The organism is Streptomyces sp. NPDC005494, assembly GCF_042872025.1.
In the GTDB taxonomy this organism is placed as follows: domain Bacteria; phylum Actinomycetota; class Actinomycetes; order Streptomycetales; family Streptomycetaceae; genus Streptomyces.
The window spans coordinates 29,425-142,757 of sequence record NZ_JBIAJR010000012.1 but is presented as its reverse complement, the minus strand read 5'-3'; the positions used below and the strand labels follow the sequence as shown (position 1 = coordinate 142,757).

Sequence of the window (113,333 nt, the reverse complement as noted above, 5' to 3'; positions counted from 1 at the left end):
AGACGTCGATGAGATCGCGCGGAGCGCCGCGTTCGGCGATGGCGCGAACCTTGGTACCGATGACGTCCTGTTCGGACAGGACGGGCCCGTAGGAGGTGGCCACGACGGGATGCCAGAAGACCTCCTTGAGGATGTCGACCTCGCAGGTCTGACCTGAGGGCGGGTCGGTGACCAGAAACCGGGCGGAGAGCGGGGCGGTTTCCAGAAGTTCGACGTCCCAGCCGCGCGCGGTGAGCTTGTCGCCGAGGGTGCGGGCGATGTCGTCCATGGGAGCGGGGCTCTGGGTCGCGACGTCGAGGTCCTGGCTCGGGCGGGCGGTCAGCTGGTGGGCCTGGACTGCGTAGCCGCCGGTCAGGACGAGGGGGTAGGGCGAGCCGAGGGTGAGAACCTCGTCCAGGAGCCTGGCGTGGAGCTCCGGCATGTCGGGTTTTCTCACGCGGCCGTGGCCCCACCCGTCGCGGGGCTCAGCTCGGGGAAGGACTCTTCCCAGGCCTCGCGCACCGCGCGGCCGATCAGGTTACGCAAGACCGGCCAGAGCTCAAGGAGCAGGTCGCGGTCGAGGTAGCGGCGCAGGTCGTCGCGGAGCCCCTCGGCCAGGACGGTTCGGTACAGGCTCATCCGGGAGCGGGGCCGGTCCAGGTCGAAGGCGGTTAGCCCCGACCACGCCACGTGCAGAGGGAGCTGTACCACGCCGTGCCGGGGTCCGCGCAGCTCCTCCAGCGTTCCAGGGAGCCGACGTACGAACTTGACCTTGTACGGATCGGTCACCCCCGGCGCGAGCGCGTCAGCAGCGTCTGGTGCCGGCATAGGAGCTATCGCTTTCTGTGGGAGCCTCCGCAGGCCGCGGAGACGGGCGGGAACGAGGCCACGCGGGGAACTCGCCCTAGGCAGTTTCCCTTCGGCCGGATGGAAGCAAGCCCGGTCTTTGACCTCCAGACTAGTGGTCTGCGAGGCGAATCGTTCGGGAATTGGCTGCGGGCTCGCCACTGGCCCGTGGCCAGATGCCGGAGTCAGCGGAGGCGGCCAACCTCACACCGGCGGGGTCCGGACCAGCTAGGGAAAGGCGTCTTCCCACGCATCACGCAGACACGGGCTGATCAGCCTGCGCAGTACGGCGGCGAAATCGCGCCAAGATCGATCCACATCCTTCAATGCGTTGACATCGCCAACACACCTCCCTACGGTTGCTCTCCTGGCATGGGGGATCGAAGGGACGTCAGCACGTGCAGGTGGAAGGCGCCGGAGGACCGTCCCCGGACTTCACAGCGGAATCCCTGCTGAACGCGGCCGAACAAGCCTTTCTGCGAGCCGAGTTCCCAGTCGTTCGACCCCTTCTGCAGCGACTCCAGGGAGAGTTCGTCCTGTCCGGCACCGATCCCGTCGCCGTGCGGTACGACGCTCTGCTCGGCGCGTTGGCCGCGCGGGCCGGCAACTGGGCCGAGGCGGTGCGGCGGTGCCCCGAGGACCAGGACCTGGACGAGGTGGCGACCGGCGTCCTCCACGCCCTCGCGCTGAACGCTCTCCGTGAATTGGGGCAGGAAGGCCGCCACACCGACGCCGGGATCGCGTCGGTCGCCATCCTGCTGTGGGCGTACCTCCTGGACGAAGAGGACCCTGGGGACTTCCGCGCGCTGCTCACCGAACGGCGCGGTGCGCCTGTGGCCGATGCCCTCTGGGGCCATGGCCTCGCCCGGCTGCGCGACCGCATCTCCAGCCTGCTGCACGCCCTGGACGTCCGGGGCGGACGGGACGACCTCGCCGCATGGCGCACAGCCTGGCACCTCCAGCTCATGGACCCGACCGTCGTTCCTGGCTACCTTCCGACGGACGCTGGACCGCATGCCCTGGTCGACCTCGAGGAAGCCGCCTGGCATCTCATCGACGAAGACAGAGGCGGCGACCTTCTCACCGCCTTCACCGCCCGCCACCCCGACCCCGGCACCTGGCCGACCGAGCTGCCCGGCCACCGCGCGTGCTCCGCCCCATTGGCCCGGGCCCTCGCCACCCGGGGGATGGACCGGGTACGGGGCGGCAAATGGAGCGAGGCACTTGCCGACTTCGGTACGGCGGTGCGACTCGGGCACACCCTCCCGGAGGACGAGCGGGCTGCCGTCCGCCGGGCGGGGAACAATGTCGGGCGCAGCCGTACCGGGGGCGGCAACTCTCCCCTCGTACGCATCGAAGGACTCGAGCAGGCTCATGCACTCCTGCCCGGGGACACCGCTCTGGCTGCCGAACTGACCGTCGAACTGGTCCGTCAGGGCCAGGAGGTCGCCGGCTCCGACGCTGAGGAGAGCCGGCGTCGCTTCGTCCGTGCCTTGACCGTGACGCCCGGGCACCCGGACGCCCGCGCAGGTCTCGACGACCACCTGAGGGCGGATTTGCGCCGGGCGCTCAACGGTGCGGAGGTGGCGGACGGACTCGCCGCCGAGGAGGTGCGGGACCTGCTCAAGCGGGATCCGGACTGCCTGGCAGCACGGGTATGGCTGGAAGACCGCTACGCGACACTGGCCGTCTCCGCCGCGGTCCGGGGGCATACGGCCGACGCACAGCGTGCGACCCACGCGATGCTCGTCTGCGTCGGCCCAGAAGACTCCCACGACGCTGCATACGTCGACGAGCAGCTCATCGACCTCCTGGTCACCGCCGCCGATGGCCTCGTCCCGGAAGGAGACCGGGACGCCCTCGAACACCGGGTCGAACTGCTGCACACGGCCCTGAAGCTGTCCGATCCAGTCGGCCGCGACATCCGGAAAGACCTCGACACAGCGCTCCTAGACCTCGCGGAGCATCTGGAGACCGCCGCGCCGCCGTCGGATGTCATCGAGCTGTTCCTCCGGGACCTGATGCGGACCGGGACAGACGGGCGCTTCGACCACATCGTGACGGCCGCGTATCTGCACCGTGCCCGGGACCGCGAGCAGGCGGGAGACCCGGGTGGCGCACGACGCGACCGCGACTGCGCCGAACGGATCGGCGCCGGGCTGCCGCCTGAGGTCCCGCTCTTCGGCCCCGTCCCCCATCGCTCCCGCCGAGCCGACCTCGAACAGGACACCCTCTTTTGACCACCGGCGCTCCTTCCTCTCAGTACTCCGGCGCCGAACCACCCCCTCTCCCCTGGTTCGGCCCCACCCTCCACGAGCTCCTCCCCGACGCCCCGCTCGGCACCCGGCCACTGGGGCTCCGGAGGCTGGCGGCGCCGGAGCTCACCGCCTCCGCGGCTCTGAAGGATTCGGCCAGACACGCGCTCGTCCACCGGGCCAACCAGAACTCCCACACGCCCGTCGACGCGCTCGTCGCCGAGATACTCACCCCGCCCCTGCCCGGCCACGACACCGAGGAACGCCCATGACCGGCCCCGGTCCCACCTCCGCCGATGGCGGCGGCCCACCGTCCGAGCTCGACAAGCTGCGGCTCAGGGTTTCCGTCCTGTCCGAAAAGCGGAAGGCCGCCGAAGGCCGGCTGCGGGACCTGCTGGGCTCGCTGGTCGCTCTGGACGACGTGCTCGCCGACACGCGCGGCCGTGCGGACGCCCTGCACGCGGCTCGATCGGCCCGTCAGGCGGCTTCGGCGGCGCTCGCACTGGGCGAACAGATCCAGGCGGCCCACCTGATGCTGCGTCTGGCACTGGAGCGGTACGACGTCAGCCCGATGGATGTCGTGGGCAGGGCTGTCGACCCGGCAGAGATGCGCGTCGTCGGAACCGAGCCGCACCCGAGCCATCCGGAAGGCACCGTGCTGCGGGAGAAGACCACCGGCTTCCGTCAGGGCACCGCCACCCTGAGGCCGGCCCACGTCGTCGTCGCGGTGCCTGGGCCCGCACCCGGTCCCGTACAGGAGTCCGAGCCCGAGGCCGGACCTGTGCGCGCACAGCCACGGCGCACCACTCGTTCCCAGCGGCAGCTTCTGCGCAAGCCGTCGGTGGTTGCAAAACGCCGCCGATCCCGCCGCGCCTGACCGGCGCGTCCCCTCCTCCGCCGTACCAAGACGATCAGAAAGTACGCCCTTCATGCACCGGACTCTCGGTATCGATCTCGGCACCACCAACTCCGTCACGGCCTGGATGCACGACGGCGTCCCCGTCGTCCTGCCCAACCGGGACGGCGGCCGGGCGACTCCCTCGGCCGTGGGGGTCGGCCCCGGCGGCGGCCTGCTCATCGGACAGGAGGCCCTCAGCTGGCGCGGCGGCGCCCCCCGTTCCGTGATCACGGAGGTCAAGCGCCTCATCGGGCGACGCTGGAACGACGAGCTCGTCCAGAAGGCACTGAAGACCCGGCCCGACGACGCCCCGCCCGTCCGCGAGAGCCCCGGTGGTGCTGTGGAGATCCAGGTCGGCTCACACTGGCTCTCCCCCGTGCAGGTGTCCGCCATCCTGCTCCGCCGGCTCAGGAAGGACGCCGAGGACGCAGCGGGGACCTCGTTTCGACGTGCGGTGATCACCGTGCCCGCGTACTTCGCCGAGCCCCAGTTCGACGCGGTGCGGTCGGCCGGGCGACTGGCGGGCTTCCACGTGGCGCGCATCGTGCAGGAACCGACGGCCGCCGCACATGCCTTCGGGGTCCGCCCTGGCGAGGGCGGGCTCAAGGACTACGCGATCGTGCTCGTCTTCGATCTGGGCGGCGGCACCTTCGATGTGTCACTCCTGGCAATCGGCCCCGGACACTTCTCCGTAGCCGCGCTGGGCGGGGACAACCTCCTGGGCGGTGCCGACTTCGACGCGCTGCTCGACACGTATCTGAGGACGCGGCTGGGCGAGCGCGACCACGACGGGGACGGAGACGCCTCCCGCATCCGGGCCGCCGCCGAGCGGGCGAAGATCGAACTGTCCGCGCAGGACACCGCAGAGGTACTCCTCGCCCCGCTCGGAAAGCAAGGCGGCGCCTGGTCCGGGACCCTGCGGCGCGCCGACTTCGAATCACTCCTCACCGGCCACCTGAGCAGGATGAGGGAGACGGCCGAAGCGGTGCTCACCGAGTACAGTGCGACGCCCGAGGACGTCCAGCGGGTCCTCCTGGTCGGTGGTTCCACCCTCGTGCCGGCAGTCCGGCGCGGCCTCCAGGATCTCTTCGGCGCCGACACAGTGTCGGACGCGGTGGACCCCATGACAGCCGTCGCTCACGGCGCGGCAGTGGAGGCCGGCCTCCTCCAGACTCTCGACTGCCCGTCCGAGACGTGCACGGTCGAGAAGATTCCCGTCAATTCCGAGGCCTGCCCGGCCTGCGCCGTGCCGCTCCTCGGTACGCCCACAGTCGACTGTCCGGACTGCCACGTCCCGGCCCCCGAACTCACCGCTGCCTGCCCGGTGTGCGCCACGGACCTGTCCGGACTGCGCTCGGCCGCCCCGGCCGTCGCTCCCTCCGAATGCCCGGCCTGCGGGCGGGACGACAACCCCGCCGGAGCGACCATCTGCGGTGACTGCGACACCACCCTGGACTCCGGCGGCCTGAAGTGCCCGGGCTGCTCCATGGTCAACGCCGCGGGTTTCAGCTCCTGTTCATTCTGCGGCGGCGACTTCGGCACCGCTCTCCCCCAGCAGGTCACGGCCCAGACCATCGGGGTCGAGCTTGCGGACGGCACCGTGGAGGCCCTCTTCCCGGGCGGTACCCCGTACCCGACCGAATGGCATCGGGTGGACGGCCTCTCAGTCCGCAGCGACAACGCCACCTCCGTGGGAATCAATCTCTGGGAAGGGCCGCATCTGCGCTCGGCCCAGCGCAACGAGTTCTGCGGCGGCTTCGTCCACGAGCGCCCCGATGGCTTCCGGGGTGACGTACCGCTCACACTCCAGGTGCGGCTCGATGCCGACCGGACCATCGGGCTGCGGTATCGCATCGGCTCCGACGACTGGCGCGGCGCCAAGCTCCGGCGCAACCTGGTGTCCCCCGCCGTCGGACGTAAGGCCGCCTCCCTGCACGCCCGCTACACCGACTTCCTGGACACCTGGAAGCAGGAGCTCACCCACGCCGAACGTGACGCGCTCACCGAGACCACGCAGGCCCTTGCGGCCCTCGGCCGCGGGGAGACGATGAGCCGCTCCCTCGACGGGCTGCTCGACTCCGCTCGCGACACCCTTGCTCTCTGCACACGCGCCCGAAACGCCCAGGCCGGCGTAAGGCTCTTCGCCCAGGGCGGGCGCGGACTACTGCCTGCCGCACTCGTGGAGAGCCTGCGGAACGCGGCCGAGGCCGTCAGGGACGCGCGCGAGGCCATGGACACGGCTGCGGTGCGGGAGGCCACGGAGCGGGCGGAGGACTTGTCGACCGGCATCGACCCGTCCATCCGAAACGCGCTCTACGCCATCCGACTCGCTGAACAGGACGCCTACCCCACGACGATCCGCACCGAGGTCATCGCCGCCCGCGATGCCCTGCGCAGCGCCGTATCTCGTGACGACCAGAGCGCCCTCGACGCCCAACTCGTCCTCCTCGGACGGCTCGGTAAGCAGGGGCTCGATCAGTTCGCGGAGGGCGCTCCGCCGATCTCGGCGATCGCCCGGCCGTCCCGGCGGTGAGTGTGGGCATGGCTGTGGGGCGAGATCGCACCGCACGATCCGCGTCTCGTCCCACACCGCTCAGCGCATCGTCGCCCAGCCGCCCAGCCCCTCCAGATGTCGCGGCAGCCGCGACCCCTGCCAGCCCAGGATCAGGCGCCGGCGGGCCCTGGTGATCATGACGTAGTACGTCATGCGGAGGGACGCCTCGGTCGAGTCGGTGGCGGAGTCGGTCTCCGCGTCGGCGACGACCACCGTGTCGAAGTCGAGACCCTTGGCGCTGGCGCGGTGCACGAAGACGACGCCGGGGCGGGTCAGATCGAGGTCGCGGTAGCGGCCGTTCGGAGCCGCCGAGCTGTACAGCTGAGGCTCGGTTGCGAGGTTGGCCCGTTCGAGGCGGCGCATCAGGTCGGCGGCCGTGGGGAGGGAGTTCACGATGACACCGATGCGCTGCTTCGGTGCGCGGAGCGCCATGCCGGCGATGTCGTCGGCCAGGTCCTTCGGGCCCGAGTAGCGACGGATGGCAGGAAGCGTGCCGCTACGGACCGGCATGTTCGGCTGTGTGCCGCCGACTCGGAAGTGTTCGGCGAGGGAGGCGAGCTCGCGGGTGTTGCGGTGGTTGCCGCCGATCTCGACACAGCTCGTCGAGCGGCCGAGTGTGGATGCGATCTCGTTCAGGGTGGAGTTCGCCTCCGTGAGCCGCTGGCATTCGTCGGCGAGCACCGTGATCGACACGGCGGCCGGGAAGCACAGCTCTTCAGTCGCTCGATGACTGACGGCAACTCCGCTGCGATGGCCCAACGTTCCGTGCCCAGGTCCCCACCCATCAAGCCCCCTGACGCCCAGAGCATTCCTCACCGCCGCGATGGGAGCGGGTCGGTGCGCCCACTCTAGAGTCAATGTGTTTACATCGTCAACGGATGAGTGTGCACGGAACACCCTACCTCTGCACTCGACCTTGATCGCGACCTCAGCCACAGATGACCAAAGGGGGGCGCCGTTGGGCGCATCTGACGCGCGCACCCCGCCCGCCAGGACATGACTGCATCGTTAGCACCGTCAACAGATATACTGTTCACCAGCCCGCCCCGACCGTCGCACGGAAGGCCGTCCTTCATGGAGCACCCGGACTACCCCGAGTTCCGTCTCAAACTCCCCGGCGACGGCCCCACAGCATACGGACGCGTCCTCATCGAACCCGGGAACAACGGCTCTCTCAGGTTCCTGCTACGCCAAGGGTCGCCTGTCAGCGCCTCCGAATGGCCCGGCCTGAGCGACTACACCCGTCGACAGCGGGCCGAACTCCGCTCCGACGGCTCCCTCGCCGACACTCCCGACGGCCCGAGCCGGTACTGGACGGCGGCCAGGGACATCGAGTGCAACTCCGCCTCTGCCGCCGCCTCACTCGTCATCGGCTACGGCGTGAGCGGCCCGGAGACGTGGCGGGACGCCTCCGGGCATCCACTCTCGGACTACCTCACCCCGAGCTGGCGCGCGCCGCGCAAGTCCTGGCTGGTGCGTGGTTCCAACGTGTCCGGCAGGGACCTCGTGGGCCGGATGTGGCTGAGCGAAGGGCTTGTCTCGCTGTCCGGCGCCCACCTGCCGCCGCTGGACGAACAGGACCCGACGAAGAGCAGTCTGCGCCGATATGTGGAGGACGGCTACGAAGGCACCGCCTCATACAGTCAGAAGCGTGGCCTCGTGGACGACCTGCACGCCTTCCTGACACAGATGCGCGTCGGAGACACCCTCGCCACCCTGTCCGAGGGGCAGCTTCTTCTCGGGCAGATCACCGGCGAGGCCCAGCAGACCGACTCCCCCGGCGGGCTGACCAACTTGCGGCGCACGGTCTCGTGGCAGCACCAGGGGCATCCGTACGACGAACTGCCGGAAGAACTGCAGCAGAAGCTCTCCGTGCAGCACGACGTCGTGGATCTGACCTCCGTCGCGGATTCACTTGCCGCGCTCGGCGCCCCCGCCCCGGTCACTGACGAGGAAGTGCCCCCGGCGCAAACGAAGGAATTGGCGCTGACTCCGGTCACTGACGCTCTCGCCTCGGAACTCCTGATCCACGACCGGGCATGGCTCGACGAAGTCCGAGACCTCCTGTGGGACGAACGCCAGTTGGTGCTCTACGGGCCGCCGGGAACCGGCAAGACGTACCTGGCGATGAAGCTCGCCGAGCACTTCGGGGGCGGCGCCGAGCAGGTCAAGTTGGTGCAGTTCCACCCGTCGTACGCCTACGAGGACTTCTTCGAGGGATTCCGGCCCGTCGAGGATCCGGAGACCCGCGAGGTCGCGTTCCGGCTGAACGCCGGCCCGCTACGCGAGCTCGCCGATCTCGCGTCGCGAGACGGAAACAAGCACATCCCGCACTTCCTGATCATCGATGAGATCAACCGCGCCAATCTGGCCAAGGTATTCGGCGAGTTGTACTTCCTGCTGGAGTACCGCAAGAAGACAGTCCGTCTCACTTACTCCGGGGACGACTTCGGCCTGCCGCCGAACCTGTTCGTGATCGGCACCATGAACACCGCCGACCGCTCCATCGCTCTCGTCGATGCCGCGATGCGGCGCCGGTTCGCCTTCATAGAGCTTTCCCCTCGCACCGAACCGACGCGCGGGCTGCTGGCCCGATGGCTTGAGCGAGAGGGCAAGGACAATGAGCCCGCCCGCCTCCTCGACACCCTCAACGACCGGCTGGGCGACCCCGACTTCGCCATCGGCCCCTCCTATCTGATGAAGCCCGGCGCTTATGGGACCGGTGGTCTCGATCGCACGTGGCGAACGAAGATCCTTCCGCTGCTGAGCGAGTACCACTACGGCGAGGGCATCAATGTCGAGGACCGTTACGGACTCGACGCCCTGCGGAAGGCACAAGGGTGAACACTCTGCGGAGGGCGGGATCTGCCGCTTCGACGACATCATCAGCGCACCACACCGACGGCTCGGGCGTGGCAATCACGCTGCGCGAGCACGCCACGGCCCGTTCCATCCCGCTCGACGCCGTCGCCGGTCGTGCACTGGCTGTCTCCGGCGTGCTGGCGAACGCCACTCCCGATCCCGAACGGCCCGGCAACTGGCTCCTACGGGCGGGTAGCCTCGTCGGGGCCATCCGTGTCCCGGCCCCCGCCCCCCGCTCCCCGGATACCCGGGCCGGCGATTCATTGATCCTGCGCATCGTGCCGAAGACCCCCGTCCGTCGTCTGTTCTTTCTTCTCGGTTTCAGCCTCGACCCCGCCCGGGCCTGGCGGCAGGAGCGCGACGGAACCGTCGACGTCGGCGCACACGAGGACGTCGTGCCCGCACTCGCCTACGCCGTGGAGCGGCAGATCGACCGCTCTCTGCGCCAGGGGGTCCTTCAGGGTTACCAGCGAGTGGAGGATTCGGCGCTGGTCGTACGCGGACGGATCCGTGAGGCGGAGCAGATACGGCGTCACTTCGGCCGGACCCCGCCGATCGAGATCGCGTACGACGCGTACACCCCGGACATCCCGGAGAACCAGATCCTGCGCGCGGCATGCGAGGCACTACTCCGGCTTCCTGACGTCCCCGACGACGTGCGACGGCGGCTGGGCCATCAACGGGTGCGGCTCGCCGACGCCACGCCGCTGGTCCGAGGCCGGGACCTGCCCGAGTGGGCGCCCTCCCGGCTCAACGCCCGCTACCAGCCTGCGCTGCGGCTCTCCGAGGCCGTTCTCCGCGGCACATCGCCCGAGCACCGGACCGGTGGACTTTCCCTCGATGGGTTCCTCTTCGACATGAACGTCCTCTTCGAGGACTTCGTCACCGGAGCCCTGCGCGAGGCCGTCCGTGAGCACGGGCTCGTCGGCCGGCTCCAGGACCCGCAACACCTCGACACCGCCGGCAAGGTCCGGATGCGCCCTGACCTGGTGGTCCACCAGCCGGACGGACGTACACCCGTCGCGGTCGTCGACGCCAAGTACAAGACAGAGAAGGCAGGGTCGTACCCGAGTGCGGACCTGTACCAGATGCTCGCCTACTGCACCGTCCTCGGCCTGGGCGAGGGACATCTGGTGTACGCCGCCGGACAGCACGGAGAGCGGGTCCACGAGGTGTGCGGCAGTGGCCGACCGGTCGGCGGCGGGGGCGTGCGCCTGTACCAGCACGTGGTGGATCTGGACCGGGACCCATCCGAACTCCTGCACACATTGAGGCACTTGGCCGCCCGCCTGGCAGCCGACCACAATCAAAAATGATCTACGGGTACACGCTCCATGCGCATAATCTGCGTTCACACCCACCGGGGGGAATCTCGTGCCACGTCTTGCATTCGCCAATAGCTTCTGGGACGGATACGACAGTCTGGAGAAGCCGATCCGCGCTGGTGTGCGCAAGGCGATGGCCAAGTTCCAGGTCTTGACCGTCGCCGAGCTCAACGCCGACAAGGGTCTCCACCTGGAGAGTGTCGAGCGGGCCCGCGACCCGCGGATGCGAACCATCCGGATCAGCGACTTCTGGCGTGGAGTCGTCCTCGCCCCGGATGACGGCAGTGACGTGTTCCTGCTGGTGAACGTTCTGCCACATGACGACGCGTACAGCTGGGCCACCAAGCGCCTCTACAGCGCGAACACCGCGACGCGCGCACTGGAGGTCCGCAACGCGTTCGCGCTCGACCAGTTGACGCCGCTGTACGAGGAGGCCGCGCGAACGGCACCGGAGCTGCTCTTCGCGAAGGTGTCGGACGGGGCGCTGCATGAGCTCGGCATCGATCACCAGGTACTGCGTGCGGTCCGTTCGATCGCGGACAAAGCCCAACTGGAGGCATTCGCCACGCTTCTGCCGGAGGACCAGCTGGAAGTGCTGCAGTACCTCGCCGAAGGGTTCGGCCCGGACGAGGTCTACCGGGATGTCGTCGCCGGACGCCGGCCGGTTGACGCGCCCGCGGAGCCGGTCGAGGACCTCGCGACCGTGATCGCGAACACCACGGCACGCATCCGGCTCGTCACCGGGCCGCAGGAGCTCGAGGACATGCTGGAGAAGCCGTTCGCCGCGTGGCGCGTCTTCCTCCACCCGTCGCAACGCCGCGTCGCCTACCGCACCTCCTACGGTGGTCCGGTGCAGGTCACCGGCGGCCCGGGGACAGGCAAGACGGTCGCCGCCCTGCATCGCGTCAAGCACCTGCTCGGGCGTGCCGACGAGAGTCGTGTTCTCCTGACAACATTCACCAACGCTCTGGCCGCCGGCCTGCGCGAGAACCTCGCGCTGCTCCTGGACGACGACCAGGATCTGCTGAAGCGCGTCGACATCACCACCGTCGACGCGTTCGCGAGCACGGTCGTCCGAAACCATGATGCGCGGCCCGCACAGCCCGTCGGTGACCGCGAGCAGCGGCAGTTGTGGGGCAAGGTCGTCCAGCGTCTCCGGCTGCCGTTCAGCGAGCAGTTCCTGGCGCAGGAGTACCGGCACATCGTCCTCGGGCAGGACGTCCGCGACCTCGATTCCTACCTCTCGGTATCGCGCCGCGGTCGCGGCACGGCTCTCGGGGCCGGACGGCGCCATCTGGTGTGGGAAGCCGTCGAACAATTCGAGCGGCTACTGCAGGAGCGCGGGGAGACCACGCACCTGAGCGTGTGCGCCCGCGCTGCCGAGCTGCTGAGCGAGCACGGCCCGGCGTACCGGCACATCGTCGTCGACGAGGCGCAGGACCTGCACCCCGCTCAATGGCGGGTGCTGCGCGAGGCCGTCGCGGCCGGACCGGACGATCTCTTCCTCACCGGCGATCCTCATCAGCGGATCTACGATTCCCGCGTCACGCTCGGGTCTCTCGGGGTGCAGACCGCCGGCCGCAGTTTCCGGCTTCGCGTCAACTACCGTTCCACAGAGGAGATTCTTTCCTGGTCGGCAAAACTCCTGGCACCGGTGACGGTGGAGGCGATGGACGGCGAGGGCAATGATTCACTCGCCGGCTACCGCTCTTTGCTGCACGGCCAGCGCCCGGAGGCCGTGGGCTGCTCGAACCAGCAGGAGGAGGCGTCGGCGCTGGCAGAGCGGATTCACGAGTGGATCGCTGACGGTGTCGCACCGGCCGAGATCGGGGTCTGCGCCAGGTTCAACCTGACCCTCGACAAGGCCGCGGACCACCTCCGGGCGGCCGGAATTCCCGTCGCACGGGTCAAGGGGCCGATCCCACCCGGCGCGGTGGGTGTACGCCTTGCGACGATGCACGCCATGAAAGGGCTGGAGTTCCGCGCGGTCGCCGTGCTCGGTGTCTCGGCGGGCATGGTGCCGTTCGCTCGGGAGATCACACCGGCCGAGGTGGATCCCCTTCAGCACGAGGGCGACATGCTTCGCGAACGCTGCCTGCTTTTCGTCGCCTGTACGCGCGCCCGGGAGGCACTACGGGTGTCGTGGAGCGGGAAGGCGAGCGAGTTCATCCCGGTGGCTGCAGGCGCTTAACGGCGCGTTCCGAGTGCGCAGAACTTTCCTCGCGGCTACCGGCCCCGCTGGGCGCCACGAAGTGACGCTGGTGTCACGTTCGGTGAGGTATACCCCGTCGACCCACCGGGTCCCGATGAGTGACGGCGAGCACGCCACCGCCGACCTGCCCCTCAAGGTCGCCGCCGAGGAACTCGACGCGATCCGAGCGGAGATCGGCGCCCTCTTCTCGGGGTCGTCACCGTACGCGCCGACCGTGAGGTGACCGCACACTCCTGAGCGCCTACGCCAACCGCACGGTCCTGGCGGAGCTCATGGTCGCCACCGCCAGGTCCCCGCTGGGCCGCGAGCATCACAGCTACCTGCTGATCGACCTGGACCTGGCGGAGGGCTGACCCGAACGGCGGCCCAGCCCTCCCCGTCCGTACGTCAGTCGCCGTCGACGGGCAGCAGCCCTCCGTCCGTCTCGTCCAGCGCTCCAGTGGCGACCAGGTCGTCGATGTCGTCCGTGAGCGCGTCCCGGATGTCCGAGCCGAGCCGTGCCCATCCGAAGAAGCGTGCTACTTCACGCAGCAGTTCCGCGCGCTGCACACCCGGGCTCTCCTCGACCACACTGCGCAGCGCGAGCTGCCGCTCGACCAACGGCACCTGGGTGACCTTGCGGGTGAACCGCGACGTGGGGGTGCGGGCGACCTCCACCTCATGTCCGGGCCGGTCGTAGGCGTCGCCCACGCGCAGAATCTCACCCTTGGTGACGAGCTTCCGCAGGACCCGGCGGATGCGGTCCTGGATGACCTGCCCCGAGCGTGCGAGGCCCCATGCCGAGCGGACACGGGTGAAGATCAGTTCCTCGGTGATCGGGCCCTCGACCTCGATGACGCACTTGACCACGTCCCCCACTACGCCACCCGCGTCCGGGTCCTGGAGCTCGATGCCGACACGGTCCCGTCTGCGGGCAGAAGCCTTCCGTAGCTTGTCCAGTTCGGCTTCCTCCGCCTCCTGGTACGGCCGGCTCCACGGTGCCGGGCTGTCGTCCACCGGGACGAAGGTCACCGTCGGTGCCGTGGCGGCCGGAGGCGTTGCGACCGTGGCCGCAGGCACGGCGTGGGCCAGGGCCCCCGGGGTTTCCTCGACCGTGACCGGTACGGTTTCCGGCTCCGGCCTGCTCCCGTGGGGGTCCTGTGCGCAGGCCGCCTCCACATCCGCGCGCAGGCGTGCCATGGCGTCCCGGCGGCTGCGGTACCAGTCGGTGCCCCAGATCCGGTGCAGCTTCCAGCCAAGATCGCTCAGGACCGACTCACGCAGCCGGTCACGGTCGCGGGCTGCCCGGGACGAGTGGTACATCGCGCCATCGCATTCGATGCCGAGGGCATAGCTGCCGGGTGCGTCGGGGTGGCGTACGGCCATGTCGATGCGGAAGCCGGCGACGCCCACCTGGGGCTGTACCGAGTAGCCCCAGTCCCGCAGTACGTCGAGGACCTCTTCCTCGAACGGGCTCTCCGGGGCTGCGTCCGAGTCTGCGGTCTGTGTCTGGAGGACCTGAGGGCCGTGCTGTGCGTACTGCAGGTACCGCTTGAGGTGCTGCACGCTCTTGTTGGGGCTGTCGCGCAGGTCGCCGCCGTAGAAGGAGGCGACGACCTCCATCCGGCGCCGGGCGCGGGTGACGGCGACGTTGAGCCGCCGCCAGCCGCCTTCCCTGTTGATGGGGCCGAACGACGAGGCGAGCTTGCCCTGCTGGTCGGGGCCGTAGCCGACCGACAGGATGATCACGTCGCGCTCGTCGCCCTGCACGGTCTCCAGGTTCTTGACGAAGAAGCCGTCGAGACGGTCGTCGGTGAAGAAGCGGTCGAGGTCGGGTCGGGTGGTCCTGGCCTTCTGCACGGCTTCCTCGACGGCTTCGGCCTGTGCCTTCGACAGGGCGACCACGCCCAGGGTGAGTCCGGGGCGGGTGGCGAAGTGGTGTATCACGCGCTGGGCGACCCGGGCCGCCTCCAGCGGGTTGTTGCTGCGGCCTCCCTTGTCGTAGACACCGTCCGCCTTGATGAACTCGACACCGACGTCCGGGCTCTGCTCCAGCGCCCCGGGGAAGGTCACCATGGTGTTGTCGTAGAACTCGTGGTTGCTGAAGGCGATGAGGTTCTCGTGGCGGCTGCGGTAGTGCCACCGCAGGGGGAGGCCCCGCAGCACACCGGTCGCCTTGCAGGCGTCGAGCACGGACTCGAATCCGGCTGCTCCGTCCTCGTCCCACTCGTCGTCCTCATCGCCACCGCCGCCCGCGCTGAAGAACGAGGTGGGCGGCAGCTGCTTCTGGTCCCCGGCGACGATCAGGGCGTCACCGCGGTAGATGGAGTTGACGGCGTCCTGGGGCAGGACCTGGGACGCCTCGTCGAAGATGACGACGTCGAAGCGGAAGTCGGAGGGAAGGAACTGGCTGACGGTCAGCGGGCTCATCATGAAACACGGCTTGATGAGGCGGACAACTTCACGGGTCTCGCCCAGCAAGCGCCGGACCGGCATGTGCCGGGTCTTCAACTGGGCCTGCCTGCGCAGTACGGCGGCCTGGCCCACCGACGTACGCCGTGGGCGGCGGTCGTTGCAGGCGGCGATGACGTCGGCGTGGGCCGCCTGCACCAGGTCCCGGTCCGCCGTGCGGAACCGCTCCACCAGTTGGTCCCGCTCGACTGCGCGCATCGGCTTGAGCCGGGCGTCGAGTTCAAACCGGCGCTCGATCCACGCGGTGAGGACCGCACGCTCCATCGCCGCCGGGAAGTCTGCGGCGGAGACATCGCGCTGCGCGAGCTGGCCGGGCAGTCCGTCCAGGCCGTATCCCCTGAGGCGGGTGAGCGCCTGTGCGCAGGAGGTCCATGCCTCGGGGCCGTAGGGGTCGTCGTCCAGGCGAGACAGATAGGTGCGAGCCGCCGCCAGGGACTGTTGGAGTTCGCGCCGCAGAGCGCGGTCGCGGGGCGGCTGGAAATGATCGGCGAGGGCGTCGCGCTGCCGCCGCCAGTCCTCGTGGCGTTGTGCCACGGACGGGTCGGCGGGCGCCGTCAGCATGGTGTGAGCGGCAGCTTGAGTCAGGGGCGCCGAGTGAGATCCGTCGGACGACCTGCGTACCTTCTGGGCCCAGTCGAGGGCGTCAAGTACGTCGCTGCGGTCGGTCGCGGTGCTCCGGTAGAGCTCTCCGAGCAGATCACGGTGGGCGGAGGCATGCTCCGTGAAACCTGCTGCGGCAGCCCGTGCCTGCACGACGGCCGTCACGGCTTCGCGTGCGCGGCCCAGCGTCAGATTCTCTGTCGTGTCGGCAACGCGGGCGACGGAGTGGACGAGATCGGCAGCGTCCTCGAAGGGTTCGACGTGGACGCGGAACCACCTGGCGGCTTCGTCCAGCGGCAGATGCAGGAGCTGGTTGCCTGCGGCTGACAGATGCGGCAGACGGACGTGTCTCTGCCAGATCTCCAGCTCGGAGCGGATCTGTTCGGCCTGCCGCAGGGCCTCGTGAGGTACGGGCGTGCCGTCAGTCATGCCGTCGGCGAGACGGGTCCTACGCACGGGGTCCGCGAGCGCCGCGGGGGCTAGCTTCTCGACAGTGCGTGCCGCCTCGATCGCGCGACGCAGCAGGTCCGAGTCGGGGTGGCCGTCCGGGGCGTACCGTCCGAGCAGTTCGATGTCGTGCTCGGTCGCGCGCGCGAACTGGGCCGGGCCGGCTGCTCCTGCCGGCTCCGAGGCTTCCCATGCGAGGCGGAGCAGCTGACCCGTCGCCTCGTGGCCGGTGGAGTCGCCGTGGTCGTCGTCGCGGAAGCGGGACGGGTCCGTATCCAGACCCCGGTACCAAGGGCCGAGAAGCCGGCGGTGGGTCGCCTCGTGGGCGGCGAACGACTCGGTCTCGCTGCGGGCCCTGTGGGCCGCGGCAACCGCTCCACGGGCGACGGACACCGTGCGTTCGGAGGCCCCTTCCGCCCGTCGGCCGACTGCGGTCAGGGTGTCGAGGAGTGCGATGGCCTCACGCAGCGGGTCGAGATGAGCGCGCAGGCGACGGGCCGCCGACCCGAGAGGCTGTTTGATGAGCTCATCCGCGTCGGACCGGAGGCTCGGATCGTTCAACTGGGCTGTCCAGGAGTCCAGCTCATCGCGTAGTGCGGCCCCCAGGCCGAGCAGCTCCGGTGAGGGAGTGCCACCGTCCGCGGTCTGGGCCGCGAGTGTGGTGCGCCGGTGTGGGGTCAGGACAGCGTCCTGTGCGAGCCGGTGGACAGATTCCGCGTGTGCCACTGCGGCCTGCAGTGCGGGGACGTCGGGAAGTTCGGACGTCGCGTAGACACCCAGCAGCTCTCGGTGGCCCAGGGTGAGCTGCTTGAGACGGTCGTGGGCGGTGTACCAAGCGAGGGCGGACGGCAACTTGTCGTAGAGATCGCTGCGCCACGAGCCCGCGACGGTGATACCGGCGACGGCCTTGCGGTCTGCGCGGATACCGCTGGACAGGAGACCGCCGATGCCACGGGAACCCTCCGTCAGCCGACGGATCAGGTCGGGGAGCCCGGGTGTGCTGAGTGTCTCGTGGCGGAAGGTGTCCCGGGCAGACCGCTCGGCGTCGGCCAGGCGGTCTGCGGCTTCCGTCATGTCAGCGACGGCATCCTGCACACGGGGCAGCACTGCGGGGTCGTGCCAGGTGGCCGGGGCTCGGTGCGGGGCCGTGGTCAGGTCGATCAGGGCGACCAAATCTTCGGCCCCCGCCGTGCTCCGCGGCCGGTCGAGGCCGAGCAGCACGGACGCGGACTCGGCGTGCCGCTCCGCGGATTCGAGGGTCTCGGCGAGGGCGGAGAACCGGTCGAGAGTGTCTGCGGCGTACCGCCGCGTGCATGCGGTGATGTCCAGTCCGGTGGGCTCCAGATCCGCGAGAGCCTGTTCGGCCGGGGACGGATCCGCGCTCAGCCCGGTAGGAAGGTCGGCCCATCCGGGCCCGGCAAGCGCGGTGGCCTCCGCCCGCGCGGAGAGGACCCCGTCGCAATGGGCGGAGAAGGCACGCAGCCGGTCAGCGATGACACGCACGGCAGCCTGGTCGGCCCTCGCCGCGCCACCGGGTTCGAACCAGGACCCCAGGGGCCGATGCCCGCTTCCGGCGAGCGCGACGATGTCGCACACCTGGGTAGCCGCTTCGGTGTCGCGGGGAACATCGAGCCCGAACCTTCGGGCCAAGTCCGAGAGATGGCCATGCGTACGGTCGAGCCCGTCGGCGGTCGCCTCGAACTCCCGGGCCAGTTCGCCCGCTCTTTCTTCCATGAGCGGGGACAGGTCGATTCCGGGAGGCGCGAGACCGGCCAGTGTGTTTTCTGCTGCGCTCTTCTCCGCCGTCAGGCGCGCCGAGAGCTCCTCCCAGCGCGCACCAGCCGCGGACCGTGCGGAGGCCGCCGCGCGGTTCGCCTTCCTCAGCTCGGTGAGGAAGGCGTCGACAGGGTTGTCCACCGTCTCGGCGAAGTCGGTTGCGGTCAGCCAGTGTTCGGGGACGTCGTGCCGGGACTCGATGAGCGACAGCAGACCGGTGAGCCGGACGACGCCGCTCTCGTCGCCTGCGGGAAATCCTCCAGGGCCGAGTTCGGGGTAGCGGGCCACGGCCGTGACGAACCCTTCGAGGGCTGCCATGGCCTGGTCGAGTGCGGGTCGTGGATGCGGGGTGCCCGCGCGCAGATCCCGCCATGGGAAGGACGGGTCTGCGACCGCCTGCCAGGCGTCAGCGATGGCCTGGGTGGCCTCGATCACCAGGTGCAGATCCTGGCTGCTGAGGGTGGCGGCGACGAACGGCTTGTCGTCCTTACCGCCGCCGGCCGTCGGAGTCAGGTAGGCCACGGGTGCGTCGGAAAGCCGTCCCACTCGGCCGATCACGTCGTGCAGGGTCTTGCCGAGCGGCTCGCAGACCTCATTCATCGCGTCGGCGTAGCCGCTGAGCGCCTGGCGGGTCTCGCGGGCCAGGGTCACGGCCTGCTGCGAGAGCTGGGGTGCCTGCGGTTCCTCTTCGAGCGCCCGGCCCAGCTCCTGTGCCACCGCTCGGCGGCTGGTGTTGTGGCTGTGCAGGGCGAGCGCGTACGAGTCCAGGCCGACAGACCGTAGACGATCGAGCACCACGTCGAGAGCAGCGGCCTTCTCACTGACGAAAAGCACACTGCGACCCGCATGCATGAGACCGGCGATCATGTTGGTGATCGTCTGGCTCTTCCCGGTGCCCGGAGGGCCGTCGAGCACGAAGGACTGTCCTGCCACAGCGGCGGCCACCGCCTGACGCTGGGAGGCATCGGCGTCGAGGACCAGCGGGCTGTCCTCGGGCGGGCTGAGCTGATCGATGCGGTCGAGCTCGATCTCCTCGAAGTCGAAGCGGTCGGAGGCCAGACCGGCATTCGGCCCGAGAGCCACCGCCTTGACCAGGTCACTGGCCAGGACGCGGCTCTCGTTCTCCAGCAGGTCCTGATACATCGACTCCTTGTGGGAGGCGAACAGCGCGAGCACGACGCGGGGCGACACCTTCCAGCCGGACTTGCCCGCCACCGACTCGGTGACGGCGGCGAGTACGGCGGCGAGATCGGTCGGATCCTGCTCGGTGACGGGCGCCCAGTCGATGTGGAACTGTTCCAGCTTCACCCTGAGTGCGGGGTTGAGGCGCGGCTCCTCATCATCGTTGAGCTCCAAGCGCATCCGCCCGTTCGACATCCGGGTGACCCGGGCGGGCACCAGGACCAGCGGGGCGTCGCTGCCCGTCTCGGCTCCGTCCTCGCGCCAGTGCAGGACACCGACGCCGAGTTGCAGCGTCCACAGACCGTAGTCGTTGAATATCTGGCTCGATCGGCTGCGCAGACCGGTCAGGGCACGCTGGAGAGCCGGTCCTGTGGTTTTTTGCGTCACGATGCCGTCCGCAGAGCCGCGGATCTCAGCAAGGCGGTGTGGAGCGGTTCCGTCCTCGGCGGAGCCCGCTTCCTCGTCCTCAAGATCCTCGTCCGGAAGCGGAGCGAAGTCCCACCCACGCTCCAGGCCACGTACCAGCGTCTCCGCCGGAGGCTGCGTGATCTCCAAGGTCGCGGACTTGGTGTGGCGGAAGTTGAGCAGGCGATTGCGCCCGCTCAAGTCCACCAGGGAGGTCCGCCAGCCGGCGAGAACCTGCTTGAGCCGTTCCAGGTCCGTACCGCCGCCGAAAGTGCCCGGAATTGTCACTCTGTTCTCTGCTCCTCGTCCAGCTTCTCCGGGGCCGACGGAGCACACACCCCCCAGGTACGTGCTGAACCCGGGACAGATACACGGCAGGTCGTGTTCACACAGTCGCCTTGGCCGGTTTGGTCCCGCTGATCCCCCTAAGCGGAGGATTCTACGGCCGGCACTGCGTTGAGTGAAGTGCCGAATACAGCCAGGTGGGTAAGAGGCTCAGGCTCCTACGGTTGCCGCAGCCTTGAGCCCCTTCAGGAACAAGGTGTCCAGCACCGCCCACTCGGTCGCCCGGTCGACCACTTCCACCGTGCGGCCGTCCAGCGACGGCGTCTGCTTCGGATCCTCCATCGGACACAGCCACCACAGACCGTGCGGGCTCTGTGCGGGGCGGCGCGCCGCCTGTTGCACAGCCACCAGGAGGTCGTGGCCGCCGCCGTCGAATTAGCGGGCGAGGAGACCTGCGTTGTGGACGAACAGCACCGTCCTGGGCCCCGCCTCCTCCGCCATGGCGATGAGGTGCTCCGACATCCGCCCGGTGACCCGCTGGACGTACGAACGCAGACCCGGCTTCAGCCCTCCGCTGCCGGAGAAGTCGGAATCCGCGCATGGCGTCGAGCGGGGTGTCGCCGATCGAGCGCATCTGCGTTGTTTCGAAGTCCCGGGCTGCGGTCTGCCAGTCGGTGATCCGTACAACGGGTTCGGAGCCGTCCTCCTTGGCTGAGACGTACACAGAGCGGGCGGCCAGCGCCCGGTGGCAGAGCGGGCGGTTGCGTGCGTAGCGGAGGGCCTCGGCAAGCTGTCGTACGAGGTCCAGCCGGACTTCCGGTGTGAGCGTGCCGCCGTAGGCGTCCAGATAGGCGTCGAACCGCAGATCGGTGTGGCGGTGGCGGAAGAGGATCGCCGGGCCGCCCTGGTGCTGGCGGATCTGCACGGCCTTGGGCGATACCTCGGTGGGTGATGCCCTGCAGGACCTGGTACTCGCGGCGTGCGGCTCGGTCCGCGGCTCTCCTGGCGGCTTCCCCGGCCATCTGCTCGACCAGGTATATCCGTACACGCCCGCCCTCCTGGACGAGCCCGTCGTCACGGGTGGCGAGACGGTCCTCCCAGCCGGGGCCCGCGTCGAGGGCCCCCGGTTCGAGCTTCAAGTCCTCGCCGTAGGGCAGGTGGGCCGTGGAGAGGCTGATGCCGATCTTCTGCATCGGCTGGCGCGGGGGTGCGGCGCTTCCTGCACGCGGGGAGGTCCGCGGCGACCGCGCGGGCCGCGCACACGGCCGCCCGTACGAGCAGGACGTTCACGGCCGCCCCCAGCCCGCAGGCGAGAGCGAGGCCTCCGGCGTCGCCGACTCCCCGGCGGTGACGGCCAATCAGCCGGTCCTGCTGTGGGGCGAGCCGGGCATCGGCAAGTCCGCCGGGATGGAGCAGCTCGCGGCCGGTCTGGGGCTCGAACTGGAGACGGTCATCGCGAGCGTCCACGAGCCGTCGGACTTCGCCGGGCTGCCGGTCGTCGGCGACGATCCCGCCGTGACGGGTGTGCCGATGGCGCCGCCGGACTGGGCGGTCAGGCTCGCCCGGGCCGGCCGCGGGCTGCTGTTCTTCGACGAGCTGTCGTCGGCGCCCCCGGCCGTGCAGGCTGCGCTGCTGCGGGTCGTGCTGGAACGGCGGGTGGGCAGCCTGCAGCTGCCGGAGAGCGTACGCATCGTCGCGGCGGCCAACCCTCCGTCGAGCGCGGCGGACGGCTGGCACCTCAGCCCGCCGCTCGCCAACCGCTTCGTCCATCTCCGGTGGACGCACGACCCTCGTACCGTCGCCCGCGGCATGGCGGGGACCTGGCCGGCCCTGGGGGTGCCGGTGGTCGACCCGGCCAAGGTCTCCGGCGCCGCGGCGCGGGCCCGGGGCGCTGTCTCCGGGTTCCTGACGGCACGTCCGGGGCTGGTCCACCACCTCCCGGCCGACGCGGAGAGCCGGGGCCGCGCGTGGCCCTCCCCGAGGACCTGGGACATGGCCCTGCGGCTGCTGGCCACCGGCTACGCGGCGGGTACCGGGCGGGAGGCGGTCGCGGCGGCGCTCACCGGCGCCGTCGGGGACGGCGCGGGCATCGAGCTGCTGGCGTACCTGGACCACCTCGACCTGCCCGACCCGGACCGGGTGCTCGCGGACCCGGACGCGTTCGCGCTGCCCGAACGGGGCGACCGGCAGCTCGCCTTCCTGATCGCGGTGGTCGCCGCGGTGCAGGGCGAACCGACCCGGAAGCGCTGGGAGGCGGGGTGGGCGGTGCTGGCCAAGGCCGTGGACGCGGGGGTGCCCGACGTGGCAGCCCGGGCCGCGGTCGATCTGGCGGCCATGCGCAGCCTGGACTGGCCGGTGCCGCCGGGCATCGACGGCTTCCTGGACCTGCTGCGGCAGTCCGGCGCCCTGCCGCAGGGTGGCTGAGCTGGACACGACCAAGCTGCTCGCGGCGCGGTACCGGGCGGCGACGGACCGTCCGTACCCCGCCTCGGCGTTGTACGCCCTGACGGTGGTGCCCAGCGACAAGGTGCCGACCATGGGCGTGGACCGTCACTGGCGCTGCTACGTCTCGCCAGGCTTCGTCGACCGGACCCCGGTGGCGGAGCTGGCGGCGGTCTGGGTGCACGAGGTCGCGCATCTGCTGCGCGACCATCACGGCCGCGCGGATCTGCTGCCGGCGGCGGACCGGCGTGAAAGGCACCGGGTGAACGTCGCCCAGGACTGCGAGATCAACGACGACCTGGTCGCCGACGGGCTGCCCCTGCCCTCCGGGCGCATGGAGCCACGCCTCTTCGGCCTCCCGGAGGGGCAGCTCTTCGAGGCGTATCTGACGGCGCTGCCGCGCTCCGCCTGGATCCACGACTGCGGGTCGGGCGCCCATGGCGAGCCGTCCCCCTGGGAGTGGGGCGCGGCCGCCGGGCCGCCGGGGGTCGGCGGTATGGAGGCGGAGTCGCTGCGCCACCACACGGCGGAGGCCATGCGCGCCCATGTGCGGTCCAGGGGAAACCTGCCGGGTGGCTGGAAGCGGTGGGCGGACGAGGTCCTCGAACCCACGGTCGACTGGCGGCAGGTACTCGCGGGGGCCGTACGGGAGGCCGCCACCTGGGCGGCCGGGGCGGTGAACTACACCTACCGCCGCCCCGCACGCCGGAGCGCGGCCCTGCGCGGCGTCGTGCTGCCCAGCCTGCGCCGGCCGCTGCCCAGGGTGGCGGTCGTCATCGACGCCTCGGGCTCGATGGGTGACGAGGAGATCGCCGCCGCGCTCGCCGAGGTGACCGGTGTGCTGCGGGAGGTGGGCATCCGGGGCAACCGGGTCACCGTCCTGGCCTGCGACGCCGATGTCCGGGCCGTCTCCCGGGTGACGTCCGCCGAGCAGATCGCGCTCGCCGGCGGCGGTGGCACCGACATGCGGGTGGGGATCGCGGCGGCGCTGGCCGTGCGCGAACGCCCCTCCGTCGTGGTCGTCCTGACGGACGGCCTCACCCCGTGGCCGGACGAGATCCCGTCCTGCCGGCTCATCGCAGCCCTCGTCGGCCCGTCCGCGCCCGCCGCTCCCCCGTGGGTCGAGACGGTACGCGTCACGGGCTGAGCCCGGGTGCGCCGCTCCCGTGCCGTGGGAGCGGCGCACCGGTCGGGCAGTCGTGCGGTCGTCGGGGCTCACCCGCCTGACGGGATGTCCACGTAGTCCTTGAAGAGCAGCGACACGGTGTGCCGGTCGGACGGCCAGTTCGGCACCACGAGGGTCTCGTCCACCCCGCCGGTCCCGCGCATCGTCTGCGTGACCGGGATCGCCCCCCTGCCCCGCTCGTCGGCCGGGAGGGACAGGTCGGTCGCCGTCAGGAACGGTACGCGGTCGAAGGGCGGCAGTGCCGCATCCAGGTGACTGACCCCATCGCACCCCTTGTCGAAGGCGAACAGGCCGAGGATCTGCCGGAGTTGCGGGGACACGGCAGGGTTGAGCACATCGGTCCCGCCGATCCGGAGCCGGTCGTCGTCGGCCGTGCCCGCCCGCCACTCGCGCGCGCGGACCACGGTCAGCGCCGTCTGTCCCGGGCACGCGTCGATGGAGTCCGCGACCCCGCCCGGCGGGGAGACGAGCAGCCGGACGAAACGGTCGTCGCGCTCGAAGGGTTCGAAGTAGAAGTGGTTGGTGCGCTCGCCGGAGCGGACGAGGGCGAGCTCGTAGTGCCCGCGTCCGCCGACCGCGAGCGGGCCGAAGGCGCCGTCCGCGCCGACCCGTACGACGTGCAGCGGGAGCAGACCGGCCCGGGCGCCGGTGGCCGGGTCCAGCCGCCAGACCTCCAGGCGGCCTGCGAGGCCCGTGTTCTGCGGGAAGTACAGGGCGCGGCCGGCGATCTCCACGGAAGTGGGCAGCTCGGGCAGTACCCGGGTGGTGAGCGGCGCCCGGCCGCGGAGGAAGGCGTAGATGTGCCCGAAACTCTCGGCGGAGGTGGCGCTCTCCGTGTGACCCGCCTGTGGTTCGTGGACGTTGACCGCTCCGCCTATCGAACCGTTGGGCTGGAGGCTGCTCCAGATGGCGAGGGTGGGCACGCCGCCGGGCTGCGCGGCGGCGGTACGGCCGTCCAGGTTCACGTACTTCGCGACCTCGGCCGCACGCTCGGGCACGGCCAGGTAGGCGTGCGCGACCCGTGTGCCCCGCGAGTGCGCCAGGATGTCGACCTGTGCCGCCCCGGTGCGCGCCCGGACCGTGTCGACCAGGGCCTCCAGCCCGGCGATCGCGTGGTCGTCGGTCGCGACGGAGGTGTCGTACTCGTGGACGTACAGCTGGTCGTCGCGGTAGCCGTTGCCGGAGAACCGCTTGGCCTGCGACTGCCACTGCTGCGCCGAGCCCTCCTGACCGTGTACGAAGATCACGGGATTGACGCCGGTGCGCGGGGCGGTGGTGGCGTGCGCCGGGGCGGCCAGGAGCGCGAGTGCTCCAGCGAGTGCCAGTGCCAGTGCGACAGCCAACAGCGTGGTCCGGCCCGTCGTGGCCGGCTGGGAACCGTACATCGTGTCCTCCGGGTGCCGTCGTCGGAGTCGGAAACTACGGCCGGTGCCGAAGGGCCCGCCAGTCCCGGGCCCGAGGCTGAGACAGCGGTCTCAGATCGCACCCGCCGGGGTTCAGCGGGTTTGGCGCAGGAGGGCACGGGCAGTGTGCTCGGCCAGCGCGAGGTCCGGCCGACGGCTGCTCAGCAGCTCGGCGTACAGGGTGGATTCCACGACCCTGACGTACAGGTAGGCGAGGTCGTCGATGCCCGAAGTGGGCCAGAGGCTGTCACGTTCGGCCGCTTCCAGCAGGATGCTCCGCTGGGCCAGGACCGCACGCCGGTGTACGCATCCGCCGGTCAGCAGCCGCCTTGCCGTCTCGGGTTCGGCGCGCAGGAAGGCCTCGAAGGGGGCGGAGGACCGCAGCGCGGTGACGAAGTAGCGGGTGATCTCCAGCACCCCGTCCACGCCCGCCCGGGTGCGCCGGCGCCGCGCCCCGTCCAGGAGGCGTTCCGCGAGTCCCCACAGCACGTCGGTCAGGAGCGCGTCCCGGCTGCCGACCACCCGGTAGAGCGTCGCGCGGCTCACCGCCAGGTCCTGGGCGAGCGCGCCCATGTCCACGGTGCCGTGCCGCAGGAACAAACGGCAGGCCTGGTGCACGACATGGCTCCTGGTGACCACCCGTCGGGAAGCCCGTGCATCCGGCATGCCGACCGCCTCCTCCGCCGACTCCGGCATCGCCGCCGGGGGCGCCGGTACCTTAGCGTGCCGGCCCCGTCGGGAGCGATACTGATCGTGACGGTCGCCTCGCCGCGCACCGGCTCCGGACGGGGCCGGCGGGGACGCACGTCTGTCGATGCCTCCGAGGGGAGCCGTTCATGACCACGGCGAAGGACCTGTTCATCATCACCATGGACCCACGGCCGGAGCGTGCCGTGGGGCAGGGTGACCTGTCGCTCGCGCTCGCGGGAGCCGAGCTGATCGATCTCATCGGTGCGGGGGCCGTCACCGTGGACGGTGACCGCATCGTGCCGGGCGAGCCCCGGACGCCGGACGACGCGCTCCTCGGCGACGCCGCGGCAGGACTCACCCGGCAGCCGCCGTACGAGCGGATCGACGACTGGCTATGGCGCCGGGGCCAGGACCTCTCGGCCGCGTACCGGTCCGATCTGGAGAAGGACGGCGAGCTGACGCGGAAGCGAAGCGGCCGGTCGCCCTTCGGATCGGAGCATCTCGAACCGGCCGATACGCCGGGCCGCCGTAGGGCAGCCGACCGCCGGGACGCGGGGGAACCCGTGCTGGCCGCCCTCGCCTCGGCCGTGGGCATCGACGGCGGTCGGTCCGACGACGAGCCCGGCCTCGACGACGAGCCGGGCTTCGACGACGAGGCGGTAACGACCGTCGTGGCCGCCGTCCACGACGCGGTGATGGAGCTGGAGGCCGTACGCCAGAGGCGGACCATCGAGAACGCGGCCTTCGCCAACCTCTGGCGCGGGCCGTGAGCGACCGGCCGCCGGTCAGCCCGGGAGTACCACGGTGCGCTGGGCCGAGAAGTCGCCCCACTTCCCGTCGGGGAGCTTGGGGCGGATCTTGAGCGAGTACCGGGTGCCGGGCGGATCGGTCAGCGTGAGCCGGTACGTCGCGCGGCCCGCGGGCGGTGTGCCGCCCCAGACGATCGTGGTGGTCAGCTTCCCGTTCAGGTACAGCTGGTACGCGGGGATCGTGCCCCCGGTGTCCGGCTGGTCCCAGGAGAGGTCGACCAGGAACTCCTGGTCGGCCGCCGTCGTCCTCGTCCGCAGCCCGGTGGGCGCCGTACTGGCGGGGGACCCGGGGGCGGAGGGAGTGGTCAGGTCGAGGGCGTTGCTGTCCGGCGACGAGCGGTCTGCGGCGTCACGGGCCCGGACGGTGAAGGTGTAGACGGTGCCGGGGCTCAGCCCGGTGACCCGCGCCGTGGTCCGCGTGCCGGACACGCTGTGGATGCGCGAGTCCTCCTGGTAGATGTCGTACGAGGTCACGCCCACGTCGTCCGTGGAACCGCCCCACGACAGGGTGACCGTCCGGCCGCTGTCGGCCGTGCCCCGCAGCTTCGTGGGGCCGGTGGGGGGTTCCTCGTCGGCGGGCGCGGCAGGCGGGGTGGTGACGGAGACGGCGGCGCTCGGGGCGGAGAGGTTCCCGGCGGCGTCGCGGGCCCTGACGGTGAAGGCGTAGGCCGTGGAAGCGGTCAGACGGTCGATGTCGGTCATCAGCTTCGTGGCGTCCACCGAAGCGGCCTTCTCGCCTTCGCGGTACACGTCGTAGCCGGCGATCCCCTCGTCGTCGGACGCCCGCTGCCACATGACGTGTACGGAGGTGGCGCTGCCTGCCTGCGCTGTCACCCCCTCGGGCGCCGTCGGCTTCTCTGTGTCCGCTGCCGCTGACCCCGCGCAGGCGGTGAGCGCGGAGAGGAGCAGGGCGGTGGAGCAGGCCAACGCGGTGCGTGCGTGGGGGCGTTGCACGGTGATGCCTTCCATCCGACAGCAATGGTCCAGACCTATATGCCATGCGGGTGGGCGCGCCCACAAGGGGGTGGATCGGAACGTTCCGCAATGTCCGCGATGAGTTCCGGGCGCGGGAAGCGTCTGAAGAGTATGGATACACACCACAGCACCGCGCCCGGTCTCGACCTCGAACCGGTGGCGCGGCAGATCAGCGAGCTGGCGGGCGCCGTCCGGCACGGACAGCTGGCCGGTCCGACACCCTGCCCCGACTACGCGGTACGGGAGCTGCTCGGGCACCTGGTGGGGCTGACCGCCGCCTTCCGCGACGCGGCGTACAAGAAGCTCGGCCCGACCACCGACACCTCCCCGGACTCGGCCCTGCCGGTACTCCCGGCCGACTGGCGCGAGACCCTGCCCTCACTGCTGGACGAGCTCGTCACCGCCTGGCGTTCCCCGGACGCCCTGGAGGGAATGACCCGGGCGGGCGGCGTCGACCTGCCCGGCGAGATCGCCGGAGCGGTGGCCCGGAACGAGCTGCTCGTGCACGGCTGGGATCTGGCCCGCTCCACGGGACAGGAGTTCCGGGCGGACGAGGCGAGCCTGCGCTCGTCGGAGGCGATGCTGGCCCCCGGGGACGACGACAGGTCGGGCCCCGGCGCGATCTTCGGTCCGCCTGTCCCGGTCCCGGCCGACGCACCCCTCCTGGACCGCGTGATCGCCCTGAGCGGACGCCGCCCCGACTGGCGGCCGGGCGACTGACGGCACGCCGCCCTCGCGACGGATCACGGGAAGGGGGCACGCGGCAGACGCGCTGCGATCGGACCGGCAGGGCCCTGCGGTGAGCGCGCCTCAGCTGGTGAAGAACTCCGTGATCTGCTGGGCCACCTGGTCCGGGTGCCTCTTGTGCACCTGGTGGCCGCCGCCCAGGGTGATCAGCCGGCAGTCCGGGACGAGGGACGCCATGTCCGGCAGCCGGCCCTGGGGCATATCGCTCTCCGGCCCTCCGGCGATCATCAGGGTCGGGGCCACGATCTGGCCCAGCTCCTCCTCCCACCGCGGCTCGGGTGCGCCGATCTGGGCGCGGACGGCCGGGACGGCGTTCTCGTCGTAGTCCACCGGGCCGGTGGGCCCGGCCTCGGCGACCAGCTGGCCGGGGAACGGCGGCGGGGTCTCGACCAGCACCAGGCGCTCCACCCGGTCCGCGTGCTCCTCGGCCAGGAGGTAGGCGACCACTCCGCCCATCGCATGACCGACGAGCCCGACCCGGTCGAGCTCGCAGGCGTCGAGGAACTCCAGGACGTCGTCCCGCATCTGCTCCAGGCCGTACTCGTCCGGCCAGTCGCTCTCGCCGTGCCCGCGCAGATCGATGGCGTACACCCGCCACTCCTCGCCGAGCAGGGCTCCGACGGCCTCCCAGCTCGCGGACGAGCCGCCGAGACCGTGCAGGAGCACGACGGGTGAGCCGAACGGGTCGCCCCAGGTCCGATACGCCAGCCGCACATCGCCGACGTCCACAACAGACTGATCTTCCATATCGGGAACGCTACAGGCGCCGCGCCGAGGCCGGCGCCGCCCCCCGGCCTGGCACGCTTGACGCGTGAAGCACAGACATATCACCCTCGCCGCCTTCGCGGCCCTCCTGGTGGCCGGCTGCACCGGAGGTGGTTCCGCCGGCCCCGAGAAGGGGCTCGACGACCCCGCGAAGAAGGACATCGCGATGCAGTTGGTCTCCAGCGCGGAGAACTCCACGCTGGACTGGAAGGGACAGTACGGCTACATCGAGGACATCGGCGACGGCCGTGGCTACACCGCCGGGATCATCGGATTCTGCTCCGGCACCGGGGACATGCTGAAGGTCGTGGAGCGCTACGCGGCGAAGCGCCCGGGGAACGCGCTGGAGGCGTTCCTCCCGGCGCTCCGCGCGGTACGGGGCAGCGACTCCCACGCAGGGCTCGGCGCCGCCTTCACCGAGGCGTGGCAGGAGGCGGCGGCGGACAGGGAGTTCCGGGCGGCGCAGGACGCCGAGCGCGACGAGGCCTACTTCGACCCGGCCGTCGAGCGGGCCCGGGCCGACGGGCTCAGTGCGCTGGGGCAGTTCATCTACTACGACGCGTACGTGATGCACGGCTACGGCGACACACCGGGGACGGTCGGCTTCCGGACGATCCGCGCCCATGCGGTCGCCGCGGCGGACACGCCGTCCGAGGGAGGCGACGAGGAGGCCTACCTCAACGCCTTCCTCGACGCCCGGGTGGCCGCGATCCGCAAGGAGCCCTCCCACAGCGACACCAGCAGGGTCGAGACGGAACAGCGTGTCTTCGTGGACCAGGGCAGGCTGCAGCTGGAGACTCCGCTGGTCTGGAAGGTGTACGGCGAGAGCTTCCGCATCGACGGGGACTGAGAGCCTTCCGCCGTCCGGGCGCACGAGGGGTTACCGCACGGCCCGAAGCCTGATAGGAAAGCTTCCTAACAGAACATCGGACGACGAACTCCCTTGGGAGGACCGGTGCATCACCCCCACATCAGCACCTCACGTCGCACCACCCGACTCACCCGCACCATCGGTTTCGCCGTGCTGGCCCTCGGGCTGACCTTCACGATGATTCCGGCCACCGCCCACGCCGGCGCCCCCACGCCGCCGGCCGCACACCTGGAGGCAGCCGCGACCGGTCTCGACGACCCCGCGAAGAAGGACATCGCGATGCAGTTGGTCTCCAGCGCGGAGAACTCGACGCTGGACTGGAAGGGACAGTACGGCTACATCGAGGACATCGGCGACGGCCGTGGCTACACCGCCGGGATCATCGGATTCTGCTCCGGCACCAGCGACATGCTCGCCCTCGTGGAGCTGTACACCCGACGCGTGCCGGGCAACGTCCTGGCGGCGTACCTGCCGGCCCTGAGGGCGGTGGACGGGACCGACTCGCACGACGGGCTCGACCCCGGCTTCCCCGGGCACTGGGCGGAGGCCGCCTCGGACCCCGCGTTCCAGCAGGCCCAGAACGACGAGCGCGACCGGGTGTACTTCGACCCGGCCGTGCGCCAGGGCAAGGCCGACGGCGTCGGCACGCTCGGCCAGTTCGCGTACTACGACGCCATCGTCATGCACGGGGGCGGCACCGACGGCGCGAGCTTCGGCGCGATCCGGCAGCGGGCCCTGGCCCAGGCGGCACCCCCGGCCCAGGGCGGTGACGAGGTGACCTACCTCGACGCGTTCCTGGACGCGCGGGTGTGGGCGATGAAGCAGGAGGAAGCCCACTCCGACACCAGCCGGGTGGACACGGCCCAGCGGGTCTTCCTGCGCGACGGCAACCTGGATCTGGACCCGCCGCTGGACTGGCAGGTCTACGGCGACAGCTTCCACATCGGCTGACACCGCCGGCGCCGCGGGTGCGCGTACGGGTTCCGTCCAGGGATCCGTACGCGCACCCGCGAGGGCGGTCAGTGGGCGACGGGAAGCGCCATCGGATCCTTCGGCTGCTCGCTCTCCACGGCCTCCGCCTCCGGGTCCTGGCCGGAGGGCCGTCCCCAGTGGTTGAAGGCGAGGTTCAGCACGATCGCCACCACACAGCCGGTGGAGATGCCCGAGTCCAGGACGACGAGCAGATCCTCGGGGAACGCGTGGTAGAAGTCCGGCGCGGCGATCGGGACGAGACCCACGCCGAGGGCGGCGGCGACGATCAGGGCGTTCTCGCCCTTCTCCAGGGCGGCCGTGGCCAGCGTCTGGATGCCGCTCGCGGCGACCGAACCGAAGAGCACGATCCCGGCGCCGCCGAGGACCGGAAGCGGTACGAGCGCGATGACGGACGCGGCCACGGGCACCAGGCCGAGCAGGACGAGGATGACTCCGCCCGCGGCGACGACGAAACGGCTGCGGACCTTGGTCATGGCGACCAGCCCGATGTTCTGGGCGAACGCGCTGCACATGAAGCCGTTGAACAGCGGGCTGACGGCGCTGCCCAGGGTGTCGGCGCGCAGACCGCCCTCGATGGTCCGCTCGTCGGCCGGCCGGCCGACGATCTTGCCGAGGGCCAGCATGTCGGCGGTGGACTCCGTCATGCAGACCAGCATCACGATGCACATCGAGATGATCGCGGCGATCTCGAACTGCGGTGCGCCGAAGTGGAAGGGCGTCGGGAAACCGACCAGGTCGGCGTCGCCCAGCGCGCCGAAGTCGGTGATGCCGGCGGGTATCGCGATGAGCGTGCCGACCACCAGACCGAGCAGGATGGCGATCTGCTGGAGGAAGCCCCGCAGCAGTTTGCGCAGCGCGAGCACGATCACGAGGGTGACGGCGGCCATCGTGATGTTCGTCGTCGAACCGTAGTCGTCGGCGGTGGCGTTGCCGCCCTGGGACCAGTTGAAGGCGACCGGCAGGAGCGAGACGCCGATCAGGGTGATGACGGTGCCGGTGACGACGGGTGGGAAGAACCGGACGAGTTTGCAGAAGTACGGGGCGAGGACGAAGCCGAGGAGACCGGCGACGATGATCGCGCCGAAGATGACGGCGATGCCGTCGTGACCGCGGTCCTTGCCTATCGCGATCATCGGGGTGACCCCGGCGAAGGACACCCCGTTGACGAACGGCAGCCGGGCGCCTATCCGCCAGAATCCGAGGGTCTGGAGCAGGGTGGCTATACCGGCGGTGAAGAGACTCGCCCCCATGAGGAAGGCGGTGTCCTTGGCGCTGAGCCCCACGGCGGGCCCGACGATCATGGGCGGGGCCACCACACCCGCGTACATCGCGGCCACGTGCTGCAGGCCGCTGGTGAACATCCTGAAGGGCGGAAGTGTCTCGTCGACCGGATGTTTGGGGACCGGTTCTCCCGCTGTGCTTCCTTGTACCGCGTTTGCGTCGACTGCGTTCTTGCGAAACCTGGGCGTAGCTGCCACGGCTTCCTCCGGTCGGGTGCACGTCGGGCGACGTGGGTGTCAGGGAGGTGGTGCTGAGTGGTGCGTTGGTACAGGTCGTGCAGCTGGTGCGGGCAGCTTGGAGCTCACCTGTGGCCGGGTGCGCGCACGTCGGACGTACGCGCACCCGGACAGGCTGCCGTGGACCCGTCGGGTCCATGGCGGCCGGCCGAGGGCCGTCCCCCTCGGCCGGCCTGTCAGGGGATACGGAGCGTCAGGCTCCGGCGGCGATCTGTGCCAGTCGCCTCGCCTCGTCGCGGGTCGCGCGAGCGATGGCGTCCTCGTCCACCGTGGTGAGATGGTTGTCCTCGACGACGGCTCTTCCGTCGACGAGCGAGAGGGTGACGGGGGCCGCGGCGCCGAACACCAGGGCGGTCACCGGGTCCGCGATCGAGGCGTGGGCGAGGGTGTCCAGCTTCCAGAGCACCAGGTCGGCGAGCTTGCCCGGCTCCAGGGAACCGATCTCGTCGGCCCGGCCGAGGACCCTGGCACCGCCGTGGGTGCCCAGGCGCAACGCCTGACGGGCGTTCAGGGCCTTCTCACGATGGGCGCCGAGACGGTTGACGAGCAGGGCGTTGCGCAGTTCGGTATGGAGCTCACCGGACTCGTTGGACGCGGTGCCGTCGACGCCGAGCCCGACCGGGATCCCCGCGGCGAGCATGTCGGGGACGCGGGCGATGCCGGCGGCGAGGCGGGCGTTGGAGGAGGGGCAGTGCGCGACGCCGGTGCCGGTGCGGGCGAACGCGGCGATGTCGGAGTCGTTCATGTGGACGCAGTGCGCCATCCACACGTCGTCGCCGAGCCAGCCGGTCGACTCGAAGTAGTCGGTCGGCCCCATCCCGAACAGTTCCTTGCAGAACTGCTCCTCCTCGACGGTCTCCGAACCGTGGGTGTGCAGCCGTACACCGCGGCGACGGGCCAGTTCGGCGCCCTGTCGCAGCAGTTCGGTGGAGACGGAGAAGGGGGAGCAGGGGGCGACCGCGATCTGTGTCATCGCGCCGAACGCGGTGTCGTGGTGTGCGTCGATGGTCGCCTCGGTCGCGGCGAGCGCACCGTCGAGGGTCTCCACGGCGAAGTCCGGCGGCAGCCCACCGTCCTTCTCGCTGCGGTCCATGGAGCCGCGGGCGAGGGTGAAGCGTACGCCCATGTCCCGGGCGGCGCCGATGATCGCGCCGGACAGGTCGCCGGCACCCCGGGGGTGGACGTAGTGGTGGTCCATGGCGGTGGTGACTCCGCCGCGGGCCATCATCGCGAGGGAGCCCTGCGCCGCCGCGCGGACCATCGGCTCGTCGATGCGCGCCCAGGTCGGGTACAGCGCGACCAGCCAGTCGAAGAGGTTGTGGTCGGTCGCGAGTCCCCGGGTGATCCACTGGTAGAAGTGGTGGTGGGTGTTGACGAGCCCGGGTGTGGCGAGGTGCCCGGTGCCGTCGACCCGCCGTACGACACCGCTGAGGCCCTCGGGTGCCTTGCCCGCGCCGACGGACTCGATGCGGTTGCCCGCCACGACGACGTGCCCCGAGGCGTACTCGGTGTCGTGGGCGTCGACGGTGGCGATCGAGCAGTTCTCGATGACGATGCGCTGGGTGGTGTTCCTTGGATCCGCCGAAGCTGCCATGGTGCTTCCCTCTTCTGTCTCTGGCGATGTGGGCACGGCAGGACCCTAGGAGGATTTGAGTGCCACAGCGTTACGGCTGTGGGTGCCGAGATGATGGAAGAACAGGTTGAGCAGGACCGCGACGAGCGCTCCCGCACTGATTCCGGAACCGAGCACGGTCTGCGCCCAGGACGGGAATCCGGCGTAGAAGCCAGGGGCCGCGAGGGGGATGATGCCCGCTCCGAGCGCGACCGCGACGAGGATGATGTTGGAGCTGTCGTCCAGCCCGGCTTCGGCCAGGGTCCGGATGCCGCTCACGGCGATCGAGCCGAACAGGACGATGCCGGCACCGCCGAGCACGGGCATGGGGACCAGCGAGACGACCGCCCCGAGTACGGGGAAGGCGCCCAGGATCAGCAGGGCGCCGCCGGCCGCCGCGACCACGTAGCGGCTGCGCACCTTCGTCAGTGACACCACGCCTACGTTCTGGGCGAAGGCGCTGGTCGGGAAGCCGCCGAAGACGGGGCCGAGGAGCGTCGCGATGCCGTCGGTGCGCAGGCCCCGGGTGATGGTGGGCCCGTCCGTGTCCCGCTCGCAGATCTCGCCGAGTGCGAGCATGCCGGCGGAGGACTCCGTCATCAGCACCAGCATCACGATGCACAGGGAGAGGATCGCGGCGGGCTGGAATTCGGGCGCGCCGAAGGCGAAGGGCGTGGGCAGGGCCGCGACGGGCGCGGAGCCGAGCGCGGAGAAGTCGGCGAGTCCGAAGGGCACGGCGGCCAGCGTGCCGGCGAACATGCCCGCGAGCAGGGCGACCTGCTTGACGAAGCCACGTCCGAAACGCTGGATGAGCAGGATGACGACCAGCGTGAAGACGGCCAGCGCGAGGTACTTCATGGCGCCGAAGTCTTCGGCCGTCGCGTCGCCGCCCTGGGCCCAGCCGACCGGTACCGGCATCAGGGTGACACCGATGAGGGTGATGACCACGCCCGTGACCAGCGGCGGGAAGAAGCGCAGCAGCCGCCCGAAGAACGGGCCGACGGCCAGGCAGAAGACTCCTGCGACGATCACCGCCCCGTAGATGGCGGGCAGTTGGCGGCCCGGCGCAGTGGTCTCGGCGATGGCGAGCATCGGCGCGATCCCGGCGGAGGACGCGGCGTTGACGAAGGGCAGGCGGTTGCCCGCGAAGCGTCCGGCGCCGAGGGTCTGGAGGAGGGTGGCGACTCCCGCGATCAGGAGGCCGGCGGCGATCAGACGGGTCATTCCGGCAGCGTCGAGACCGACGGCCTGCCCGATGATGAGCGGAGGGGTGACGACGCCCGCGTACATGGCGGCGATGTGCTGGAGTGCGGCGGGGACGAGCCGCGAGGGCGGAAGCTTTTCGTCCACCGGGTGAACTGCCGTGAGGGCAGCGGCCGGTGGGGCGGTACATGGGCCTTTCGCCGGCCCCGTTGCAGGCTGTGCCATGGTATTTCCTCCGGGTTGACCGGCCCCCGCGCCTCCAGGGAGGCGGGGGCCGGTTCAGCACCGCGTCAGAGGTTGGTCAGGTCGACCGGGATCTTCGGCTCGACGCCGTCCCGCAGCACGGTCGCCTCGATGAGGCCGTACGGGCGGTCGGCCGCGAAGTAGACCTCGTTGTCGTTCTTGAGGCCGAAGGGCTCCAGATCCACGAGGAAGTGGTGGTTGTTCGGCAGCGAGAAGCGGATCTCGTCGATCTCACTGCGGTTGTTGATGATCCGCGAGCCCATCTGGTACAGGGTCTGCTGGAGCGAGAGGGAGTACGTCTCGGCGAAGGCCTGGAGCATGTGCTTGCGCGTCTGCTCGTAGGACTTCTCCCAGTTGGGCATGCGCTGCTCGTCGTCGGTCCAGTTGTAGCGCCACCGGGCGGAGACGTCGGTCGCGAGGATGCGGTCGTACGCCTCCTTCAGCGTCGTGTACTTGTCCTTGACGTAGCCCCAGAACTCCGAGTTGGTGGAGTTCATGACGGTGAGGTCCTTGAGGCCGGAGACGACCTCCCACTTTCCACCGTCGTAGGTGATCTGGGTGACGCGCGTCTCCTGGCCCTTGCGGACGAAGGAGTGCTTGACCTCGTCGGCTCCGATGAACTTCGAGTTGCCGTCGGAGGTCGCGATGCGCTCCCAGCCGTACTCCTCGATCCTGATCCGGGCCACCTTGATCGGCTCCTGCGAGCTCACGAAGTGCCGGGCGAGGTGGATACCGAACTGCTCGGCGGATTCGATGCCGTGTTCCTTGGCGAAGGCGAACACCGTGTTCTTGGTGGTGTCGGTCGGCAGGACGTTGGCGTTGGAGCCCGAGTAGTGGACGTCATCCATGTCGCCGGAGAGGGCGACCGAGACGTTGAGGTCCTTGATGTGGTGGGTGTCGCCGTCCCGCGTGATCCTGACGACGCGGTTCTCTGCTTTGCCGTACTGGTTCTGGCCGAGAATCGTGGGCATGTTGTCTGCTAGCTCCCTCGGTAAACGGAGTAGCCGAACGGGTTGAGCAGCAGCGGTACGTGATAGTGCTCCCCCGGGGTGACGGCGAACGCGATCGCCACCTCCGGGAAGAACGCGCCGCTGTCCCTTACGCGGGGGGCGTCCTGCTGCGCCTCGGCTTGCTTCTGGCTGGTGAAGTACGACTCGGTGTCGAAGACGAGCCGTACGTGGGTGGTGCCTTCCGGCAGTGCCGGCAGGTCCTTGCAGCGCCCGTCCGCGTCGGTCGCGGAACCGCCGAGCGTCACGTAGCCGGCGTCCGGGCCGCCGCGTGCGGCGAGCGAGACGCTGACGGCTGCGGCGGGGCGGCCGATGCTGGTGTCCAGGATGTGGGTGGACACCGATGCGGTGGTTTCGGTACTCAAGACCGTCACGCTCCTTGTTCTGGGGAGTCCTGTACGAGGCGGGTCAGCCGGATGCGGTTGATCTTGCCCAGTTCGGTGCGCACGATCTCGCGCTCCTGCTCGGGCGAGTTCCCGATCCGGGACTTCACCGCGTCGCGCATCTGCTCACCGGTGGCTCCGGTGGCGCAGATCAGGAAGACGTGTCCGAACCGCTCCTGGTAGGCCAGGTTGAGTTCGAGCATCTCGGTCCTGAGTTCCTCGGACGCCCCGGCCATCCCCCGCTGCTCACGGGCGGAGGCCGGATCTCCGGGCTTCGGGCGGCCGATCGGCGGGTGGCCGGCCATCGCTTCGGCCAGATCCTCCGCGGAGAGTCCCGCCATGGCGGTGTCACTCGCGGAGAACAGGGCTTCCGTGTCGGCGTACGGCCGGTGGGCGAGAACGAAGCTTCCCCACGCCGCACTGGCACACACCTCGTGCAGCACGGCTGTGGCCTCGCCGGCCGCCAGGGTGTTGAACCGGGCGAGGCCCGGTGTGGAGCTCGAAGTCACGGGAGCCTCCGTGGCTGTTTTTCGCTGTGCGTTGTCGGGCTGCGGATAGCTAACGCCCTTCACAACACCACGTCAACAGTTTGTTGAAATTCCGCGAACAGATAATGCCGCCGCCCGAGTTCCCGGACGGCGGCATCGACCCACTTCGGGTGACAGTTCTACCTCGGCCGTGTTACTCCCTGTTCAAGTAGTTGTAAACAGTGAAGCGACTGACCCCGAGGGCCCCGGCCACGGTCTCCACTCCGTGTCGCACGGCAAAGGCACCGCGTGCCTCCAGCGACCGTACGACGCCCTGCTTGGTCTTACGGTCCAGCTCGGACAGTGGCATTCCGTGCCGCCGCTCCATCGCGGCCAGGATGTGGTCGAGCGACTCGGAGAGCTGCGGGAGCCGCACGGCTATGACGTCCACCCCCTCCCAGGCGAGCACGACGTCGTCGGCCGCCGCCTGTCCGGGGCTCAGCAGCTCGGCTCCCATCGCGTCGACGAGCGGCTTCACCGCCGCGACCAGGGGGTGATCGGCGGGTTCGGTCACGGGGTGTCCTCCCCGATCACGTTGAGCTGGAGGGAGACCCGGGTGGCACCCGAGGCCAGCGCCTTGCGCAGCAGGGAGTCCACCGCGGTCAGCACCTGGTCGGCACCGCCTTCGGCCGTGTTCCCGAAGGGGCCCACGTCGACGGCGTCCAGATCGGCGGCCTGGACGACCTCGCGGGCCACCACCGCGTGGGCGGGTGCCTCGTCGAGATCGAAGGGCTCGGTGGTGAATTCCACCCTCAAGCGCACGGTGTCTCCCTCGTGTCCCGCCGCGTCCGTCGGCTCGCGCGGCTCGTCCCGACCCTAAGGCAAACCCCCCTCCTCACGGCCCGGCCTGGATGTCCCCCCGGGTCGACGAGGTGATCGGGTCACCGTGTGCGAAGTCGCCGGGCGGGATCCCCGGGTGGTGGCCGTCCCTGACCGCCCCGCTGCCGGCCGGCCCGGCCTCCGCGGCGGCGGGCCCCAGTGCCAGCCGGGAGACGATCCGGTAGCGGTCACCCCGGTAGAGCGAGTGGACGTACTCCACGGGCACCCCGGCGACGTCCGAGGTCAGACGCTCGAAAAGCAGGGCAGGGGAGAGCTCGGGGACCTCCAGGAGCTGTGCCTCCGCGCGGGTGACGACGGTGGGCTCGATGGCCTGGACCGCCTCACGCACATGCACCCCGTGGGTGTGGCGCAGATGCTCGTAGAGGTCGCCGCTCTCCAGTTCCTGGGCGGACAGCCCGGGGACCAGCGCGGCCCTGATGTGCAGGTGCTCGATGGCCATCGGGGCACCGTCGACCAGACGCAGCCGGGCGACGTAGACGATCTCCTCGGCGGGCGACATCCGCAGCTTGCGGCCGACCCGCGCACCGGCCTGGTGGGTGGTGAACTCCAGCAGCCTGCTCGACCACGCCCCGGCGGCCCGCGGCACGCTGAGAGCCAGATCGGCGGAGATCAGCTCCTGGGTGATCTTCTCCGGTGCGACGAACATGCCGCGCCCGTGCTCGCGGACCAGCAGCCCGGCCGAGACGAGCTCGTCGACGGCCGCACGCACGGTGGGCCGGGACACCCCCAGCAGGGCGCACAGAGCCCGCTCCGAGGGGATGGCGTCCCCCGGGCTGCGGTCCTCGATCAGTTCGAGGACCGCGTCGCGCGCCCGCTCCCGTTTGAGCACCGTCCCCGGTACGTCGGCTTCCATGCGTGCCCCTTCTGGCGTTCCACCCTCTTTACCAGTTGAGCAACTGAGGGCAACTGGTCAGGGAAAGTGTAGCCATCCACGCCCGGAAGAACAGGCCCTCTTCACCGATAGATCGCCAATACCCCTTTTTGCGGGAGGGGTTGACGGCCCCATTGGTCTATGCCACCTTCATCCACCATCAAGAGGTGAGCTGTCCAGTGGGCTTCACTGGTCAGGTGGTCAGGTCTCTGCTCCCGTTGAGGTGAACCGTGAAGTACCGCTTGCTTGCCGGTGTGTCCGCGCTCGTGACGGCCGCCGCTCTCAGTGCCTGCAGTTCTGCTGGGGACAGCACCCGCGACGCCGACGAGGCCGGGGGCGTGACCACGGTCGACGTCTGGCTGATGCGCGACAGCGTCTCGGCCGCCTTCCAGGAGGAGTTCACGAAGGGCTTCGAGGCGGCCCACCCGGACATCGACGTCCGGATCCAGATCCAGGAGTGGGACGGCATCGGCCAGAAGATCACCGCCGCGCTGGCCAGCAACGACGCCCCCGACGTGATCGAGGCGGGCAACACGCAGGTGGCGCAGTTCGCCGAGAGCGGCGGCCTGACGGACCTCAGCGACAAGAAGGACGAACTGAACGGCGACGCCTGGCTGAAGGGGCTCGCCGAGCCGGGTTCGTACGACGGGAAGCAGTACGGCATCCCGTACTACGCGGCCAACCGGGTCGTGATCTACCGCAAGGACCTCTTCGAGAAGGCGGGTGTCGACGCCGCCGGGATCACCACCCGGGAGCGGTGGATCGAGGCCACCACCAAGCTGAACAAGGGCGGCACGCAGGGCATCTACCTGCCGGGGCAGCTCTGGTACGCACTCGCCGGCTTCGTCTGGGACGAGGGAGGGGACCTGGCGACCGAGTCGGGCGGGAAGTGGAAGGGTGCGCTGGACACGCCGGAGGCCCTGCGCGGCATGGACTTCTACGCACGACTCCAGGCGCTCGGCAAGGGCCCCAAGGACTCCGACGAGGACGATCCGCCGCAGGCCGAGGTGATGGCCCAGGGCCAGGTCGCCCAGGTGATCTCCACTCCAGGTGGCGCCAACGTGGTCATCGAGAACAACCCCGCGCTCAAGGGCAAGCTGGGGTTCTTCCCGGTCCCGGGGAAGACCGCCGGCACCCCGGGCGCCGTGTTCACCGGCGGCTCGGACCTGGTGGTGCCCGCTGCGGCCGGCCATCCGGAGGCGGCGGTCACCTTCATCAGGGAACTGACGGGCGACGCCTGGCAGAAGAAGCTCGCGGTCGCCATGAGCTACGTGCCCAACCGGACCACGCTCGCCTCCGCGGTGGCGGGAGACCCGGGCGCCTCCGCGATGGCCGTGGGTGCGGCGAACGGCCACGCGACGCCGAACACCCCGGGCTGGGCGGCGGTCGAGGCCGAGAACCCGGTCAAGGACTACATGACGGCGGTCCTCACCGGCGGTGAGGCGGCGAAGGAGGCGGCCAAGGCCTCCGCGGACATCACCCGCGCCATGAACGCCGGTTCCTGACCCTCCCCACCGATGACCCGCCACCGAGAGGAGGCCCGCCGTGCCGGCCGTCCGTGAACGCACCGCGCCACACGTCCACCGTCCACCGCAACCACCGCCGGGACGGCGGCCCGGAGGGCCCGCGCGCGGCTTCTGGCCGTACGCCCTGATCGCACCCGCGATCGCGGGGATGCTCTACCTGCTCGTCTACCCGCTGGTGCGGGCCGTGGTGATCTCCCTGCAGGACTTCCGGCTGAGGCAGCTGATCAGCGGGGACGCCGAGTTCGTGGGGCTGCGCAACTACCGCACCCTGCTGTCGGACCCGCGCTTCTGGGAGGTGACCGGCCGGACCTTCGCCTTCATGGCCGTCAACGTCGTGCTGATCATGAGCATCTCGACGCTGGTCGCGCTGATGACGGAGCGGCTGCGCCGGGCCGGGCGGACGGTGGTGCTCTGCTCGCTGGTGCTCGCGTGGGCGATGCCCGTGGTCGCGGCGACGACGGTCTTCCAGTGGCTGTTCCACTCGGAGTTCGGCATCGTCAACCAGTCGTTGACCGCGCTCGGCTTCGGGTCCTTCGACCGCTATCCGTGGTTCGCGAACGGTACGGCGGCCTTCGCGATCCTGGTCCTGCTGATCGTCTGGCAGTCCGTGCCGTTCGCCGCGATCACCCTCTACTCGGCCCTGACCACGGTGCCCGCCGAGCTGTACGAGTCCGCGCGGATGGACGGCGCCTCCGCCTCCCGCGTCTTCCGCTCGATCACCTTCCCGCTGCTGCGGCCGATCTTCATGCTCGTGCTGTCGCTGGAGGTGATCTGGACCTTCAAGGCGTTCGTCCAGATCTGGGTGATGACCCGGGGAGGCCCGGGCGACGCCACCACGATCCTGCCCGTCTACGCGGTACAGACGGCGCTCTCCAGCCAGCGCTACGACCTGGGTTCCGCCGCGTCGATGGTCACCGTGGTCCTGATGTCCGGGGTGCTGGTGCTCTACTTCCGCCAGATGTTCCGCCAGGAGGACGACCCGCGATGACCCTGCTCCGTCCCCGCCTCCGGCGGATCCCGCTCAACGCCGCCGCCGTCGTGACCGTCGTGGTCTGCCTGTTCCCGGTGTACTGGATGATCTCCACGGCGTTCAAGCCGTCGCGGGACATCCGGTCGGCCGAGCCCCGGCTCGTGCCCTGGACCTGGACGCTGGAGCACTTCCGCCGGGCCGTTCAGGCCGACGGCTTCGAACTGTTCTGGCGCAACAGTGTCCTGGTGACGCTGGGGGCCGTACTGCTGTCCCTCCTCGTGGCCCTCGGAGCCTCGTTCGCGGTCGCCCGCCTGCGCTGGAGGGGGCGGAGGCAGTTCATGCTGCTGGTCTTCGTCGTCCAGATGGCGCCCTGGGAGTCACTGATCATCCCGATCTACATCATCTCCCGGGACACGGACATGCTGGACCGGCTGCCCACCCTGACCCTGGTCTACTTCATGATCACGCTGCCGTTCACGATCGTGGTGCTGCGGGGCTTCATCGCGACGATCCCGCCCGAACTGGAGGAAGCCGCCCAGGTCGACGGATGCACCAGGACCGGGGCGTTCGTCCGGGTGGCGCTGCCCCTGCTCGCGCCCGGCCTGATGGCGACCTCCCTGTTCGGCTTCATCACCGCGTGGAACGAGTTCGCCTACGCCAACTTCCTGATCATCAAGCAGCAGGACAACCGCACCCTGCCGGTCTGGCTCTCCTCCTTCCAGAACACCTTCGGCACCGACTGGGGCGCCACCATGGCCGCCTCCACGCTCTTCGCCCTGCCCGCGCTCGCGATCTTCCTGCTGCTCCAGCGCCACGTGACCTCCGGCTTCGCGGCCGGCGCCGTAAAGGGCTGAGCCCTTCAGGGGTGCCCGCCCCGCCGTCCCGCCGAACCCCCGAGTCCGACCCCGGAGGCCCCCGTGCCCGCATCACGTCCCGAGCTCTCCCTCGTCCCCCTCCCCCGCAAGGTCTCCCCCCGCCCGGGCCGCTTCGTGCTGGACCAGGACACCTCCGTGCGCGCGCTGCCGGGTGCGGAGGAGGCGGCCGGACTGCTGCGTACGCTCCTCGGGCCGACGACCGGGCTGGCCCTGCCGCCCGCCGCCGACGGCCGTGTCGTCCTGGCGCTCGACCCGCAGCTCGGCGGGCTCGGCGACGAGGGGTACGGCCTCACGGTCGGCCCGCAGGCGATGCTGCTGCGCGCCGCCCGGCCGGACGGGCTGCTGCGGGGTGTCCAGACCATCCGGCAGCTGCTGCCGGCCGAAGCGCTGTCGGGCGGGGTGCGCGGCGTTCCCTGGGAGCTGCCCTGCGTCGAGATCAGCGACGTACCGAGCTATCCCTGGCGCGGCGCGATGCTCGACGTCGCCCGGCACTTCCAGCCCGTCTCCTACCTGCGCCGATACGTGGACCTCATGGCGCTGCACAAGCTCAACGTCCTCCATCTGCACCTCACCGACGACCAGGGCTGGCGCATGCCGGTCGACGCCTGTCCGCGGCTGACCTCGGTCGGCGGGCACCGGGCGCAGTCCCTGTCCGACGGGATCGCGCACGCGGGGTCGTACACCAAGGCCGAGCTGCGCGGTCTGGTCCGTCACGCGGCGGAGCGCGGGGTCAGCGTCGTGCCCGAGATCGAGATGCCCGGACACGTGCGCGCGGCGCTCGCCGCCTACCCCCACCTGGGCAACCACCCGGACAGGCAGCTCGACGTGTGGACCCGCTGGGGTGTCTGCGACACCGTGCTCGGCGTCCACGAGGAGGTGTTCGACTTCTGCCGGACCGTGCTGGAGGAGGTCATGGACGTCTTCCCCTCCCCGTACGTCCACATCGGCGGCGACGAGTGCCCCACCGGTGAATGGGAGAGCAGCCCCGCGGCCAGGGCGCGTGCGGCGGCCGAGGGCCTCGCCGGGCCCGGTGAGCTGCACGGCTGGTTCATGCACCGGATCGGCTCGTTCCTCGTGGAGCACGGACGCCGGCCCACCGGCTGGGCGGAGAGCGGGTCCGAACTGCCGCCGGAATTCACGGTGATGACCTGGCGTGACCCCTCGCACGCCCGCACGGCCGCGCGGCGCGGCCACCAGGTGGTGACCGCCCACCACCGTGCCACCTACCTCGACTACGCCCAGTCCACGGATCCCGGCGAACCCTCGGCGCAGCCAGGCGCCCTGGTCCCCCTGCACGCGGTGCACGCCAACGAGCCGGTGCCCGAGGGCTGGGAACCGGAGGAGGCCGCCCGCGTGCTGGGCACACAGGCGCAGTTGTGGACCGAGTACGTGACGACGCCGGACCGCATCGAATACCTCGCCTACCCCCGGCTCTGCGCCCTGGCGGACCGTGCCTGGTCCGGCGGGCGCGCCGACTGGGCCGGTTTCGTCGAGCGTCTGCGCCGTCACACCACCCGGCTGGACGCCCTCGGCGTCCCCTACCGGCCCCTGACCCCGCGGTCCTTGACGACCGCGTCCGCAGGTACAGCGCACCCCCCTCGGTAGCTCATCCCCCACCGTTCCGGAGAGGAACATCGTCATGAGGACATTCCGCAGGAGCCGTGTCCGCGCGGCGTCGGCCGCCGCCGTCACCCTGGCCCTGGGCTGCACGGCCCTGGCCGCCCTGCCCGCGACGGCCGGTGCCGCCGCGGCCGGCGGGCTCGCCGTCCAGTACCGCACGAGCGCGTCCGGGGCCTCGGCCGACCAGGTCGAGCCGTGGCTGAAGGTACGCAACACGGGCAGCACGAGCGTGCCGCTCCAGGACGTCAAGGTGCGCTACTACTTCAAGGCCGACTCGCCGTCGGCGGCCTACCGTTTCGCCTGCTCCTGGGCGGTGAAGGGCTGCTCGAACATCACCGGGACGTTCAGGAACCTGACGAACCCGACCGCCACCGCCGACCGTTACCTGGAGATCGCCTTCACGCCGGGCGCGGGATCCCTCGCCCCGGGCGCCGACACCGGGGACATGCAGCTGCGCTTCCACCGCGCCGACTGGCAGCCGCTGGGACAGTCCGACGACTACTCCTTCGGCGCCGAACGCACCACCTACGCCGACTGGTCGCGCATCACCGCGCAGGTGGGCGGCGTCGCGGCCTGGGGCGAGGCACCCGGCGGCGAGGGCCCGACCGATCCGACCGATCCCCCCACCGACCCGCCGGCCGACGGGCCCACCCTGTTCGACGACTTCGACTACTCCGGTCACGCGGACCCGAAGATCGCGGCGAACGGCTGGAGCGTCCGTTCGAACTCCGGCGGCCCCGGTGTGCCGGGGGCCGTCTGGGCCCCTGAGAACGTCACCTTCGGCAGCCAGAACGGCAACTCGGTGATGAACCTGGAGACGTCGACCGCCGGCACGGGGGCCTCCACCGTGCAGACGGAGATCCTCACGAAGTCCACGAAGTTCCGCAACGGCACCTACGCGGCCCGGGTGAAGTTCAGCGACGCCCCGCGGTCGGGTCCGGACGGCGACCACCTCGTCCAGACCTTCTTCACGATCAACGACCTGAAGGCGCCGATGGCCGACGACTACGCGGAGTACGACTTCGAGTACCTGCCCAACGGCGGCTGGGGCGAGCCGGCCAACATCCTCTACACGACGTCCTGGGAGACCTACCGGCCCGACCCGTGGGAGGCCGTCAACCAGCACAGCGAGACACGGCAGAGCTATGCCGGCTGGCACGACCTGGTGGTGACGATCGACGGCAGCGCCATCACGTACTACGTGGACGGGCAGCTCTTCGGCACGCACGGGGCGGCGTACCTCCCCGAGCGGCCGATGTCGATCAACTTCAACCAGTGGCTGATCGATCTGGCCGGCCAGAGCAGCACCACGCCACGCTCGTACGACCAGCAGGTGGACTACGTCCTGCACGTGAAGGACCAGGTCCTCTCCCCCGCCCAGGTGTCGGCCCTGGTGCAGGACTACCGGGCCGCCGGGACCACGTTCGAGGACACGGTGCCGGCCGTCTGACCAGGCAGGTGTGAGCGGGAGCGGGGTGGAGGGCGAGACGGCCTCCACCCCGCTTCCGCGTGCCCGGAATTCGGGCTGCCTCTTGACAGCCGCACCACCCGCCATGCAATCTTCCGTTAAGCAGAAACTAACTTCCGCAATACGGAAGGAGCGCATGATGGCTTACTCGGACCAGCGCTTCGATGTGAACCTCTCGATCCTCTTCACCGAACTCCCGCTCCTGGAGCGCCCCGCGGCCGCCGCCGCCGCGGGCTTCACCGCGGTCGAGCTCTGGTGGCCCTGGACCGGGACCCCCACCCCCGCGCAGGCCGAGCTCGACGCCCTGAAGAAGGCGCTCGACGACGCGGGCACCCGGCTGGTGGGGCTGAACTTCTACGCCGGCGAGCTCCCCGGCCCCGACCGGGGGGCGCTCTCGCTCCCCGGCGAGGAGTCGGACCGCTTCCGCGCCAACATCGACGTGGCGGCCGGCTTCGCGGCCTCGGTCGGCTGCACGGCGCTCAACGCGCTGTACGGCAACCGCGTCGCAGGCGTGGACCCTGCCGTCCAGGACGAACTCGCCCTGGAGAACCTGGTCCTGGCAGCCCGCGCCGCCGACCGGATCGGCGCGACCCTCCTGATCGAGACGCTCAACGACACGGAGTCGCCGCTCTATCCGCTGGTCAGCGCACCGGCGGGCATCGAGGTCGTCGACCGCGTCAACGAGGCGACGGGCCTGGGCAACGCCGCGTTCCTGCTGGACCTCTACCACCTGTCGATGAACGGCGAGGACCTCAGCCAGGTGATCAAGGCGTACGCCGCGAAGACCGGCCACGTCCAGATCGCCGACAACCCGGGGCGCGGCGCACCGGGCACCGGCGGCCTCCCCCTGGAGCGGCTCCTCGACGAGCTGACCGCGGCGGGTTACGACGGCTGGGTCGGCCTGGAGTACAAGCCGGGCGACCGGCCGAGCGCCGAGTCCTTCGGCTGGCTCCCGGCCGAGCACCGGCCGGCCCGCTGAGGGCCCCCGCCCCACGCACACACGCTTACCGGAAGGCACCCTCATGAGCAGCAACCTCCCCAAGGTCGCCTGGATCGGGCTCGGCATCATGGGCTCCCCCATGTCCGAGAACCTCGTCAAGGCCGGCTACCAGGTGACCGGTTACACCCTGGAACAGGACAAGATCGACCGGCTCGTCGCGGCGGGCGGCCGGGGCGCGGCCTCGATCGCGGAGGCCGTCGGCGACGCCGACGTCGTGATCACCATGGTCCCGGCCTCCCCGCAGGTCGAAGCCATCGCGTACGGTCCCGACGGGATCCTGGAGAACGCGAGGCAGGGCGCCCTGCTGATCGACATGTCCTCCATCACCCCGCAGACCTCCGTGGACCTGGCCGGGAAGGCGAAGGAGAAGGGCATCCGCGTCCTGGACGCCCCCGTCTCCGGCGGTGAGGCCGGTGCGATCGAGGCCGTCCTGTCCATCATGGTCGGCGGCGAGCAGAGCGACTTCGACGCCGCGCAGCCCCTCCTCCAGGCCCTCGGGAAGACGATCGTGCTGTGCGGCCCCCATGGCTCGGGCCAGACGGTGAAGGCCGCCAACCAGCTGATCGTCGCGGTCAACATCCAGGCCTGCGCGGAAGCCGTCGTCTTCCTCGAGAAGTCCGGGGTCGACCTGAGCGCCGCGCTCGACGTCCTCAACGGCGGGCTCGCCGGCTCGACGGTCCTGACGCGCAAGAAGGACAACTTCCTCAAGCGGGACTTCGCCCCGGGCTTCCGGATCGACCTGCACCACAAGGACATGGGCATCGTCACGGACGCCGCCCGCAACGTCGGCGCCGCCCTGCCCGTCGGCGGGGTCGTGGCCCAGTTGGTCGCCTCGCTGCGCGCCCAGGGCGACGGCGGACTCGACCACTCCGCGCTGCTGCGCTCGGTCGAGCGCCTCTCCGGCTCCCGGGTCTGACGCCCTCGGCCCTTTTCAGGTCTCTCGGACGAGAGGCCCTGCCCCCCTGAACTCCGGGTCGCGGCGGCGCTGACACCTGTCCTGTCGCGCCCAGGCGCTGCCGCGACCCGGAACCTCACACTCCAATTTCAACAAACTGTTGACGTGCCGTTCCCGGCGAATCTACGCTCCTGAGGCCGTCAGCAGCCCCGTACGGAAGGCCTCCATGTCCCAGCGTGTGCTCACGACCGAGTCAGGCGCCCCGGTCGCCGACAACCAGAACTCCGCCACGGCCGGCGCCGGCGGGCCGATCCTCGTCCAGGACCAGCACCTGCTCGAGAAGCTCGCCCGCTTCAACCGTGAGCGCATCCCGGAGCGCGTCGTCCACGCCCGCGGTTCCGGCGCGTACGGGTACTTCGAGGTGACGGACGACGTCACCGGCTTCACCCGCGCCGACTTCCTCTCCGAGGTGGGCCGCCGCACCGAGACGTTCATCCGCTTCTCCACGGTCGCCGACTCACTGGGCGGCGCGGACGCGGTGCGCGACCCCCGCGGGTTCGCCCTCAAGTTCTACACGAACGAGGGCAACTACGATCTCGTCGGGAACAACACGCCGGTGTTCTTCATCAAGGACCCGGTGAAGTTCCCCGACTTCATCCACTCGCAGAAGCGTGACCCGTTCACGGGCCGCCAGGAGCCGGACAACGTCTGGGACTTCTGGGCGAACTCCCCCGAGGCGACGCACCAGATCACCTGGCTGATGGGCGACCGGGGCATCCCCGCCTCCTACCGCCACATGCACGGCTTCGGCTCGCACACCTACCAGTGGACGAACGCGGAGGGCGAGGCCTTCTTCGTGAAGTACCACTTCAAGACGAACCAGGGCGTGCGCTCCCTCTCCGCCGAGCAGGCCGCCGAGCAGGTCGGCAAGGACGCCAACTCGCACCAGACGGACCTGCTCCAGGCCATCGAGCGCGGCGTGAACCCGTCCTGGACGCTGTACGTGCAGATCATGCCGGCGGCGGAGGCGGCGGACTACCGCTTCAACCCGTTCGACGTGACGAAGGTGTGGCCGCACGCCGACCATCCGCTGCACCGCGTGGGCCGTCTGGTGCTGGACCGCAACCCGGACAACGTCTTCGCCGAGGTGGAGCAGGCGGCGTTCTCCCCGAACAACTTCGTGCCCGGCATCGGTCCGTCCCCGGACAAGATGCTCCAGGGCCGGCTGTTCGCCTACGCCGACGCGCAGCGCTACCGCCTGGGCATCAACCACACGCAGCTCCCCGTCAACGCGCCGAAGGCGGCGACCGTCGACAACTACGGGCGCGACGGTCTGCACGCGACGCGGTACGGCTCGCGCCAGGACAAGAACTACGAGCCCAACTCGTACGCCGGCCCGGCCCAGACCGGTCAGGCCCTGGCCGCGCCGCTCCCGGTGCACGGCTGGACGGGCACGCACGAGGCCCCCGCCCACGCGAAGGACGACGACTTCTTCCAGGCGGGCGAGCTCTACCGGCTGATGTCGGCCGAGGAGAAGGACCGGCTGATCGCGAACATCGCCGGCGGCCTCTCCCAGGTCACCCGTGACGACGTGATCGAGAAGAACGTCGCCCACTTCCGCGCCGCCGACGCCGACTACGGCAAGCGCGTGGAGGAGGCGGTCCGCGCCCTGCGCGAGGACTGAGCCTCCGTCCCAGGGCCCTGCCCGTGCCGCACACCCGGATGAGGGGTGCCGTCGCGGCACCGGCAGGACGGGACCGCGACGGCGGACGACGCCAGTGCGGTGGCGAAGGGCGCGGCGGCCGGCTCCAGACCTGAAGGTGCCGTCCACCACGGTCCACAGCCCGCCGTCGCGGTCGCCGTGAACGGATGAGCGGAGTGCGGTGCACGCGTGGGGCGTGCACCGCATTCCTGTGTGACGGCCGCCCTGTGTGACGGCCGCCCTGTATGGCGACCGCACGTCAGGTCGGTGGGGCCTGGCTCCCGGCCTGCCCCCGAGGGGCCCCCGTCAGGCCCCCGTCAGGCCTCCGTCAGGCGCCCGACATCTTCCCGAGGTTCCAGGCGTGCTGGTGGCGTGACTGCAGGGTGTCCGGATGGTCGGCGCCCAGGACCCGGGTCCGGTCCTCGACGATCGCCGCGTGCAGCGCCGCCGCCTCCTGGTACCGGCCGGTGGCGCTGATGTTCCAGGCGTGCTGGTGCCGGGACAGCAGGGTGCGGGAGTCGTCGGGCCCCAGGAGACGGTGGCGGGCAGCGGCGACCGCTCCGTGCAGCTCCGCCGCCTCCTCGTACCGGCCGGTCCTGCCCAGGTTCCAGGCGTGCTGATGCCGGGACAGCAGCGTGTCCGGGTCGTCGGGGCCGAGGACCCGGACACGGTCCTCCACCAGGACCGCGAAGAGCTCGGCCGCTTCCTGGTTCTTTCCCGCGTCACCCACGAACCAGGCGTCGTTGTGCCGGGACTGCAAGGTGTCCACGTGGTCTGCGCCCAGGACCCGGACGCGGTCCGCGATGACGCCCTTGAACAGCTCCGCCGCCTCCGCGTGCCGGCCGGCGCTGCCGACGTTCCAGGCGTGCTGGTGCCGGGACAGCAGCGTGTCCGGATGATCGGGTCCCAGAACCCGGGCGCGGTCCTCCATGAGCGCCCCGTGCAACGCCGCCGCCTCCTGCGGCTTGTTGGTGTGCCCGACGTTCCAGGCGTGCTGGTGGCGCGACAGCAGGGTGTCCAGGTGATCAGGACCGAGGACCCGGGCGCGGTCCTCGGCGATCGCCGCGTGCAGTTCCGCCGCCTCCTTGTGCCGGCCGGTCCTGCCGACGTTCCAGGCGTGCTGGTGCCGGGACAGCAGCGTGCGGGAGTCGTCGGGCCCCAGGGCACGCGACCGGTCCTCGGCGATCGCCGCGTGCAGCTTCGCCGCCTCCTCGTTGCGGCCGGTCCTGCCGACGTTCCAGGCGTGCTGGTGCCGGGACAGCAGCGTGTCCGGATGGACGGGGCCCAGAACCCGTACACGGTCCTCCACGAGCGCCCCGAAGAGCGCCACGGCCCGCCGGTTGTGTCCCGCGTCACCCACGAACCAGGCGTCGTTGTGACGGGACTGCAAGGTGTCCGCGTGGTCGGCACCCAGGACCCTGATCCGGTCCGCGATGACGGACTCGAAGAGCCCGGCCGCCTCCTTGTGCCGGCCGGCGCTGCCCACGTTCCAGGCGTGCTGGTGCCGGGACAGCAATGTGTCCGGATGATCAGGCCCCAGGACACGGGCGCGGTCCTCCGCGAGGGCCGCGTGCAGCTCCGCCGCCTCCTCGTTCCGGCCGGCGTTGCCCACGTTCCAGGCGTGCTGGTGCCGGGACAGCAGCGTGTCCGGATGATCGGGTCCCAGAACCCGGGCACGGTCCCTGACGAGGGCCGCGAACAGCGCGATGGCGTCCTGCTTCTTGTCGGCCTCGCTCGCCTTCGGGGCATCCTCCTGCCGGGGCCGCCCGGTGTTCGTCGGCTCCGGTTCGAGGACCCGGGTACCGCCCTCGGACACGGCCCGCTGCTCGTCGCGTGGAACCGCGTCGGCCCGGGGGCCCGCCGGCCAGGACACACCGTCGCGCGGATCGATCGCGGCGCGGAGCCTGTCGCGCACCTCCGCCGCCGTCGCGGGCCGCTGGTCGGGGTCCTTGGCCAGCAGGTCGGTCACCAGCTCGTCCAGGGAGGTCGGGATGCCGCCGCGGCGGCTGCCGGGAGGAATCGGCTCCTGCTGCAGGTGGGCGTACACCAGGGCCCCGGGCTCGGAGGAGTCGAAGGGCGGCCGTCCCGTGAGCAGTTCGTACAGGACGCAGCCGAGGGAGTACAGGTCGCCCCGCCCGTCGCCGGTCTTGCCCTGCAGCCGCTCCGGAGGCATGTACGCCGGGGTGCCGATGACGCGGCTGGCCAGGGTGGCAGTGGACAGGTAGCGGGCGATCCCGAAGTCGAGGACCTTCACCGTGCCGCCCGCGGTGAGCATGACGTTGTCCGGCTTCAGGTCGCGGTGCACCATCTCGACCGCGTGGGCGGCCACCAGCACGTCGGCGATCTGGGCCGTCCAGTCCATGGCCGCGGCCACCGGGGGCCGGCCGTCCTGGCGCAGGACCGCGCGCAGGTCACGCCCCTGGACCAGTTCCATCACCAGGAAGAGCGTGCCGTCCGTGTCCTCTCCCAGGTCGTGGATCCCCACCACCCCCGGGTGGTTCAGCCCTCCCGCGGTCCGTGCCTCACGGAAGAAGAGTTCGGCCGCCCCGGCCTCGTCCGGCATGTGGTGGAGGAGCTTGACCGCGACCCGGCGCATGATCCTGTTGTCCCGGGCCAGCCAGACCTCGCCCATGCCTCCGCGGCCCAGTAGCTTCTCGAGTTCGTACCGGTGCGCCAACACCCTCGCTGCCAACCCTGCCCCCACACTCAGTTCGCCGACAACCGCGGAGCTCCCGTGGACGACCGGAAGACGGCCGTACGCGAACGATCACCACGCATCCCTGCCCCGCCGCGCGGCCCACATCGACGACCTGCCTCGGCTTCGGGGAGGAGGATGTCACGGCCTGCGACGAGGCGCTCCACGAACCGGTTCAGGCTACCGCGCGCCGGAACCGTCTCCACATCCCAGGGGTTGGCGGCGGCCCGGGCCCGCGCCGGTCCGATCGCGTCCCCTCCCGCGCCCGGCACATGACGGCGCCGGCGCCCTCGACCGCTCAGGTCGAGGACGCCGGCGCCGGAAGGGTTCAGGAGACGGTCAGCGCGCGGATCGAGGTCGGGGCGTGGCCCGGCTCGGTCGCCACGTCCTCAAACTCGTTGACCGAGGCGATGTCGGATCCGCTCATCGAGATGTTCGTGACCCGCTCCAGGATCGCCTCGACCACCACCGGCACCCGGAACTCGGCCGCAAGCTTCTTGGCCTCCTCGAAGGCCGGCAGCAGCTGACCGGGCTCGGTGACCCGGATCGCCTTGCAGCCCAGGCCCTCCACGACCTTGACGTGGTCGACGCCGTAGACGCCCACCTCCGGGGAGTTGAGGTTCTCGAACTCCAGGTTGACCTGGAAGTCGATGTCGAAGTTGCGCTGCGCCTGGCGGATGAGCCCCAGATAGGAGTTGTTGACCAGCACGTGGACGTACGGGATGCGGTGCTGCGCGCCGACCGCGAGCTCCTCCAGCATGAACTGGAAGTCGTAGTCCCCCGAGAGGGCGACCACCGAGCCCTCGGGATCGGCCGTCGCCACCCCGAGCGCGGCCGGGATGGTCCAGCCCAGCGGCCCGGCCTGGCCGCAGTTGATCCAGTGGCGCGGACGGTAGACGTGCAGCATCTGCGCTCCCGCGATCTGGGAGAGGCCGATGGTGGAGACGTACCGGGTCTCGGGGCCGAACGCCCGGTTCATCTCCTCGTACACCCGCTGCGGCTTCAGCGGCACGTCGTCGAAGTGCGTACGCCGCTGGAGCGTCGCCCGGCGTTCCTGGGTCGAAGCCGCCCAGACGGAGCGGTCCTTGAGGCCGCCCGCCGCCTTGAGTTCCCGCGCCACCTCGACGAGGAGTTCCAGCGCGGCCGCGGCGTCCGACGCGATGCCGAGGTCCGGGGCGAAGATCTTCCCCAGCTGGGTGGGCTCGATGTCGATGTGGACGAAGGTACGGCCCTGGGTGTAGACGTCCAGCTTGCCGGTGTGACGGTTGGCCCAGCGGTTGCCGATGCCGAGGACGAAGTCCGACTCCAGGAAGTTCGCGTTGCCGTAGCGGTGCGAGGTCTGCAGACCCACCATGCCGGCGTTCAGCTCGTGGTCGTCCGGGAGGATGCCCCAGCCCATCAGGGTGGGGACGACGGGGACGCCGGTCAGTTCGGCGAACTCCACCAGGAGTTCCGAGGCGTCCGCGTTGATGATGCCGCCGCCCGCGACGAGCAGCGGCCGCTCGGAGGCGTTGAGCATCTCGACGGCACGCTCGATCTGCCGGCGGCTCGCGGCCGGCTTGTGGACGGGCAGCGGTTCGTAGAGGTCGGGGTCGAACTCGATCTCGGTGAGCTGCACGTCGATCGGCAGATCGATGAGGACCGGGCCGGGCCGGCCGGTGCGCATCAGGTGGAAGGCCTGCTGGAAGACGCCCGGGACCTGCGCCGCCTCCAGGACGGTGGTCGCGGCCTTGGTCACCGGCGCGGCGATGGAGGCGATGTCGACGGCCTGGAAGTCCTCCTTGTGCAGGACGGCCGTCGGGGCCTGGCCCGTGATGCAGAGGATCGGGACGGAGTCCGCGATGGCCGAGTACAGGCCGGTGATCATGTCGGTCCCGGCCGGCCCCGAGGTGCCGATGCAGACACCGATGTTGCCGGCCGCGGCACGGGTGTAGCCCTCGGCCATGTGGGAGGCGCCCTCGACGTGGCGGGCGAGGGTGTGGTGCACCCCGCCGGAGGCCTTGAGAGCCGCGTAGAACGGGTTGATCGCCGCACCCGGCACACCGAACGCGTTACTGACGCCTTCGCGCTTGAGGATCTCAACTGCCGCTCGGGCAGCGGTCATACGAGGCATTGAGTGCTCCTGCTCGGACCTGGTGGATTCGGGCTCTGTCGCGCCACCTGAGAGCACCAATTCCGAATTACGGAAGTTTTGTTCTGCTATACGGAATCCAATGTAGGACGGCCCCCGGGGGCCGTCAAGAGAACAGGGGGCGCGCGGCCGGGCGCGGGCGAAGATACGACCGCGAAGTACGCCAAGTCCCTCCCGGGAACGTCGCTCCTGGTGGACGATGGAGCACGGAACGCAGTCGCCGCCCGAGCGGCGGAGGGAAGGGGCAGCACGTGGAGTCGTTACCGGTGCGCTGCCCGGCCTGCCGCCGTGAGCACGCGTACATCACCCCGGTCTACCCCTGCCCGTGCGGCTCCCCTACCGCCCCGCCGCTGATGCGCGGCGCACCCGCGGTCCCCATCACCCACCGCACCTGGAACGACGACTGGGTGAGTGTCCGCTGCCATTCCTGCGGGCGCCGCGACCAGTGGCCGCATCCCGAACTCTGCTGCCCCTGCGGGGCGGTGCTGCGGATCGCCGTGCGCCCTGTGGCGACGCGCGGCATCACGCCACCCGCCGCCACCCCGCCCCACATACCGCTGCCCCGCACCGCCGCGCACCCGCGCCCGTCGTTCAGGCCGCTGGTGATACGCACGGCGCGTGACGCGGTGAGCACCGCGGCCCTGTATCTGCGCTGGCTGGGCTACCGGGACGTCGTCCAGCCCGAAGTGCGGCCCAGCTCCCGGATCGACCTCCGGGCCGCCGGCCTCGTCGCACAGGTCGACGCGACCACGCGGCCCACGGCCCTGCGCGACGTCGAGTGCCTCTGGCTGAACGCCCTGAACTCCTCGGTGGCCGGCGTGCTCTTCTCCCTGGCCGGCTACACGGACGAGGCCCGCTCCCGGGCGGACGGCCTCGTCATCCCTCTGTTCGTCCTCGACCTCACCGGAACCCCTCAGCCGGCGAACGGCCCCGCCGAGGAATTGATCAGCGCCGGCCCATGACGCCGCATGATTTCGGTCACCTGTGCCCTGCCAGCCGCATATGTTCGGGGTGTTGTCAGTTTGAGGACGTAGAGTGAAGGCATGGTCTTAACTCCTCGGCATCCCACTCACTCCGCCCCCGTTTTCCTGACCCAGCCCGCCCATCCCTCCGCCGTGGAGGCCAACGAGGCGATCCGTGCGCTCGTCGACGCGCGGGCCGGCCAGGACTGGACCCCGGTGGAGGCCGCGGAGTACGAGGTACTGCTCATCGAGTGGGCGGCGGCCACCCAGGGACTCGGCTCCGGCGTCTCCGAAGCCGCCTGACCCTCCGCCGCCCGACCGCGGCTACGCGCCGTAGGTCTCCCGGAGTTCGACCTTCCGGACCTTGCCGCTGACCGTCATCGGAAAGGCGTCCAGGATCCGCAGACCCCGCGGGATCTTGTAGTGCGCGAGCTGCTCACGGCAGTACGCCGTCACCTCCTCCAGCGTCGGCGGATCGGCCGGGTCGCGGGGGATGACGCAGGCCAGGATCTCCTCTCCGTAGGTCGCGTCCGGCACCCCGACCACCTGGACGTCCGCGATCTTCGGGTGGGTGTACAGGAATTCCTCGATCTCGCGCGGATACACGTTCTCGCCACCGCGGATGATGACGTCCTTGATCCGGCCGACGATCTGGACGTAGCCGTCCTCCCGCATCACGGCGAGGTCGCCGGTGTGCATCCACCGCCCGGCGTCGACGACTTCGGCGGTCCGCTCGGGCTGGTCCCAGTATCCGAGCATCACGCTGTAGCCACGGGTGCACAGTTCACCGGATGCGCCACGCGGCAGTGTCACTCCCGTCACCGGGTCGACCACCTTCACCTCGATGTGGGGCATCACGCGCCCGACCGTGCCCGTGCGGCGCTCCAGGTCGTCGTCCCGGCGGGTCTGCGTGGAGACCGGCGAGGTCTCCGTCATCCCGTAGCAGATGGACACCTCCTCCATGTGCATCTCGGAGACGACCCGCTTCATCACCTCGACCGGGCACGGCGAGCCGGCCATGATCCCGGTGCGCAGCGAGGAGAGGTCGTACGAGGCGAAGCCGGGCAGTCCCAGCTCCGCGATGAACATGGTGGGCACGCCGTAGAGCGAGGTGCAGCGCTCCTGCTCCACGGCGGCCAGCACGGCTGCGGGCTCGAAGGCGGGGGCGGGGATCACGGCGCAGGCACCGTGGGAGGTGATGGCGAGGTTTCCCATGACCATGCCGAAGCAGTGGTAGAACGGCACGGGCAGGCAGACCCGGTCCTGTTCCGTGTAGGCGACCATCTCCCCCACGAAATAGCCGTTGTTGAGGATGTTGTGGTGGGAGAGCACTGCCCCCTTGGGAAAGCCGGTGGTGCCGGACGTGTACTGGATGTTGATGGGGTCGTCGCAGGACAGCTCCGCCTCGCGCTCCGCCAGCTGTTCCTTCGTCACCGAACCCGCGGCGTCGGTGAGCTCGTCCCAGGACGGGTCACCGATGTAGTGGACCGACCGCAGGGCGGGGCACTCGGCGCGCACCTGGTCCACCAGCGCCCGGTAGTCGCTGGTGCGGTGGGCGAGGGAGGCGACCAGGACAGAGATGCCGGCCTGCCCCAGCACGTACGCGAGCTCGTGCGCTCGGTAGGCGGGATTGATCGTGACCATGATGGCCCCGATGCGCGCCGTCGCGTACTGGACGAGGACCCACTCCGGGCAGTTGACCGCCCAGATCCCGACCCGGTCGCCCTTGGCCACCCCGGACGCCATCAGTCCCCGGGCCAGTTCCTCGACATCGGCGCCGAGCCGGTCATAGGTCCAGCGGCGTCCCGAGGCGACGTCGACGAGGGCCTCCCGCTCACCGTGCGCCTCGATCGCCCGGTCCAGGTTGCGGCCGATGGTGTCGCCGAGCAGAGCGGTACCGCTCGTGCCGTGCGCGTAGGAGAGGTCGGTCACCGGAAGTCTCCCTCGTCGAACTCGGTGCCGGCGCCCTGTGCCGTCCGCTCGCGCAGCTCGATCCTGCGGATCTTCCCGGAGACGGTCTTGGGCAGTTCGGCGAACTCCAGCCTGCGGATGCGCTTGTACGGGGCCAGGACCGACCGGGAGTGCTCGAACAGCACCTTGGCGGTGTCGGGGCCGGGCTCCCAGCCCGCCGCGAGCACGACGTACGCCTTCGGGACGGAGAGTCGGACGGGGTCGGGGGCGGGCACGACGGCTGCCTCGGCGACCGCTTCGTGCTCCAGCAGGGCGCTCTCCAGCTCGAACGGCGAGATCTTGTAGTCGGACGCCTTGAAGACGTCGTCCGCCCGGCCCACATAGGTGATGTAGCCGTCCTCGTCGCGCGAGCCGATGTCACCGGTGCGGTAGTAGCCGCCCGCCATCGCCTCGGCGGTGCGCTCCGGGTCGCCGTGGTACCCCGTCATCAGGCCGACGGGCGCGGCGGACAGGTCGAGGGCGATCTCGCCCTCCAGGGCTCCCGGCTCGCCGGAGACCGGGTCCAGCAGCACGACGTCGAAGCCGGGGCTGGGCCGGCCCATGGAGCCGGCCTTGAGGAGCTGTCCCGGGCTGTTGGCCACCTGGACGGAGGTCTCGGTCTGACCGAAGCCGTCCCGGATGGTGACCCCCCAGGCACGCCGGACACTCTCGATGACCTCGGGGTTGAGCGGCTCACCGGCCGCGACGACCTCACGCGGCGGGGTCCGCAGCTGGGTGAGGTCGGCCTGGATGAGCATCCGCCAGACCGTGGGCGGGGCGCAGAAGCTGGTGACGCCCGAGCGGTCCATCTCCGCCATCAGCCGGGGCGCGTCGAAACGGGTGTAGTTGTGGATGAAGACGGTGGCCTCGGCGGTCCACGGTGCGAAGAGGTTCGACCAGGCGTGCTTCGCCCAGCCGGGTGAGGAGATGTTCAGGTGGACGTCCCCCGGCTTGAGACCGATCCAGTACATCGTCGACAAGTGGCCGACCGGGTAGGAGACATGGGTGTGCTCGACCAGCTTCGGGCTCGCCGTGGTACCGGAGGTGAAGTAGAGCATCAGCGGTTCGTCGGCGTCGGTCTCGCCGTCCGGCCTGAACGACTCCGGCGCCCCGTCGGCGTCGCCGTAGGAGAGCCAGCCCTCGACGTCGTCGCCGACCGCGATGCGGGTGTAGTCACCGGGCACCTCGTCGAACTTCCCGGTGTCGGCCGAGCGCACGAGCACATGACGGACCCGGCCGCGTTCGACCCTGTCGCGCAGGTCGACCGGCCCGAGCAGCGGGGTCGCGGGGATGACGACGGCACGCAGCTTCATCGCGGCGAGGGCGGTCTCCCACAGCTCGGTCTGGTTGCCGAGCATCACGAGGACGCGGTCCCCCGCCGCCACGCCCTGGGCCCGGAGCCAGTTCGCGGCGCTGTTGGAGCGCGCCGCCATCCGGGCGAAGGAGATCTCCGTACGCCCGCCGTCCTCCTCCACGATGTGCAGTGCGGTGCGGTCGTTGCCCTCGGCGATGACGTCGAACCAGTCGAGCGCCCAGTTGAACCGGTCGGGCCGGGGCCAGCTGAAGCCCGCGCGGGCCGCGGCGTAGTCCTCCCGGTGCTCGATCAGAAAGTCCCGGGCCGCCCGGAACGTCTCCGTCGCAGTGGTTGCCGGCATGTGCCCTCCTCGTTGCGAACCCGTCCTTTAACATCATGTGAACAGTGACCCAGATCTCACCACCCCCGAACGGGGGTACAGCCGGACAGGGCGGGTGTCATCGGCATGCCGGAAGCGGGCGAGGAGACCGAGCTGCGTGCGGCCCTGCTGCGGCTGCGCCGGGCGAGCGGGCTGCCGGTGGTCTTCGGCGGGCTGCTGTCCGACGCGCGCCACGCCAGGATCGCCGAGCTGAGCGGGGCACAGACCCCCGCGCTGCGCGGTCTCATGATCTCGGCGGGCAGCGGTCTCGGCGGCAAGGCGATCGCCCTGTCACGGCCGTGCGCGGTCACGGACTACCCGTCGGCCCGCCACATCAGCCACGAGTACGACACGGCCGTCGCCGCCGAGGGCCTGCGTTCGGTCGTCGCGGTGCCCGTCGTCGTCGGCCGCACGGTGCGCGGTGTGCTGTACGGGGCGCTGCGCGAGCCTCTCACGCTCGGCGACCGTGCGTTCGACGCGGCTGTCTCGGCGGCCCGGGACGTGGAGCAGGCGCTCGCCGTGCGGGACGAGGTGCAGCAGCTCCTCGTCTCCACCCGTGCGCGGGTCACCGATCCGGGTACGGGCCCCGGCACCTGGGAGGACGTCCGCGAGGCGCATCGCGAGCTGCGGGCCTTGGCCCCGAGGATCGCCGACCCCGCGCTGCGCGAGGAGCTTCTCTCGGCCTGCGGGCGGCTCGCGTCGGCGGCGGGCGCGGACCGGCCGCCGGCGGGCCGGCCCGTCCGGCTGGCGCCGCGCGAGCTGGACGTGATCGCCTGCGTCGCCTCGGGTGCGACGAACGCCGCGACGGCAGGCCGGCTGGGCCTGCGGCCGGAGACCGTGAAGAGCTATCTGCGGTCCGCGATGCGGAAGCTCGGGGCGCGCACGCGGCTGGAGGCCGTGGTGGCGGCACGCCGCGCGGGGCTGCTTCCGTAGGGCTCTCCCGAGCCGCGGAGGGTCGCGAGGTGAAGGCGGCCCGGGCGACTCAGCCGCCGAGGTCGACGAACCGGCCGAACCGGACGTCGTGCACGGGCGCGGAAGACATCACCGTCAGCAGGCCCACGGCCTCCTGGGTGATCTCCTCACGGGCGGCACGGCCGAGCGCGCCCAGGGCCTGCACGGTGACGACCGCGGTGTCCCCCGCCTCGTCGAGACGCCAGAGCGCGGCCAGGAAGCCGTCGGCGAGGACGGTTCCGTAGGCCTGGTTGCCCACGCCGTTGCTCCCCTTGTACGCGGGCGGGATCACCCGGGTCCGGTCGGCGTGGCCGAGCAGCACGTTGTCGAACTCCGGCAGGAAGCGCGGCGGGGCCGGGGTGTCCGGGTCGGGGCGCGGGGCGTCGGGCAGGTCGAAGAGCTCGGTGCCGCTCTCGTCGCGGAAGGTGAGCAGCTGTGGCCGCAGCCTCTCGAAGACCTCGCGCATCCGGGTGAGTCCGGCCCACATCTGCATGTCCTTGACCGAGGCGGGTCCGAAGGCGCCGAGGTAGCGCAGCACCGTCGCGTCCGGTGTGGCGGCGGGGCGTGCCGGGCTGCCCAGCCAGTGCTCGGCCGTCGTCAGGGCGACCTGCCCGCTGCGCCCCCAGAGCCCGCGCGGGGTGACCTGCACCAGCGGCAGCAGGCAGCGCGCCGCGACGGCGAGCGCCCTGGGGTCGGCCTCCGGCCAGTGGCGCAGGAGCTCCTCGCGCAGCTCCTTCATGGTGCGGGGCCGTTCCTCGACGAGCTCCTTGCTCAGCGCGGCGAGCCGGTCGAGGTCCACACCGGTGAGCCCGTGCCGGAAGATGTTCAGCTCGCGCTGCCGGGCCGGCTGGACCAGAGGGCGCAGGGTGAGGGCGTCCTCGGCGGTGTGGGTGTGGATCGTGGAGCGCAGGGTGACGATCCTGACCACCTCGCGGGACTCCATGAGCGCCGAGAGCTCGGCGGGATCGAAGCCTTCCAGACGGGAGTAGAGCTGGAAGTACGGCGGCCTGGTGTTCTGCGCCTGGAGTCCGACCAGGCGGCCTACGGCCTCCTTCGCCGGCACGGGGGTGCGGCGCAGCAGCAACTGCCGCTGCAGAGTCGCCCTGTTGAGCGCGCGGGTGGAGAGCACGGGAGCGTTCTTGGCGGCCATGTCCCGCAGATTACGCGGGCCCGCGGGCGCCGGTCGGCGAAGTGCGGCACTCGCGGTCGGCGGGCCGCGACACTCGCACCGTCCGCGGCACCCCGGCCGGGGCGGTGCGGGCCCTCATGATGGGGCGGGTGATCAGTGTCCTGTTCGCCGTCCTGACCGCGCTCAGCAACGGCTCCGCCTCCGTACTGCAGCGGCGTGCCGCACTCACCGTGCCCGACAGCGAGGCGATGCGCCTGTCGCTGATCGGGCGTCTGGTGCGTCAGAAGGTGTGGCTGGCCGGGATCGGGCTCGTGATCGTCGCCGCCGTCTGCCAGGCGGTGGCGCTGGCCACCGGTCCGATCGCGGTCGTCCAGCCGATCTTCGTCATCGAGCTTCCCGCGACGCTGCTCATCGCGGGGTTCGTCATGCGGGCCCGGGTTCCGCGCCCGGTCTGGTACGGGGTGGCCGCAGTGACGCTGGGGCTGGCCCTCGCCATGGCCGCCGCGGACCCGGTGGGCGGCAGCGACGACGTCAGGGGCGCGGCGTGGATTCCGGCTCTGGTGGCCACCGGTGCCTTCGAGGCCGCGTTGATCGCCGCCGCGCTCGGTACCCGCGGCAACCCCAGGGCCGCGCTGCTGGGACTGGCGGCGGCCTGCGGTTACGCGCTGACGGCCGCGCTGATGAAGGACGCCATGGCGCGGCTGGACAGCGACGGTGCGGTGGGCCTGCTGACGGCGTGGCAGCTGTACGCGACCGCCGCGGCCGGCGTCGGCGCGCTGTTCCTCCTGCAGAACGCGCTCCAGGCCGGCAGCCTCGTCGCCGTCCAGCCGATGCTGACGCTCGGGGACGCGTTGATCAGCGTGCTGTACGGGGTGACGCTGTTCGGCGAGGTACTGCGGACCGGGTGGTGGCTGCTGCCCCAGCTGGCCGGGCTGGCGCTGATCGCCGTCGGCTGTGTCGTGCTCTCGCGTTCGCCGCTGGCCGCCGCCGGACCACCGCCCCGGGCGGAGTGAACGGGCTCAGGGGCGTCCCCGGGCCGGAACCTCCTCGCCCGGCGGCACCGGGCCTGGCGGGGTGCCGTCGCCGAACGGCCGGCCGCCGAGCTGCTCACGGTGGTGCGGGGTCAGCCATCCCGAGAGGTCGGGGCCGAGCGGCACGATGCCGGTCGGATTGATACCGGTGTGCACCTGGTGGTAGTGGCGCTTGATGTGGTCGAAGTCGACGGTGTCGCCGAAGCCGGGCGTCTGGTACAGGTCGCGGACGTATGCCCACAGGACCGGGTCCTCGGCCAGCTTCGAGCGGTTGCACTTGAAGTGCCCGTGGTAGACGGCGTCGAAGCGCACGAGCGTGGTGAACAGCCGGATGTCCGCCTCGGTGATCGTGTCGCCGACCAGGTAGCGCTGCCCGGCGAGGCGCTCGGAGACCAGGTCGAGGCGCCGGAAGACGTCGATGTACGCCGCTTCGTACTCCCCTTGCTCCGCGGCGAAGCCGGCCCGGTAGACACCGTTGTTGACGTCCCGGTAGATGCCGTCCATCACCTCGTCGATCTCGGCGCGCAGCGGCTCGGGGTAGAGGTCGGGGGCCCCGGGGCGGTGCAGCTCGGTCCATTCCGTGGCCAGGTCGAGCGTGATCTGCTGGTAGTCGTTGGTGACCAGGGTCCGGGTCGGTACGTCGACGACGGCGGGCACGCTGACCCCGCCGGGGTAGCCGCGCTCCCTCGCGTCGTACGCCTCGCTCAGGAAGCGGATCCCCAGCACCGGGTCCTTGCCGTCCTCGTCGAGGGTGAACCGCCAGCTGCGGTCGTCCTGGATCGGGTCGGCGACGGCGAGCGAGAGGGCGCCCTCCAGTCCGAGCAGCCGTCGCGAGACCAGGGCACGGCTCGCCCACGGGCAGGCGCGGCTGACGACCAGGCGGTAGCGCCCGGCTTCGACGGGCCATCCGTCACGGCCGTCGGCGGTGATGCGGTCGGCGAAGTGGCTGCGCGAGCGCTTGAAGGGCTTGTGGCCGTACGAGGTGTTCGCGTTCGGCCCCTGGTCCTCGGTGTCGTTCATCGTGTTCTCCCCGGCGCGTCGGTGGCTTGGGTGGCTTCGGACGTCTCGGAACGTCTCCTTCCCCGTCGGCCCGCCCAGACGTCGGCCAGGGCCACGATCAGGGCCGCGACGACGAACGCGACGGAGACGACGAGCCCGTGGTCGTAGGCGCCCGCCCAGTCGTCGGGGCCCAGCCTGGCGAAGAAGACCGAGCCCACGGCGGCGATCCCGATGGCCGAGCCGACACGCTGGCTGGTCTGGAGCGTGCCGCCGGCGCTGCCCGCGTTGTTCACGGGCACCTCGGACAGGGTGAGGGTCTGGTTGGGTGCGATGACGAGTCCGCTGCCCAGTCCGGACAGCAGCAGCGGGGCCGCCATCGCGAGCCCGGCGCCCCGCCCCGGTACCAGGTGGGCGGCCAGCGCGGTGAGGCCGAGCCCCACGGCCACCATGGTCAGCCCTACGACGATCAGGGGCCGCCCGAAGCGGCCGACCAGCCGGCCTCCGATGCTCGCCGATGCCCCCGCGCCCAGGGCGAACGGGGTGATCGCGAGGCCTGCCTCCAGCGCGCTGTAGTGGAGTCCGGACTGCAGGTAGAGGGTGCTGATGAAGAAGATCGAGGTGAATCCCGCGAAGTACAGCAGGATCATCAGGCAGCCGAGCCAGAAGGCCCGGAGCCGGAAGAGCGCCAGGTTGAGCACCGGCTGGACGCCACGCCGCGCGCAGCGGGAGTCCCAGGCGACGAACGCGGCCAGCAGCACAGCCGCGACCGGTACGAGCAGCCACTTGCCGTCCCCGGGCCACTGCTGGGCCTGGACGAAGGGCAGCAGGAGGGCGAGCACCCCCGCTCCGAGCAGCAGTACGCCGACCGGGTCGAGATCGCGCGGGCGCACCCGGCCCGCCGACGGGGTGTCGGGGAGCAGCCGCCGCGCCAGCACGAGACAGACCGCCCCGATGGGGAGGTTGACGTAGAACACCCAGCGCCAGCCGTCCTCGGCCCCGGCGCCCTGGATCAGCAGACCGCCCAGCAGCGGGCCGACGGCGGTGGAGATGCCGACCACCGTGCCGAACATGCCGAAGGCGCGGCCCCGCTCCCGGCCGGAGAACATCTGCTGGATCAGTGCGGAGATCTGGGGCGAGAGCAGCCCGCCCGCCGCGCCCTGGAGCAGCCGGGCGACGACCAGCCACAGGCTGGACTGGGCGGCCCCGCAGGCGGCGGAGGCCAGGGTGAAGAGGGTCAGGCCCGCCATGAAGACGGTGCGCCGGCCCCGGGCGTCGCCGAGCCGGCCACCGGGGATGAGGACCAGGCCGAAGGCCAGCGCGTAGCCGGACAGGACCCACTGGAGGTCGGACTCCGGGGTGTCGAGGCCCTCCTTGATGGACGGCAGCGCCACATTGACGATGGAGACGTCCAGCAGTGTCATGAAGCCGGCCACCAGGCAGACGGCGAGGGCGCGCCAGCGCCGGGGGTCGGCGGGGCCGGTGCCGGGCTTGCCGGTGTCCCGGTGGTCCGTGCTCTCTGCCATGCTCCGCACCCTAGTTCGCCCCCGCCCGGACCCCGTCCCGGGCGCGCCGTGCGGCGGGACGGCGTCCGGCAGGCGTGTCCGGCGCCGTCGTGGGTACCGACTGGACATGACAGTCGGTAAAACGAGCGTTCTGGTCCTGGACTGCGCCGAGCCGCTGGAGCTGGCGGACTTCTACGCGAACTTCCTCGGGGCGGAGACGAGGATCGGGAGCGATCCCGACTTCGTCGAGATCGTCGGTGCCGCCGGTGTGCACCTCGCCGTCCGCCGCGACCACGGCTACGCGCCGCCGAGCTGGCCGCGCCCGGAGGACTCCCAGCAGGCGCATCTGCGCATCCTGGTGGACCCGGGGGACATGGACGAGGCCGAGCGCGAGGCGATAGGCCTCGGCGCCCGGCCTGTCGACACGGGGGACGGCAACAGCGGCCCGCGCGACGTCCGCGTCTACGCCGATCCGGCCGGCCATTCCTTCTCGCTGGCCGTCTACCCGGCGCGGCAGGCCGACGCCGCCGGGGCGGACCGGCGGCGGAGCGCGGATCCGGTGAGCGAGGGCGGGGTGTAACCCACGTCGCGTGCGGACAGGTTGGTGCCGGGCGGGACGATCTCGTCGATCCGGTCCAGGACGTCCTGGCTGAGCTTCACCTTGTCCGCGCCCAGCTGCGTGTCCAGCTGTTCGAACGTGCGCGGCCCGATGATCGCCGAGGTCACGGCCGGATGTTCGAGCACGAAGGCCAGTGCCAGCTGTACGAGGGTGAGTCCCGCTTCCTCCGCGAGCCGGGCCAGAGCCTCCGCGGCGGCCAGCTTGGCCGCGTTCTCCGGTGCGGAGATGTCGAAGCGGGCGGCCTGGCGCGCGGTGCGGCTGGACGTGGGCTGTTCGGCGCCGGTGCGGTAGCGGCCGGACAGCCAGCCGCCGGCCAGCGGGCTCCACGACAGCACCCCGAGGCCGTACCGCTGGACGACCGGCAGGACCTCGCGCTCGATGCCGCGCGCCAGCAGGGAGTACGGGGGCTGCTCGGTGACGACCCGTTCGCGGCCCCTCCGCTCGGCGAGCCACTGGCCTTCGACGATCGCGGACGCCTCGAAGGCCGACGTACCGATGTAGCGGATCTTGCCCTGGTGGACGAGGTCGGAGAGCGCCCCCAGGGTCTCGTCGAAGTCGGTGTCCGGCTCGGGGCGGTGCACCTGGTAGAGGTCGATCCAGTCGGTGCCGAGCCTGCGGAGGCTGTTCTCGACCTCACGGATGATCCAGCGGCGGCTGTTGCCCCGCTCGTTGGGGTCGTCGCCCAGGCTGCCGTGGAATTTGGTGGCCAGCACCACGTTGTCGCGCCGGCCGCCTGCGAGAGCCTTGCCGACGATGGTCTCCGACTCGCCAGCGGAGTAGACGTCGGCCGTGTCGACGAAGTTGATGCCCGAGTCCAGCGCGTGGTGGATGATCCGGATGCTGTCGTCGTGGTCGGGGTTCCCGCGGGGGCCGAACATCATGGTGCCGAGGGCCAGCGGGCTGACCTTCACGCCGGTGCGCCCGAGGGTGCGGTACTCCGTCATCGTGCGTTCTCCTCGACGAGTGCGTCGGTGGTGGGGTGGTCGCAGGCGGTGGCCCGGCATCCGTCGCGCCCGGCCGGGTGGCCGGGCGGCACTTCGCCGGTCCGTCCCGCCCGCTCGGGCCGCGCCGTGTCGGGGCGGTCGGTCACCGGGCCGCAGTCGTGGCGAGGCCTATGCCGGTGTGGCCCTCGCTCGTGTCGACCGTGTCGAACAGCCGGTTCGCGGGCCTGGGAAGCCCGTAGTGCTCGCGCAGGGTGGAGCCGGTGTACTCGGTGCGGAACAGGCCCCGCTCCTGGAGGATCGGGACGACCCGGTCCACGAAGACCTCCAGCCCGGAGGGAAGGACGGCGGGCATGATGTTGAAGCCGTCGGCCGCCCCGCTGTCGTACCAGTGCTCGATGGTGTCGGCGACCTGCTCCGCCGTGCCGGCGAAGGTGCGGTGCCCACGCCCGCCGCCGAGCCGCCCGATGAGCCGGCGCACCGTCAGCTTCTCGCGCCTGGCGAGCTCCACGACGAGGGTGTAGCGGCTCTTGGCACCCTCGATCTCGTCCTCGTCGGGAAGGCCGTCCGGGAGCTCCCGGTCGAGGTGCAGGTCGGCGGGGTCGAGCCTCAGCGTCTTCGCCAGCTGGCGCTTGGCGTACTCCGGCACGATGAGCCGGTCGAGTTCGGCGTCCAGTTCCAGCGCCTCGGCCTCCGTGTCGCCGATGACCGGGACGATGCCGGGCAGGATCTTGATGCCGTCGGGATCGCGGCCGAGCGCCTCGGCGCGCTGCTTGACGTCCTTGTAGAAGGCGACGCCCTCCTCGAGGGTCTGCTGCGCGGTGAACACCGCCTCGGCGTAGCGGGCCGCGAAGTCCTTGCCGTTCTCGCTGGAACCCGCCTGCACGAGCAGCGGGTAGCCCTGCGGCGGCCGTTGGACGTTGAGCGGTCCGTCGACCCGGAAGAACTCGCCGGTGTGGCCGATGCTGCGGACCCGGTCGGCCAGGGCATGGACCCCGGCCTCCTTGTCGGCCACCACCGCGTCGTCCGCCCAGCTGTCCCAGAGTTTCGTCGACACCTCCACGAACTCGGCGGCACGGCGGTAGCGGTCGCGGTGCAGCGGCGTGTCGTCGAGACCGAAGTTGCGGGCCGCGTCGGCACCCGCGGTGGTGACGATGTTCCAGCCGGCCCGGCCACCGGAGATGTGGTCCAGGGAGGCGAACCTGCGGGCCAGGTTGTACGGCTCGTTGTAGCTGGTGGAGGCGGTGGCGATCAGTCCGATGCGCTCGGTGACCCCGGCGAGGGCTGTGAGCAGCACGGTGGGTTCCAGCTTGGCCGCGGGACGCCGGCCGGGGTCGCCCATGAGGACGGGGCCGTCCGCGAAGAACAGGGAGTCCAGGAGGCCGCGTTCGGCGATGCGGGCCAGGTTCTTGTAGTGCTCCAGGTCGGAGTTGGCCTCGGCGTGACTCTCGGGGAGCCGCCAGGACGCCTCGTGGTGACCGGTGGACATCAGGAAGGCGTTCAGGTGGAGCTGCTTGCGCGGCATGGGTGTCTTCTCCTCGGGGGGTCTCGGAAGATCAGTGCGTGAGCTGGGGCTGCGCCACGCCCAGGGCGGCCAGCAGGGTGTCGCGGTATTCCTGGAAGCGCGGTGCGCGGCGGGAGCGCGGGGAGGGCAGATCGATCCTGAGGTCGACGGAGATGCGTCCGTCCTCCAGGACGAGGACCCGGTCCGCGAGCTCCACCGCCTCGTCGACGTCGTGGGTGACCAGCAGCACCGCTGGGCGGTGGCGTTCGTACAACTCGCGCAGCAGGTCGTGCATCTTGATCCTGGTCAGCGCGTCCAGGGCGCCGAACGGCTCGTCCGCGAGCAGGAGTTCGGGGTCGCGCACGAGGGCGCGGGCCAGCGCGGCGCGCTGCTGTTCGCCGCCGGACAGCTCGTGGGGCCAGGAGCGGTCGCGGCCCTCCAGGCCCACCTCGGCGAGCGCCGTCAGGCCTCGCTCGCGCACCCGGGGGCCGCGCAGTCCGAGGATGACGTTGTCGAGCACCCGCAGCCAGGGCAGCAGCCGGGAGTCCTGGAAGGAGAGCGAGACCCTGTCCGGTACGACGAGCTCGCCGGACCCCTCGACGGTGTGGTCGAGGCGGGCGACGGCCCGCAGCAGGGTGGACTTGCCCGATCCGCTGCGTCCGAGGAGAGCCGTGAACTCCCCCTGGGCCACTGTCAGGTCGAGCTCCTTGAGGACGTCCCGGTCACCGAACCGCCGTACCAGACGTGCGGTGCGGATCGCGGGCCGGTCCTCCGTCAGCCCGCCAGTGTGCGTCGCCATGACAGGACCTTCCTCTCGACTGCGCGTACCGCCGCGTCCGAGGCGAAGCCGAAGATGCCGTAGGCCACCAGCCCCACGATGATCACGTCGGACTGGGCGTACTGCTGGGCCTGGAACATCATGTAGCCGATGCCGTTGGTGGCGTTGATCTGCTCGACCACGATGAGGCCGAGCCAGGACGAGGTGACGCCGAGCCGCAGGCCGACGAAGAAGCCGGGCAGCGAGCCGGGCACCACGACCTTGCGGATGAACTGCCCGCGGCCCAGGTCGAGTCCTTCGGCGAGCTCGACGTACTTGCTGTCGATGCCGGTCAGCGACGCGTACGTGTTGATGTACATGTTCACCGCGACGCCGAGCGCGATCACGGTGACCTTCATCTGCTCGCCGATGCCGAGCCAGAGGATCAGCAGGGGCAGCATCGCCAGGGACGGGATGGCCCGCTTGATCTGGAGCGGACCGTCCAGCAGGTACTCACCGCTGCGGCTGAGGCCGGCCGCCACGGCGAGGATCACACCGGCGGACACGCCGAAGAAGAGACCGAGACCGGCGCGCTGCAAGGAGATCAGGACGTTGTCCTGGAGGCGGCCGGATTCGAGCAGGTCTGCCGCTGTGGCGACCACCGTGCCGGGTGACGACAGGATCCGCGGGTCGAGGTATCCGGAGGCGGAGGCGGTCCACCACACGAGCACGAGCAGCGCCGGGCCGATCAGCCGCCCGAAGGGCAGCGCCCGGCCGGGGCCGAGGCGCCGGCGGGTGCCCAGGGAGACATGGGCCGGCCCGCCGGTGACCCGGGGCACGGCAGGCTCCGGCCTCGCCTCGTCGGTCCCGGTGGTCCGCGCTTTCGCCAGCAGGTCCGTCATGCCCCCTCCCGGTACTCGGCTGCCACGGCCTTCGCCGCGAGCGCCTCGAATCGGCGGTCGAACAGCTCGGATGCCTTCTGCTCCGGTACGAAGCCTCCTTCGGCCAGCAGGTCGGCGGTCTCCTGCTCCCACTCGACGGCCTCGTCCCAGCTGACGGGGAACTGCGGCTTGCGCTGCGAGTCGACGATGCGCCTGCCGTCCCCCTCCGACACGCCCTGGTCCTTCACGTAGTACGTGTCGATCCACTCGTCCTGGTTCTCCCAGGCCCAGACCTGACCGCGCGCCCACAGCGGGATGAAGCCGCGTACCGCCTTGGCCTTCTCCGGGTCGTTGAGCACCTCGTTCGGCGCCCAGAGCACGGTCAGCAGGTCGACGACCTCCGTCTTCACCCCGCGCGCGCCGTCCTTGCCGTACTGGTCGAGATACTTCGTCAGGGTCGGCTCCCCCAGCGGTGCCACATCGACCTGCGCGGACTGCAAGGCGGTGAGGAACTGTGTGCTGGGCAGGGCGACCAGTTCGACGTCGGAGTTCTTCAGCCCCGCTTCCTTGAGCGCGCGCAGGACGACGACGCCCTGCGCCTGGCCCTGGGAGAACCCGATCTTCCTGCCCCGGAAGTCCTCGGCCTTCGTGATGGACGAGCCGGGGGCCGTCGCGAAGGTGTAGAGCGGGTGCCGGCGGACCTGGACCGCGACGATCTTCGCCTGGACACCGATGGCGTGCGCCTGGATCGGCGGAATTCCGGCGTTGGTGGCCAGGTCGATGGATTTCGCACGGAAACCCTGGATGATGTCGGGCCCCGCGGAGAGGTTCGGCCATTCGGTGACGGTGAAGGGGAGTTCCTTCGCCAGCCCTGCGGCTTTCAGCTGGAGCTGAGTCGTACGAGCGGCGATCTTCAGTTCGGTCCCCGATTTCGGAACTCCGGACGGAAGGGCTCCTGCGGGTTCCGCACCGGCGACGGATTTCACCTGCGGCGAGCATGCGGCGAGGCTCAGCACGGTGCCTCCCGCAAGAGCGAGAAATGACCTCCGGGCCAGGGCCCGCCGGTTGTCGTGGCGTGTCATCGTGAATTCCTGATCACTGGTCGGACGCGGGGCGGATGGAGTGGTAGGAGCCGTCGTGGAAGAGCAGCGGACCGCGTCCCTCGTCCAGCCAGGACTCCTCGGCCCTGGCGACGACGATGCGGTGGTCGCCGGCCGGGACGATGCTCTGCACGGTGAGCCGCAGCCAGCCGGCCACGCCGTCGAGCACCGGGTCCCCGCCGGGCAGCCGTCGCCAGCGGGTCGGCGCGGCGAACCGGTCGATGCCGCTGGTGGCGAAGGTGGTGGCCAGCTGCCTCTGCTCGGCGCCCAGGAAGTTCACGACGGCCGTGGAGGCCTGTTCGATGTGCGGCCAGGACGAGGTGGACGTCCCGATGCCGAAGGAGACCAGCGGCGGGTCGAGGGACAGTGAGCTCAGCGAGGTGGCGGTGAACCCCACCGGCCCGTGACCGGCGTCGGCGGTGACGACCACGACGCCCGCGGGGTGGCGGCGGAAGGCCTGCTTGAAGCGTTCCGGTGCGATACCGAGGGCGGCGGAGGTGCCGTCGGGTTCGGACGGTCGGAGGGCGGCGTACGAGGACACGGTGACGGTCAAAGTCTCTCCCCGGTCAAGGGCGGAAAATGGGCGTGCGCAATCGCGCGAGGACCTGTGGAAGGGCGCGCGGGAGCACGGGCGGAAGGAAAATCACGCACGAGTGCGGACCGCCCTGCACTTCAGCAGAGGGCTATCGGATACCCGGACAGGGGCGACAACAGGAACGCCGGGCGATATCGCTCGTCGGCGCGGCCGCGCGGCAGGAACGTGCCGGTGTGGGCACGTTCTCCGAATTCCGCTGTCGACTGGTCATGAATCCATCTTCCCTTTCGGGCTGCGGCCGGTCAACAATGCAACTTCTTGAATTAAAGCGGGAATCGGGAAAGGTCAGGACACCGCGGGAAGCGCGGGCCACGGCCCCAGCGGATCGGTGTACAGGGCGCCCAGCGCCACCGCGCCGCCCGCCGTCGCCAGCACCGATCCGGTGAAGCTGCTGGGCACCACGGCCCGTTCCGGGTCGTCGCAGACCCAGGAGCGCATCCCGACCTCCTCCCTGAGGTCGGCGAGGCATTCCGGCAGCCGGCCCGCTCCGGGCTCGACCACCACGAGGCACTCCGGGTCGAACATGTCCAGGAGCAGCGCCGCGGCCCTGCCCACCAGGCGGGCGCGGCGGCGGAAGAGGGCCACCGCGCGCGGCTCCCCGGAGACCGCGTGGTCCAGCAGTTCCTGGAACGTCGTCACGTGCAGGTCCTGTTCGGCGGCGCGGCGGATCATGGCCCGCTCGGACACCTCGGACTGCAGGCATCCGGTGGGTCCGCGCCTGCAGGGCTCCGCGTCGCCCGATCCGCCGGACCCCAGGGGGAGATGGGCCACGCTGCCGGCGCCCGAGCGCGGCCCCCGGTGCAGTTCACCGGAGGTGGCGTAGGCCCCGTCGACGACCGCGCCGATGAAGAGAAGCACCGTGCTGCGCCGTGTCGACACCTCGCCGAACATCTGCTCCGCGCGCGCCAGCGCCCTGGAGTGGCTGTCCACATGGACCGGCAGCCCGGTGCCGGCGGTCAGGATCTCGCGTACGGGGACGGCGCGCCAGCCGAGGTGCGGATGCTCCACGACGACTCCGGCGGCGGGGTCCACCCGGTGCCCTGTGGCGACGCCCAGCGCCAGCACCTGCCGGCCGTCCGCGTGAGAGGCCGTCAGCTGAGGCAGCCGGGCGGCCAGGTCGTCGAGGACGGAGCGCGGATCCGTTCCGGTGTGCGGCCTGCGGTCCTCGGCCACGACCCCGCCGCGCAGATCCATCAGGGCGACCGTCGAGTGCGCCACCGCGATGTGAGCCCCGGCGACCAGGAAGCGGGAGGTGTCGATCTCCAGGGGCACATGAGGACGGCCGAGCCCGCGCGGACCGGTCGCCTCGGCACTCTCCCGGACCAGGCCGCGGGACAGCAGCTGCCCCACGTGACCGGTCACCGAGGCGGGCGAGAGCCCGGTGAGCCTGGCGACGGTGGAGCGGGCGACCGGGCCGTGGTCGAGGATCGCGCCCAGAACGGATCCCGTGCCGGAGGCACAGCGCGCGTGTCCTGACGAGGGGATGTCGGAGCGGCGCGGAGGCCGGGGGCGGCGGGTGGGAGCAGGCAGACGTGTCACAGGTCTTCCAGGTCCTCGATGGCAGCGGGCGTGGAGGTGAGGCCAAAAGAGGGCCTCCAGGCGGGCCCGGCGGCAGCATGCCGTCCGAGGGTCTCGCCGGTCCGTGACGGGGCGTCCTGCGCGAAGCGGGAAGGAGTCGGAATCCTCCGGGCGCGGACTGCGGGTGCTCAGCCCCGGTGACACGCCGCGGAGCACACGCGCTTCAGGTCGACATGACCTCGCGTCGTCAGGTGTGCGGATCGCTGCATGTCACGCAACGTATCCGGAGCGCGGCAAGCCGGTCAAACACCTGACCGCATGGTGGACTCCGGCGCCGCGGGCGAACTACCGGCCGCTGTACGGCATTCCGTGAACCTCCGCAGGTCACAGCGGGTTACGGTGCTGCGGCACCCTGGCGGGCGGCAGCGGATCCGCGCGGGCGCGGCCCCCCGGCGTCGAACTGTTGGGCGGGAGAGGGGGAATGACGCCCGGAATTAACCTCCGGTCTCTTGCCAGGACCGGTCTACGCGCATAGTTTTTGGCCCCTCACTACACATTTGGGGGCAGTTCCCGTGCACATAGCCAGACCCGGCTCCGCCCTGCTGGCCGCCGCAGTCGCCGTAACCCTGTCGGTCACCGCGCTGCCCGCCGCCTTCGCGGCACCGTCGTCGTCGGCCGTCATCTCCGAGGTGTACGGCGGCGGGGGCAACTCCGGTGCGACGCTCACCCGCGACTTCATCGAGCTCGCCAACGCCGGCCAGAGCTCCTTCGGCCTGTCCGGCTTCAGCGTCCAGTACCTGCCGGGCACTCCTTCGGCCGGTTCGCTGTGGCAGGTCTCCGCGCTGTCCGGCGCCGTCGCGCCGGGTGGCCGGTACCTCGTCGCGCAGGCCGCCGGCACCGGCGGCACGGTGGCGCTTCCGGCAGCCGACGCGACCGGCACGGTGGCGATGTCCGCGGCGAGCGGCACCGTCGCGCTGGTCTCGGGCACCACCCCGCTGACCTGCAAGACGGCCGCCGACTGCGCCGCCGACACCCGGATCGTCGACCTCGTCGGCTACGGCTCCGCGGTGGTGCGGGAGGGCAGCGGTCCGGTCACGGGCGCTTCGGCCACGGCGTCGGTGGCACGTGGGACTTCGCTGGCGGACACCGACGACAACGCCGCCGACCTGGCCTCCGGCACACCGTCACCGGTCAACGCGGCGGGCGAGACGTCCGGCGGTTCCGGGCCGGGCGAGCCCGGCGGGCCGACCGAGCCCGGCACGGTGCGGGTCCACGACATCCAGGGCACCACCCGCCTCTCCCCGCTCGCCGGGCAGTCGGTGGCGGGGGTCCCCGGCATCGTCACAGGTGTGCGGTCCACGGGCTCGCGCGGCTTCTGGATCCAGGACACCGTGCCGGACGCCGACGCCCGCACGAGCGAAGGCCTGTTCGTCTACACCGGCTCCACCGCCCTCACCGTCGCGGTCGGTGACTCGGTGCTGGTCAGCGGCAAGGTGGCCGAGTACTACCCGGCCACCGGAGCGCAGTCGCTCACCCAGATCACCGCTCCGCTCACCACGGTGCTGTCCTCCGGCAACGCACTCCCCGACGCCGTCGTCCTGAACGCCTCCTCGGTGCCGGACGGTTACGTGCCGTCGGCCGGCGGCGGGTCGATCGAGGGGCTCGCGCTCGACCCGGCGGCGTACGCCCTGGATCTGTACGAGTCGCTCGAAGGCAGCCGCGTCACGATGGCCGACACCCGGGTGACGGGTGCGACGACCGCGTACGACGAGGTCTGGGTGACGGTGAAGCCGCAGGAGAACCCGACCGCGCGCGGCGGCACGCTGTACGCCTCCTACGAGGACCAGAACACCGGCCGCCTCAAGGTGATGTCGCTGGACGCGGCGCGGCCGGTTCCGGCGGCGAACGTCGGCGACGTGCTGTCCGGCACCACGACGGGCGTCGTCGACTACGCGTCCTACGGCGGTTACAACGTCCAGGCCACCGAGCTGGGCACGCTGGAGGACAACGGCCTGAAGCGCGAGGTGACCCGGAAGCAGAAGCGCAAGGAGCTGGCCGTCGCCACGTACAACGTGGAGAACCTCGACGCGGGCGACGACCAGGCCAAGTTCGACACCCTCGCCCAGGGCGTGGCGGTCAGTCTCTCGTCCCCCGACATCGTGTCCCTGGAGGAGATCCAGGACGACAACGGAGCGGTGAACGACGGGACCGTGGGCTCCGAGGCGACGCTGAAGCGCTTCACCGACGCCATCGTGGCGGCGGGCGGGCCCCGGTACGCCTGGCGTTACGTGGCGCCCGCGGACGGTCAGGACGGCGGTGAGCCCGGCGGCAACATCCGTAACGTCTTCCTCTACAACCCCGAGCGGGTCGACTTCGTGGACCGTGCGGGCGGGGACGCCACGACCGCGGTCCAGGCGGTGAGGACGAAGAAGGGCGCCGCGCTCTCCGTCTCGCCCGGCCGTGTCAACCCGACGAGTACGGCCTGGGACAGCAGCCGCAAGCCGCTGGTGGGCGAGTTCCGCTTCCGCGGCGAGTCGGTCTTCGTCATCGCCAACCACTTCGCGTCCAAGGGCGGCGACCAGTCCCTGCACGGCCGCTTCCAGGAGCCGGCGCGCAGCTCCGAGACGCAGCGTGTGCGGCAGGCCGCGGAGGTCAACACCTTCGTGACCTCGCTGCTGAAGGCCGACAAGTCGGCCCAGGTCATCACGCTCGGCGACCTGAACGACTTCGCGTTCTCCCCCACCATGGCGGCGCTGACCGGCGGCAACGTCCTCAAGCCGCTGATCACGACCCTGCCCGCCGGGGAGCAGTACAGCTACGTGTACGACGGCAACTCGCAGACGCTGGACCACATCCTGACCAGCCCCGCCGTGCGCCGCTTCGATTACGACGTGGTGCACATCAACGCGGAGTTCGCCGACCAGGCGAGCGACCACGACCCGCAGATCGTGCGGTTCGACGTGAAGGGTCAGGGCAAGGGCCACCCCCACCACTGACGGAACCCGGGTGGCGGCCCGGCGAGGGGCCGCCACCCGGATCACGTCGCGTTCGGGACCGCCACCCGGATCACGCCGGGTCCGGGACCGCCACCCCGATCACCGCGGGCCAGGGGCCGCCACCCCGCACACCCGCTTCACAGCGGGCACACGGCCCAACCGGATCACCGCGGGCACGGGGCCGCCGCCCCGGGCCCCGCGGGCGCCGACCGGACCGCCGTCCGTTCGACGGGTCGTATCGCTACCGTGCCGCGCATGACTGCCGAGACCGCGTCTCCCGCCGAGATCTCCACGCCCACCGGGCCGGTACGCCTCTCCGCCACCGCCCGCACCGCGCTGCGGCCGGTGGGCCGTGCCCGGATCACCGGCGGCTTCTGGGCCGGACGTCGGCGTACCAACGCCGACGTCAGCATTCCGCAGGGCCCGCGCCGGTTCTGGAGGCGGTGGACCGGTCGGGGCGGCTGGACGAGGTGCTCCTCGACGCGAACGCCGCTCTCGAAGCGGAGCACCGCCCCGGACTCCTCGGCGGCATCACGGTGGTGACGGCAGGTGAGCTCACCGCGGTGCCGTACGCGGTGTGGGGGAACCGTGGTGCCGGGGCGATGCGGGTGTGGATTCCGCTGGAGGGAGCACCGGCGCTTCCGCCTGGGTGACCACCTGCGCTTCCGCCGGAGTGACCACCGGCGCCCGTGTCTGGTGCGGGAGCGGGGCGGCAACCGGGTCGAGCGGCCGGCCGGTGAAGAAGCGCGTCACGAGGGCGGCGACCTCCTCCGAGCGCTCCAGCACCACCCAGTGGTCGGAATCCGGCACGGTGAGGAAGCGGCTGCCCTCGATCGTCCCCGCGAACTCCCGCTGCCTCTCGGGCGAGGTCACCGTGTCGTGCTCCCCCGCGAAGACCAGCGTCGGCACGCCGGACAGCCCGCCGGAGAAGTCCGGCCGGTCCGCCAGCGCCCGCCGCAGCGATTCGGCGGCGTGCTGCGAGTGGGCGAGCGCGTGCAGGAACGAGCGCCGCACATAGCGCCTGGCGAGCTCCCTGCGATGCACGTGGCGTTCCGGGTCCAGGCACATCAGGCCGTCCGCGGCCAGGCTCGCGAAGCCCTCCGGGTCCCCGTCGGCCAGCCGCCGTACCGCCCGCTGCCAGTAGTCCCGCCGCTCCGCCCCGATGTGGGTGGGCACACCGCCCAGCACGAGCCGGGCGACACGGCCCGGCGCGTGCTGGGCACAGCCGAAGGCGACGGCCGCGCCGTAGGAGAAGCCGAAGAGGTTGATCCGGGAGACACCGAGGTCGTCCATGATGCCGGTCACGGCGGCCCGCAGGACCGGGGCGCCGGGGCCGGGTGGCAGGGGGTCGGCCGTTCCCATGCCGGGCAGGTCCGCGGTCACCACGTCGGCCACCGCGCCGAGGTGGTCGTCCATCTGCGGCCAGCCGAACATGCCCTGCAGCGCGCCGCCGATGACGAGAACCGGTTCGGTGGCCGGCGCTCCCGCGGCGGCCGGGTCGCGGGGCAGGACCCGGTAGCCGTACCGCAGTCCGTCCACGGTCAGGGACCGGATGATCTCCTCGGGCATGATGCTCCTCGCTTCCCCTCAGGCCCTGGTCAGCACGAGCGCCGCGTTGTGGCCGCCGAAGCCCAGTGACGTCTTGACCGCGCAGTCGAAGGGGGCGCGCCGGGCCTCCTTGCTCACCACCTCCACGGGGATCGCCGGGTCGGGGGCGTCGAGGTTGGCGGTCGGCGGGACCAGCTGGTGCTGGAGCGCGAGGACGGTCAGCGCGCTCTCGATGCCGCCCGCCGCACCCAGGGTGTGCCCGGTCATGGCCTTCGTCGAGGTGACGAGGGGGTGCTCGCCGAGGACGCGGCGCAGCATGACCGCCTCGATGAGGTCGTTGGCGACGGTCGAGGTGCCGTGGGCGTTGACGTGGCCCACGTCGAGCGCGTCGATCCCCGCGTCGGCCAGGGCGGTGCGCAGCGCCCGTTCGATGCCGAGGCCGTCGGGGTCGGGGGCCACGGCGGAGTGGGCGTCGCTGGACGCGCCGTAACCGGCGACCCTGGCGCGGACGGTGGCCCCGCGGGCGCGCGCGTGCTCGGGGCGCTCCAGGACGAGGAGGCCGGCCCCCTCACCGACGACGAATCCGTCGCGGTGTGTGTCGAAGGGGCGGCAGGCGGCCTGCGGGTCGTCGCGGCGGGTGGAGACGGCCCGCATCTGGCAGGCGCTGGCGATCAGGAGCCGGGAGCGGACCGACTCGGCGCCGCCCGCGACGACGATGTCGCAGGCCCCGGTGCGGAGCATCTGGTGGGCGGTGCCGATGGCCACGGTCCCCGACGAACAGGCGGTGGAGACGGCCTGGCTGGGGCCGTGCACGCCGAGGTCCATGGCGACGCTGCTCGCGGCGCCGTTGACGACGCTCAGCGGGGCGAGCTTCGGGGAGACGCGCCGCGCCCCGCGCTCCGTGAGGGTGGTGTGCTGTTCGTCGTAGAACGGCAGGCCGCCGTGGGCGGAGCCGATGACGACCCCGACCCGCCCGCTGTCCCAGACCGCAGGGTCGAGCCCGGCGTCGGCGACGGCCTCACGTGCGGCGATCACGGCGAGCTGGGAGAAGCGGTCCATCAGCCGCTGCGCGGCGACTCCCAGGACGGCCTTCGGGTCGACCCCGGTGACCGTGTACATGAAGTCGCAGGGCAGCCCGTCGAGTTCGGGCGGGTTCTCGACCGAGGGGGCGACAGCGGGATCGCAGACCCCGCGCCAGGCCGCCTCCGCCCCCACTCCGGCGGCCGTGACGAGGCCGATGCCGGTGACCGCGGCGCTGAAGGGCTCGACGCCCGGCCGGGCCGGGCGGCGGGCGAACGGTCCGCGGCCCGTCACGCGCCGGCCTTGGCGCACACGGCCGCGACCAGACGGCCGACGGTGTCGCGGGACGACAGGACGACGTCCTCCAGGTCGACGTCCATCCGCTCCTCGATGAGGAGCCGGAGCTCCTCCAGGGCCAGGGAGTCCAGCCGCAGCTGACGGAGCGGCACCTCGGGCCGGATGTCCAGGGGATCGGTTCCGAACCTGGTGACGAGCAAGGCGCTGATCTCTTCCGAGGTGCTCATGGGGACGCTCCTCCGCTTCGGTACGCGGTGACGCCGGCCGCGTGGGGGGTGAGGTGGCCATCGGGGACGCCGGCTGCTCGGGAGGGACCCTTTATACGCCTTCGCGGCCGGTCCTCCGGCCCTCGTTCCCCCGGGAGGAGGGCGAGCGTCCAGGTGTGCGAATCCGCCGCGCCGGTGCCGTGGATGACACGATGGGCCGGGACACGGACACGGACGTACAGACGTACGGACACGGGCTCCCGGGGAAGTGCGAGGCGGTCATGGCGGAGGAACAGCACGGAGCGGCGGTACGGCTCAGCCCGTCCGGCTGGGTGGCGAAGCAGGCGGAGCTGTACGAGTCGTCGGGCGGCACCAAGGGGACCACGCAGCTCGGCGTGGACTGCCTGCTGCTGGACTACGTCGGCCGGCGCAGCGGCGCTGTCCGGCGCACGGTGCTGATGTACGGGCGGGACGGCGAGGACTACCTGATCGTGGGGTCGAACGGGGGCTCCGACAGCCACCCGCTCTGGTACCTGAACCTGCTGGCCGCACCGGAGGTGGACGTCCGGGTCCGCACGGAGCGTTTCCCCGCCCTGGCGGAGCCCCTCTCCCCCGAGGAGAAGGAGCGGGTGTGGCCGCACCTGGTGGAGGTCTTCCCGCGGTACGCCGAGTACCGCGCGAAGACCTCGCGCGAGATTCCGGTGGTCCGGCTGCGCCGGCGCTGACCGGCGGCGGAGGCGGAGCGGAGGCGGGGGCGGCGGCGGCGCGGACGTTTGGGCGGCGCGGGGGCAGGGGTGCGGCGGGGGCAGGGGCCGGGCCCCAACGGGACTCCCCGCGTGGGCCCTTGCGCCGTACACTCCGCGATCATGACCTTCGAAACCGTGTACGCGGACGCCCCCTCCCCCGACGGGCCCGCGCTCTTCCCGACCATGTCCACGATGCGCGCCATGCGCCGCCTCAAGCCGGAGCCCGTCCCGGACGAGACGCTCGACCAGCTCATACAGGCCGCCGTCTGGGGTCCCAGCGGCGGCAACATGCAGGCGTACGAGTACGTGGTCGTCACCGACCGCGAGGTGATGGCCGAGCTGGCCCCGCTGTGGAAGCGGTGCGTGGACGCCTATCTGGCGACGACCGGCAAGCACGCGCCGAAGGGGATGCCCGAGGCGGCGTACGGCCGGATGGTGGCGGCGATCGAGTACCAGCGCGACCACTTCGCGGAGACCCCGGCGCTGATCATCCCCTGCTACAAGTTCCCGGAGGCGCAGTTCGACGAGGAGGGCCTGGCCGTCTACGCCGAGGCGCTCGGCCCGGCCGGCCTGGAGCACATGGCGGGCACGCAGACCCGCTTCCAGGCGCTCGCGGAGGGTTCCTGCGTCTATCCGGGCGTCCAGAACATCCTGCTCGCGGCCCGGGCTCTGGGGCTCGCGGCCAACGTCACCATCTGGCACCTGATGCTGGAGCAGGAGTGGAAGAAGGCGCTCGGCATCCCTTCGGACACGCACACCTTCGCCGCCATTCCGGTGGGGTGGCCCGAGGGCAACTTCGGGCCCGTACGCCGCCGCCCGGTCGCCGACGTCGTCCACCGGGACCGCTGGTAACCGCACCCGTTCGCCGTCACCCCTCGGCCGGTGGGGTGACGGCCCGGGGAGGACGGGCGGGCCCGCCAACTCCATCGGAGTGAAGGCGACTTGGACGCACCGGCGCGTCGTTGTCATGCATTGCTCAGGTGGATAGCCTGTGCGGGCTCGACGGCCCTCGGCCACACCTCCGGCCTTCGGCCTTCCTCTCCCCCACAGACTCGGAGCAGGTCATGCCCCCACGTCACGCCGGCCGCACCCGAGGCCGCGCAGCCGTCCTGGCCTCACTCACCGTCACCGCACTCGTCGCCACCGGCCATCCGGCGTCCGCGGCGCCGGCGGACCCGGACTCCATGAACCAGGCCTTCGCCCTGGCCGCCGAGGAGTACGGCGTGCCGCGCGATCTGCTCACCGCCGTCGGCTACAGCGAGACCCACCTGAACGGGCACGGAGGGCTCCCCAGCCAGGACAACGGCTACGGAGTGATGCACCTCGTCAGCAACCCCGTCAACCACTCCCTGGAGAAGGCCGCGTCCCTCACGGGTGAGGCCGTGGCCGAGCTGCGGCGGGACACCGGGACCAACATCCTGGGCGGCGCGGCCGTCCTGCGGAGCCACGCGGACGCACTGGGCATGGACGCGGCCGAGCGGGCGGACATCGACTCCTGGTACCCGGCCGTCGCCCGCTACAGCGGGGCGGAGGGAGCCGTCGCCGCCCTCTACGCCGACACCGTGTACACCTTCCTCGCCGAAGGGCTGCGCACGACCGTCGGCGGCGAACGCGTCTCGGTCACCTCCCGCCCCGTCTCCCCGGAGAAGGGCCCCCTGGCGAAGGCGGACGTCACCACCCAGAGCCCCGACTACCCGGCCGCGCTCTGGGTCGCCGCGAACACCGCCAACTACGCGGTGGGCCGCACCGCCACGGTCGACAAGGTCGTCGTCCACGTCACGCAGGGCTCGTACGCGGGGACCATCAGCTGGTTCCAGAACGCGACGTCCAAGGTCAGCTCGCACTACGTGGTCAGGTCCTCGGACGGCCAGATCACCCAGATGGTGCGCGACAAGGACACCGCCTACCACGCCAAGAGCGCCAACGCCTCGTCGCTCGGCATCGAGCACGAGGGCTTCGTCGACGACCCCTCCTGGTTCACCGACACGATGTACCGCTCCTCCGCGGCGCTGACGAAGTACCTCTGTGACCGCTACGGCATCCCCAAGGACCGGTCCCACGTCATCGGGCACAGCGAGGCACCCGGGAACGACCACACCGACCCGGGCGTCAACTGGAACTGGACCTACTACATGCAGCTCGTCGGCGGCACCGGGGGCAGCGGCGACGGCTTGAGCTTCGGCGCGTACACCACGCAGACGTCGGGCTCGACGGGCGCACAGGTGACGGCACTCCAGACGCTGCTGAACCAGCAGGGCTACGAGGCGGGCACCGCGGACGGGATCTTCGGCCCCGCCACCAAGAGCGCCGTGCAGGCGTTCCAGACGGCCCGCGGGCTGAGCGCCGACGGCACGGTCGGACCGAAGACCTGGACCGCCCTGCTCTCGGCCGGCACCACACCGGTACTGACCAAGGGCAGCTCGGGCGACGCCGTGAAGCGACTCCAGCGCGCGCTGACCGCCGCCCTGGGCACGACGGTGTCCGCCGACGGAGCCTTCGGCACGGCGACGGACACGGCGGTGCGCAGCTACCAGAGTTCACGCGGCCTCTCGGTCGACGGCAGCGTGGGGCCGAACACCTGGGCGGCGCTCCAAGCCGGCCGCTGATCCCGGCCCGCACCTCCGAGCCGGCCGCTGATCCCGGCCGGCGCCTCCGCCCCGTGCCCCGCACCGCCCGCTGAGTACCGGTACTCATGCCCCGGCCCCCTCGCGCCGGGACCATGACGGACGAGCGGGTATGGCGGGACACGGGGCGGGGCGCCTTCCGGCGCCGGTCGAGGGGGACAGCATGAGCCGGTTCATCGGAGTGGTGCTCACGGCGGCGGTACTGGCCGGCGCCCTGACGTTGGCGTACACGTCGGGGGCGCCGGCCTCGTTGTTGCTGGGCGCCGCCGCGGGGGTGCTGAGCCTTCTGTGGCTGCTCCTGCTGCTGACGGTGCCATGGAATCTGTACTTCCGGGCGCACGCGGTGCTGGCCGAGATCGGCGTGAGCCGCTCGAAGGGCCTGGAGGTGGCGAAGGAGCGTGACGCCGAGGCCGCGCGGATCGCACGGCTGATGCTCCGGGTGGCCGTGGCGGGACATGTACTGACCGCCGCCCTGACCGTGGCGGTCACGGCGGCCACGGGAGCCGTGACGGGCTACTGGTTCGCGGGCTTCTTCCTGCTCAGCACGGCCTTCAGGCCGGCCGGCGCCTACTTCGGGCAACTGCGGCGGCGGCTCGGCACCCTGCTGAAGGACGTCACCTTCCCGCGTGACGACGTGCTGGAACTGCGCGAGAGCGTGGCGCGGCTCCGTGCGGGCACGAAGGCCCTGGAGGAGAAGGCGGAGGAGCAGTACCGGGCTCTGGCCGAACTCCGGCGCACCATGGACGCGTCGAACCTCTCCGCTCACGGCCGTGCCGACGACGCCGACCGGAGGATCGCCGCACTCGCGCGTGAATTCGAGTCCACGGTGAACCGCCTGACGGACAACCAGGAGATCATCAGCGGCCTCAAGGCGTTCCTGCGGCTGCTGCGGACGGCCGACGACGCGTCCTGAGCCCCCACGCCGCACTCTTCCCGGGGCTGTCGGCCGCATTTCGGTGGTACGGCCGGGCTCTCACCTCTAACGTGGAAAGCAGAAAGCATCACTATCCATAATGGAAGGCGAGCAGAGCCATGCCGACACTCCCGTGGACCACCCCTGAGCCGCCCCCCTCCGAAGGCACGGCCGTGGTCATGGCCTCGCGCTTCGAGGTCCGCTCCCTGCGCGACGTACCGCGCTTCTTACTGAAGTCCCTGGCCGCCTGGAAGCAGGTACGGTCCGCGCCGGGGGCCTTCGGCGCCTCGCTCGTCGCCCGGCCGTCGAAGCGGGTCTTCTTCACCCTGTCGGCCTGGGAGAGCCGCGAGGCGCTCCACGCCTACGCCAGGACGGAGCCGCACCGCTCGGTCATGACAGGCCTCGGACCGACGATGCGCTCCTCCACGTTCACCTTCTGGGACGTGCCGGTCGACCGGCTGCCGATCAGCTGGGACGAGGCGATGCGGCGCATCGACGAGCAGCGGCACGCCGATGCCGCCGGCCGGGGGAACGAGACGGCCTGACGCCGGGCCGCCCGCCCGCACGCTCCGGAGCGCACCCGCCGGGTACGGGTACGCCTTCCCGCACGCCGCGCCCACGGGCGAACCTGAGGCCTGCCGGCACGGGGCCGGCAGGCCAGGAGGGCGGTCGGTCATGGCTCGTACGCAATCGAGGTGCGGAGCACTCACCCAGAAGGGCACACGCTGCCGGCGGCTGGCGATGAAGGACGCCTCGCGGTGCGACCGGCACCGGGGCGACTGGTCGAAGTACACCGTCGCGAGGCGCAAGGCCCAGGAGAAGGCGGCCCGTCGCCGCGGCTGACCCGGTCCGCACGCCGTCGGCGCCCAGGCACGCGAAAGAGGTGGTTCCGCACCCCTCGTGGGATGCGGAACCACCTCCCCTGGATCGCTCAGCAGGTCACTTCAGGCCGAAGGCCCTGATGATCTCCTGGTCGACGGACAGACCGCCGGGGCCCTCGGCGTGTGCCTTCAGCGAGACCGAGGCCGCGCCCTTGGCGGGGGTCCGCAACTTCACGGTCCACTCCCCCGACACACCCTTGCGCAGCTGCACCGCGCTCCAGGTCGCGCCCTCGTCGTAGCTCACCGACAGGGAGGCCCTGGTGGCCTTCACGGCGCCGTCCAGCCAGTCCTGCGTGCCCGACTCGATGCCGACCTCGACCTGCTGGCCCGCCCTGACGTCGCCGGCCAGGTCGGTGGACACGTCGTAATCCAGCTGGAGCAGCGGGATGTCGGCCCGCTCCGTGCCCTCCGGCAGGGCGCCCGAGACGAAGTTCCACTCGGTGTGCGTGCGCGTCGAGGTCTTCCAGGTGGCCTCGTCCCGCGCCGAGTCGACGACCAGGCGGTAGGGAGCCTTCTCGGCCGACAGGTCCCAGGCGTAACCGGCCCTGCCCACACCCTTCTTGATCAGGGTGTCCCCCTGGTAGAAGGCGAAGGACGTGGTGTCGTACTCGTCCGCGGGCATCGAGCCGGAGTGGCCCTCGCCCGAGTCGGTCCACGGGGTGATGTTGAACTGCACGTCGTTGTTGGACGTACGGAACGGCCCCCAGTAACCGGTGCCCAGCCGGGGGCTCGTCACCGGGGCGAACCAGTCGGCGCGGTAGGTCCTGCCCGCCGAGTAGTCCAGGTCCCCGCTGCGCATCTCGTGCGCGGTGTCGGACGCATCGGCGTTGAGCACCGAGTGGTTCTCGTACCAGAAGGAGTCGCCGGGCAGCGGGTCGACCCACTCGCTGCGGGTGCCCGGGAACTTCTCGTACTCCTCGAAGCCGATGCCGAAGCCGTAGTCCGGGATGTCGTAGCGGTAGCCGCCGCCGAGGACGTCCCGGTGGCCGTAGAAGGTGTTCTCGACCTTCGCCAGCTGCCGGGCCGGGGGCGCGTAGGCCAGCGAACGGTCCGGGACCGCTCCGTCGTGGCGGTCGACGAGGTCGTAGACGTAGCGCGCGAACTTCCGCTGGGCCACGTCGATCCGGGTGCCCTTGCGGGCGGCCTCGATCAGGGACGCGCCCGCGAGCCGCTGCACCGAGGCGACCGGGATCGTGGTCTCCTCGCCGTACGGCACGTAGGAGGACTCCATCAGCACGCCCCGGCCGTCGTTGACGACGAAGAGCGCCGAGGCACCCGCGGCGAGCGCGTTGGCCAGCCGGTCGGCGGGGGCGACGGCGTCGCTGCGCTCGACCACGACCGCCCTGCCCTTGGCGTTCAGGCCCTTGTAGTCGGAGGCCGCGCCGTTCCCGGCGAAGACGGCCCCGAGCTTGCGGTGGCTGTCCTCCGCGACCGGGGACCCGATCTGCGCCGTGACGGGGACGTCACGTCCGCCGGCCGACACGTCGATCGCCTTCTCGCCCTGCCGCCAGCGCGTCAGATAGCTGAAGTCCCCCTCCTCGACCTTCTCGGTGGGGCTCACCCACAGCTGGTCGTAGGAGATCGGCAGGGTGAACGCCTCGCGCTGGACGACACCGTTGGGTGCCGTGCGCGCCATGTCGAGGCGCATCTGCCGCTGCTCGGTCTCCTGGGGGGTGCGCACGGTGACCTTGCGTGCCTCGGAGGCGTCGAGACTGACCGTCACCGGCTTCTCCAGGACGATCTCGGGGGCCATCAGGAAGGCGAGGCCCTGGGAGTCCGCCCGGTCGCCGTCGACGTCGAGGGCGCTCCACGCGGTGTAGTTGCCAGGAGGCAGGCGCAGGGTGGTCTCGCCCGAGAGGTTGACGAGGCTGAGGTTCGGGTCGCCCAGGGCGGCGAGGACCACGGTGCCGTCCGCGGGTTCGCCCGCGCGGTCACGCAGCTGGAGCGTCAGGTCGTAGAGCTCCTGCTCCTTGTGCACGGCGAAGCCGGTGTGGGCCACATTCGTGCCGGCCGCGTCGGTGGCGACGACCTGGCCGGAGAACTGGGTGTCCACCGGGACCTTCGCCGGGTCGATCGACAGGACGGCCTCGGCGGTGGAACCCGCCGGGACGGTCAGCTTCGACGTGGACAGCGTGTACGCGGCCGCGTCCGTGTCCGTCGCCAGGTCCAGCGACACGTCCGAGGCACCGGTGTTGCGGTAGGTGATCGTGCGCTCGGTGACCGGGTCGGCGTCGCTGTGCGGCCAGTCGTACGACGCGACCTCGACGGAGCCCGTGGCCTCGATCGTCGTGTCGATGGCGGCCTTCACGTCGAGCCGGCCGGTGCCCTGCTCGTACGGGGTGTATCCGGGAAGCCGCACCGACGAGCTCATCAGCGCGTCCTTGATCCGCCGGCCTGACCACTCGGGGTGACGCTGCTTCAGGATGGCGGCGGCGCCCGCGACGTGCGGGGTGGCCATCGAGGTGCCGGACATCGACTGGTACATGCCCTCGATACCGGGGACCGACTGCGACGCGGCGGCCTCGATGTCGACGCCGGGTGCGGAGAGGTCGGGCTTCAGGCCGTGCGACCGCGCGAGCGGCCCCATGGAGGAGAAGCCGGCGCGGCCGTCCTGCTTGTCGACGGCGGCGACGGTCAGCGCGCTCGCGGCGGAGCCGGGCGAGCCGATGGTGCCCGCCCCGTAGGCGTTGCCCGCGGCGATCACGAAGAGCGGGCCGCCGTCGGCGGAGAGCGCGTCTACGGCCTGCGCCATCGGGTCGTTGCCGTCGTCCGGGATGCTGGAGCCCAGGCTCATGGAGACGACGTCGGCGCCCTCGGCCTTCGCCCACTCCATGGCTTCGATGATCCCGGAGTCGGCCCCGGAGCCGCCGTCGCTCAGCACCTTGCCGATGATCAGGTCCGCACCGGGGGCGACGCCCTTGGCGGCACCCTCCGATGCCGCGCCGGAGCCCGCGACGGTGGAGGCGACGTGCGTTCCGTGGCCGTTCTTGTCGTCGACCTCCTCACCGGGCACGAAGCTCCTGGACTGCGTGATGCGGTCCTTGACGTCCGGGTGCGTCGCGTCGATGCCCGTGTCCAGGACGGCGACCGTCGTGCCCTTGCCGTCGTAGCCGGCCGCCCAGGCCTGGGGGGCGTTGACCTGCGGCACGGAGTCCTTCAGCGCCGCCTCGACCTTGCCGTCGAGCCAGAGCTTGGCGATCCCGTTGTCCAGCGAACGGCTCTTGTCCGTACGGGAGATGTCGCTCCAGAAGGCGCGGGCCTCGTCCTTGTCGGCCTTGAGCGCCGCCCCGTGCACCGACTCCAGCCGGCGGACGGTCTTGCTGCCGCGGGGGGCGGCGGGCAGCGAACGCGCCTTGCTCGCGGGGTAGGTGGCGATCAGCGGGATGCCGCCGGCCCGCTCGTCGTCGTACCCCATCTCGACCAGGGTCGAGACGTTGAACAGCCGGCGGTCCAGCTTCCCCGCCGCGACGAGGGCGCTCGCCTCGTCGGGGATGACGTAGACGTCCTCCCCGGCCTGCTGCACGTGCACGCCGCCCTCGGCGCCATGGGGACGGTCGACGGTGACGGTGTCCTGGTCGCCCGCACCGTCCGTCCAGTGGACGACGTCGCCCGTGACCAGCGTGATGTCGTAGTCGCGGGCCTCGGGTCCGGGGCGTTCCCCGGCGGTCGACGGCTTCGGAGCGGCGGTCGCGGAACCCGCTGCGGGAAGCATGACGCCGCTCACGAGGGCGACCGAGGTCGCTATGAGCAGAGCCCTGCGTCCCGCGCGAGCGGGTCTCGCCCGGCCGGAAACGGAGGAGAGGGAAAATGTCATGCAGCTGATCTACCGGTAAATCCGGGGCTGCGGACGACTTCCCCCCTGGCGTGAAACCGCCGTGGCGGCAACCCGCCCGGCGCGGTCGGCTGTTGACGGTCGTGTTCAGGCCACCGAGGCGAGCGACGAGCCGTCCTCGTGGTGGATGGGTGTGTGTGCGCCCTTGAGCGGCAGTCCGCTGCCCCCTCGGCGTTCGGCGACGATCTCGGCGGCGATCGAGAGGGCCGTCTCCTCCGGCGTACGGGCGCCGAGGTCCAGCCCGATCGGTGAGTGCAGGGCGGCCAGCCGGCCCTCCGGCACGCCGGCCTCGCGCAGCCGCTCGTTGCGCTCCAGATGGGTGCGGCGCGAGCCCATCGCGCCGACGTAGGCGACCGGCAGCCGCAGGGCCAGTTCCAGCAGCGGGATGTCGAACTTCGGGTCGTGGGTGAGGACGCAGAGCACCGTCCGCGCGTCCACGTCCGTGGTGGCCAGATAGCGATGCGGCCAGTCGACCACGATCTCGTCGGCGTCCGGGAAACGGGCCGCCGTCGCGAAGACGGGCCGGGCGTCGCAGACGGTGACGCGGTAGCCGAGGAAGCGCCCGGCGCGCACCAGTGCCGCTGCGAAGTCGATGGCCCCGAAGACGATCATCCGGGGCGGCGGGACGCTGGACTCGACGAGCAGGCTCAGCGGCTGCCCGCAGCGGGAGCCGTCCGCGCCGACGGTGACCTGCCCCGTGCGCCCCGCGTCGAGCATCGCGCGGGCCTCGGCCGCGGTCGTGCGGTCCAGCTCGGGGTGTCCGCCGAGCCCGCCCTCGTGCGTCCCGTCCGGGTGGACGAGCAGGGGCCGTCCGAGCAGTTCGTCCGGACCCTCGGTCACGCGGGCGACCGCCGCCGCGCGGCCTTGCGCCGCGGCGGCGAACGCGGCGGCGAACACCGGGCGCGCGGGGTCGTCCGCGCGCACCGGTGTCACCAGGATGTCGATGACTCCACCGCAGGTCAGGCCGACCGCGAAGGCGTCGTCGTCGCTGTATCCGAAGCGCTCGCGCACGGTGGTGCCGTCCTCGATCGCCTGCCGGCACAGCTCGTACACCGCACCCTCCACGCACCCACCGGACACCGATCCGACGGCCGTGCCCTCGCTGTCCACGGCGAGGGCCGCACCCGGCTGCCGGGGCGCGCTGCCGCCGACGGCCACCACGGTGGCCACGGCGAACGCGCGGCCCTGCCCGACCCACCGGTGCAGCTCTTCGGCGATGTCCAGCATGGCGTGACTCCTTCTGACTGAGGTGCGCTGGGTGCGGTGACGCGGTGGGCGTCAGGGGCTGACGCCCAGCCAGCTCTCGATGGGGTGCAGGGCGAAGTAGACGAGGAAGACCAGCGTCAGTACCCACATGAAGACGCCGACCTCACGGGCCCTGCCCTGGGCGAGCTTGATGGCCGAGTACGCGATGACGCCCGCGGCGACACCGGTGGTGATGGTGTAAGTGAACGGCATCAGGACCACGGTGAGGAAGACCGGTACGGCGACGGAGCGGTCGCCCCAGTCCACGTGCCGGGCGTTCTGCATCATCATGGCGCCGATGACGACCAGGGCGGCGGAGGCCACCTCGGCCGGCACGATCGCCGTGAGCGGGGTGAAGAAGAGGCAGGCGGCGAAGAAGAGCCCGGTGACGACGGAGGCGAGTCCGGTGCGGGCCCCTTCCCCGACCCCGGTCGCCGACTCGACGAACACGGTCTGGCCGGAACCGCCGGCCACTCCGCCGATCGCACCGCCCGCGCCGTCGATGAACAGGGCCTTGGACAGGCCGGGCATCCGGCCCTTGTCGTCGGCGAGCTTCGCCTCCGTGCCGACACCGATGATGGTGGCCATCGCGTCGAAGAAGCCGGCCAGGACGAGGGTGAAGACGATCATGCCGACCGTCATCACCCCGACATCGCCCCAGCCGCCGAACTCGACGTCCCCGAAGAGCGAGAAGTCCGGTGAGGAGACCGCGCCGCCGCTCAGCTCGGGCGGGCCGCTGCTCCACGCCTTGGGGTCGATGTCGCCGACGGCGTTGACGACGACGGCGGCCAGCGTGCCGGCGACGATGCCGATCAGGATCGCGCCGGGGACGTTCCGGGCCTGGAGCATGAAGATCAGCAGCAGGGTCACGGCGAAGACGAGGACGGGCCAGCCCGCCAGTTCACCGGCCGGACCGAGGGAGAGCGGCGTCGACGTCCCCTGGTGGACGAACCCGGCCTTGACCAGGCCGATGAGGGCGATGAAGAGGCCGATGCCGATGGTGATGCCGTGCTTCAGCGCGAGCGGGATGGCGTTCATGATCAGCTCACGAAGGCCGGTGACGACCAGCAGGCAGATCACCACGCCGTAGACGACGCACATGCCCATGGCCTGCGGCCAGGTCATGGCCGGCGCGACCTGGGAGGCGAGCACCCCGGAGACGCTGAGACCGGCGGCGAGGGCGAGGGGGACCTTGCCGACGAAGCCCATCAGCAGGGTGGTGGCCGCCGCCGCGAAGGCCGTGGCGGTGATCAGGCCCGGCTGGCCGAGCAGCCGGCCCTCGACGTCCTCGCCGCCGAGGATGAGCGGGTTGAGCAGGAGGATGTACGCCATGGCCATGAAGGTCGTGACACCGCCGCGCACCTCGCGCGCGACGGTCGATCCCCGTTCGGATATGTGGAAGTAGCGGTCGAGCCAGGACCGTCCGGCGGGGACGCGCGAGCCGGGGCCCGCGTCCTCCGCTCCGGTCCTGGGTTCCACGGACTGCTGGGTCATGTTGCCTGACTCCCAAGGTTCACAGGGGCACCCGCGTGGAGCTGTCGTGATTGCGGGATTTGGGATGACTGCGAGGCGCACGACCCGGGGGACGGCCCGAGGCGAACTCTTCGTGCGGATGGAGAGGTTGGACTGCAACCGGGGTGGTGCCACGGCGTGCGGGCACCACCCCGGGGGTTCTGGCGGCCCGTCAGGTACCGGTGATGTGCTCGGGGCGCACCGGTGTCCTCTCGAGCGCCAGGCCCGTCGCGTTCCGGATCGCCGCGAGGACGGCCGGCGTGGACGACAGGGTCGGGGCCTCGCCGATGCCGCGCAGCCCGTACGGGGCGTGGTCGTCGGCGAGTTCGAGCACGTCGACCGGGATGGTCGGGGTGTCGAGGATGGTGGGGATGAGGTAGTCGGTGAAGGACGGGTTGCGCACCTTCGCCGTCTTCGGATCGACGATGATCTCCTCCATGACGGCCACGCCCAGTCCCTGGGTGGTGCCGCCCTGGATCTGGCCCTCTACCGACAGCGGGTTGAGTGCCTTGCCGACGTCCTGGGCGCAGGCCAGTTCGATGACCTTGACCAGGCCGAGTTCGGTGTCGACCTCCACGACCGCGCGGTGTGCGGCGAAGGAGTACTGGACGTGGCCGTTGCCCTGGCCCGTGCGCAGGTCGAAGGGCTCGGTGGGACGGTGGCGCCACTCCAGCTCGATGTCGACGGCCTCGTCCTCCAGCACCTCGGCCAGCGGGGCGAGCACCTCCCCCGCGTCGGTGACGACCTTGCCGCCCTCCAGCAGGAGTTCGGCGGTGGCCCAGGCGGGGTGGTACGTCCCGAACTTCCGGCGGCCGATCTCCAGGACCCTTTCCCGGACGGCCTCGCAGGAGTGCTTCACCGCGCCGCCCGTGACGTACGTCTGGCGGGACGCGGAGGTGGACCCGGCGGAGCCGACCTGGGTGTCGGCCGGGTGGATGGTCACCTGGCTGACGCCCAGCTCGGTGCGGGCGATCTGGGCGTGGACGGTGACTCCGCCCTGCCCGACCTCGGCCATCGCGGTGTGCACGGTGGCCACCGGTTCGCCGTTGATGACCTCCATCCGCACCCGGGCGGTGGAGTAGTCGTCGAAGCCCTCCGAGAAGCCGACGTTCTTCAGCCCGACGGCGTAGCCGACGCCGCGTACGACGCCTTCGCCGTGCGTGGTGTTGGACAGCCCGCCGGGAAGCGCGCGTACGTCGACGGAGCTTCCCTCGGCGTCGGCCGAGAGCCACTGCCGCTCGGGGGGCATGGGGCGGGCCTTGACGCGGCGCAGCAGCTCGGCCACCGGAGCCGGCGAATCGACGGGCTGCCCGGTGGGGAGCAGGGTGCCCTGCTCCATGGCGTTCAGCTGCCGCAGTTCGACCGGGTCCATGTCGAGCGCGGCGGCGAGCTTGTCCATCTGTGCCTCGTAGGCGAAGCACGCCTGGACCGCGCCGAAGCCGCGCATGGCGCCGCAGGGAGGGTTGTTCGAGTAGAGGGCGATCGCCTCGATGTCGACGTCCTCGACGGCGTACGGGCCGACCGCGAGCGAGGAGGCGTTGCCGACGACGGCCGGTGACGCGGAGGCGTAGGCGCCGCCGTCCAGCACGATCCGGCACTTCATGTGGGTGAGCTTGCCGTCCTTGGTGGCCCCGTGCTCGTAGTGGAGCTTCGCGGGGTGGCGGTGGACGTGGCCGAAGAAGGACTCGAAGCGGTTGTAGACCATCTTCACGGGCTTGCCGGTACGCAGCGCGAGCAGGCAGGCGTGGATCTGCATCGACAGGTCCTCGCGTCCGCCGAAGGCTCCGCCGACCCCGGAGAGCGTCATGCGGACCTTGTCCTCCGGGAGGCCGAGGACGGGGGCGATCTGGCGGAGGTCGGAGTGCAGCCACTGGGTGGCGACGTACAGCTCGACGCCGCCGTCCTCGGAGGGCACGGCGAGGCCGGACTCGGGGCCGAGGAAGGCCTGGTCCTGCATGCCGAAGACGTAGTCACCGGTGACGACGACGTCGGCCCGCGCCGCCGCCGCGTCGGCGTCCCCGCGGATGATGGGCTGGCGGTGGACGATGTTCGGGTGCGGGACGTGTCCGATGTGGTGGTCGGTGCGGCCCTCGTGGACCAGGACCGCGCCGGGGGCGGTCGCGGACGCCTCGTCGGTGATGACGGGCAGCTCGGCGTAGTCGATCCTGATCTTCGCGGCGGCGCGGCGCGCGGTCTCGGGGTGGTCGGCGGCGACGAGCGCCACCGGCTCCCCGTGGTGGCGGACCTTGCCGTGGGCCAGGACGGGCGTGTCCTGGATCTCCAGGCCGTAGTTCTTCATCTCGGCGGGCAGGTCGTCGTAGGTCAGGACGGCGTACACACCGGGGGTGGCGAGGGCCTCGCCGATGTCGATCGACCGGATCTCGGCGTGCGCGACGGTGGAGCGCAGCGTGTGGCCCCACAGCATGTCCTCGTGCCACATGTCCGAGGAGTAGGCGAACTCGCCGGTGACCTTGAGGGTGCCGTCGGGGCGCAGGGTGGACTCACCGATGCCGCCCGGGGTGGTGGACCCCTGGGTGATCTTGGTGGGGGTGCCGGCCGGTACGGTCGCGGCTCGTGGACGCAGGGCCATGGCTATCGCACCGTCTCTTCCTGACGGGCGGCGGCGAGGCGGACCGCGTCGAGGATCTTCTCGTAACCGGTGCACCGGCAGAGGTTGCCGGAGAGTGCCTCGCGGATGTCCTGGTCGGACGGGGAGGGCGTCGTCTCCAGCAGCTCGTCGGCGGCGACCAGCAGGCCGGGGGTGCAGAAGCCGCACTGCACGGCGCCCGCGTCGATGAACGCCTGCTGGACCGGGGAGAGTTCGGCCGCATCCGCGCTCTGCGCGTCGGTGGGCCTGGCCTGCCACCGCTGTGCGGCGTCCAGCGAGGTGCCGCAGGCGCCGGTGGCGCAGCCGGTGCCGGGGTGGGCGTCGTCGCGGTGCCTGGCGTAGTCGGCGAGACCCTCGACGGTGACGACCTCGCGGCCCTCCGCCTGGCCTGCGGCGACGAGACAGGAGCAGACGGGCACACCGTCGAGGCGGACCGTGCAGGAGCCGCATTCGCCCTGCTCACAGGCGTTCTTGGAGCCGGGAAGCCCCATGCGCTCGCGCAGGACGTAGAGGAGGGACTCGCCCTCCCAGACGTCGTCGGCCTCCTGCCGGCGGCCGTTGACCGTGAAGTTGACTCGCATGATCAAGCAGCTCCTTCGAGGGTGCGGTCCGCTCCGCGGTACTGCTCCCAGGTCCATCCCAGCGTGCGCCGGGCCATGATGCCGACGGCGTGCCGGCGGTAGGCGGCTGTTCCCCGTACGTCGTCGATGGGGTTGCAGGCCCCGGCGGCGAGCTGGGCGAACTGCTTGGCCACGGAAGGGGTGATGACCTTTCCGTTCTCCCAGAAGCCGCCCTCCTCCAGCGCCGCGTTGAGGAAGTCCTCGGCCTCCTTCGCCCGGACCGGGGTCGGGGCTGCGGAGCCGATGCCGGTGCGCACGGTGCGGGTCTCCGGGTGGAGGGCGATGCCGAAGGCGCAGACGGCGATGACCATCGCGTTGCGGGTGCCGACCTTGGAGTACTGCTGCGGGCCGTCGGCCTTCTTGATGTGCACGGCCCGGATCAGCTCGTCCGGGGCGAGGGCGTTGCGCTTGACGCCGGTGTAGAACTCGTCGACCGGGATCATCCGCGTCCCCCGTACGGACGCGGCCTCGATCTCGGCGCCGGCGGCGAGCAGGGCGGGGTGGGCGTCCCCGGCGGGCGAGGCGGTGCCCAGGTTGCCGCCGACGCCGCCGCGGTTGCGGATCTGCGGCGAGGCGACGGTGTGCGAGGCGAGCGCCAGACCGGGGAGCTCGGCCCGCAGGTGCTCCATGATCGCGCTGTACGGCACGGAGGCGCCGAGGCGGACGGCGTCCCGGCCGACCTGCCACTCGGACAGCTCACCGATGCGGTTCAGGTCCATGAGGTGTCCGGGCCGCCTGTGGTCGAAGTTGATCTCGACCATCACGTCGGTGCCACCCGCGATGGGCACAGCCGTCGGGTGCTCGGCCTTGGCGGCGAGCGCCTCCTCCCAGCTGGCGGGGCGAAGGAAGTCCATGAGTGGCTCTCTTCTTCTCAATCGGGTCGTTCGGCTGGGCTGGGGACGGCCGGCCCTCGGGGATCGTTCCTGTGATGTTCACGCGGTGTGTGGCCCAGTACACAAGCCTTGCTCCACTCGGTGCAGTCACCGAAACCATGAAGGAATTGGCTGGTCCCCGTCCCCGTCTTGTAGATTCGAACGAATGGCGGGCACCCGTAACCTCACCGCAATTCACAGGTGACCTCCGCCGCCCCCCTGACCGACGAAGAGAACGGCGGCGATCGACGATGCGGCTGCGCGCACTGCTGGACACCGAGGCGCTGGGCCTGCAGCTGCTCGGCGGCGAGGACGAGCTGGACCGTCCGGTGCGGGGCGTGATGACGACCGACCTGCGCGACCCCAGCCGGTACCTCTCGGGCGGGGAGCTGGTCCTCACGGGGCTGGCGTGGCGACGGGACTCGTCGGACACGGAGCCGTTCGTACGGATCCTGGCGAACGCCGGGGTGGCCGGCCTGGCGGCGGGTGAGGCGGAGCTCGGCGCCGTACCGGACGATCTGATCGAGTCGTGCCTGCGTCACCGGCTCCCGCTCTTCGCGGTCGACGAGACCGTGGCCTTCGCGACGATCACCGAGCACGTGGTGCGCCAGGTGTCCGGCGAGCGGGCAGGTGACCTCGCGGCCGTCGTCGACCGCCACCGCAGGCTGATGACGTCGGGCCCGGCGGGGGGCGGTCCCGAGGTCGTCCTGGATCTGCTCACCTCCGACCTGGACCTGCGCGCGTGGGTCCTCTCGCCCACCGGCCGGCAGATCGCCGGGGCGGGCGAGCCGCTGCCGCCCCGGGCCGGCGCGGAGCTCGCGGGGAAGCACCTCGCGGCGACCCGTACCGGCCGCCCCGGGCCGCACCGGGCGGAGGTGGGCGGCACGGTCTACTCGCTGTTCCCGGTCCGTCACACGGGCCGGGCGGTGGACCGGGACCGCGATGTGCGTGAGTCCGTGCTGTCGGAGTGGGTGCTGGCCGTGGCGGCCGACGCGGGCGACTGGCCGGCTGCCCGGCTTGATCTGCTCCAGGGCGTCACCCAGCTGATCGCGGTCGAGCGGGACCGGCGTGACGCGGCCCGCTCCGTACGCCGCAGGCTCGCCCAGGAGGTCCTGGAGCTGGTCCAGACGGGCGCCGCCCCGGCGGAGATCTCCGCGAGGCTGCGGGTGGCCGCCCCTGTCCTCCTGCCGGGCCTCGGCACCGCCCCCCACTGGCAGGTCGTGGTGGCCAGGGTGGAGTGGGCGCAGGACACGGGGCTTCCGGGCGGCCCGGCCGCGCAGGCCCTGCTGGAGGAGATCCTGGTCGACCCGGCGGTGGCGGGCCCCGAATCGGCCGACCGCATCGCCGTGGCGCACACGGGCGAGGAGGCCATCGCCCTCGTCCCGCTCACCGCGCTTCCCCGGGCCGATGCCCCGGGCGGGCCGGGGGACCCGGAGTCCGCGGAGGGGTCCGGTGCCCCGGAGGGGCAGGACACCGCGCTGCACGCCGACGCGCTGCTCGACACCGTCCGGGCCCCGCTCTCCGCCGGTCTCGCGGACGACGGCCGCCTGACACTGGGTGTCAGCGCCGCCGTCCATTCGGCCGAAGGGCTGCGCGGGGCGCTGGAGGAGGCCCGGCACGCCCGCAGGGTCGCCGCGGCCCGTCCGGGCCCGGTCTGCGCGGCCGGCCACCACGAACTCGCCTCGCACGTCCTGCTGCTCCCGTTCGTGCCGGACGACGTCCGCCGCGCCTTCACCGCCCGGCTCCTGGACCCGCTGCGCGACTACGACCGCCGCCACCGCGCGGAGCTCATCGAGACGCTGGAGGCATTCCTGGACTGCGACGGCTCGTGGACCCGCTGCGCGGCCCGGCTGCACCTGCACGTCAACACACTGCGCTATCGCGTCGGACGTATCGAGCAGTTGACGGGACGTGACCTTTCGCGGCTCGAGGACAAGCTCGACTTCTTCCTCGCCCTGCGCATGAGCTGACTTCCCGGCACCATCAGGGCCCGGCCGGGTTCCAGCCGATTGTGAAATCTTTCACCTGACATCGATCCGACCCCTTGGCCCCGCGTGCCATTCCGTGCTGAGATGCGCCCAGACCCAGGCCGACCGTCATTCGCCGGTCGGCCTCCACAGCTCGACGGCGCGCTCGGGGAGGGCAACGTGGCGCATACCGCCATGTCTGGTTCCGGAACGACAGCAGATGACGATCCGCCGCTCCAGACAGCGGTATGGCGGCTGCGCTCACGCGCCTGCTGGACGGACGCCGCCGCACTCCTCGAACCCCACGCGGCCACCGACCACGCCGCCGCGCTGCAGCGCACGTCCCTGCTGACGGAGCGGTGCCTCTACACCGGCACAGGCTGGACCGACGCCGAGGACGCGCTGCGCACCGCCGAGGCCCTCGCCCACGACGACTCCGAGCGCGGGGCCGCGGCGTGCGAGCGCGGTTACCTCGCCTACGCCTCGACGCTGCTCGGGGCGCGCGACCGGGCCGACGAGGCGAGCGTGGCCCTCAGCAGGGCCGCGGCGCTGCTCTCACCCGCCGCTCCCGGCCGCCCCCTGCTGGACTTCCGCCGGGGTCTCATCGCCCAGAACATCGCCGACTCACCGCAGTCCGCCCGCGCCGCCTACCGCAGGGCGCACGCCGGAGCCACCGCCCAGGGTGACGAGCTGCTGCTCTCCTTCACCTGGCGCCATCTCGCCTCGCTCGCCCTGCGTGAGGGCGAGCTCGCCGAGGCGCGGCACGGCTTCGCGGAGTCGCTGCGGATAAGGGAGGAGCTGGGCTATCTCGTCGGCACGGCCCCTGCGCTCATCTCGCTCGCGGACGCCGAGGCGGAACCCGAGGCGGCGGCCCGGCTGCGCGCCGAGGCCGGCCGGCTGTTCCGGCTGCTCGGCGGCGTCCCGACCTGGCTGGCGCCCCGGCTGGAGCCGCCTGCCCCGGAGACCGTCGAGGCGAACTGACCGCCGCGACGGGCCACCCGGGAAGTACGCCGCCGGGCCCGGGCCCCGGAGCGGCCCGGGCCCGGCTCCTCGGTCAGCCGTCCGCGCCGTTGAAGTGTTCGCGTACGAGTGACTGCACCACGGCGAGGTCCCGGGCGATGAGCGCGTCCAGCAACGCGGTGTGCTGCGAGGCGTCGGCGAGAAGGTCGGCACGGCGGGCGGCGGGGCCGCTGACCAGGGGCCACTGGGAGCGGCGGTGCAGGTCGTCGGCGACCGTCACGAGTTGCTGGTTGCCGGAGAGCGCGAGCACGGCACGGTGGAAGGCCCGGTCGCTCTCCGCGTAGCCCGCGCGGTCCCCTAGGGCCGCGACGGCGACCGTGGCGTCGGCCAGCGGACGCAGGGCACACCAGCCGGCGGCCGGGACCGTGCGGGCGAGCCGTAGTACGACGGGGATCTCCAGCAGCGCCCGCACCTCCGCGAGCTCCGCCAGATCGCGGGGGCCGCGCTCGCTGACCCTGAATCCCCGGTTCGGCACGACCTCGACGGCGCCCTCGGCGGCCAGCTGCTGCATCGCCTCGCGCACCGGGGTCGCCGACACGCCGAAGCGGGCGCCGAGCGCAGGGGCGGAGTAGACGTGGCCGGGGGTCAGCTCCCCGTCGACGAGGGCAGCACGCAGGGCGTCCAGTATCTGGCCACGCACGGAGTGCCGCTGGACGCCTCGGGGCGCGGGCGGCTCACCGTGCGTGTGCTCGCCGCGCGCCTGTTCGGGTACCCGGACGTCGGGCGGGGTCCCCGGGGACGCGTGCGGCCGCGCGCCCTCACGCGCTCTGCCCTGCTCCACGGGCTCCTCCTCGCACTGGCGGGCCGGATCGCGTGCGCCGGGCCCCGTGTGCACGATAGGCGGAGCGGGCCGCAGTTCAAACATCGATCACTTCGGGTAAGGTAAGGCTTACCTGCAAAGTTCCGTGAATCGGTGGTCCCCGTATGACCGTGCCCGCGCTGCTCACCGCCACCGCCCCGTCCCCGCTGACGGCGGCGTACACCCGTCTGGCCGAAGTCTTCCCCGGTCTGCGCGCCGAGGTGCTCGCCGACGACACGGCGGCCCCCTCGGGTCCCGGCTGGGTCGGCGCCGGCGAGCTCGCGGCGGGCGGCGCGGCGCTGGACGAGTTCCTCGCCTGGGACGCGGCGCAGGTGCGGCGGGACTACGGCACCGAGGCCCGCCCCGACGTGGTCGCGAGTTTCGGGCTGCACCGCTACGCCTGGCCCGCCTGCCTCCTGGTGACCCTTCCGTGGTTCACCCACCGCCGGGTGCCGCGCATCCCGGTGGAGGACGTCTCCTTCCACCGGGGCCTCGGCCATCTGACCCTCCGCGTGAGCGAATTCGCCTGCCTGCCCGACGACCCTGCGGCCACGCGGCCGGGCGCCCGGATCGTCCAGGACGAGGCCGCGCTGCGCACGGAGGTCCTGGACGCCGTGGCCCAGCACATCGGACCGGTGCTCGACGGCTTCCAGCCGCGCATGCGGCGCGGGAAGCGGGCCCTGTGGGGCATGGCGACCGACGAGATCGTCGAGGGCCTCTGGTACGTCGCCCATCTCCTCGGCGAGGAGAGCCGCGCGATGAGGGAGCTGGAGCTCCTGCTGCCCGGCACCACCAAGCCGTACGTGGGCACCGCCGGCTTCCGTGAACTGACCGGCCCTGACGGCGAAGCACTGCCCACGCGCGACCGGGCCAGCTGCTGCATGTTCTACACCCTGCGGCCCGAGGACACCTGCGTCACCTGCCCCCGCACGTGCGATGCGGACCGTATCCGGAAGCTGACCGCCGCCTCCTGAACCGTACGGCGGCTCACACCACCCTGCCGGGCGACCACAATTCGAATGCAACTCGGCTTCACCGTGCGGCCGTTCGAAAAGATTCCGCCTATCGATGAGCCCGGTCACCCCAATGGCGTTCACTTGCCCCGAAACCCCCTGAGCGGCCCGGTATTTCCGTCACGATGGCGCCCGAAACGCCCTACGTGACGCAAGGGACCGCGCATGAGACTGACCGACATATCGCTTGACTGGCTGCTTCCGGGCGCCGTGCTGCTCGTGGGGGTCATGGCGGCGGTGACGGTGGTCGCGCGCGGAAAGCGCGCCGCTGAGAAGGCCGCGGCCGACGACAGCTGGGAACGCAGCGAGGAGCGCCGCCGACGCAAGGAGGCGCTCTACGCCACCGCCTCGTACGTCCTGCTGTTCTGCTGCGCCGCTGTCGCCGCCGCCCTCTCCTTCCACGGGCTCGTCGGCTTCGGCCGGCAAAACCTCAGCCTCTCCGGGGGCTGGGAGTACCTCGTGCCCTTCGGCCTCGACGGGGCCGCGATGTTCTGCTCCGTGCTCGCGGTCCGTGAGGCCAGCCACGGCGATGCCGCGCTGGGCTCCAGGCTGCTGGTGTGGACGTTCGCCGGTGCCGCCGCCTGGTTCAACTGGGTGCACGCACCGCGCGGCATGGACCACGCGGGCGCGCCGCACTTCTTCGCGGGCATGTCGCTCTCGGCGGCCGTCCTCTTCGACCGCGCGCTGAAGCAGACCCGCCGAGCAGCGCTTCGCGAGCAGGGCCTGGTGCCCCGCCCGCTGCCGCAGATCCGGATCGTGCGGTGGCTGCGCGCCCCCAGGGAGACCTTCGGCGCCTGGTCGCTGATGCTCCTGGAGGGCGTACGCACCCTGGACGAGGCGGTGGACGAGGTGCGCGAGGACCGCCGCGAGAAGGAACAGGACCGGCACCGCCGGAGGGACCAGGCGAAGCTGGACCGGGCCCACATCAAGGCCCTGAACCGGCAGAACCGGGTCTGGACACGCGGCGGCCGCACCGGTGGCCAGGTGGACGTCCAGGCCATCGCCCCCGCTTCGGGAGGCGGCCCACCGGCCGTCGCGGAGCCTGCCATAACAGAGCCGGGACAACTGCCTCTACGCCCCCGGCCATCCCTGCAAGCCGTGAACGGCTCGAACTCCAGGAGTACTTCGGCACAGACCACGAGCGGTGAGACCGCGACCGTCGACCTCACCGCCGAGGACGACACCCAAGCCCTGCCCCGGCTCGACTCGCTGGAGCAGAAGCTCAAGGATCTGGAGCAGCAGTTCGGCTGAGCCTCAGGCTCTCCGGCCGTGCAGTTCGAACCAGACCACCTTGCCCAGCGCCTGGGCCATGACTCCCCAGGAGTCCGCCAGGCTCTGGACGAGGAGCAGCCCCCTGCCGTGCGTACCGTCGTCGGCGTTCGGTACGTACGGCGCGGGCTCCTGTCCCGTGACGAAGTCGCGGACCTCCACCCGCAGTCGCGCGGGTGCGGAGGTCACGGTGACCACGGCGCCGTTCCTCGTGTGGATGAGCGCGTTCGTCACCAGTTCACTGAGGAGGAGCTCCGCCACTTCGGTCTCCTCCGGCGGTCGGCGGTAGCGCAGGAACTCCCGTAAGGCGCTCCGCACCTCCCCGACCCCCGACAGGTCGGCGTTCCCGAGTCTGCGGTGCAGCCGCACCGCCGGACTCTCCTGTCGCTTCGTCATGTCCCCCGTGCGCACGCTGAATCGGTCTCCTTCGGTTCCGTTTCGACCCGTCATGTCTCGAACGCCCACACGCAATGCATTCCCCACGGGAGTGCGGTCACGCTTCCCAGGCGTCGGCACATGAACGGGCCGTCACGGACCACGATCGGGCGGCCGGAACATTACGAATTTCTACTCACGGTTAACTTCCAGAAAATTCACAAGAGTTGGCGTTGACGGATGGGGATCTACGCGCGTCATCATAGGAGTCATGCGAATCCCCCCACGGATCACCACGCTCGGCGGCGTCGCCGCCCTCATGTCCGTCCTCTTCGTCGGCGGACCGGTCTCCGCCTCGGCCGCGGCCCCCTCGGCCGCCGCGGTCGGCAGCGTCTGCTACTCCGCGCTGCCGTCCCAGGCCCACGACACGCTCGACCTCATCGAGGCGGGCGGCCCGTTCCCGTACGACCAGGACGGCACCGTCTTCCAGAACCGGGAAGCGCTGCTGCCCAGCCAAGGCACCGGCTACTACCACGAGTACACCGTCATCACTCCGGGTTCCTCGGACCGCGGCGCCCGCCGGATCGTGACGGGCGAGGCGGTCGAGGAGGACTACTACACCGCCGACCACTACGAGTCCTTCGACCTGGTCGACCACGACTGCTGACCAGGCACTCCCCCGGTCCGGTCCGCGCCGTAGTCCCCCACCTGCGGCGCGGGCCACCGGACCGCTGACAGGCGAGGCGCGACCCGCGCCCCCGACCGGACCGCCCACCGGGCCGCCGACCCCGGGGCGACCCGGGGGGCCGCCGCCGGCCGCCCCGGGGAACGCGCTTGTACGCTCCACGCATGACCGTGACCTATGTGATCGACGGCTCCGGGATCACCGGCCTGGAGAGCTTCTGGGACGCGATCGGGGAGGCGGTGAACGGCCCCGGCGGCTACTTCGGCCGAAACCTCGACGCGTTCGCGGACTGCCTGAGCGGTGGTTTCGGCACCCCGGACGACGGTGTGTTCGTCATCGAGTGGCACGACCACGCCCACTCCGCCCGCGCGCTGGGCCACGAGGAGACCGCACGCCGGCTGGAGCGGCTCCTCCCGCGCGTGCACCCCACGAACCGGACGCGCGTCGAGGCGGAACTGGCCGATGCCCGGGCGGGACGCGGGCCGACGCTCTTCGACGAGCTGGTGGAGATCATCACCGGACGGACCGCTCCCGGCACCCTGCGCCTCGTGTGAGCCGTACCCCCGTCACCGCCCGCGTGCCGCGGGCGCGTACCACGGCCGCTCAGGGGCGCGGCACGTTGCGGAGGTTGGAGCGGGCCATCTGGAGCATCCTGCCGACCCCGCCGTCCAGCACGATCTTGCTGGCGGAGAGGGCGAAGCCGGTGACCATGTCGGCGCTGATCTTCGGCGGGATGGAGAGGGCGTTGGGGTCCGTGACGACATCGACGAGCGCGGGCCCCTTGTGCTTGAAGGCGTCCTTGAGCGCGCCCTCCAGCTGCTTGGGCTTCTCGACCCGTACACCGTAGGCGCCCGCGGCCCGCGCGATCGCGGCGAAATCGGGGTTCTTGTTGGTCGTCCCGAACGACGGCAGCCCTGCCACCAGCATCTCCAGCTCGACCATGCCGAGGGAGGAGTTGTTGAAGAGGACGACCTTCACCGGCAGGTTGTACTGGACGAGCGTGAGGAAGTCGCCCATCAGCATGGTGAATCCACCGTCGCCGGACATCGACACGACCTGGCGGTTCCGGTCGGTGAACTGGGCGCCGATCGCCTGCGGCAGCGCGTTGGCCATCGAGCCGTGGCTGAAGGAGCCGATCACCCTGCGCCGCCCGTTGGGCGTGAGATAGCGCGCGGCCCAGACGTTGCACATGCCGGTGTCCACGGTGAACACGGCGTCTTTGTCGGCCAGTTCGTCGAGGACCGAGGCGACGTACTCCGGGTGGATCGGGACGTGCTTCTCGACCTTCCGGGTGTAGGCCTTCACCACGCCTTCGAGCGCGTCGGCGTGCTTCTTGAGCATCCGGTCCAGGAATTTGCGGTCGGTCTTGACCTTCACCCGCGGCAGGATGGCGCGCAGCGTCTCGCGCACGTCGCCCCAGACGGCCAGATCGAGTTTGGACCTGCGGCCCAGGTGTTCGGGGCGGACGTCGACCTGGACGATCTGCACATCGGTGGGCAGGAAGGCGTTGTACGGGAAGTCGGTCCCCAGCAGGATCAGCAGATCGCACTCGTTGGTCGCCTCGTACGCCGCCCCGTAGCCGAGCAGCCCGCTCATACCGACGTCGTACGGATTGTCGTACTGGATCCATTCCTTGCCGCGCAGTGCGTGGCCGACCGGGGCCTTGACCCGCTCCGCCAGCTCCATCACCTCGGCGTGCGCGCCCGCCGTGCCGCTCCCGCAGAAGAGCGTCACCCGTTTGGCCTCGTCGATCATGCGGCAGAGCTTCTCGATCTCCTCGTCGCCCGGCTTCACGGAGGGCCTCGAGGTGACCAGTGCGTGCTCGATCGACTTCTCCGGGGCCGGCTGCGACGCGATGTCGCCCGGCATCGAGACGACACTCACCCCACCGCGGCCGATCGCGTGCTGGATCGCCGTCTGGAGCAGACGCGGCATCTGCTGCGGGTTGGAGATCATCTCGTTGTAGTGGCTGCACTCCTGGAAGAGCAGCTCGGGATGGGTCTCCTGGAAGTAGCCGAGGCCGATCTCGCTGGAGGGGATGTGGGAGGCGAGGGCGAGAACCGGGGCCATCGAGCGGTGGGCGTCGTACAGGCCGTTGATGAGGTGGAGGTTGCCCGGCCCGCAGGACCCGGCGCAGGCGGCGAGGGTGCCCGTGACCTGGGCCTCGGCGCCCGCCGCGAAGGCGGCGGTCTCCTCGTGCCTGACCTGGATCCACTCGATGGCGGCGTTACGCCGGACGGCGTCGACCACGGGGTTGAGGCTGTCGCCGACGACGCCGTACAGCCGCTTGACCCCCGCCCGCACGAGGATGTCGACGAACTGTTCCGACACGTTCTGCTTGGCCATGGGTTCCGCACCCTCTCTGCCTCCGGCTGCATCTGCACTCCATCAACCCACGACGTGAGCCGTTACGCCTCCCAGACCGCCGCGCTCGTGCGGTCGTCGGCGTGACCCTTGGCCCGGAGCTGGGTGTCGGCGAGGTAGGCGGGAAGCCCCGGTGGGCCCCCGGCCGTCCAGCGCCGGGCCAGTTCCCCGGCGAGCGCGGGCTCCTCGCGCATGGGCTCGGCCAGGCCGTTCCCGCAGAGCAGGAGGGTGTCCCCCGGCCGGGCGACGGAGGCCCGGAATCTGAACGGCTCGGCGGGTGCCGGCGCCGGCTCCCCGGCGTACGGGGAACGGGGCGTGGTGATCTGGAGATCCATCGTCAGCCGGTCGCCGCCCGGGCCGGCCTCGCTCGTCGCGGTCCCGCTCGGGGGGAGCACCGGGTCGAGGTCCTGCCACACACCGTCGCGGAGCCGGAAGAGGCCTCCGGAGCCGACACCGAAGAAGACGCGGGTCCGGCACTCCGGGTCGGCGGGGAGCAGCAGACAGCGCAGGTCCGCGCTGTAGGCGGACGGTTCGAGGCCGAGTTCGGCGGCGCGTGCGCGCAGCTTGCCGTAGGTCCGGTCGGTGAGGCGGTGCAGGCCCGACTTGAGGTCGCCCCTGCGCCCCGCCCTTATGTCGTCGGAGAGCCGGGCGTGACTCCGGGCGACGGCTCCGCCGATCCAGCGGCAGGCGTCGGCAGCGGCGAGAGGGGCCTGTCCCTCGCCCCGGACGCCGCCGGCCACGGCGACCAGGACCAGGGCGCCGTCCCCGGTGCCGAAGCGGGCGGTGAGCAGGGCGTCCCGCCGGGGTTCGCCGCGGAAGCGAGCCGAGTCCCCGCGCACGGACGCGGCCCGCAGGGTGTACGTCCCGTGGCGCGCGCCGTCGAGGACCGTGTCGGGTACGAGGGCGTCGAGGTCCTCGGGCCCGGAGGCGGGCAGGGCGGCGGGCTCCGCCGCGTAGGTGGGAGGCCGGTCCCCGACGTGGCCGACGACGGGGCGCGGCGGGTCGGCGGGTGGCTCGGGGGGCGCGACCGTCGGCGGTTCGGGAGGCGGTGCGGCGGGGGCCCGTACGGCGAAGGTGCGTGGTGACCGGGGACCGGCGGGGGCCTCCCAGGGGGCGGGGCCGAACGCGGTGCGTCCCTGGAGCGGGGGCGCCTGCGAAGGTGCCTGCTCCGCCGTCGGCCGTGCCCCGCGATCCGCCGCCGGGTCCTGCGGTGACAGCGGCTCCCGGCCCGCCGGAGGAGCCGTCAGCCCTCGCGCGTCCGGGCCGGCCGGCGGGGCCGCCCGCGGCCGTCGGGGATCCGGCAGCGGCACCGCCGTGACCGGGTGAACGTCCTCTCGCGCCGCCTCGCCCACGGCACCCACGGCGTCCGACGCGGAGTCGAAGCGGTCGTCGAGGCTGTCGGCCGCGCCGCTCGGTCCGGTGTCCGGCGCGGTCTCGTCGTACAGCCGGCGCCACCACTCGTCCTCGTGGGCGGCGGGCCTCTCCCCCTGCTGGCTCATGCCCATAGTGTCGACCGCCCGGGGCGTACGAAACCGGGTCATCCCGAAAAAGTGGCTCGGACATGGGTCCACGCGAAGACCCGCCGAGCGTCCCCACCCCCCACGGGAAGGTCGCTCGGCGGGCCGGTCCGCGGGCCCAGTCCGCCGCCCGTGGGGCGAGCGGTACTGCGGTGCCGCCAGATTGCCAGAGGGGCGGGCGCTACGGGCATGATGGCCCGGGCGGGTTTACGCCGTGGCCGGTTCCCGCCACGTCACACCCCGTCCGACGAGCGCGGGAACGCGCGAGCACCGATCCGGGGAGGGCCGAGCATGCTGTCAGCGATAGGTCTCGACGAGAGACAGGAAGCGACCTACAGGGCGCTGGTCGCGGCCGGGGCCGCGGAACTCTCCGATCTCTCCCGCCGGCTGGCCCAGCCGGAGGCCGACACGGAACGCGCGCTGCGCCTGCTGGAGCAGCAGGGGCTCGTGGCCCAGTCGTCGTCGAGGGCGGACCGCTGGGTCGCGGCACCGCCCGGGGTCGCGCTGGGCGCACTGCTCACGCAGCAGCGCCACGAACTGGAGCAGGCCGAGCTGGCCTCGGCCCTGCTGGCGGAGGAGTACCGGGCGGAGGCGGCCGAGCCCGCCGTGCACGACCTCGTGGAGGTCGTGACGGGCGCGAGCGCGGTGGCCCACCGCTTCCACCAGATGCAGCTGGGCGCCACCTCGGAGGTGTGCGCCCTGGTCACGGGGAAGCCCATCGCGGTGACCGGGATGGAGAACGAGTCCGAGGAACGCGCGTCGATGCGGGGCGTCTCCTACCGCGTGGTCGTCGAGCGGGACGTGCTCTCGCTGCCGTCGGGGATCGTGGAGCTGTCGGCGGCGCTCGGCCGCGACGAGCAGTGCCGGGTGGTCGACCGCGTGCCGACGAAGCTGGTCGTCGCCGACGCCGCGCTGGCCATGGTGCCGCTGACGGGCCGCGGCGCCGAGCCCGCCGCCCTGGTGATCCACGCCAGTGGGCTGCTGGAGTCCCTCATGGGTCTCTTCGAGGCGGTGTGGCGGGACGCCATGCCGTTGCGGCTGGGCGGCGAGGGCATCAGCGAGGAGAACGGCCCGGGAGCTGATCCGACCGACCTGGAGATCCTCTCGCTGCTGCTGGCGGGGCTGACGGACGCGAGCGTGGCGAAGCAGCTGGATCTGGGCCTGCGGACCGTGCAGCGACGGGTGAAGGGGTTGATGGAGCTCACCGGCGTCACCACCAGGCTGCAGCTGGGCTGGCACGCGTACGAACGCGGCTGGGTGGCCCGCGCCCCGCGCTGACCGTCCCGGCCGTGGCTTCGGGCCCCGGGCGGGCCCGCGCTGACGGGCGGGACGCGGCGGACTCCGGCACGCTGGTCGAATGAGTGTGTGGCAGCTCGTCGCCGTCGGGGCGCTGATGCTGCTCGGCCTGGTCGGCGTGCTGGTGCCGGGGGTGCCGGGGCAGGCGATCATCTGGGCCGCCGTGCTCTGGTGGGCGCTGACCGACCCGACGCAGGTCGCCTGGGGTGTGCTGATCGGCGCCACGGCTCTGCTGCTGCTGAACCAGGCGCTCAAAGCGCTGATGCCCTCGCGCCGCCCCCGCGAGGCGGGGGTGCCGCGCAAGACCTTGACGGCCGGCGGGCTGGCGGCGATCGCCGGGTTCTTCGTGGTCCCGGTGGTGGGCGGGATCCTGGGATACGTGGGTGCCGTCTACGGCGCCGAGCGCCTGCGGCTGGGCAGCCGGGCCGCGGGCCGGGCGTCCCTCAGGTCCGTGATGCGGGCGACGGGGTACTCGGTGCTCCTGGAGCTGTTCCTCTGCCTGCTGGTGGTGGGGGCGTGGCTGGGAGCGGTCGTCTGGGGCTGAGGCCGGGGGTGCCGGGGCGCGTCGGCCCCGGCACCCCCGGCCGCTTCCGTCAGCGGGTGCGGCCCCGCTTCAGCTCCATGGCCGCCTTGCCTTCCGCGCCCCTGCGCTTCCACTCGCGCAGGGTCTCGCTACGCAGCCGGGCGTCGGTCTTGGCCGCGATGCGGAGGTTCTCCCGGAGCAGCTTGCGGTAGCTGTCCAGGCGCCGCTCGGACAGCGACCCGTCCTCGATCGCGCCGAGCACCGCGCAGCCGGGCTCGGACTCGTGGGCGCAGTCGTGGAAGCGGCACTGCCGGGCCAGGTCCTCGATCTCGGAGAAGACCTGGCCGACGCCCGCCTCCGCGTCCCAGAGCCCGACCCCGCGCAGCCCGGGGGTGTCGATCAGTACACCCCCACCCGGCAGCACGAGCAGGTTGCGCGTGGTGGTGGTGTGCCGGCCCTTGCCGTCCACCTCACGCGCCGCCTGTACGTGCATCACGTCCTGGCCGAGCAGGGTGTTGGCCAGGGTGGACTTGCCGGCCCCGGAGGTGCCGAGCAGCATGCTCGTGCCGCCGCCGACGATCGCGCCGAACACGTCGACGCCTTCCCCGGTGGCGGAGCTGACGGGCAGCACCTGGACCCCCGGGGCGATGCGCTCGATGTCCTCCACGAGGTGGGACAGCGTGGCGGGGTCGGGGACGAGGTCCGCCTTGGTGAGCAGCACGAGGGGCTGCGCCTCGTACTCGGCCCGCGTCCCGTCGCCGAGCAGCGCGTCCCCGGCGGTACTGGACATGGCCAGCGCGAGGAACCGTTCCAGCCGTCCGAGGTCCAGTTCGACGGCGAGAGATACACAGATGACGATGTGGTCGATGTTGGTGGCGAGTACCTGGCCCTCGGAGCGCTGCGACGACGTCGAGCGTACGAAGGCGGTACGACGGGGCAGGAGCGTGCGGACGAACTGCGGGTCACCGTCGGGGTCGACGGCCACCCAGTCGCCGGTGCAGACGATCCGCATCGGATCGCGGGGCACGACGAAGGCGGTGTCGGCCCTGAGCGTGCCGCGCGGAGTGACCACGTCGCACTGTCCGCGGTCGACCCGCACCACGCGTCCCGGCAGGAGCCCCTGCTCGGCGTACGGGGTGAAGGCACTGGCCCAGTCGTCGTCCCAGCCGTACGGTGCGAGCGGGTGCGACGGAGAAGACTGAGAGGTGGAGAAAGACAAGGGAAACCCTTCACAAGGGTGGCCCCGGCAACGCGCGTTCAGGCGCGGGGATCGAAGGTCGAGGTCAGCCGGCGGCCACGGGGGTGGGATCGATGTGCTTCGGGTCGTGGGCAGCGCCCACCGCGACGACAGTCATCAATGTCCTCACCTCCTGGTTCCTCGAACTCCGCACACAGTAGCCGGAGTGCTCCCCGTGGCGTCAACAGGTTTTCCGGCGGGAGTCCGTGTCCGGCCGTTCGGCACGAGTTGGCGGAAATACTCCACGATCAGGTGATACGCGTGCACAACGTCAGGTCCCGGGCGGTTAGTGTGCCGGACATGACCTCACCCAGAACCCCCACCCTGCCTTATTCGCCTGCCCAGTTGGGCACTCAGATCCTGATCGGCTGGAGTGGCGCGAACCCCGAGGGGCGCGACACGGCGTTCCTCCTGGCCTACTCCCTCGGGGACGGCGCGGACGGCCCGGAGGCCGGGGAGCGGGCCATGCGTACGGCGCTGGAACGCAGCGGGCTGCGGGTGGGCGGGGAGACCCTCGACGCCACGGGGATGCCGAACCTCCCGGTGAAGCTCCTCGTGCAGGCGGGCCAGGCCGTCCTGACACTGCCGCACTTCAAGGCCCAGTACAGCGTGCCGCCGGAGTGGCTCGCCGCGGCGCGGGCGGAGGGCACGGTGCACGGGATGTTCGCCACCCGTCCGTGGCCCGTCGCCGTGCCGGGCCAGCCGGTCGGGGAGGAGCAGCTGCGGGCCTTCGTGGGCGACCCCGCCGTCATCGCGAGCTCGGCGCACTGCCTCCTCCCGGCACGCAGCCTGGGCTGACCACCGGACACACGGCGATGCCCACCACCCCCCGTGGAGTGGTGGGCATCGCCGTGTGCGCGGTGCCTTCGCGGCGCCGGTGCTCCCGGCGACCGCGGGGCGTCAGTTGTTGCCGATGCCGTTGCCCGAGAGGACCGGGATGTCGTTCAGGATGTGCGACAGCGGCTCGTCACCCTTGGCCTGGGTGGAGTTGTCGGCGCACTGCTGGTTCTGCGGGTTGGACAGGACGTTGATGTCCTGGACCGCGATCGGAATGGCACCGATCAGCGAGCCCACGTTGGCCTTCACCGGCAGGGCGATGCAGGGCTTGTTCAGCGAGCCCTGCACGAGGCTGAGCTGCGGGCTCTGGTCGCCCCGGGTCTCACTGTTGCCGAACTCCGACTCGGCGCCGTTGCCGTTGACCGTGGTCGTGCCCTGGTCGTTGCCGATCGCCATGGCCGAGGGGGCCGCGGCGGCGGACAGGCCGATCAGGGACACGGCTACGGCGGCGCCGGCCATCATCTTCTTCATCACGCTTCACCTTTCGGAGCGTCCCGTTGTGGAACGTACTGATAACCCCAAACGGAGGGTTCGGTTCCGCTACACCACTCGAACGAGTTGGATCCGGTCCTGGGGCGACGTCTCACCAGGGCCTGTCGTCCGGATCAGGCTGGACCGGGGCGGTTCCGGGAGCACGCGAGCCCGGCGCGATCCGAACGAAAGACCCTAGCCGTTGCGGTCGTCCGCTCCGGCCGCCGTACGCGCCGCGGGGACGAAGACCCCGGCACGGCGGAGGGCCGCGGCGCCGGACTCCCCGGGGCCGGACGCCGTGTCCCGCGGCTGCCGCGCGGCGTCGCGGCGAGCGGCCTCACGCCACTCGGCGAGCAAGCGGTCGTAGATGGGGGTGGAACTCTCGGGTGACCGGTCACGCCCGGCCGGGTGGTAACTGTCGTACGGGTCCATGAAGGGGCCATACCCGGCGGGACCCGCGGCGTCGGCCGCGACTGCGTCAACCGGACCAATTTCCGCACTATCGGGCTACCCGACGTGCAGACCGGCGGCCCCCGGGGCGGCACACCGGGCGCGGACAGACGTGTGGGGCCGGTACGCCCGGGCTCCCGACTCGGTCGGTCGCCACGATGACGGACTGGCCCCACAGGTCCTCACGGACTACGAGAAGGCGGGAAACTCCGCACCCTGGCCTGGGATGGGCTCAGGGAGGCCGTGGTCGCGCGGTGTCAGTTGTTGCCCGCGCCGTTGCCGGAGAGGATCGGGATGTCGTTCAGGATGTGCGACAGGGCCTCGTCCCCCTTGGCCTGGGTGGAGTTCTCGGTGCACTGCTGGTTCTGCGGCGAGGACAGGACGTTGATGTCCTGGACCGAGACCGGGATGAGGCCGAGGAGCGAGCCCACGTTGGCCTTTGCGGGCAGCGCGATGCAGGGCTTGTTGAACGAGCCCTGGATGAGGCCGATCTGCGGGCTCATGTCGCCGTGCGTGCTGCTGTTGCCGTAGTACTGGTCGGAACCGTTGCCGTTGACCGTCGTCGTGCCCTGGTCGTTGCCGATCGCCATGGCCGAGGGGGCCGCGGCGGCGGAAACACCGGCGACGGAGGCGGCGACTGCCGCCGACGCCAGAATCTTCTTCATCATGAAACGTGCCCTTCTGGTTAATCTGTTGCCCGCCTGTCCGGAGCATTCTGAACAACTCCGCCCGGAGGGTTTCGGTTGCGCCTCTTCACTCGAACGATTTCTCATCCCGGCATCACCGACGCGGCACGCGAAATACGTCAGGGAAATGGCGCTACCCGAGGGGGAATGAGGCGCCCGCGACGGATCAGCCGCCCAGCGGAAGCCCGCCCAGGAGCGGGCCGGCGGAGTCCGCCACCTCGGCCACCGCGTCCGCGGACCGGGCGACGGTGCCGTCCTCACGTACCGCGCCCGCCGTCCGGCCGACCCCGTCCACGACGGGGTTCACCACCTGGTCGGGGACCTGCGGGACCGCGGAGGTCAGCTCGTTCATGCCACCGGTGAGGCTGATCCGGGGAGCGGTCGGAGTGGTCGCGGCACAGGCGGGTGCGGCAGCCCCGAGAGCGGCCACGGAACCGGCGACCAGGGCGACTGTCTTCGCGTACTTCACTTCTCGAATCCCTTCGTCGGCGGCGTCCGCCGCCTCTGTACGGGACAACGACCGGGCGGCTCACGGGGAAACTGTGCGTCACCGGATTTCCCCTGATCCCGCCCGGCCGGAAAGAACGCGAAAAGGCCCTGGAGCAGGACGTGCGCTCCAGGGCCTTTTCATGACGAACCGTCGGCTCGACCGGGAGAACCTCAGTCGTTGATGCAGACGTTGCCGAACGCCGGGTTCAGCAGACCGATGACGTTGATGGTGTTACCGCAGACGTTCACCGGGATGTGGATCGGAACCTGGACGACGTTGCCCGACAGGACGCCCGGGGAGTGGGCGGCGACGGCTTCGGCGCCGGAGTCCGCCATGGCCGGAGCAGCGCCACCCAGCGCCATGAGGGTTCCTGCGGCGACGGCGGCAGCCTTGGTGTACTTCACTTTGGTCCCTTTCTGCAGCGGAGTCCTGGGCCGGCACGACTTTCGTGCCGTGTGAGCGATTCTCTGGAATGCGCTCGTGACTCCGGTGTTGTTATCCGTAACGACTGGCAGGCGCCGACGAAACGCTCTGGGAGGCGTTTCTCGGAAAACCGCCCGAATGATGCAGGCCCGGGCCGCACGATGGAGGAGTGTCGGCGGCCCGGACCGGTCTTGCGGCCGGGTCAGCTGTTGCCGGCACCGTTGCCGGAGAGCACCGGGATGTCCGACAGGATGTGCGACAGCGGCTCGTCGCCCTTGGCCTGGGTGGAGTTGTCGGTGCACTGCTGGTTCTGCGGGTTCGAGAGGACGTTGACGTCCTGGACCGCGATCGGGATGAGCCCGATGAGGGAGCCGACGTTGGCCTTGACCGGCAGGGCGACGCAGGGCTTGTTCAGCGAACCCTGGACGAGGCTGAGCTGCGGGCTCTGGTCACCCCTGGTCTCGCTGTTGCCGAACTCCGACTCGGCGCCGTTGCCGTTGATCGACGTGGTGCCCGTGTCGTCACCGATCGCCATGGCGCTCGTCGCCGAGAGACCGAGGATGGAGGCGGCGACGGCACCCGTAGCCAGAACCTTCTTGATCACGATTAACCCTTCTCGTACCGATTGCCCCGCGGCGGAGCTCCCTGATCAACTCGGCCCCGGCCGTTTGGTTCCCCTCCGCGGCCCTCGTTCACCCGAATGCCGGTACACAGCTCCCCGTTCGCACGAACACGCGTACGCGCCCCTTTCGAGTGGTTACACAATTTCCACGACTCTCCAAGTTTCCCCCGCATCCCCTGCGCCGGTTCGCTCGTTACGGATTCGTCCGCGTCGATGGAATGACTTCCATCAGGGTCACCGCCCACGCGAATTTTCCGGAGAAGGGCATGTAATGCGACAGGTTCTGAATAAAAGCATGATCGTCATGGCGGCGGCCTCGGGCATCCTGTCCGCCGCGGGAGGCTATGCGCACGCCGACTCCTCGGCCGGCGCTGTCGCCGCCAACTCGCCCGGTGTCGGCTCGGGCAATGCCGTACAGGTCCCGGTCCACGTCCCGGTCAACGTCTGCGGCAACACGGTCAACGTGATCGCCCTGCTGAACCCGGCCTTCGGCAACAGCTGCGCCAACGTCAGCTCGCACGACAGGCACGACGGCGGCCACGGCACCGGCGGGCACGGAGGGGGCTCGTACGGGGACGACGCCTACGGCGGCGGGCACGACGGCGCCGGCCACCACGGCGGGAACGGGCACGGTTCGTCCGGTGCCAGCGCCGAGGGTGCGGCCGTCGGTTCGCCGGGCGTCGGGTCCGGCAACGCCGTGCAGGCCCCGGTCGACATCCCTGTGAACGCCTGTGGCAACACGGTGGACGTCGTCGGCCTGCTGAACCCCGCCGGCGGCAACACCTGCGTCAACGACAGCGGATACGACCACGAGCAGCCGCCGGTCGAGCCGCCGGTGGAGGAGCCCCCCACCGTCGAGCCGCCCACCGAGGAGCCCCCCACCTCGAAGCCCCCGGTCGAGCCGCCCACCTCCAAGCCCCCGGTGGACGAGCCCCCGGCCACCACCCCCGGCCCCAACACGCCCGGTCCTCAGCTGGCCCAGACCGGTGCCGGCGACATCGGCCTGGCCGCCGGTGCGAGCGCGGCACTGCTCCTCGGCGGCGCGGTGCTCATGCGCCGCACCCGCGGGGCGCGTAACCAGTAACTCCGTTCACGCAGAGGGGCGGGGGGGGGGGGCGGGCCGCCCCCCCCGCCCCCCCGCCCGACCCCCCGCCCCCCCCCCCCCCCGCCCGCGGGGGGGCCCCCCCCCCGCGGCGGGCGGCGCCCGGGGGCGC

At 71.3% G+C, this 113,333-nt stretch carries 99 protein-coding genes and 1 pseudogene (1 of these 100 running past the window's edge); 46 read left to right on the top strand and 54 right to left on the bottom strand.

Annotated features, from left to right (window positions below):
- Positions 1 to 421, bottom strand: partial view of a nucleotidyl transferase AbiEii/AbiGii toxin family protein gene (locus ACFYQ6_RS30080; RefSeq protein WP_388765957.1) — the 5' portion only. The gene continues 308 nt to the left of window position 1, outside the view; the window shows 421 of its 729 coding nt (coding positions 1-421); its start codon is at positions 419 to 421; its stop codon lies beyond the left edge, outside the window.
- 11 nt (positions 422 to 432) lie between these two features.
- Complete coding sequence (locus ACFYQ6_RS30075) at positions 433 to 807, bottom strand: hypothetical protein (RefSeq protein WP_388765954.1); 375 nt, start codon at positions 805 to 807, stop codon at positions 433 to 435.
- 578 nt (positions 808 to 1,385) lie between these two features.
- On the opposite strand from ACFYQ6_RS30075, the gene ACFYQ6_RS30070 reads away from it, so the two are divergent.
- From ACFYQ6_RS30070 to ACFYQ6_RS30055, 4 genes are read left to right on the top strand one after another with little or no spacing between them, the layout of a single operon-like run.
- The gene (locus tag ACFYQ6_RS30070) at positions 1,386 to 3,065 is read left to right on the top strand and encodes a hypothetical protein (RefSeq protein ID WP_388765952.1); all 1,680 of its coding nucleotides are present in this window, start codon (positions 1,386 to 1,388) and stop codon (positions 3,063 to 3,065) included.
- On the top strand, positions 3,062 to 3,352 hold the full coding sequence (locus ACFYQ6_RS30065) for a hypothetical protein (protein ID WP_388765950.1): 291 nt from the start codon (positions 3,062 to 3,064) through the stop codon (positions 3,350 to 3,352). The genes ACFYQ6_RS30070 and ACFYQ6_RS30065 overlap by 4 nt, the downstream gene beginning before the upstream one ends.
- Positions 3,349 to 3,957, top strand: a complete 609-nt coding sequence (grpE, locus tag ACFYQ6_RS30060; RefSeq protein ID WP_388765948.1) for a nucleotide exchange factor GrpE — start codon at positions 3,349 to 3,351, stop codon at positions 3,955 to 3,957. Before ACFYQ6_RS30065 ends, grpE begins: the two co-directional genes overlap by 4 nt.
- A 52-nt stretch (positions 3,958 to 4,009) precedes the next feature.
- Positions 4,010 to 6,511: an Hsp70 family protein gene (locus ACFYQ6_RS30055; protein WP_388765945.1), complete on the top strand. Its 2,502-nt coding sequence runs from the start codon at positions 4,010 to 4,012 to the stop codon at positions 6,509 to 6,511.
- Positions 6,512 to 6,571: 60 nt separating this feature from the next.
- On the opposite strand, the gene ACFYQ6_RS30050 is transcribed toward ACFYQ6_RS30055, so the two are convergent.
- Positions 6,572 to 7,225 (bottom strand): hypothetical protein, encoded by a 654-nt coding sequence (locus ACFYQ6_RS30050; RefSeq protein WP_388765943.1) that lies wholly within the window; start codon positions 7,223 to 7,225, stop codon positions 6,572 to 6,574.
- Positions 7,226 to 7,606: 381 nt separating this feature from the next.
- On the opposite strand from ACFYQ6_RS30050, the gene ACFYQ6_RS30045 reads away from it, so the two are divergent.
- From ACFYQ6_RS30045 to ACFYQ6_RS30030, 4 genes are all read left to right on the top strand, one after another.
- Positions 7,607 to 9,376, top strand: a complete 1,770-nt coding sequence (locus ACFYQ6_RS30045; RefSeq protein WP_388765941.1) for an AAA family ATPase — start codon at positions 7,607 to 7,609, stop codon at positions 9,374 to 9,376.
- Positions 9,377 to 9,444: 68 nt separating this feature from the next.
- Positions 9,445 to 10,710 (top strand): McrC family protein, encoded by a 1,266-nt coding sequence (locus ACFYQ6_RS30040; protein WP_388765939.1) that lies wholly within the window; start codon positions 9,445 to 9,447, stop codon positions 10,708 to 10,710.
- A gap of 58 nt (positions 10,711 to 10,768) precedes the next feature.
- A complete protein-coding gene (locus tag ACFYQ6_RS30035) occupies positions 10,769 to 12,910 on the top strand; it encodes a UvrD-helicase domain-containing protein (protein ID WP_388765937.1) in 2,142 nt (713 codons plus the stop codon).
- Between the two features lie 115 nt (positions 12,911 to 13,025).
- Positions 13,026 to 13,154: a hypothetical protein gene (locus tag ACFYQ6_RS30030; protein ID WP_388765935.1), complete on the top strand. Its 129-nt coding sequence runs from the start codon at positions 13,026 to 13,028 to the stop codon at positions 13,152 to 13,154.
- Positions 13,155 to 13,318: 164 nt separating this feature from the next.
- Here ACFYQ6_RS30030 and ACFYQ6_RS30025 read toward each other — a convergent pair whose 3' ends face one another.
- The 3 genes and pseudogenes from ACFYQ6_RS30025 to ACFYQ6_RS30015 form a co-directional block, all read right to left on the bottom strand.
- Entirely contained in the window at positions 13,319 to 20,080 is a 6,762-nt protein-coding gene (locus tag ACFYQ6_RS30025; RefSeq protein WP_388765933.1) for a DUF3320 domain-containing protein, read from the bottom strand.
- A gap of 207 nt (positions 20,081 to 20,287) precedes the next feature.
- A complete protein-coding gene (locus ACFYQ6_RS30020; RefSeq protein WP_388766042.1) occupies positions 20,288 to 20,485 on the bottom strand; it encodes a hypothetical protein in 198 nt (65 codons plus the stop codon).
- Between the two features lie 310 nt (positions 20,486 to 20,795).
- A pseudogene (locus ACFYQ6_RS30015) lies at positions 20,796 to 21,002 on the bottom strand (hypothetical protein); the annotation flags it as partial.
- A gap of 251 nt (positions 21,003 to 21,253) precedes the next feature.
- On the opposite strand from ACFYQ6_RS30015, the gene ACFYQ6_RS30010 reads away from it, so the two are divergent.
- Both ACFYQ6_RS30010 and ACFYQ6_RS30005 read left to right on the top strand, forming a co-directional pair.
- Complete coding sequence (locus ACFYQ6_RS30010; protein WP_388765931.1) at positions 21,254 to 22,501, top strand: AAA family ATPase; 1,248 nt, start codon at positions 21,254 to 21,256, stop codon at positions 22,499 to 22,501.
- Positions 22,494 to 23,666, top strand: a complete 1,173-nt coding sequence (locus tag ACFYQ6_RS30005; RefSeq protein WP_388765929.1) for a VWA-like domain-containing protein — start codon at positions 22,494 to 22,496, stop codon at positions 23,664 to 23,666. The genes ACFYQ6_RS30010 and ACFYQ6_RS30005 overlap by 8 nt, the downstream gene beginning before the upstream one ends.
- A gap of 68 nt (positions 23,667 to 23,734) precedes the next feature.
- On the opposite strand, the gene ACFYQ6_RS30000 is transcribed toward ACFYQ6_RS30005, so the two are convergent.
- Positions 23,735 to 25,090 carry a hypothetical protein gene (locus ACFYQ6_RS30000; RefSeq protein WP_388765927.1) on the bottom strand — a complete coding sequence of 452 codons (1,356 nt, stop codon included), beginning with the start codon at positions 25,088 to 25,090 and terminating at the stop codon, positions 23,735 to 23,737.
- 111 nt (positions 25,091 to 25,201) lie between these two features.
- Positions 25,202 to 25,774, bottom strand: coding sequence for a QsdR family transcriptional regulator (locus tag ACFYQ6_RS29995; protein WP_388765925.1), 573 nt, complete (start codon positions 25,772 to 25,774; stop codon positions 25,202 to 25,204).
- A 170-nt stretch (positions 25,775 to 25,944) separates the two neighbouring features.
- Between ACFYQ6_RS29995 and ACFYQ6_RS29990 the strand changes: the two genes are divergently transcribed.
- Complete coding sequence (locus ACFYQ6_RS29990; protein ID WP_361580945.1) at positions 25,945 to 26,568, top strand: GPP34 family phosphoprotein; 624 nt, start codon at positions 25,945 to 25,947, stop codon at positions 26,566 to 26,568.
- A 15-nt stretch (positions 26,569 to 26,583) separates the two neighbouring features.
- Here the strand turns inward: ACFYQ6_RS29990 and ACFYQ6_RS29985 are convergent, their stop codons facing one another.
- Positions 26,584 to 27,576, bottom strand: coding sequence for a fibronectin type III domain-containing protein (locus ACFYQ6_RS29985; RefSeq protein WP_388765923.1), 993 nt, complete (start codon positions 27,574 to 27,576; stop codon positions 26,584 to 26,586).
- A 117-nt stretch (positions 27,577 to 27,693) separates the two neighbouring features.
- Between ACFYQ6_RS29985 and ACFYQ6_RS29980 the strand changes: the two genes are divergently transcribed.
- The gene (locus tag ACFYQ6_RS29980; protein WP_388765921.1) at positions 27,694 to 28,302 is read left to right on the top strand and encodes a TIGR03086 family metal-binding protein; all 609 of its coding nucleotides are present in this window, start codon (positions 27,694 to 27,696) and stop codon (positions 28,300 to 28,302) included.
- A gap of 90 nt (positions 28,303 to 28,392) precedes the next feature.
- Here the strand turns inward: ACFYQ6_RS29980 and ACFYQ6_RS29975 are convergent, their stop codons facing one another.
- Positions 28,393 to 29,076: an alpha/beta hydrolase gene (locus ACFYQ6_RS29975; RefSeq protein ID WP_361580938.1), complete on the bottom strand. Its 684-nt coding sequence runs from the start codon at positions 29,074 to 29,076 to the stop codon at positions 28,393 to 28,395.
- A 109-nt stretch (positions 29,077 to 29,185) separates the two neighbouring features.
- Between ACFYQ6_RS29975 and ACFYQ6_RS29970 the strand changes: the two genes are divergently transcribed.
- Both ACFYQ6_RS29970 and ACFYQ6_RS29965 read left to right on the top strand, forming a co-directional pair.
- Entirely contained in the window at positions 29,186 to 29,944 is a 759-nt protein-coding gene (locus ACFYQ6_RS29970; RefSeq protein WP_388766035.1) for a chitosanase, read from the top strand.
- A 105-nt stretch (positions 29,945 to 30,049) separates the two neighbouring features.
- On the top strand, positions 30,050 to 30,916 hold the full coding sequence (locus tag ACFYQ6_RS29965) for a chitosanase (protein WP_361580933.1): 867 nt from the start codon (positions 30,050 to 30,052) through the stop codon (positions 30,914 to 30,916).
- Positions 30,917 to 30,984: 68 nt separating this feature from the next.
- Here ACFYQ6_RS29965 and ACFYQ6_RS29960 read toward each other — a convergent pair whose 3' ends face one another.
- The 9 genes from ACFYQ6_RS29960 to ACFYQ6_RS29920 form a co-directional block, all read right to left on the bottom strand.
- Entirely contained in the window at positions 30,985 to 32,436 is a 1,452-nt protein-coding gene (locus ACFYQ6_RS29960) for a nucleobase:cation symporter-2 family protein (RefSeq protein WP_388765918.1), read from the bottom strand.
- A 232-nt stretch (positions 32,437 to 32,668) separates the two neighbouring features.
- On the bottom strand, positions 32,669 to 34,069 hold the full coding sequence (locus ACFYQ6_RS29955) for an 8-oxoguanine deaminase (protein WP_361580928.1): 1,401 nt from the start codon (positions 34,067 to 34,069) through the stop codon (positions 32,669 to 32,671).
- Positions 34,070 to 34,114: 45 nt separating this feature from the next.
- The gene (locus ACFYQ6_RS29950) at positions 34,115 to 35,515 is read right to left on the bottom strand and encodes a nucleobase:cation symporter-2 family protein (RefSeq protein ID WP_388765916.1); all 1,401 of its coding nucleotides are present in this window, start codon (positions 35,513 to 35,515) and stop codon (positions 34,115 to 34,117) included.
- Between the two features lie 65 nt (positions 35,516 to 35,580).
- A complete protein-coding gene (gene pucL / locus ACFYQ6_RS29945; protein ID WP_388765914.1) occupies positions 35,581 to 36,504 on the bottom strand; it encodes a factor-independent urate hydroxylase in 924 nt (307 codons plus the stop codon).
- An 8-nt stretch (positions 36,505 to 36,512) separates the two neighbouring features.
- Positions 36,513 to 36,905 (bottom strand): hydroxyisourate hydrolase, encoded by a 393-nt coding sequence (gene uraH, locus ACFYQ6_RS29940; RefSeq protein ID WP_356744733.1) that lies wholly within the window; start codon positions 36,903 to 36,905, stop codon positions 36,513 to 36,515.
- Between the two features lie 5 nt (positions 36,906 to 36,910).
- Complete coding sequence (gene uraD, locus ACFYQ6_RS29935; RefSeq protein ID WP_361580919.1) at positions 36,911 to 37,432, bottom strand: 2-oxo-4-hydroxy-4-carboxy-5-ureidoimidazoline decarboxylase; 522 nt, start codon at positions 37,430 to 37,432, stop codon at positions 36,911 to 36,913.
- Between the two features lie 172 nt (positions 37,433 to 37,604).
- Positions 37,605 to 37,964 (bottom strand): helix-turn-helix domain-containing protein, encoded by a 360-nt coding sequence (locus ACFYQ6_RS29930; RefSeq protein ID WP_361580916.1) that lies wholly within the window; start codon positions 37,962 to 37,964, stop codon positions 37,605 to 37,607.
- Positions 37,961 to 38,212 carry a hypothetical protein gene (locus tag ACFYQ6_RS29925; RefSeq protein WP_361580914.1) on the bottom strand — a complete coding sequence of 84 codons (252 nt, stop codon included), beginning with the start codon at positions 38,210 to 38,212 and terminating at the stop codon, positions 37,961 to 37,963. Before ACFYQ6_RS29925 ends, ACFYQ6_RS29930 begins: the two co-directional genes overlap by 4 nt.
- 73 nt (positions 38,213 to 38,285) lie before the next feature.
- The gene (locus ACFYQ6_RS29920) at positions 38,286 to 39,143 is read right to left on the bottom strand and encodes a GntR family transcriptional regulator (RefSeq protein WP_388765911.1); all 858 of its coding nucleotides are present in this window, start codon (positions 39,141 to 39,143) and stop codon (positions 38,286 to 38,288) included.
- 248 nt (positions 39,144 to 39,391) lie between these two features.
- On the opposite strand from ACFYQ6_RS29920, the gene ACFYQ6_RS29915 reads away from it, so the two are divergent.
- From ACFYQ6_RS29915 to ACFYQ6_RS29880, 8 genes are all read left to right on the top strand, one after another.
- On the top strand, positions 39,392 to 40,666 hold the full coding sequence (locus tag ACFYQ6_RS29915; protein WP_361580908.1) for an extracellular solute-binding protein: 1,275 nt from the start codon (positions 39,392 to 39,394) through the stop codon (positions 40,664 to 40,666).
- 40 nt (positions 40,667 to 40,706) lie between these two features.
- Positions 40,707 to 41,675, top strand: a complete 969-nt coding sequence (locus ACFYQ6_RS29910) for a sugar ABC transporter permease (protein WP_361580905.1) — start codon at positions 40,707 to 40,709, stop codon at positions 41,673 to 41,675.
- Positions 41,672 to 42,511 (top strand): carbohydrate ABC transporter permease, encoded by an 840-nt coding sequence (locus tag ACFYQ6_RS29905; protein WP_388765908.1) that lies wholly within the window; start codon positions 41,672 to 41,674, stop codon positions 42,509 to 42,511. Before ACFYQ6_RS29910 ends, ACFYQ6_RS29905 begins: the two co-directional genes overlap by 4 nt.
- A 63-nt stretch (positions 42,512 to 42,574) precedes the next feature.
- Positions 42,575 to 44,137, top strand: a complete 1,563-nt coding sequence (locus ACFYQ6_RS29900) for a beta-N-acetylhexosaminidase (protein ID WP_388765906.1) — start codon at positions 42,575 to 42,577, stop codon at positions 44,135 to 44,137.
- 34 nt (positions 44,138 to 44,171) lie between these two features.
- A complete protein-coding gene (locus ACFYQ6_RS29895; protein WP_388765903.1) occupies positions 44,172 to 45,602 on the top strand; it encodes a cellulose binding domain-containing protein in 1,431 nt (476 codons plus the stop codon).
- A 157-nt stretch (positions 45,603 to 45,759) separates the two neighbouring features.
- Positions 45,760 to 46,599: a TIM barrel protein gene (locus ACFYQ6_RS29890; RefSeq protein ID WP_388766033.1), complete on the top strand. Its 840-nt coding sequence runs from the start codon at positions 45,760 to 45,762 to the stop codon at positions 46,597 to 46,599.
- A gap of 43 nt (positions 46,600 to 46,642) precedes the next feature.
- Positions 46,643 to 47,536, top strand: a complete 894-nt coding sequence (locus ACFYQ6_RS29885; RefSeq protein ID WP_361580893.1) for a 2-hydroxy-3-oxopropionate reductase — start codon at positions 46,643 to 46,645, stop codon at positions 47,534 to 47,536.
- A gap of 205 nt (positions 47,537 to 47,741) precedes the next feature.
- Complete coding sequence (locus ACFYQ6_RS29880) at positions 47,742 to 49,199, top strand: catalase (RefSeq protein WP_361580890.1); 1,458 nt, start codon at positions 47,742 to 47,744, stop codon at positions 49,197 to 49,199.
- 346 nt (positions 49,200 to 49,545) lie between these two features.
- Here the strand turns inward: ACFYQ6_RS29880 and ACFYQ6_RS29875 are convergent, their stop codons facing one another.
- Both ACFYQ6_RS29875 and gcl read right to left on the bottom strand, forming a co-directional pair.
- Complete coding sequence (locus ACFYQ6_RS29875; RefSeq protein WP_388765901.1) at positions 49,546 to 51,897, bottom strand: tetratricopeptide repeat protein; 2,352 nt, start codon at positions 51,895 to 51,897, stop codon at positions 49,546 to 49,548.
- 343 nt (positions 51,898 to 52,240) lie between these two features.
- Entirely contained in the window at positions 52,241 to 54,025 is a 1,785-nt protein-coding gene (gcl, locus tag ACFYQ6_RS29870) for a glyoxylate carboligase (RefSeq protein ID WP_361580884.1), read from the bottom strand.
- 269 nt (positions 54,026 to 54,294) lie between these two features.
- Here gcl and ACFYQ6_RS29865 point away from each other — a divergent pair, with 269 nt between their 5' ends.
- Positions 54,295 to 55,005 (top strand): hypothetical protein, encoded by a 711-nt coding sequence (locus tag ACFYQ6_RS29865; RefSeq protein WP_388765899.1) that lies wholly within the window; start codon positions 54,295 to 54,297, stop codon positions 55,003 to 55,005.
- An 81-nt stretch (positions 55,006 to 55,086) separates the two neighbouring features.
- The gene (locus tag ACFYQ6_RS29860; protein WP_361580878.1) at positions 55,087 to 55,308 is read left to right on the top strand and encodes a hypothetical protein; all 222 of its coding nucleotides are present in this window, start codon (positions 55,087 to 55,089) and stop codon (positions 55,306 to 55,308) included.
- Positions 55,309 to 55,329: 21 nt separating this feature from the next.
- Here ACFYQ6_RS29860 and ACFYQ6_RS29855 read toward each other — a convergent pair whose 3' ends face one another.
- Both ACFYQ6_RS29855 and ACFYQ6_RS29850 read right to left on the bottom strand, forming a co-directional pair.
- Positions 55,330 to 56,937, bottom strand: coding sequence for an AMP-binding protein (locus ACFYQ6_RS29855; RefSeq protein WP_361580876.1), 1,608 nt, complete (start codon positions 56,935 to 56,937; stop codon positions 55,330 to 55,332).
- On the bottom strand, positions 56,934 to 58,610 hold the full coding sequence (locus tag ACFYQ6_RS29850) for an AMP-binding protein (protein WP_361580874.1): 1,677 nt from the start codon (positions 58,608 to 58,610) through the stop codon (positions 56,934 to 56,936). Before ACFYQ6_RS29850 ends, ACFYQ6_RS29855 begins: the two co-directional genes overlap by 4 nt.
- 105 nt (positions 58,611 to 58,715) lie before the next feature.
- Between ACFYQ6_RS29850 and ACFYQ6_RS29845 the strand changes: the two genes are divergently transcribed.
- Positions 58,716 to 59,561 carry a helix-turn-helix transcriptional regulator gene (locus tag ACFYQ6_RS29845; RefSeq protein ID WP_361580872.1) on the top strand — a complete coding sequence of 282 codons (846 nt, stop codon included), beginning with the start codon at positions 58,716 to 58,718 and terminating at the stop codon, positions 59,559 to 59,561.
- A 49-nt stretch (positions 59,562 to 59,610) separates the two neighbouring features.
- Here ACFYQ6_RS29845 and ACFYQ6_RS29840 read toward each other — a convergent pair whose 3' ends face one another.
- A complete protein-coding gene (locus ACFYQ6_RS29840) occupies positions 59,611 to 60,729 on the bottom strand; it encodes a winged helix DNA-binding domain-containing protein (protein WP_361580869.1) in 1,119 nt (372 codons plus the stop codon).
- 128 nt (positions 60,730 to 60,857) lie between these two features.
- On the opposite strand from ACFYQ6_RS29840, the gene ACFYQ6_RS29835 reads away from it, so the two are divergent.
- On the top strand, positions 60,858 to 61,721 hold the full coding sequence (locus tag ACFYQ6_RS29835) for a DMT family transporter (RefSeq protein WP_361580866.1): 864 nt from the start codon (positions 60,858 to 60,860) through the stop codon (positions 61,719 to 61,721).
- 6 nt (positions 61,722 to 61,727) lie between these two features.
- Here ACFYQ6_RS29835 and ACFYQ6_RS29830 read toward each other — a convergent pair whose 3' ends face one another.
- Both ACFYQ6_RS29830 and ACFYQ6_RS29825 read right to left on the bottom strand, forming a co-directional pair.
- On the bottom strand, positions 61,728 to 62,759 hold the full coding sequence (locus ACFYQ6_RS29830; protein WP_361580863.1) for a glutathione S-transferase C-terminal domain-containing protein: 1,032 nt from the start codon (positions 62,757 to 62,759) through the stop codon (positions 61,728 to 61,730).
- A complete protein-coding gene (locus ACFYQ6_RS29825) occupies positions 62,756 to 64,261 on the bottom strand; it encodes an MFS transporter (protein WP_361580860.1) in 1,506 nt (501 codons plus the stop codon). Before ACFYQ6_RS29825 ends, ACFYQ6_RS29830 begins: the two co-directional genes overlap by 4 nt.
- Positions 64,262 to 64,367: 106 nt before the next feature.
- On the opposite strand from ACFYQ6_RS29825, the gene ACFYQ6_RS29820 reads away from it, so the two are divergent.
- Complete coding sequence (locus ACFYQ6_RS29820; RefSeq protein ID WP_361580857.1) at positions 64,368 to 64,820, top strand: VOC family protein; 453 nt, start codon at positions 64,368 to 64,370, stop codon at positions 64,818 to 64,820.
- On the opposite strand, the gene ACFYQ6_RS29815 is transcribed toward ACFYQ6_RS29820, so the two are convergent.
- The 8 genes from ACFYQ6_RS29815 to ACFYQ6_RS29780 all read right to left on the bottom strand — a co-directional run bounded on the left by ACFYQ6_RS29815 (position 64,742) and on the right by ACFYQ6_RS29780 (position 72,176).
- Positions 64,742 to 65,803, bottom strand: a complete 1,062-nt coding sequence (locus ACFYQ6_RS29815) for an aldo/keto reductase (RefSeq protein ID WP_361580855.1) — start codon at positions 65,801 to 65,803, stop codon at positions 64,742 to 64,744. The two genes, ACFYQ6_RS29820 and ACFYQ6_RS29815, sit on opposite strands and share 79 nt — an antisense overlap.
- A complete protein-coding gene (locus tag ACFYQ6_RS29810; RefSeq protein WP_361580852.1) occupies positions 65,800 to 65,949 on the bottom strand; it encodes a hypothetical protein in 150 nt (49 codons plus the stop codon). Before ACFYQ6_RS29810 ends, ACFYQ6_RS29815 begins: the two co-directional genes overlap by 4 nt.
- Positions 65,946 to 67,325 (bottom strand): LLM class flavin-dependent oxidoreductase, encoded by a 1,380-nt coding sequence (locus tag ACFYQ6_RS29805; RefSeq protein WP_361580849.1) that lies wholly within the window; start codon positions 67,323 to 67,325, stop codon positions 65,946 to 65,948. The genes ACFYQ6_RS29810 and ACFYQ6_RS29805 overlap by 4 nt, the downstream gene beginning before the upstream one ends.
- A 31-nt stretch (positions 67,326 to 67,356) precedes the next feature.
- The gene (locus ACFYQ6_RS29800) at positions 67,357 to 68,103 is read right to left on the bottom strand and encodes an ABC transporter ATP-binding protein (RefSeq protein WP_361580847.1); all 747 of its coding nucleotides are present in this window, start codon (positions 68,101 to 68,103) and stop codon (positions 67,357 to 67,359) included.
- Positions 68,079 to 68,963, bottom strand: coding sequence for an ABC transporter permease (locus ACFYQ6_RS29795; protein WP_388765893.1), 885 nt, complete (start codon positions 68,961 to 68,963; stop codon positions 68,079 to 68,081). Before ACFYQ6_RS29795 ends, ACFYQ6_RS29800 begins: the two co-directional genes overlap by 25 nt.
- Positions 68,960 to 70,024 carry an ABC transporter substrate-binding protein gene (locus ACFYQ6_RS29790; protein ID WP_388765891.1) on the bottom strand — a complete coding sequence of 355 codons (1,065 nt, stop codon included), beginning with the start codon at positions 70,022 to 70,024 and terminating at the stop codon, positions 68,960 to 68,962. Before ACFYQ6_RS29790 ends, ACFYQ6_RS29795 begins: the two co-directional genes overlap by 4 nt.
- 13 nt (positions 70,025 to 70,037) lie before the next feature.
- Positions 70,038 to 70,595: a flavin reductase family protein gene (locus ACFYQ6_RS29785; RefSeq protein WP_388765889.1), complete on the bottom strand. Its 558-nt coding sequence runs from the start codon at positions 70,593 to 70,595 to the stop codon at positions 70,038 to 70,040.
- 327 nt (positions 70,596 to 70,922) lie between these two features.
- A complete protein-coding gene (locus tag ACFYQ6_RS29780) occupies positions 70,923 to 72,176 on the bottom strand; it encodes an ROK family protein (RefSeq protein ID WP_388765887.1) in 1,254 nt (417 codons plus the stop codon).
- 551 nt (positions 72,177 to 72,727) lie between these two features.
- Between ACFYQ6_RS29780 and ACFYQ6_RS29775 the strand changes: the two genes are divergently transcribed.
- The 3 genes from ACFYQ6_RS29775 (at position 72,728) to ACFYQ6_RS29765 (ending at position 75,804) form a co-directional block, all read left to right on the top strand.
- Positions 72,728 to 75,151 (top strand): endonuclease/exonuclease/phosphatase family protein, encoded by a 2,424-nt coding sequence (locus ACFYQ6_RS29775; RefSeq protein ID WP_388765885.1) that lies wholly within the window; start codon positions 72,728 to 72,730, stop codon positions 75,149 to 75,151.
- A 255-nt stretch (positions 75,152 to 75,406) separates the two neighbouring features.
- Positions 75,407 to 75,694: a hypothetical protein gene (locus ACFYQ6_RS29770; RefSeq protein ID WP_361581151.1), complete on the top strand. Its 288-nt coding sequence runs from the start codon at positions 75,407 to 75,409 to the stop codon at positions 75,692 to 75,694.
- Positions 75,595 to 75,804: a hypothetical protein gene (locus tag ACFYQ6_RS29765; RefSeq protein ID WP_361580835.1), complete on the top strand. Its 210-nt coding sequence runs from the start codon at positions 75,595 to 75,597 to the stop codon at positions 75,802 to 75,804. The genes ACFYQ6_RS29770 and ACFYQ6_RS29765 overlap by 100 nt, the downstream gene beginning before the upstream one ends.
- Here the strand turns inward: ACFYQ6_RS29765 and ACFYQ6_RS29760 are convergent.
- From ACFYQ6_RS29760 to ACFYQ6_RS29750, 3 genes are read right to left on the bottom strand one after another with little or no spacing between them, the layout of a single operon-like run.
- The gene (locus tag ACFYQ6_RS29760) at positions 75,707 to 76,720 is read right to left on the bottom strand and encodes an alpha/beta fold hydrolase (protein WP_388765882.1); all 1,014 of its coding nucleotides are present in this window, start codon (positions 76,718 to 76,720) and stop codon (positions 75,707 to 75,709) included. The two genes, ACFYQ6_RS29765 and ACFYQ6_RS29760, sit on opposite strands and share 98 nt — an antisense overlap.
- 18 nt (positions 76,721 to 76,738) lie before the next feature.
- A complete protein-coding gene (locus ACFYQ6_RS29755) occupies positions 76,739 to 78,013 on the bottom strand; it encodes a beta-ketoacyl-[acyl-carrier-protein] synthase family protein (protein WP_361580830.1) in 1,275 nt (424 codons plus the stop codon).
- Positions 78,010 to 78,243 carry a phosphopantetheine-binding protein gene (locus ACFYQ6_RS29750; RefSeq protein ID WP_388765879.1) on the bottom strand — a complete coding sequence of 78 codons (234 nt, stop codon included), beginning with the start codon at positions 78,241 to 78,243 and terminating at the stop codon, positions 78,010 to 78,012. The genes ACFYQ6_RS29755 and ACFYQ6_RS29750 overlap by 4 nt, the downstream gene beginning before the upstream one ends.
- A 260-nt stretch (positions 78,244 to 78,503) precedes the next feature.
- On the opposite strand from ACFYQ6_RS29750, the gene ACFYQ6_RS29745 reads away from it, so the two are divergent.
- The 6 genes from ACFYQ6_RS29745 (at position 78,504) to ACFYQ6_RS29720 (ending at position 83,348) form a co-directional block, all read left to right on the top strand.
- A complete protein-coding gene (locus tag ACFYQ6_RS29745; RefSeq protein ID WP_361581131.1) occupies positions 78,504 to 78,947 on the top strand; it encodes a nitroreductase family deazaflavin-dependent oxidoreductase in 444 nt (147 codons plus the stop codon).
- Positions 78,948 to 79,088: 141 nt separating this feature from the next.
- Positions 79,089 to 79,820, top strand: a complete 732-nt coding sequence (locus ACFYQ6_RS29740; RefSeq protein ID WP_361580825.1) for a nitroreductase family protein — start codon at positions 79,089 to 79,091, stop codon at positions 79,818 to 79,820.
- A 212-nt stretch (positions 79,821 to 80,032) separates the two neighbouring features.
- A complete protein-coding gene (locus ACFYQ6_RS29735) occupies positions 80,033 to 81,574 on the top strand; it encodes a peptidoglycan-binding protein (protein WP_361580822.1) in 1,542 nt (513 codons plus the stop codon).
- A gap of 181 nt (positions 81,575 to 81,755) precedes the next feature.
- The gene (locus tag ACFYQ6_RS29730) at positions 81,756 to 82,505 is read left to right on the top strand and encodes a hypothetical protein (RefSeq protein ID WP_361580819.1); all 750 of its coding nucleotides are present in this window, start codon (positions 81,756 to 81,758) and stop codon (positions 82,503 to 82,505) included.
- 119 nt (positions 82,506 to 82,624) lie between these two features.
- Positions 82,625 to 83,050 (top strand): DUF3291 domain-containing protein, encoded by a 426-nt coding sequence (locus ACFYQ6_RS29725; RefSeq protein ID WP_361580817.1) that lies wholly within the window; start codon positions 82,625 to 82,627, stop codon positions 83,048 to 83,050.
- 130 nt (positions 83,051 to 83,180) lie between these two features.
- Complete coding sequence (locus ACFYQ6_RS29720; RefSeq protein WP_361580814.1) at positions 83,181 to 83,348, top strand: hypothetical protein; 168 nt, start codon at positions 83,181 to 83,183, stop codon at positions 83,346 to 83,348.
- Between the two features lie 96 nt (positions 83,349 to 83,444).
- Here ACFYQ6_RS29720 and ACFYQ6_RS29715 read toward each other — a convergent pair whose 3' ends face one another.
- The 6 genes from ACFYQ6_RS29715 to ACFYQ6_RS29690 form a co-directional block, all read right to left on the bottom strand.
- The gene (locus tag ACFYQ6_RS29715) at positions 83,445 to 87,098 is read right to left on the bottom strand and encodes a S8 family serine peptidase (RefSeq protein WP_388766031.1); all 3,654 of its coding nucleotides are present in this window, start codon (positions 87,096 to 87,098) and stop codon (positions 83,445 to 83,447) included.
- A 207-nt stretch (positions 87,099 to 87,305) separates the two neighbouring features.
- Positions 87,306 to 88,445, bottom strand: coding sequence for an XdhC/CoxI family protein (locus ACFYQ6_RS29710; RefSeq protein ID WP_361580809.1), 1,140 nt, complete (start codon positions 88,443 to 88,445; stop codon positions 87,306 to 87,308).
- A gap of 51 nt (positions 88,446 to 88,496) precedes the next feature.
- Positions 88,497 to 89,957: an NCS2 family permease gene (locus ACFYQ6_RS29705; protein WP_361580807.1), complete on the bottom strand. Its 1,461-nt coding sequence runs from the start codon at positions 89,955 to 89,957 to the stop codon at positions 88,497 to 88,499.
- A gap of 190 nt (positions 89,958 to 90,147) precedes the next feature.
- Positions 90,148 to 92,565, bottom strand: coding sequence for a molybdopterin cofactor-binding domain-containing protein (locus ACFYQ6_RS29700; protein ID WP_361580805.1), 2,418 nt, complete (start codon positions 92,563 to 92,565; stop codon positions 90,148 to 90,150).
- Between the two features lie 2 nt (positions 92,566 to 92,567).
- On the bottom strand, positions 92,568 to 93,164 hold the full coding sequence (locus ACFYQ6_RS29695; protein ID WP_361580802.1) for a (2Fe-2S)-binding protein: 597 nt from the start codon (positions 93,162 to 93,164) through the stop codon (positions 92,568 to 92,570).
- 2 nt (positions 93,165 to 93,166) lie between these two features.
- The gene (locus ACFYQ6_RS29690; RefSeq protein ID WP_361580800.1) at positions 93,167 to 94,057 is read right to left on the bottom strand and encodes a xanthine dehydrogenase family protein subunit M; all 891 of its coding nucleotides are present in this window, start codon (positions 94,055 to 94,057) and stop codon (positions 93,167 to 93,169) included.
- Between the two features lie 269 nt (positions 94,058 to 94,326).
- Between ACFYQ6_RS29690 and ACFYQ6_RS29685 the strand changes: the two genes are divergently transcribed.
- Both ACFYQ6_RS29685 and ACFYQ6_RS29680 read left to right on the top strand, forming a co-directional pair.
- Complete coding sequence (locus tag ACFYQ6_RS29685) at positions 94,327 to 96,045, top strand: PucR family transcriptional regulator ligand-binding domain-containing protein (RefSeq protein ID WP_361580797.1); 1,719 nt, start codon at positions 94,327 to 94,329, stop codon at positions 96,043 to 96,045.
- 192 nt (positions 96,046 to 96,237) lie between these two features.
- Positions 96,238 to 97,023 carry a hypothetical protein gene (locus ACFYQ6_RS29680; RefSeq protein WP_361580794.1) on the top strand — a complete coding sequence of 262 codons (786 nt, stop codon included), beginning with the start codon at positions 96,238 to 96,240 and terminating at the stop codon, positions 97,021 to 97,023.
- 73 nt (positions 97,024 to 97,096) lie between these two features.
- Here ACFYQ6_RS29680 and ACFYQ6_RS29675 read toward each other — a convergent pair whose 3' ends face one another.
- A complete protein-coding gene (locus ACFYQ6_RS29675) occupies positions 97,097 to 97,843 on the bottom strand; it encodes a GntR family transcriptional regulator (protein ID WP_388765872.1) in 747 nt (248 codons plus the stop codon).
- A 143-nt stretch (positions 97,844 to 97,986) separates the two neighbouring features.
- Here ACFYQ6_RS29675 and ACFYQ6_RS29670 point away from each other — a divergent pair, with 143 nt between their 5' ends.
- Entirely contained in the window at positions 97,987 to 98,835 is an 849-nt protein-coding gene (locus ACFYQ6_RS29670; protein WP_361580788.1) for a (2Fe-2S)-binding protein, read from the top strand.
- A gap of 204 nt (positions 98,836 to 99,039) precedes the next feature.
- The gene (locus ACFYQ6_RS29665) at positions 99,040 to 100,125 is read left to right on the top strand and encodes a DUF2637 domain-containing protein (protein WP_361580785.1); all 1,086 of its coding nucleotides are present in this window, start codon (positions 99,040 to 99,042) and stop codon (positions 100,123 to 100,125) included.
- Between the two features lie 3 nt (positions 100,126 to 100,128).
- Here ACFYQ6_RS29665 and ACFYQ6_RS29660 read toward each other — a convergent pair whose 3' ends face one another.
- Positions 100,129 to 100,539 (bottom strand): ATP-binding protein, encoded by a 411-nt coding sequence (locus ACFYQ6_RS29660; protein ID WP_361580782.1) that lies wholly within the window; start codon positions 100,537 to 100,539, stop codon positions 100,129 to 100,131.
- A gap of 250 nt (positions 100,540 to 100,789) precedes the next feature.
- Here ACFYQ6_RS29660 and ACFYQ6_RS29655 point away from each other — a divergent pair, with 250 nt between their 5' ends.
- Both ACFYQ6_RS29655 and ACFYQ6_RS29650 read left to right on the top strand, forming a co-directional pair.
- Positions 100,790 to 101,185 (top strand): ribonuclease, encoded by a 396-nt coding sequence (locus ACFYQ6_RS29655; protein WP_361580779.1) that lies wholly within the window; start codon positions 100,790 to 100,792, stop codon positions 101,183 to 101,185.
- 182 nt (positions 101,186 to 101,367) lie between these two features.
- On the top strand, positions 101,368 to 101,757 hold the full coding sequence (locus ACFYQ6_RS29650; RefSeq protein WP_361580777.1) for a barstar family protein: 390 nt from the start codon (positions 101,368 to 101,370) through the stop codon (positions 101,755 to 101,757).
- Between the two features lie 49 nt (positions 101,758 to 101,806).
- Here ACFYQ6_RS29650 and ACFYQ6_RS29645 read toward each other — a convergent pair whose 3' ends face one another.
- Complete coding sequence (locus tag ACFYQ6_RS29645; RefSeq protein WP_361580774.1) at positions 101,807 to 103,549, bottom strand: pyruvate dehydrogenase; 1,743 nt, start codon at positions 103,547 to 103,549, stop codon at positions 101,807 to 101,809.
- Between the two features lie 62 nt (positions 103,550 to 103,611).
- A complete protein-coding gene (locus tag ACFYQ6_RS29640; RefSeq protein WP_388765868.1) occupies positions 103,612 to 105,066 on the bottom strand; it encodes a protein phosphatase 2C domain-containing protein in 1,455 nt (484 codons plus the stop codon).
- A 309-nt stretch (positions 105,067 to 105,375) separates the two neighbouring features.
- Between ACFYQ6_RS29640 and ACFYQ6_RS29635 the strand changes: the two genes are divergently transcribed.
- Together ACFYQ6_RS29635 and ACFYQ6_RS29630 are read left to right on the top strand one after the other, a co-directional pair.
- Entirely contained in the window at positions 105,376 to 106,362 is a 987-nt protein-coding gene (locus ACFYQ6_RS29635; RefSeq protein ID WP_361580769.1) for a helix-turn-helix domain-containing protein, read from the top strand.
- A 79-nt stretch (positions 106,363 to 106,441) separates the two neighbouring features.
- On the top strand, positions 106,442 to 106,924 hold the full coding sequence (locus ACFYQ6_RS29630; protein WP_361580766.1) for a DUF456 domain-containing protein: 483 nt from the start codon (positions 106,442 to 106,444) through the stop codon (positions 106,922 to 106,924).
- A gap of 49 nt (positions 106,925 to 106,973) precedes the next feature.
- On the opposite strand, the gene rsgA is transcribed toward ACFYQ6_RS29630, so the two are convergent.
- Positions 106,974 to 108,122: a ribosome small subunit-dependent GTPase A gene (rsgA, locus tag ACFYQ6_RS29625; protein WP_388765865.1), complete on the bottom strand. Its 1,149-nt coding sequence runs from the start codon at positions 108,120 to 108,122 to the stop codon at positions 106,974 to 106,976.
- A 318-nt stretch (positions 108,123 to 108,440) separates the two neighbouring features.
- Here rsgA and ACFYQ6_RS29620 point away from each other — a divergent pair, with 318 nt between their 5' ends.
- Entirely contained in the window at positions 108,441 to 108,938 is a 498-nt protein-coding gene (locus ACFYQ6_RS29620) for a DUF5949 family protein (protein WP_361580762.1), read from the top strand.
- Between the two features lie 102 nt (positions 108,939 to 109,040).
- Here ACFYQ6_RS29620 and ACFYQ6_RS29615 read toward each other — a convergent pair whose 3' ends face one another.
- From ACFYQ6_RS29615 to ACFYQ6_RS29590, 6 genes are all read right to left on the bottom strand, one after another.
- Positions 109,041 to 109,448, bottom strand: coding sequence for a rodlin (locus ACFYQ6_RS29615; protein WP_361580759.1), 408 nt, complete (start codon positions 109,446 to 109,448; stop codon positions 109,041 to 109,043).
- Positions 109,449 to 109,643: 195 nt separating this feature from the next.
- A complete protein-coding gene (locus tag ACFYQ6_RS29610) occupies positions 109,644 to 109,880 on the bottom strand; it encodes a hypothetical protein (protein WP_361580757.1) in 237 nt (78 codons plus the stop codon).
- Positions 109,881 to 110,155: 275 nt separating this feature from the next.
- Positions 110,156 to 110,566, bottom strand: a complete 411-nt coding sequence (locus ACFYQ6_RS29605) for a rodlin (RefSeq protein ID WP_145812626.1) — start codon at positions 110,564 to 110,566, stop codon at positions 110,156 to 110,158.
- A gap of 184 nt (positions 110,567 to 110,750) precedes the next feature.
- On the bottom strand, positions 110,751 to 111,053 hold the full coding sequence (locus tag ACFYQ6_RS29600; RefSeq protein WP_361580753.1) for a hypothetical protein: 303 nt from the start codon (positions 111,051 to 111,053) through the stop codon (positions 110,751 to 110,753).
- 191 nt (positions 111,054 to 111,244) lie between these two features.
- Positions 111,245 to 111,478 carry a chaplin gene (locus ACFYQ6_RS29595; RefSeq protein ID WP_145812622.1) on the bottom strand — a complete coding sequence of 78 codons (234 nt, stop codon included), beginning with the start codon at positions 111,476 to 111,478 and terminating at the stop codon, positions 111,245 to 111,247.
- 221 nt (positions 111,479 to 111,699) lie between these two features.
- Positions 111,700 to 112,101 carry a rodlin gene (locus ACFYQ6_RS29590; protein WP_361580750.1) on the bottom strand — a complete coding sequence of 134 codons (402 nt, stop codon included), beginning with the start codon at positions 112,099 to 112,101 and terminating at the stop codon, positions 111,700 to 111,702.
- A gap of 289 nt (positions 112,102 to 112,390) precedes the next feature.
- Between ACFYQ6_RS29590 and ACFYQ6_RS29585 the strand changes: the two genes are divergently transcribed.
- On the top strand, positions 112,391 to 113,203 hold the full coding sequence (locus ACFYQ6_RS29585; RefSeq protein WP_388765861.1) for a chaplin: 813 nt from the start codon (positions 112,391 to 112,393) through the stop codon (positions 113,201 to 113,203).
- Positions 113,204 to 113,333: the final 130 nt, after the last annotated feature.

Coding starts and splice junctions, on each gene's coding strand:
- ACFYQ6_RS29615 (WP_361580759.1), bottom strand. CDS start 109,448: ATGAAGAAGATGATGGCCGGCGCCGCCGTAGCCGTGTCCCTGATCGGC.
- ACFYQ6_RS29955 (WP_361580928.1), bottom strand. CDS start 34,069: ATGGCAGCTTCGGCGGATCCAAGGAACACCACCCAGCGCATCGTCATC.
- pucL (WP_388765914.1), bottom strand. CDS start 36,504: ATGCCCACGATTCTCGGCCAGAACCAGTACGGCAAAGCAGAGAACCGC.
- ACFYQ6_RS30000 (WP_388765927.1), bottom strand. CDS start 25,090: ATGTACGGTTCCCAGCCGGCCACGACGGGCCGGACCACGCTGTTGGCT.
- ACFYQ6_RS29990 (WP_361580945.1), top strand. CDS start 25,945: ATGACCACGGCGAAGGACCTGTTCATCATCACCATGGACCCACGGCCG.
- ACFYQ6_RS29760 (WP_388765882.1), bottom strand. CDS start 76,720: ATGCCCGAGGAGATCATCCGGTCCCTGACCGTGGACGGACTGCGGTAC.
- ACFYQ6_RS29920 (WP_388765911.1), bottom strand. CDS start 39,143: ATGGAAGCCGACGTACCGGGGACGGTGCTCAAACGGGAGCGGGCGCGC.
- ACFYQ6_RS29745 (WP_361581131.1), top strand. CDS start 78,504: ATGGCGGAGGAACAGCACGGAGCGGCGGTACGGCTCAGCCCGTCCGGC.
- ACFYQ6_RS29680 (WP_361580794.1), top strand. CDS start 96,238: ATGTCTGGTTCCGGAACGACAGCAGATGACGATCCGCCGCTCCAGACA.
- ACFYQ6_RS29795 (WP_388765893.1), bottom strand. CDS start 68,963: ATGACGGACCTGCTGGCGAAAGCGCGGACCACCGGGACCGACGAGGCG.
- ACFYQ6_RS29605 (WP_145812626.1), bottom strand. CDS start 110,566: ATGATGAAGAAGATTCTGGCGTCGGCGGCAGTCGCCGCCTCCGTCGCC.
- ACFYQ6_RS29820 (WP_361580857.1), top strand. CDS start 64,368: ATGACAGTCGGTAAAACGAGCGTTCTGGTCCTGGACTGCGCCGAGCCG.
- ACFYQ6_RS29815 (WP_361580855.1), bottom strand. CDS start 65,803: ATGACGGAGTACCGCACCCTCGGGCGCACCGGCGTGAAGGTCAGCCCG.
- ACFYQ6_RS29665 (WP_361580785.1), top strand. CDS start 99,040: ATGAGACTGACCGACATATCGCTTGACTGGCTGCTTCCGGGCGCCGTG.
- ACFYQ6_RS29690 (WP_361580800.1), bottom strand. CDS start 94,057: ATGGACTTCCTTCGCCCCGCCAGCTGGGAGGAGGCGCTCGCCGCCAAG.
- ACFYQ6_RS29805 (WP_361580849.1), bottom strand. CDS start 67,325: ATGCCGCGCAAGCAGCTCCACCTGAACGCCTTCCTGATGTCCACCGGT.
- ACFYQ6_RS29730 (WP_361580819.1), top strand. CDS start 81,756: ATGAGCCGGTTCATCGGAGTGGTGCTCACGGCGGCGGTACTGGCCGGC.
- grpE (WP_388765948.1), top strand. CDS start 3,349: ATGACCGGCCCCGGTCCCACCTCCGCCGATGGCGGCGGCCCACCGTCC.
- ACFYQ6_RS29975 (WP_361580938.1), bottom strand. CDS start 29,076: ATGGAAGATCAGTCTGTTGTGGACGTCGGCGATGTGCGGCTGGCGTAT.
- ACFYQ6_RS29725 (WP_361580817.1), top strand. CDS start 82,625: ATGCCGACACTCCCGTGGACCACCCCTGAGCCGCCCCCCTCCGAAGGC.
- ACFYQ6_RS29735 (WP_361580822.1), top strand. CDS start 80,033: ATGCCCCCACGTCACGCCGGCCGCACCCGAGGCCGCGCAGCCGTCCTG.
- ACFYQ6_RS29640 (WP_388765868.1), bottom strand. CDS start 105,066: ATGAGCCAGCAGGGGGAGAGGCCCGCCGCCCACGAGGACGAGTGGTGG.
- ACFYQ6_RS29695 (WP_361580802.1), bottom strand. CDS start 93,164: ATGCGAGTCAACTTCACGGTCAACGGCCGCCGGCAGGAGGCCGACGAC.
- ACFYQ6_RS29770 (WP_361581151.1), top strand. CDS start 75,407: ATGACTGCCGAGACCGCGTCTCCCGCCGAGATCTCCACGCCCACCGGG.
- ACFYQ6_RS29830 (WP_361580863.1), bottom strand. CDS start 62,759: ATGAACGACACCGAGGACCAGGGGCCGAACGCGAACACCTCGTACGGC.
- ACFYQ6_RS29645 (WP_361580774.1), bottom strand. CDS start 103,549: ATGGCCAAGCAGAACGTGTCGGAACAGTTCGTCGACATCCTCGTGCGG.
- ACFYQ6_RS30030 (WP_388765935.1), top strand. CDS start 13,026: ATGAGTGACGGCGAGCACGCCACCGCCGACCTGCCCCTCAAGGTCGCC.
- ACFYQ6_RS29880 (WP_361580890.1), top strand. CDS start 47,742: ATGTCCCAGCGTGTGCTCACGACCGAGTCAGGCGCCCCGGTCGCCGAC.
- ACFYQ6_RS29660 (WP_361580782.1), bottom strand. CDS start 100,539: ATGACGAAGCGACAGGAGAGTCCGGCGGTGCGGCTGCACCGCAGACTC.
- ACFYQ6_RS29635 (WP_361580769.1), top strand. CDS start 105,376: ATGCTGTCAGCGATAGGTCTCGACGAGAGACAGGAAGCGACCTACAGG.
- ACFYQ6_RS29710 (WP_361580809.1), bottom strand. CDS start 88,445: ATGCTGGACATCGCCGAAGAGCTGCACCGGTGGGTCGGGCAGGGCCGC.
- ACFYQ6_RS29950 (WP_388765916.1), bottom strand. CDS start 35,515: ATGGCACAGCCTGCAACGGGGCCGGCGAAAGGCCCATGTACCGCCCCA.
- ACFYQ6_RS29740 (WP_361580825.1), top strand. CDS start 79,089: ATGACCTTCGAAACCGTGTACGCGGACGCCCCCTCCCCCGACGGGCCC.
- ACFYQ6_RS29720 (WP_361580814.1), top strand. CDS start 83,181: ATGGCTCGTACGCAATCGAGGTGCGGAGCACTCACCCAGAAGGGCACA.
- ACFYQ6_RS29620 (WP_361580762.1), top strand. CDS start 108,441: ATGACCTCACCCAGAACCCCCACCCTGCCTTATTCGCCTGCCCAGTTG.
- ACFYQ6_RS29850 (WP_361580874.1), bottom strand. CDS start 58,610: ATGCCGGCAACCACTGCGACGGAGACGTTCCGGGCGGCCCGGGACTTT.
- ACFYQ6_RS29890 (WP_388766033.1), top strand. CDS start 45,760: ATGGCTTACTCGGACCAGCGCTTCGATGTGAACCTCTCGATCCTCTTC.
- ACFYQ6_RS29840 (WP_361580869.1), bottom strand. CDS start 60,729: ATGGCCGCCAAGAACGCTCCCGTGCTCTCCACCCGCGCGCTCAACAGG.
- ACFYQ6_RS29610 (WP_361580757.1), bottom strand. CDS start 109,880: ATGGACCCGTACGACAGTTACCACCCGGCCGGGCGTGACCGGTCACCC.
- ACFYQ6_RS29885 (WP_361580893.1), top strand. CDS start 46,643: ATGAGCAGCAACCTCCCCAAGGTCGCCTGGATCGGGCTCGGCATCATG.
- ACFYQ6_RS29860 (WP_361580878.1), top strand. CDS start 55,087: ATGGTCTTAACTCCTCGGCATCCCACTCACTCCGCCCCCGTTTTCCTG.
- ACFYQ6_RS30075 (WP_388765954.1), bottom strand. CDS start 807: ATGCCGGCACCAGACGCTGCTGACGCGCTCGCGCCGGGGGTGACCGAT.
- ACFYQ6_RS29670 (WP_361580788.1), top strand. CDS start 97,987: ATGACCGTGCCCGCGCTGCTCACCGCCACCGCCCCGTCCCCGCTGACG.
- ACFYQ6_RS29650 (WP_361580777.1), top strand. CDS start 101,368: ATGACCGTGACCTATGTGATCGACGGCTCCGGGATCACCGGCCTGGAG.
- ACFYQ6_RS30045 (WP_388765941.1), top strand. CDS start 7,607: ATGGAGCACCCGGACTACCCCGAGTTCCGTCTCAAACTCCCCGGCGAC.
- ACFYQ6_RS29905 (WP_388765908.1), top strand. CDS start 41,672: ATGACCCTGCTCCGTCCCCGCCTCCGGCGGATCCCGCTCAACGCCGCC.
- ACFYQ6_RS30055 (WP_388765945.1), top strand. CDS start 4,010: ATGCACCGGACTCTCGGTATCGATCTCGGCACCACCAACTCCGTCACG.
- ACFYQ6_RS29655 (WP_361580779.1), top strand. CDS start 100,790: ATGCGAATCCCCCCACGGATCACCACGCTCGGCGGCGTCGCCGCCCTC.
- ACFYQ6_RS29895 (WP_388765903.1), top strand. CDS start 44,172: ATGAGGACATTCCGCAGGAGCCGTGTCCGCGCGGCGTCGGCCGCCGCC.
- ACFYQ6_RS29715 (WP_388766031.1), bottom strand. CDS start 87,098: ATGCTTCCCGCAGCGGGTTCCGCGACCGCCGCTCCGAAGCCGTCGACC.
- ACFYQ6_RS29705 (WP_361580807.1), bottom strand. CDS start 89,957: ATGACCCAGCAGTCCGTGGAACCCAGGACCGGAGCGGAGGACGCGGGC.
- ACFYQ6_RS29985 (WP_388765923.1), bottom strand. CDS start 27,576: ATGGAAGGCATCACCGTGCAACGCCCCCACGCACGCACCGCGTTGGCC.
- gcl (WP_361580884.1), bottom strand. CDS start 54,025: ATGCCTCGTATGACCGCTGCCCGAGCGGCAGTTGAGATCCTCAAGCGC.
- ACFYQ6_RS29630 (WP_361580766.1), top strand. CDS start 106,442: ATGAGTGTGTGGCAGCTCGTCGCCGTCGGGGCGCTGATGCTGCTCGGC.
- ACFYQ6_RS29800 (WP_361580847.1), bottom strand. CDS start 68,103: ATGGCGACGCACACTGGCGGGCTGACGGAGGACCGGCCCGCGATCCGC.
- ACFYQ6_RS29995 (WP_388765925.1), bottom strand. CDS start 25,774: ATGCCGGATGCACGGGCTTCCCGACGGGTGGTCACCAGGAGCCATGTC.
- ACFYQ6_RS29980 (WP_388765921.1), top strand. CDS start 27,694: ATGGATACACACCACAGCACCGCGCCCGGTCTCGACCTCGAACCGGTG.
- ACFYQ6_RS29585 (WP_388765861.1), top strand. CDS start 112,391: ATGCGACAGGTTCTGAATAAAAGCATGATCGTCATGGCGGCGGCCTCG.
- ACFYQ6_RS29750 (WP_388765879.1), bottom strand. CDS start 78,243: ATGAGCACCTCGGAAGAGATCAGCGCCTTGCTCGTCACCAGGTTCGGA.
- ACFYQ6_RS29845 (WP_361580872.1), top strand. CDS start 58,716: ATGCCGGAAGCGGGCGAGGAGACCGAGCTGCGTGCGGCCCTGCTGCGG.
- ACFYQ6_RS29825 (WP_361580860.1), bottom strand. CDS start 64,261: ATGGCAGAGAGCACGGACCACCGGGACACCGGCAAGCCCGGCACCGGC.
- ACFYQ6_RS29700 (WP_361580805.1), bottom strand. CDS start 92,565: ATGGCCCTGCGTCCACGAGCCGCGACCGTACCGGCCGGCACCCCCACC.
- ACFYQ6_RS29685 (WP_361580797.1), top strand. CDS start 94,327: ATGCGGCTGCGCGCACTGCTGGACACCGAGGCGCTGGGCCTGCAGCTG.
- ACFYQ6_RS30010 (WP_388765931.1), top strand. CDS start 21,254: ATGCCGATCTTCTGCATCGGCTGGCGCGGGGGTGCGGCGCTTCCTGCA.
- ACFYQ6_RS29790 (WP_388765891.1), bottom strand. CDS start 70,024: ATGACACGCCACGACAACCGGCGGGCCCTGGCCCGGAGGTCATTTCTC.